The sequence below is a fragment of the Nonomuraea sp. NPDC049129 genome, from assembly GCF_040648495.1.
Taxonomy (GTDB): Bacteria; Actinomycetota; Actinomycetes; order Streptosporangiales; family Streptosporangiaceae; genus Nonomuraea.
Genome location: NZ_JBEZDU010000007.1, coordinates 110640 through 225982 on the forward strand (window position 1 = coordinate 110640; position 115343 = coordinate 225982).

The 115343-nt window shown below is 69.6% G+C and carries 102 protein-coding genes (2 of these 102 cut by a window edge); 49 read left to right on the top strand and 53 right to left on the bottom strand.

The genetic code is table 11. The features are described 5' to 3' along the window. The 6 genes from AB0B64_RS23270 to AB0B64_RS23295 all read left to right on the top strand — a co-directional run. Positions 1-113, top strand: the 3' portion of a protein-coding gene (locus tag AB0B64_RS23270) for a pyridoxal-dependent decarboxylase (protein WP_358179541.1). The gene continues 1246 nt to the left of window position 1, outside the view; only the last 113 of its 1359 coding nucleotides appear in the window; the start codon falls outside the window, past its left edge; it ends in the stop codon at positions 111-113. A gap of 44 nt (positions 114-157) precedes the next feature. Further along, complete coding sequence (locus AB0B64_RS23275) at positions 158-1651, top strand: DUF885 family protein (protein ID WP_357948373.1); 1494 nt, start codon at positions 158-160, stop codon at positions 1649-1651. Between the two features lie 87 nt (positions 1652-1738). After that, entirely contained in the window at positions 1739-3286 is a 1548-nt protein-coding gene (guaA, locus tag AB0B64_RS23280) for a glutamine-hydrolyzing GMP synthase (protein ID WP_357948376.1), read from the top strand. Between the two features lie 642 nt (positions 3287-3928). Then, the gene (locus AB0B64_RS23285; RefSeq protein WP_358179543.1) at positions 3929-4255 is read left to right on the top strand and encodes a helix-turn-helix transcriptional regulator; all 327 of its coding nucleotides are present in this window, start codon (positions 3929-3931) and stop codon (positions 4253-4255) included. Between the two features lie 2 nt (positions 4256-4257). Beyond that, a complete protein-coding gene (locus AB0B64_RS23290) occupies positions 4258-4743 on the top strand; it encodes a hypothetical protein (protein WP_358179545.1) in 486 nt (161 codons plus the stop codon). A 603-nt stretch (positions 4744-5346) separates the two neighbouring features. After that, on the top strand, positions 5347-6216 hold the full coding sequence (locus tag AB0B64_RS23295; RefSeq protein WP_358179547.1) for a hypothetical protein: 870 nt from the start codon (positions 5347-5349) through the stop codon (positions 6214-6216). Positions 6217-6478: 262 nt separating this feature from the next. Here the strand turns inward: AB0B64_RS23295 and AB0B64_RS23300 are convergent, their stop codons facing one another. From AB0B64_RS23300 to AB0B64_RS23330, 7 genes are all read right to left on the bottom strand, one after another. Beyond that, the gene (locus tag AB0B64_RS23300) at positions 6479-7714 is read right to left on the bottom strand and encodes a DUF6596 domain-containing protein (protein ID WP_358179549.1); all 1236 of its coding nucleotides are present in this window, start codon (positions 7712-7714) and stop codon (positions 6479-6481) included. Continuing rightward, positions 7711-8034: a YciI family protein gene (locus tag AB0B64_RS23305; RefSeq protein ID WP_357948390.1), complete on the bottom strand. Its 324-nt coding sequence runs from the start codon at positions 8032-8034 to the stop codon at positions 7711-7713. The genes AB0B64_RS23300 and AB0B64_RS23305 overlap by 4 nt, the downstream gene beginning before the upstream one ends. 212 nt (positions 8035-8246) lie before the next feature. Beyond that, a complete protein-coding gene (locus tag AB0B64_RS23310) occupies positions 8247-8732 on the bottom strand; it encodes an RICIN domain-containing protein (protein WP_357948393.1) in 486 nt (161 codons plus the stop codon). 181 nt (positions 8733-8913) lie between these two features. Then, positions 8914-10068 (bottom strand): alpha/beta hydrolase, encoded by a 1155-nt coding sequence (locus AB0B64_RS23315; RefSeq protein WP_357948396.1) that lies wholly within the window; start codon positions 10066-10068, stop codon positions 8914-8916. 11 nt (positions 10069-10079) lie between these two features. Further along, positions 10080-11495, bottom strand: coding sequence for a S41 family peptidase (locus AB0B64_RS23320; RefSeq protein WP_358179551.1), 1416 nt, complete (start codon positions 11493-11495; stop codon positions 10080-10082). Continuing rightward, the gene (locus AB0B64_RS23325; protein WP_358179553.1) at positions 11492-11935 is read right to left on the bottom strand and encodes a hypothetical protein; all 444 of its coding nucleotides are present in this window, start codon (positions 11933-11935) and stop codon (positions 11492-11494) included. Before AB0B64_RS23325 ends, AB0B64_RS23320 begins: the two co-directional genes overlap by 4 nt. Positions 11936-12030: 95 nt before the next feature. Beyond that, positions 12031-12630: a short chain dehydrogenase gene (locus tag AB0B64_RS23330; RefSeq protein WP_357948405.1), complete on the bottom strand. Its 600-nt coding sequence runs from the start codon at positions 12628-12630 to the stop codon at positions 12031-12033. Positions 12631-12762: 132 nt separating this feature from the next. On the opposite strand from AB0B64_RS23330, the gene AB0B64_RS23335 reads away from it, so the two are divergent. Next, the gene (locus AB0B64_RS23335) at positions 12763-13611 is read left to right on the top strand and encodes a helix-turn-helix transcriptional regulator (protein WP_358179555.1); all 849 of its coding nucleotides are present in this window, start codon (positions 12763-12765) and stop codon (positions 13609-13611) included. 14 nt (positions 13612-13625) lie between these two features. On the opposite strand, the gene AB0B64_RS23340 is transcribed toward AB0B64_RS23335, so the two are convergent. Together AB0B64_RS23340 and AB0B64_RS23345 are read right to left on the bottom strand one after the other, a co-directional pair. Next, complete coding sequence (locus tag AB0B64_RS23340) at positions 13626-14627, bottom strand: CU044_5270 family protein (RefSeq protein WP_358179557.1); 1002 nt, start codon at positions 14625-14627, stop codon at positions 13626-13628. Continuing rightward, positions 14624-15190, bottom strand: coding sequence for an RNA polymerase sigma factor (locus tag AB0B64_RS23345; protein WP_357949474.1), 567 nt, complete (start codon positions 15188-15190; stop codon positions 14624-14626). The genes AB0B64_RS23340 and AB0B64_RS23345 overlap by 4 nt, the downstream gene beginning before the upstream one ends. Positions 15191-15320: 130 nt before the next feature. On the opposite strand from AB0B64_RS23345, the gene AB0B64_RS23350 reads away from it, so the two are divergent. Beyond that, positions 15321-15683, top strand: coding sequence for a helix-turn-helix domain-containing protein (locus AB0B64_RS23350; protein WP_357948413.1), 363 nt, complete (start codon positions 15321-15323; stop codon positions 15681-15683). Positions 15684-15687: 4 nt separating this feature from the next. Here the strand turns inward: AB0B64_RS23350 and AB0B64_RS23355 are convergent, their stop codons facing one another. The 11 genes from AB0B64_RS23355 to AB0B64_RS23405 form a co-directional block, all read right to left on the bottom strand. Then, on the bottom strand, positions 15688-17154 hold the full coding sequence (locus AB0B64_RS23355; protein WP_357948415.1) for a hypothetical protein: 1467 nt from the start codon (positions 17152-17154) through the stop codon (positions 15688-15690). A 19-nt stretch (positions 17155-17173) separates the two neighbouring features. After that, positions 17174-17851 carry a polysaccharide deacetylase family protein gene (locus AB0B64_RS23360; protein ID WP_357948418.1) on the bottom strand — a complete coding sequence of 226 codons (678 nt, stop codon included), beginning with the start codon at positions 17849-17851 and terminating at the stop codon, positions 17174-17176. A gap of 10 nt (positions 17852-17861) precedes the next feature. Then, positions 17862-18524 carry a class I SAM-dependent methyltransferase gene (locus tag AB0B64_RS23365; protein WP_358179559.1) on the bottom strand — a complete coding sequence of 221 codons (663 nt, stop codon included), beginning with the start codon at positions 18522-18524 and terminating at the stop codon, positions 17862-17864. Positions 18525-18533: 9 nt separating this feature from the next. Then, complete coding sequence (locus tag AB0B64_RS23370; RefSeq protein ID WP_357948423.1) at positions 18534-19229, bottom strand: class I SAM-dependent methyltransferase; 696 nt, start codon at positions 19227-19229, stop codon at positions 18534-18536. A gap of 5 nt (positions 19230-19234) precedes the next feature. Beyond that, entirely contained in the window at positions 19235-20452 is a 1218-nt protein-coding gene (locus tag AB0B64_RS23375; protein ID WP_358179561.1) for a dolichyl-phosphate beta-glucosyltransferase, read from the bottom strand. A gap of 74 nt (positions 20453-20526) precedes the next feature. Then, positions 20527-22842, bottom strand: a complete 2316-nt coding sequence (locus AB0B64_RS23380) for a hypothetical protein (RefSeq protein WP_358179563.1) — start codon at positions 22840-22842, stop codon at positions 20527-20529. 58 nt (positions 22843-22900) lie between these two features. Further along, positions 22901-24079 carry an acyl-CoA reductase gene (locus AB0B64_RS23385; RefSeq protein ID WP_358179565.1) on the bottom strand — a complete coding sequence of 393 codons (1179 nt, stop codon included), beginning with the start codon at positions 24077-24079 and terminating at the stop codon, positions 22901-22903. A 41-nt stretch (positions 24080-24120) separates the two neighbouring features. Next, on the bottom strand, positions 24121-25152 hold the full coding sequence (locus AB0B64_RS23390; protein WP_358179567.1) for an acyl-protein synthetase: 1032 nt from the start codon (positions 25150-25152) through the stop codon (positions 24121-24123). Beyond that, entirely contained in the window at positions 25149-26549 is a 1401-nt protein-coding gene (locus AB0B64_RS23395) for an AMP-binding protein (RefSeq protein ID WP_358179569.1), read from the bottom strand. Before AB0B64_RS23395 ends, AB0B64_RS23390 begins: the two co-directional genes overlap by 4 nt. Before the next feature lie 30 nt (positions 26550-26579). After that, positions 26580-27332 (bottom strand): SDR family oxidoreductase, encoded by a 753-nt coding sequence (locus AB0B64_RS23400; protein ID WP_358179571.1) that lies wholly within the window; start codon positions 27330-27332, stop codon positions 26580-26582. After that, positions 27313-27558: an acyl carrier protein gene (locus AB0B64_RS23405; RefSeq protein WP_357948443.1), complete on the bottom strand. Its 246-nt coding sequence runs from the start codon at positions 27556-27558 to the stop codon at positions 27313-27315. The genes AB0B64_RS23400 and AB0B64_RS23405 overlap by 20 nt, the downstream gene beginning before the upstream one ends. A 221-nt stretch (positions 27559-27779) precedes the next feature. Here AB0B64_RS23405 and AB0B64_RS23410 point away from each other — a divergent pair, with 221 nt between their 5' ends. The 3 genes from AB0B64_RS23410 to AB0B64_RS23420 are packed head-to-tail and all read left to right on the top strand — an operon-like array spanning position 27780 to position 32167. Then, on the top strand, positions 27780-28556 hold the full coding sequence (locus tag AB0B64_RS23410) for a hypothetical protein (RefSeq protein WP_358179573.1): 777 nt from the start codon (positions 27780-27782) through the stop codon (positions 28554-28556). Further along, on the top strand, positions 28553-30265 hold the full coding sequence (locus AB0B64_RS23415) for a hypothetical protein (protein WP_358179575.1): 1713 nt from the start codon (positions 28553-28555) through the stop codon (positions 30263-30265). The genes AB0B64_RS23410 and AB0B64_RS23415 overlap by 4 nt, the downstream gene beginning before the upstream one ends. Before the next feature lie 15 nt (positions 30266-30280). Then, positions 30281-32167: a glycosyltransferase family 2 protein gene (locus AB0B64_RS23420; protein WP_358179577.1), complete on the top strand. Its 1887-nt coding sequence runs from the start codon at positions 30281-30283 to the stop codon at positions 32165-32167. An 8-nt stretch (positions 32168-32175) separates the two neighbouring features. Here AB0B64_RS23420 and AB0B64_RS23425 read toward each other — a convergent pair whose 3' ends face one another. Beyond that, a complete protein-coding gene (locus AB0B64_RS23425) occupies positions 32176-33300 on the bottom strand; it encodes an aminotransferase class I/II-fold pyridoxal phosphate-dependent enzyme (RefSeq protein WP_358179579.1) in 1125 nt (374 codons plus the stop codon). Beyond that, positions 33300-34283, bottom strand: coding sequence for a UDP-N-acetylglucosamine 4,6-dehydratase (inverting) (pseB, locus tag AB0B64_RS23430; RefSeq protein WP_357948455.1), 984 nt, complete (start codon positions 34281-34283; stop codon positions 33300-33302). Before pseB ends, AB0B64_RS23425 begins: the two co-directional genes overlap by 1 nt. A gap of 88 nt (positions 34284-34371) precedes the next feature. Between pseB and AB0B64_RS23435 the strand changes: the two genes are divergently transcribed. Together AB0B64_RS23435 and AB0B64_RS23440 are read left to right on the top strand one after the other, a co-directional pair. Further along, positions 34372-35100: a glycosyltransferase family protein gene (locus AB0B64_RS23435; RefSeq protein WP_358179581.1), complete on the top strand. Its 729-nt coding sequence runs from the start codon at positions 34372-34374 to the stop codon at positions 35098-35100. Further along, complete coding sequence (locus AB0B64_RS23440; protein WP_358179583.1) at positions 35097-36095, top strand: hypothetical protein; 999 nt, start codon at positions 35097-35099, stop codon at positions 36093-36095. The genes AB0B64_RS23435 and AB0B64_RS23440 overlap by 4 nt, the downstream gene beginning before the upstream one ends. 85 nt (positions 36096-36180) lie before the next feature. On the opposite strand, the gene pseI is transcribed toward AB0B64_RS23440, so the two are convergent. Next, positions 36181-37224, bottom strand: coding sequence for a pseudaminic acid synthase (pseI, locus tag AB0B64_RS23445; protein ID WP_357948463.1), 1044 nt, complete (start codon positions 37222-37224; stop codon positions 36181-36183). Continuing rightward, complete coding sequence (gene pseH, locus AB0B64_RS23450; RefSeq protein ID WP_357948466.1) at positions 37221-37739, bottom strand: UDP-4-amino-4,6-dideoxy-N-acetyl-beta-L-altrosamine N-acetyltransferase; 519 nt, start codon at positions 37737-37739, stop codon at positions 37221-37223. Before pseH ends, pseI begins: the two co-directional genes overlap by 4 nt. Positions 37740-37898: 159 nt before the next feature. Between pseH and AB0B64_RS23455 the strand changes: the two genes are divergently transcribed. Genes AB0B64_RS23455 through AB0B64_RS23465 form a run of 3 tightly spaced genes read left to right on the top strand, consistent with a single transcriptional unit; the run spans position 37899 to position 41278 of the window. Beyond that, positions 37899-39338, top strand: a complete 1440-nt coding sequence (locus AB0B64_RS23455) for a glycosyltransferase family 2 protein (protein ID WP_358179585.1) — start codon at positions 37899-37901, stop codon at positions 39336-39338. 49 nt (positions 39339-39387) lie between these two features. Then, the gene (locus AB0B64_RS23460) at positions 39388-40212 is read left to right on the top strand and encodes a CDP-alcohol phosphatidyltransferase family protein (RefSeq protein WP_358179587.1); all 825 of its coding nucleotides are present in this window, start codon (positions 39388-39390) and stop codon (positions 40210-40212) included. Between the two features lie 16 nt (positions 40213-40228). Beyond that, positions 40229-41278, top strand: coding sequence for a sulfotransferase (locus tag AB0B64_RS23465; protein WP_357948475.1), 1050 nt, complete (start codon positions 40229-40231; stop codon positions 41276-41278). A gap of 43 nt (positions 41279-41321) precedes the next feature. Here AB0B64_RS23465 and AB0B64_RS23470 read toward each other — a convergent pair whose 3' ends face one another. The 8 genes from AB0B64_RS23470 to AB0B64_RS23505 all read right to left on the bottom strand — a co-directional run bounded on the left by AB0B64_RS23470 (position 41322) and on the right by AB0B64_RS23505 (position 51558). Beyond that, the gene (locus tag AB0B64_RS23470; RefSeq protein ID WP_358179589.1) at positions 41322-42386 is read right to left on the bottom strand and encodes a glycosyltransferase; all 1065 of its coding nucleotides are present in this window, start codon (positions 42384-42386) and stop codon (positions 41322-41324) included. Beyond that, positions 42383-45019, bottom strand: a complete 2637-nt coding sequence (locus AB0B64_RS23475; RefSeq protein ID WP_358179591.1) for a CDP-glycerol glycerophosphotransferase family protein — start codon at positions 45017-45019, stop codon at positions 42383-42385. Before AB0B64_RS23475 ends, AB0B64_RS23470 begins: the two co-directional genes overlap by 4 nt. Before the next feature lie 125 nt (positions 45020-45144). After that, complete coding sequence (locus tag AB0B64_RS23480) at positions 45145-45882, bottom strand: SRPBCC family protein (RefSeq protein WP_357948483.1); 738 nt, start codon at positions 45880-45882, stop codon at positions 45145-45147. A 75-nt stretch (positions 45883-45957) separates the two neighbouring features. Beyond that, positions 45958-46812: a xanthine dehydrogenase family protein subunit M gene (locus tag AB0B64_RS23485; RefSeq protein WP_357949477.1), complete on the bottom strand. Its 855-nt coding sequence runs from the start codon at positions 46810-46812 to the stop codon at positions 45958-45960. Beyond that, positions 46809-49124 carry a xanthine dehydrogenase family protein molybdopterin-binding subunit gene (locus AB0B64_RS23490; protein ID WP_358179593.1) on the bottom strand — a complete coding sequence of 772 codons (2316 nt, stop codon included), beginning with the start codon at positions 49122-49124 and terminating at the stop codon, positions 46809-46811. Before AB0B64_RS23490 ends, AB0B64_RS23485 begins: the two co-directional genes overlap by 4 nt. Next, complete coding sequence (locus AB0B64_RS23495) at positions 49121-49603, bottom strand: (2Fe-2S)-binding protein (protein ID WP_358179595.1); 483 nt, start codon at positions 49601-49603, stop codon at positions 49121-49123. Before AB0B64_RS23495 ends, AB0B64_RS23490 begins: the two co-directional genes overlap by 4 nt. A 70-nt stretch (positions 49604-49673) precedes the next feature. Then, on the bottom strand, positions 49674-49877 hold the full coding sequence (locus AB0B64_RS23500) for a hypothetical protein (protein WP_357948491.1): 204 nt from the start codon (positions 49875-49877) through the stop codon (positions 49674-49676). After that, positions 49867-51558, bottom strand: coding sequence for a PspC domain-containing protein (locus AB0B64_RS23505; protein ID WP_358179597.1), 1692 nt, complete (start codon positions 51556-51558; stop codon positions 49867-49869). The genes AB0B64_RS23500 and AB0B64_RS23505 overlap by 11 nt, the downstream gene beginning before the upstream one ends. 113 nt (positions 51559-51671) lie before the next feature. Here AB0B64_RS23505 and AB0B64_RS23510 point away from each other — a divergent pair, with 113 nt between their 5' ends. From AB0B64_RS23510 to AB0B64_RS23535, 6 genes are all read left to right on the top strand, one after another. After that, positions 51672-52880: a PspC domain-containing protein gene (locus AB0B64_RS23510; RefSeq protein ID WP_357948497.1), complete on the top strand. Its 1209-nt coding sequence runs from the start codon at positions 51672-51674 to the stop codon at positions 52878-52880. After that, positions 52877-53509, top strand: a complete 633-nt coding sequence (locus tag AB0B64_RS23515) for a response regulator transcription factor (RefSeq protein WP_225293703.1) — start codon at positions 52877-52879, stop codon at positions 53507-53509. The genes AB0B64_RS23510 and AB0B64_RS23515 overlap by 4 nt, the downstream gene beginning before the upstream one ends. Positions 53510-53682: 173 nt before the next feature. Continuing rightward, on the top strand, positions 53683-55083 hold the full coding sequence (locus AB0B64_RS23520; protein WP_357948500.1) for a glutamate--cysteine ligase: 1401 nt from the start codon (positions 53683-53685) through the stop codon (positions 55081-55083). Next, entirely contained in the window at positions 55080-55724 is a 645-nt protein-coding gene (locus AB0B64_RS23525; RefSeq protein ID WP_357948503.1) for a neutral zinc metallopeptidase, read from the top strand. Before AB0B64_RS23520 ends, AB0B64_RS23525 begins: the two co-directional genes overlap by 4 nt. Positions 55725-55832: 108 nt before the next feature. Next, positions 55833-56090: a WhiB family transcriptional regulator gene (locus AB0B64_RS23530; protein WP_357948505.1), complete on the top strand. Its 258-nt coding sequence runs from the start codon at positions 55833-55835 to the stop codon at positions 56088-56090. Between the two features lie 53 nt (positions 56091-56143). Further along, entirely contained in the window at positions 56144-56839 is a 696-nt protein-coding gene (locus AB0B64_RS23535) for a CPBP family intramembrane glutamic endopeptidase (RefSeq protein WP_358179599.1), read from the top strand. 42 nt (positions 56840-56881) lie between these two features. On the opposite strand, the gene AB0B64_RS23540 is transcribed toward AB0B64_RS23535, so the two are convergent. Then, on the bottom strand, positions 56882-57601 hold the full coding sequence (locus AB0B64_RS23540) for a PIG-L deacetylase family protein (protein WP_358179601.1): 720 nt from the start codon (positions 57599-57601) through the stop codon (positions 56882-56884). Between the two features lie 276 nt (positions 57602-57877). On the opposite strand from AB0B64_RS23540, the gene pcrA reads away from it, so the two are divergent. Beyond that, on the top strand, positions 57878-60097 hold the full coding sequence (gene pcrA, locus AB0B64_RS23545; protein ID WP_357949479.1) for a DNA helicase PcrA: 2220 nt from the start codon (positions 57878-57880) through the stop codon (positions 60095-60097). Between the two features lie 126 nt (positions 60098-60223). Here pcrA and AB0B64_RS23550 read toward each other — a convergent pair whose 3' ends face one another. Both AB0B64_RS23550 and AB0B64_RS23555 read right to left on the bottom strand, forming a co-directional pair. Then, a complete protein-coding gene (locus tag AB0B64_RS23550; RefSeq protein WP_358179603.1) occupies positions 60224-61234 on the bottom strand; it encodes a L,D-transpeptidase in 1011 nt (336 codons plus the stop codon). Positions 61235-61371: 137 nt separating this feature from the next. After that, positions 61372-62145 (bottom strand): hypothetical protein, encoded by a 774-nt coding sequence (locus AB0B64_RS23555; RefSeq protein WP_358179605.1) that lies wholly within the window; start codon positions 62143-62145, stop codon positions 61372-61374. A 121-nt stretch (positions 62146-62266) separates the two neighbouring features. Between AB0B64_RS23555 and galE (AB0B64_RS23560) the strand changes: the two genes are divergently transcribed. Further along, a complete protein-coding gene (gene galE, locus AB0B64_RS23560; protein ID WP_358179607.1) occupies positions 62267-63253 on the top strand; it encodes a UDP-glucose 4-epimerase GalE in 987 nt (328 codons plus the stop codon). A 284-nt stretch (positions 63254-63537) separates the two neighbouring features. Here the strand turns inward: galE (AB0B64_RS23560) and AB0B64_RS23565 are convergent, their stop codons facing one another. Beyond that, complete coding sequence (locus AB0B64_RS23565; RefSeq protein ID WP_358179609.1) at positions 63538-64413, bottom strand: hypothetical protein; 876 nt, start codon at positions 64411-64413, stop codon at positions 63538-63540. Between the two features lie 158 nt (positions 64414-64571). Then, the gene (locus tag AB0B64_RS23570) at positions 64572-65474 is read right to left on the bottom strand and encodes a hypothetical protein (protein ID WP_357948525.1); all 903 of its coding nucleotides are present in this window, start codon (positions 65472-65474) and stop codon (positions 64572-64574) included. A 221-nt stretch (positions 65475-65695) separates the two neighbouring features. Between AB0B64_RS23570 and sucC the strand changes: the two genes are divergently transcribed. The 3 genes from sucC to AB0B64_RS23585 all read left to right on the top strand — a co-directional run bounded on the left by sucC (position 65696) and on the right by AB0B64_RS23585 (position 69544). Next, positions 65696-66877 carry an ADP-forming succinate--CoA ligase subunit beta gene (gene sucC / locus AB0B64_RS23575; protein WP_357948528.1) on the top strand — a complete coding sequence of 394 codons (1182 nt, stop codon included), beginning with the start codon at positions 65696-65698 and terminating at the stop codon, positions 66875-66877. A gap of 1 nt (position 66878) precedes the next feature. Next, positions 66879-67754, top strand: a complete 876-nt coding sequence (gene sucD, locus AB0B64_RS23580) for a succinate--CoA ligase subunit alpha (RefSeq protein WP_219531323.1) — start codon at positions 66879-66881, stop codon at positions 67752-67754. A 185-nt stretch (positions 67755-67939) separates the two neighbouring features. Next, positions 67940-69544: a DUF6350 family protein gene (locus AB0B64_RS23585; protein ID WP_358179611.1), complete on the top strand. Its 1605-nt coding sequence runs from the start codon at positions 67940-67942 to the stop codon at positions 69542-69544. Here the strand turns inward: AB0B64_RS23585 and AB0B64_RS23590 are convergent. Then, positions 69507-70601 (bottom strand): hypothetical protein, encoded by a 1095-nt coding sequence (locus AB0B64_RS23590; protein WP_358179613.1) that lies wholly within the window; start codon positions 70599-70601, stop codon positions 69507-69509. The two genes, AB0B64_RS23585 and AB0B64_RS23590, sit on opposite strands and share 38 nt — an antisense overlap. A gap of 70 nt (positions 70602-70671) precedes the next feature. Here AB0B64_RS23590 and AB0B64_RS23595 point away from each other — a divergent pair, with 70 nt between their 5' ends. Continuing rightward, on the top strand, positions 70672-71286 hold the full coding sequence (locus AB0B64_RS23595; RefSeq protein WP_357948535.1) for a TetR family transcriptional regulator: 615 nt from the start codon (positions 70672-70674) through the stop codon (positions 71284-71286). Between the two features lie 10 nt (positions 71287-71296). On the opposite strand, the gene AB0B64_RS23600 is transcribed toward AB0B64_RS23595, so the two are convergent. Further along, on the bottom strand, positions 71297-71716 hold the full coding sequence (locus AB0B64_RS23600) for a hypothetical protein (protein ID WP_357948538.1): 420 nt from the start codon (positions 71714-71716) through the stop codon (positions 71297-71299). Between the two features lie 75 nt (positions 71717-71791). On the opposite strand from AB0B64_RS23600, the gene purN reads away from it, so the two are divergent. The 3 genes from purN (at position 71792) to AB0B64_RS23615 (ending at position 74251) form a co-directional block, all read left to right on the top strand. Next, on the top strand, positions 71792-72421 hold the full coding sequence (gene purN / locus AB0B64_RS23605) for a phosphoribosylglycinamide formyltransferase (RefSeq protein WP_357948540.1): 630 nt from the start codon (positions 71792-71794) through the stop codon (positions 72419-72421). Further along, positions 72418-73959, top strand: coding sequence for a bifunctional phosphoribosylaminoimidazolecarboxamide formyltransferase/IMP cyclohydrolase (gene purH / locus AB0B64_RS23610; protein ID WP_357948543.1), 1542 nt, complete (start codon positions 72418-72420; stop codon positions 73957-73959). The genes purN and purH overlap by 4 nt, the downstream gene beginning before the upstream one ends. A gap of 109 nt (positions 73960-74068) precedes the next feature. Beyond that, positions 74069-74251: a hypothetical protein gene (locus AB0B64_RS23615; protein WP_358179614.1), complete on the top strand. Its 183-nt coding sequence runs from the start codon at positions 74069-74071 to the stop codon at positions 74249-74251. Positions 74252-74296: 45 nt separating this feature from the next. Here the strand turns inward: AB0B64_RS23615 and AB0B64_RS23620 are convergent, their stop codons facing one another. From AB0B64_RS23620 to AB0B64_RS23630, 3 genes are read right to left on the bottom strand one after another with little or no spacing between them, the layout of a single operon-like run. Next, on the bottom strand, positions 74297-75328 hold the full coding sequence (locus AB0B64_RS23620; protein ID WP_358179615.1) for an ROK family protein: 1032 nt from the start codon (positions 75326-75328) through the stop codon (positions 74297-74299). Then, positions 75328-76200: a hypothetical protein gene (locus tag AB0B64_RS23625; RefSeq protein WP_358179617.1), complete on the bottom strand. Its 873-nt coding sequence runs from the start codon at positions 76198-76200 to the stop codon at positions 75328-75330. Before AB0B64_RS23625 ends, AB0B64_RS23620 begins: the two co-directional genes overlap by 1 nt. Then, positions 76197-80372, bottom strand: a complete 4176-nt coding sequence (locus AB0B64_RS23630; RefSeq protein ID WP_358179619.1) for a glycoside hydrolase family 38 C-terminal domain-containing protein — start codon at positions 80370-80372, stop codon at positions 76197-76199. Before AB0B64_RS23630 ends, AB0B64_RS23625 begins: the two co-directional genes overlap by 4 nt. A gap of 434 nt (positions 80373-80806) precedes the next feature. Here AB0B64_RS23630 and AB0B64_RS23635 point away from each other — a divergent pair, with 434 nt between their 5' ends. Both AB0B64_RS23635 and AB0B64_RS23640 read left to right on the top strand, forming a co-directional pair. After that, positions 80807-81199 (top strand): zinc ribbon domain-containing protein, encoded by a 393-nt coding sequence (locus AB0B64_RS23635; RefSeq protein WP_358180062.1) that lies wholly within the window; start codon positions 80807-80809, stop codon positions 81197-81199. Between the two features lie 17 nt (positions 81200-81216). Beyond that, positions 81217-82062: a bifunctional methylenetetrahydrofolate dehydrogenase/methenyltetrahydrofolate cyclohydrolase gene (locus AB0B64_RS23640; RefSeq protein WP_357948558.1), complete on the top strand. Its 846-nt coding sequence runs from the start codon at positions 81217-81219 to the stop codon at positions 82060-82062. Between the two features lie 103 nt (positions 82063-82165). Here AB0B64_RS23640 and AB0B64_RS23645 read toward each other — a convergent pair whose 3' ends face one another. From AB0B64_RS23645 to AB0B64_RS23655, 3 genes are all read right to left on the bottom strand, one after another. Then, the gene (locus AB0B64_RS23645) at positions 82166-83896 is read right to left on the bottom strand and encodes a thiamine pyrophosphate-dependent enzyme (protein WP_358179621.1); all 1731 of its coding nucleotides are present in this window, start codon (positions 83894-83896) and stop codon (positions 82166-82168) included. Between the two features lie 406 nt (positions 83897-84302). Then, the gene (locus AB0B64_RS23650) at positions 84303-85196 is read right to left on the bottom strand and encodes a MurR/RpiR family transcriptional regulator (protein WP_358179623.1); all 894 of its coding nucleotides are present in this window, start codon (positions 85194-85196) and stop codon (positions 84303-84305) included. Between the two features lie 85 nt (positions 85197-85281). Next, the gene (locus AB0B64_RS23655) at positions 85282-86685 is read right to left on the bottom strand and encodes a glycoside hydrolase family 3 N-terminal domain-containing protein (protein WP_358179625.1); all 1404 of its coding nucleotides are present in this window, start codon (positions 86683-86685) and stop codon (positions 85282-85284) included. Positions 86686-86802: 117 nt separating this feature from the next. Between AB0B64_RS23655 and AB0B64_RS23660 the strand changes: the two genes are divergently transcribed. Beyond that, positions 86803-88332 carry a family 10 glycosylhydrolase gene (locus AB0B64_RS23660; protein ID WP_358179627.1) on the top strand — a complete coding sequence of 510 codons (1530 nt, stop codon included), beginning with the start codon at positions 86803-86805 and terminating at the stop codon, positions 88330-88332. Positions 88333-88553: 221 nt separating this feature from the next. Beyond that, positions 88554-89654, top strand: a complete 1101-nt coding sequence (locus AB0B64_RS23665) for an anhydro-N-acetylmuramic acid kinase (protein ID WP_358179629.1) — start codon at positions 88554-88556, stop codon at positions 89652-89654. A 43-nt stretch (positions 89655-89697) separates the two neighbouring features. On the opposite strand, the gene AB0B64_RS23670 is transcribed toward AB0B64_RS23665, so the two are convergent. Further along, the gene (locus tag AB0B64_RS23670) at positions 89698-90348 is read right to left on the bottom strand and encodes an FHA domain-containing protein (protein ID WP_219531308.1); all 651 of its coding nucleotides are present in this window, start codon (positions 90346-90348) and stop codon (positions 89698-89700) included. A 181-nt stretch (positions 90349-90529) separates the two neighbouring features. Between AB0B64_RS23670 and AB0B64_RS23675 the strand changes: the two genes are divergently transcribed. The 3 genes from AB0B64_RS23675 (at position 90530) to AB0B64_RS23685 (ending at position 93207) form a co-directional block, all read left to right on the top strand. After that, complete coding sequence (locus AB0B64_RS23675) at positions 90530-91651, top strand: citrate/2-methylcitrate synthase (RefSeq protein ID WP_358179631.1); 1122 nt, start codon at positions 90530-90532, stop codon at positions 91649-91651. Positions 91652-91727: 76 nt separating this feature from the next. Continuing rightward, on the top strand, positions 91728-92018 hold the full coding sequence (locus tag AB0B64_RS23680) for a DUF3017 domain-containing protein (protein WP_357948578.1): 291 nt from the start codon (positions 91728-91730) through the stop codon (positions 92016-92018). A 151-nt stretch (positions 92019-92169) separates the two neighbouring features. After that, complete coding sequence (locus tag AB0B64_RS23685) at positions 92170-93207, top strand: polysaccharide deacetylase family protein (RefSeq protein WP_358179633.1); 1038 nt, start codon at positions 92170-92172, stop codon at positions 93205-93207. Here AB0B64_RS23685 and AB0B64_RS23690 read toward each other — a convergent pair. Continuing rightward, the gene (locus AB0B64_RS23690) at positions 93182-94318 is read right to left on the bottom strand and encodes a saccharopine dehydrogenase NADP-binding domain-containing protein (RefSeq protein WP_358179635.1); all 1137 of its coding nucleotides are present in this window, start codon (positions 94316-94318) and stop codon (positions 93182-93184) included. The genes AB0B64_RS23685 and AB0B64_RS23690 overlap by 26 nt on opposite strands. Positions 94319-94521: 203 nt before the next feature. Between AB0B64_RS23690 and AB0B64_RS23695 the strand changes: the two genes are divergently transcribed. Both AB0B64_RS23695 and AB0B64_RS23700 read left to right on the top strand, forming a co-directional pair. Then, positions 94522-96459, top strand: a complete 1938-nt coding sequence (locus AB0B64_RS23695; protein ID WP_358179637.1) for a transporter substrate-binding domain-containing protein — start codon at positions 94522-94524, stop codon at positions 96457-96459. Positions 96460-96513: 54 nt separating this feature from the next. After that, the gene (locus AB0B64_RS23700) at positions 96514-97488 is read left to right on the top strand and encodes a malate dehydrogenase (protein ID WP_357948590.1); all 975 of its coding nucleotides are present in this window, start codon (positions 96514-96516) and stop codon (positions 97486-97488) included. A gap of 263 nt (positions 97489-97751) precedes the next feature. On the opposite strand, the gene galE (AB0B64_RS23705) is transcribed toward AB0B64_RS23700, so the two are convergent. Then, positions 97752-98699, bottom strand: a complete 948-nt coding sequence (gene galE / locus AB0B64_RS23705) for a UDP-glucose 4-epimerase GalE (protein ID WP_357948593.1) — start codon at positions 98697-98699, stop codon at positions 97752-97754. Between the two features lie 86 nt (positions 98700-98785). On the opposite strand from galE (AB0B64_RS23705), the gene AB0B64_RS23710 reads away from it, so the two are divergent. The 3 genes from AB0B64_RS23710 (at position 98786) to AB0B64_RS23720 (ending at position 102495) form a co-directional block, all read left to right on the top strand. Beyond that, a complete protein-coding gene (locus AB0B64_RS23710; protein ID WP_357948596.1) occupies positions 98786-100099 on the top strand; it encodes a hemolysin family protein in 1314 nt (437 codons plus the stop codon). A 14-nt stretch (positions 100100-100113) separates the two neighbouring features. Further along, complete coding sequence (trpS, locus tag AB0B64_RS23715) at positions 100114-101118, top strand: tryptophan--tRNA ligase (protein ID WP_357948599.1); 1005 nt, start codon at positions 100114-100116, stop codon at positions 101116-101118. A 105-nt stretch (positions 101119-101223) separates the two neighbouring features. Next, the gene (locus tag AB0B64_RS23720; protein ID WP_358179639.1) at positions 101224-102495 is read left to right on the top strand and encodes an ATP-binding protein; all 1272 of its coding nucleotides are present in this window, start codon (positions 101224-101226) and stop codon (positions 102493-102495) included. 12 nt (positions 102496-102507) lie between these two features. On the opposite strand, the gene AB0B64_RS23725 is transcribed toward AB0B64_RS23720, so the two are convergent. Both AB0B64_RS23725 and AB0B64_RS23730 read right to left on the bottom strand, forming a co-directional pair. Beyond that, positions 102508-103245, bottom strand: a complete 738-nt coding sequence (locus AB0B64_RS23725) for an SDR family oxidoreductase (RefSeq protein WP_358179641.1) — start codon at positions 103243-103245, stop codon at positions 102508-102510. A gap of 137 nt (positions 103246-103382) precedes the next feature. Then, positions 103383-103889, bottom strand: a complete 507-nt coding sequence (locus AB0B64_RS23730; protein WP_357948609.1) for a MarR family transcriptional regulator — start codon at positions 103887-103889, stop codon at positions 103383-103385. A 60-nt stretch (positions 103890-103949) separates the two neighbouring features. On the opposite strand from AB0B64_RS23730, the gene AB0B64_RS23735 reads away from it, so the two are divergent. Both AB0B64_RS23735 and AB0B64_RS23740 read left to right on the top strand, forming a co-directional pair. Next, positions 103950-105230, top strand: coding sequence for an amidohydrolase family protein (locus tag AB0B64_RS23735; RefSeq protein ID WP_358179642.1), 1281 nt, complete (start codon positions 103950-103952; stop codon positions 105228-105230). A gap of 105 nt (positions 105231-105335) precedes the next feature. Continuing rightward, entirely contained in the window at positions 105336-106325 is a 990-nt protein-coding gene (locus AB0B64_RS23740; RefSeq protein ID WP_358179644.1) for a YihY/virulence factor BrkB family protein, read from the top strand. A 25-nt stretch (positions 106326-106350) separates the two neighbouring features. Here AB0B64_RS23740 and AB0B64_RS23745 read toward each other — a convergent pair whose 3' ends face one another. After that, complete coding sequence (locus AB0B64_RS23745; RefSeq protein ID WP_358179646.1) at positions 106351-107490, bottom strand: D-alanyl-D-alanine carboxypeptidase; 1140 nt, start codon at positions 107488-107490, stop codon at positions 106351-106353. A gap of 83 nt (positions 107491-107573) precedes the next feature. Here AB0B64_RS23745 and AB0B64_RS23750 point away from each other — a divergent pair, with 83 nt between their 5' ends. After that, positions 107574-107777, top strand: coding sequence for a hypothetical protein (locus tag AB0B64_RS23750; RefSeq protein ID WP_357948621.1), 204 nt, complete (start codon positions 107574-107576; stop codon positions 107775-107777). Here AB0B64_RS23750 and AB0B64_RS23755 read toward each other — a convergent pair. Beyond that, positions 107737-109140: a peptide ligase PGM1-related protein gene (locus tag AB0B64_RS23755; RefSeq protein ID WP_357948624.1), complete on the bottom strand. Its 1404-nt coding sequence runs from the start codon at positions 109138-109140 to the stop codon at positions 107737-107739. The two genes, AB0B64_RS23750 and AB0B64_RS23755, sit on opposite strands and share 41 nt — an antisense overlap. Before the next feature lie 500 nt (positions 109141-109640). On the opposite strand from AB0B64_RS23755, the gene AB0B64_RS23760 reads away from it, so the two are divergent. After that, positions 109641-110852, top strand: coding sequence for a M20 family metallopeptidase (locus AB0B64_RS23760; RefSeq protein ID WP_358179648.1), 1212 nt, complete (start codon positions 109641-109643; stop codon positions 110850-110852). A 201-nt stretch (positions 110853-111053) separates the two neighbouring features. On the opposite strand, the gene AB0B64_RS23765 is transcribed toward AB0B64_RS23760, so the two are convergent. Beyond that, a complete protein-coding gene (locus AB0B64_RS23765; RefSeq protein ID WP_358179650.1) occupies positions 111054-112961 on the bottom strand; it encodes a Xaa-Pro dipeptidyl-peptidase in 1908 nt (635 codons plus the stop codon). A 290-nt stretch (positions 112962-113251) separates the two neighbouring features. On the opposite strand from AB0B64_RS23765, the gene AB0B64_RS23770 reads away from it, so the two are divergent. Further along, positions 113252-114328 (top strand): BMP family ABC transporter substrate-binding protein, encoded by a 1077-nt coding sequence (locus AB0B64_RS23770; protein ID WP_358179651.1) that lies wholly within the window; start codon positions 113252-113254, stop codon positions 114326-114328. Positions 114329-114441: 113 nt separating this feature from the next. Then, positions 114442-115343: the 5' portion of an ABC transporter ATP-binding protein gene (locus tag AB0B64_RS23775; RefSeq protein WP_357948636.1), read on the top strand. Its footprint extends 706 nt past the window's final position; only the first 902 of its 1608 coding nucleotides appear in the window; its start codon is at positions 114442-114444; its stop codon lies beyond the right edge, outside the window.

Sequence of the window (115343 nt, forward strand, 5' to 3'; positions counted from 1 at the left end):
CGGCCGAGCTCGACGGCGTCCGCCACCTACGCGTCACGGTCATGGCCCCGGCCACGGACGACACCACGCTCGAAGCCCTGCTGGACGCGATCGAGGCCCTTCACGGCGGCTGATCGGCCAGGTCCTTTCTGGGCTCCTGTGCGCTAGCGTCGGCGGCATGACGGAACTCGACCCCAGGCTCCGCGCCATCACGGATCTGAACGTCGCCGACGCCCGCGAATCGGGCGGCAGGCACGAGTACGACGGCAAGATCCAGGACCTGTCGCCGGAAGGCGTACGGGCCGGGCTGGCGCGGCTTGGAGAGGGCGCCGCACCCGCCGACCCGTACGACTCGGCGCATCTGCGCGTCTTCGAGGACGGCCTACGCACCCAGTACGGCGAGCTGGAGCTGCACCGGAGCAATCCGCTGCCGCATCTGGCGAACCTCGACCTGGCCTGCTACGACCGCGACTACGCGCCGCAGGCCGAGCGCGAGGCCGCCAAGGCCGCGCACCTGGCGCGCTGGCCGGAGGCGGTGACGTACGCGATCGCCGCGCTCGACCGGGTCAGCGCGCCCGTCGCGAGGTCGCTGGTCGCACCCGTACAGGGACTGTCCGCCGGTGTCACGGACGAGGCCGCGCTTGACGCGCACGGCCTGCTGGTCGCGCACATCGAGCGGGCGGCGGCGGTCGGCGACCCCGACGCGTCGCTCGGTGGCGACGCGCTGGCCCGGCTGATGGGCGACACCGAAGGGCTCTCCGTCGACCTCGGCAGGCTGGCCGAGCGCGCCGACGCCGAGCGCGACCGGCTCATGGCCCTGCTCACCGAGTCCTGCGCCAAGCTGGGGCGGCGAGGCGAGGCGCCGCTGGACGTCGTACGCGAGCTGGTCAAGCAGCACCCCGACGCCGACGGCGTCATCGAGGCGGCCAGGATCGGCACCGAGAAGGCCCTCGCGTTCACCCGCGAGAAGGACCTGGTGCCCTACCACGACGGCGAGTGCCTGGTCGGCCTGGCGCCTCCGTCGCGCCGCTGGGGGATGGCGATGATGTCGTGGAACTCTCCCGGCGAACCGGAGGGCCCCTCCTGGTACCACATCACCCCGCCCGACCCCGCTTGGCCCGCGCAGGACGCCGAGGAGTGGCTGGAGGTGTTCAGCGACACCACGCTGCCCGCGATCAACGTGCACGAGGTCGCTCCCGGGCACTTCTCGCACGGCCGCGCCCTGCGCCGGGCCGGCTCGGACGTGCGGCGGCTGCTGCACTCGATGGCGTTCGCCGAGGGCTGGGCGCATTACGCCGAGGAGCTCTGCGTCGAGGAGGGGTTCGAGGCCCAGGACCCGCGTGTCGAGATCGGGGTCTGGATGGAGGCGTTGATCCGGGTCACGCGGCTGGCCTGCGCCATCGGCGTACACACCGGGCAGATGACGGTCGAGGACGGTGCCAGGCGTTTCGGGTCCGACACCCACCTGGCCGGACCGGCCGCGCTGTCGGAGGCGAGGCGGGCCACGTTCGACCCCACCTACGGCCGCTACACCTGGGGCAAGCTGCTCATCCTCGACCTGCGTGAGCAGGCGCGCAAGGAATGGGGCGCGGGCTTCACGCTGCAGCGCTTCCACAAGGCCCTGTTCGACCTGGGCTCGCCGCCGCTGGGGCTGATCGGCAGCATCCTCTAGGATCAGCCCCGGGCTGGTCGGGAGCATTCTCTGGGGCCACCCCCCGATACACTTGGGGCACCGCATTCGCTTTGGGGGGTCCTCTCGGTGTCTGAGTTCGACACAGTGCTCGTCGTCGACTTCGGCGCGCAATACGCGCAGCTGATAGCCAGGCGGGTCCGTGAGTGCCACGTCTTCTCCGAGATCGTCCCCTCGACGATGCCGGTCGAGGAGATGCTGGCCAAGAAGCCGAAGGCGATCATCCTGTCCGGCGGGCCCTCCTCGGTCTACGCCGAGGGCGCGCCCGCCGTGCCCCAGGGGCTGTTCTCGACAGGGGTGCCGACGTTCGGCATCTGCTACGGCTTCCAGGCCATGGCCCAGGCGCTGGGCGGCGAGGTCGCCCAGACGGGCGTCGCCGAATACGGCGGCACCGACCTCGACGTGCTCAGCGAGGGCGTGATCTTCGCCGGGCTGCCCGCCGCGCAGAAGGTCTGGATGTCCCACGGCGACAGCGTGGCCACCGCTCCCGAGGGCTTCACGGTGACCGCCTCGACCCAGCAGACGCCCGTCGCCGCCTTCGAGGACGCCGGGCGCGGTCTCTACGGCGTGCAGTTCCACCCTGAGGTGCTCCACTCCGAGCACGGCCAGGCGGTGCTCAAGCACTTCCTCGACGCGGCGGGCTGCCGCCCGACCTGGACCATGCTCAACATCGTCGAAGACGCCGTCGAGGCGGTCCGCCGGCAGGTGGGCGACGGCCGGGCGATCTGCGCGCTGTCCGGCGGCGTCGACTCGGCGGTGGCCGGCGCGATGGTCCAGCGAGCCATCGGCGACCGGCTGACCTGCGTGTTCGTCGACCACGGCCTGCTGCGCAAGGGCGAGGCCGAGCAGGTCGAGCGCGACTTCGTCCGCGCCACGGGCGTCAAGCTCCGCGTCGTCGACGCCGCCGACCGCTTCCTCAAGGCCCTCGAAGGCGTCAGCGACCCCGAGGAGAAGCGCAAGATCATCGGCCGCGAGTTCATCCGGGTCTTCGAGGACGAACAGCGCGCCATCATGGCCGACGGCCCCGTCGACTTCCTGGTGCAGGGCACGCTCTACCCCGACGTGGTCGAATCCGGCGGCGGCACGGGCACCGCCAACATCAAGTCACACCACAACGTCGGCGGCCTGCCGGAGGACCTGCAGTTCAAGCTCGTGGAGCCGTTGCGGACCCTGTTCAAGGACGAGGTGCGCCGGGCGGGCGAGGAGCTCGGCCTGCCGGCGGCGATGGTCTGGCGCCAGCCGTTCCCCGGCCCCGGCCTCGGCATCCGCATCGTCGGCGAGGTCACGCGGGAGCGCCTCGACCTGCTGCGCGAGGCCGACGCGATCGCCCGCGAGGAGCTGTCGCGCGCCGGTCTCGACCGGGAGATCTGGCAGTGCCCGGTGGTGCTGCTGGCCGACGTGCGGTCGGTGGGCGTGCAGGGGGATGGGCGTACGTACGGGCATCCGGTGGTGCTGCGGCCGGTGACGTCGGAGGACGCGATGACGGCCGACTGGTCGCGGGTGCCTTATGACGTGCTGTCCCGGATCTCCACCCGGATCACGAACGAGGTCCGCGACGTGAACCGGGTGGTGCTCGATGTGACGAGCAAGCCGCCGGGCACCATCGAGTGGGAGTAATGTCGCAGCGCTGATTGGGCTGCGTGCCTGCGAAGCCAAGGTCATGCCGGTGCTACCGCTGCAGTGTGGATGCCCGTCGGGCCGATGTGCCTGTCGCACGGCCGGTCACGCGCAGTCCGCAGCCGCCACGCTGCTGCTCGCGGGCGCTTCGGAGGTGACCATCGTGGTGGTCGCACGCCGCATTCGCACTGACTTCCAGAGATCGCTTGTGGAAGCATCCCTTCAGCGGATTCTCGCTGACCGGGAGTACTCCCTGGACATCTGTCCCGCCACAGGCGGCGATTGTCGACTGCCGCTGGTGACGTCGTAGGCCCGAGCTTGTAGCCCAATGGGCGGGTCCGCGGGTGCCTCATAACATGCTGTCCCGGATCACGAACGAGGCGGGGGCGGCGGTCAGGACAGTGGCATCGGTGCCCTGGCCTACCTGATGCTGCTGTCCGCCGACGCTGACCGCTGGGGCCGCTCAGCCCGCCACCGACCACGTTCGCCGTCGCGCCAGGGCATCGCCGGCCTGGTCACTCGGACCCGACCTGGCAGAGCCAACCCGCAGCAGACCGGTTCAAGGCCGGAGGCAGGCGAAGCGCTCAGTTTGGGGCCGCTTGCCTCTTTGACCGATAGTACGGTTAGCGATATATATCGGATATGCCGCTACGTGAACAGAGTTATCTCGTGCTGCTGGCCCTTTCCGAAGGCCCATTGCACGGTTACGGCGTGATCAAAGCCGTGCGCGAGCTGTCGGAGGACCGCATACGCCTCGGCGCGGGCACCCTCTATGGCGCGCTTGATCGCCTGACCGAAGCAGGGCTCGCCCGTGTGGCCGGCGAAGAGGTCGTGGACGGCCGGCACCGTCGCTACTACGAGCTGACCGGTCAGGGCGCCGAGCTCCTGACCGAGGAGACCGCCCGCCTGACCCGCCTGGCCGCCACCGCGCAGCGCCGCCTCGGCGCCCGACTCCAACCCGGGACGTGATCATGGATACCTACGAGCGCCGCTGCCGGCTCCTGGCGCGGGCCTATCCGCTCCGATATCGGCAGACGCGGGGCGAGGAGTTGATCGGCACGCTGCTGGACCTGGCGAAGCCGGAGCAGACCAGGCCGACCCTGCGCGACTCGCTCGACGTCGTACGTGGCGGTATCGCACTGCGCCTGCGCGAACGTCCGCCACTGTGGCACTGGGCGCTGTATCGCCTGTTCCACAAGCGCCTTCCCTACGCCTACCGCTGGTGGGCACGCGACGACCTGCTCGATTCGCGCTACCTGGCGCGGCAGTGCGCGACATTGCTACTCGCGACCTCACCCCTGTGGGCCTTCATCGGGCTCATGCCCATCGAATTGGTCTACACGGTGATCTCCTGGCCGCTCATCCGTATGCTCGGCTTCCTCCCGCAGCGATCCCTGCGCCTCTACCAGCTGAGGAGACACGGATTCAACCTAGAGGCGCAAGGCAACTCGCGATAGGCGGCCAGCAAGTCGGCGGCGCCGACGTCGACGGCAGAGCGCAGGAGTAGATCCACGGTCGGCTCCTGTCGCCGGGCTGGAGGGATCCGGGCGATCTCCGCGTATCTGAGGGTGAGGCCCTCGTCCGTCGGCTCCCTCGGTACCACGACCGCGTTGGCCGGTGCGCTCGGCACATTCGCGCAGCAGCTCTGTCTGCCCGTACTGCCGGAGAAGGTGCACCACCGTCCACTCGCCGAACCAGTCCTCCGCGTCACGCAGGATTCGTTCGGCGAGGTCGGCCCTGCCCTTGCGCAACACGTAACCGATGAACGGAACGCCGGCGCGTCGCGACGCCGTAGGTGCGTTCCAGCTTCCGCGCGAGACAGACACAAGGCCACAAGCTGGCACCCCAATCGCGCACAAGCCACGCAAACCTGAAAGCGTGGGTTGGGCACGACGGTGACCGGCTAAAACATGAAGGTCCCTCTGGTTGTGGCCGTTCGACATCCGTTTTCTTGACACATCGTTGTCACGATCGTAGTGACAGATGGTCAAGTTTCGCTCATTCTCTGTTATGGTCACTTCTTGCCCCGATTTTGGGACAACCTTTACCTAAGGAGGACCATGAGGAACACTCCGAGAATCGTCGCTGTCACCACGGTGCTCGCGGCGGCCACGGCCCCCTTGCTGGCGCTCTCGTCTCCGGCGATGGCCGAGCAGCCCGCCAAGACCGTCCAGTCTGCCCAGAGCCTGCCGCTGAGCTGGCTCTCCCTCCAGGGGCTCACCGAGTCCGCTCACCTGCAGCGCATCAAGCAGTTGCTGGGTACGGGTTATGTTCCCTCGGCGTTGAGCGTGACCAACGCGGCCAACCCGGAGTACACCTCCGTATGGGTCAAGGACGCCACCCGCAAGGTGAACGTCCTGCAGGACCTGTCGGTCACCGACCTGCCGAAGCGCATCGCCGAACAGCAGCAGCTGGGTTTCCAGCCCACCATGATCACTGGTACGGGTACGGGCACGGGCGCCATCTTCGCGGCGGTCTTCGAGAAGACCACGCGCAAGCTCCAGTCCAAGACCAACCTGACCAAGGAAGCCTTGGCGACCGTCAACACCCAGCTCGGCGCCGCCGGCTACCAGATTTCCTCGCTGGACGTGTACGGCACGGCCGAGAAGCCGCTCTACACGGCCGTTTGGGCTGCCGGAGCCGTCACGGGAACCCTTCAAGTGACTACCGGCCAGACCGTGGAGCAGCGCGGCAAGGAGCTCCTGGCGCGGGCGAAGCAGGGTCTGAGCCCTGTCGCCATGGCGGTCGAGCCCGGCAAGCTCTACACCACCGTGTGGGGCAAGGCCAACTCGACCGGTCTGAAGGAGTACCTGCAGCTGTCCAGCGTGACCTACAAGCTCAAGTCCCTTGAGCTGAAGGGGCTGGGCTACCACCCCATCGTCACGAACGTCGAGGACAACGTCTACGCGGGGATCTGGAGCAAGAACTAGGCGTTCGGTGGCCCGCCGCTGTCGGTGGTGGCGTCGAGTTCGCCCACCAGGCGGTCGCCGTACAGGATCGGCAGCGCGAAGTATCTCCACCGGCGCTTGTGCGTCTAAAGCCGGCCGTCGACCTCAAAGAGCTCGACGGCCGGCTTTGTCGGCCTATGGTGCCTCGCGGGGCATCAGGGCGACGATCGGCCGGCCGGGACGGCGTCTCCGTTGGCGGGCGACTTTCCGGGATCTCCGGCATGGAGCGCTTCAAACGCGGGCGCTACCGCAGTTGGTCGCGGCGGCGGGTGAGGTACGCGGTCTCGCCGGTGTTGCCGGCCAGCTCGATGGCCCGGTCATAGGCCGCGCGTGACTGCTGACTTCGGCCCAGCCGGCGCAGCAGGTCGGCGCGGGTGGCGTGGTAGGCGTGATAGCCGGTCAACGCCTCGGCGAGGCGGTCGACGATGGCCATTGCCACCTCCGGCCCGTCGAGCTCGGCCACGGCGATGGCCCGGTTGAGGGCGATGATCGGCGAGGGGTCGAGGCGGACGAGCTGGTCGTAGAGGGCGAGGACCTGCGACCAGTCGGTGTCGCGGATGTCGCGGGCGGAGGTGTGCACCGCGTTGATCGCCGCGAGAATCTGATAGCGGCCCGGAGCCACCCCGGCGGCGGCAGCGGCCAGGCGCTCGCGTACCAGCCGATGACCTTCGGCGATCAGTTCCGCGTCCCAGGCGCCGCGGTCCTGCTCGGCCAGGGGGACCAGTTCGCCGCCGGCCGAGACCCGGGCGGGGCGGCGGGCCTCGATGAGCAGCATCAGCGCCAGCAGGCCGGCCACTTCTCCGTCCTGCGGCAGGAGCACGCGGATCAGGCGGGTGAGCCGGATCGCCTCGGTGGTCAGGTCGTGTCGTACGGGATCGGTGTCGGGACCGCTGGCCAGGTAGCCCTCGTTGAAGACGAGGAACAGGACGGCCAGGACACCGGAGACACGAGCCGGCAGATCGTCGGCGGACGGCATCCGATAGGGGATGCGAGCCGCCTTGATCTTGGCCTTCGCGCGGGTGATCCGCTGCTCCAAGGTGGTCCGCTGCGCCAGGAAGGCACGGGCGATCTCGGGCACGGTAAGACCGCCGACCATGCGCAGCGTCAACGCCACGCGCGCTTCCATCGCCAGCGCCGGGTGACAGCAGGTGAAGATCAGCCGGAGCCGGTCGTCGTCGATGGTGCCCAGCGGCTCGGGCGGGTTGACGTCGTACACCATCTGGGCCTCCTTATGCTTGTCGTCGCGTTTGTTCTCGCGCCGGATCCGGTCGATGGCCTTGCGGTTGGCGGTGGTGGTCAGCCACGCGCCCGGATTGGGGGGCAGGCCGTCGGCCCGCCACCGCTCGACGGCGGTCGCGAACGCCTCGGCCGCTGCCTCCTCGGCGATGTCGAGGTCGCCGAAGCGTCTGGTCAGTGCGGCCACCACCCGCGCCCACTCGTCGTGGTGGGCCCGGGTGATCGCCTCCTCGATGTCGCTCACTGGAACGGCCGCACCTCGATCTTCCGATCGCAGATCTTCGACGCCTCGGCGGCGAGCTTGAGCGCCACATCCAGATCGGGGGCCTCCCACACCCAGACGCCGGCGAGGTACTCCTTCGACTCCACGAAGGGCCCATCGCTGAACACCGCCTGCTCGCCCCGGTTGTCGATGACCGTGGCCGCGTCTGTGTCCGCGAGTCCGCCCGCGAAAACCCAGTAGCCCTCGGCGATCAGTCGTTCGTTGAACGCGCTGATGGCAGGCTGCCTGTCCGTGCTGCCGGGATTGCTTTTGTCATCGATCACGGAAACCAGGTAACGCATCTGAAGATCATCTCCTGTGGTGGCAAGACAGCGTCGTTCGGTGGTAGGGACTTCAGGCCGTCGCATTCATGGTCGCGGTTCCTCTGCCTTGGCGCTGCCCCATGCGGGCGGCCTCACCCCTGCTACGAACACCACCAGGCCGATCCGACACCTCCTCCCGGACTTCTTCGCAGAATTTTCCGGATAGTCGGCCGCCGACGTCGGCCACGGTGCTAGCGCATCAGCCAGGCCTGGTCGGCGGAGTCCCGGCACGTCCACTGGATGATCCATTTGCCCGGCTTGCGTTCGGCCTTGCCGACCGCCAGGCACATGTCGGTGGCTCGGTTACGCAGTCGCTGGTGCTCGTCGTAGATCCACTCTTGCTCGGTTCCGCCGTCGGTGCACGGCCACTGGATCGCGTATTTGCCCTTGACCTGGACGCCGCGTGCGATCGCCAGGCACATGCCGGTCTTGGCGTTGATGACCTTGCCCTTGCGGTAGATCCACTGCTGGTCCTTGTTGGTGGAGCAGGTCCACTGGATGACCTTCTTGCCGGCCCGTACTTCGCTCTTGCCTACGGCCAGGCAGAGTTCGGTGGCCGCGTTCATCAGGCGCGACCTGCTCGCACTGCTCGCCGCCGAAGCGGGGGCGGCGGCCAGGGACAGCGCCATGGCGGCTGTCGTGGCGATGGCGAAAAGCTTCTTGGGGGTGGCGTCCATGTCGACGACCTTCCTGAGAGGTGTTGATCGCTATGACGCGCACAATTCCCGTTTTGTTGGGATATCCGGCTCATAATGACTTCGCGGGTGGGCGGGCGGTTCACGCCCCGGCGGCTCGGCGTGCTCTCCCGGGGATGGGCTCTGTAGCCCTCTCAGCGCTGCCAGGCGCAAGCCCACTACCTCAGGATCGAGCGCAGGTCGCGGGGCAGAACGTGGCCTCGGGGTAGCGCGACGACGGCTTGTCCAGAAGGGGCTGTCGCCGCCCCTTCAGGTGCAGGTCGAGAAAGGCCGCCACGTACGTACGGGTGAGCTCGGCGGCACGGGTCGCGGGCAGGATGCCGGGCAGAGGCTTGATGCCGAGGGCGTCCGACAGCAGCGGGGTGTCGGTGAAGGACTGGTGTTCGGTGCCCGTCAGCACGATCCAGCGCTTCCATCCGGTGAGCAGCTTCCAGTCGCGGTCCCACGTGGGAGCGTGGCCTCCGGAGACGTGCTGCGCCGAACCCAGGAACATGAACGGCCGGGAGAACCCGCTCTTGGGGATCCGCGCGTACGCGGTGCCGTCCATGTCGACCCCGGCCCGCACCCGGGAGTCTTCGAGCATGGTCGCCATGGCGCTGGACCCGCCGATCGACTGACCGACCATCGCGATGCGAGAGCGGTCGATCCGGTCGGAACCGTCCCACTTCGCGGGCAGTTGGTCGAGCACGAACGAGACGTCGGCGGCCCGGCCCTGGACCAGTCCGGCGCCGAAGCCGGGGTCGGAGTTGCTGTCGCAGGCGAGGCATTCGGCGACCCGCCCGTCGGGGAAGGTGGTGGCGTAGCTTTCGTAGGTGTGGTCGATCCCGGCCACGACGTACCCGCGGCTGGCCAGGTCCTCGGCCAGGGAGGTGAGGGTGCTCATCGGCTTGGTGAAGCCGGGTGAGAGCACCACCAGCGGCAGCCTCTTTCCTGCGGGTTCGGCGTCCTCGATGGCGTTCGTCCGGGTCTTGCTCAGCGTGTCGTACGGCGCGCTCGCGATCTTGGAGCCTTTCAGGAGGAGTTCCGATTCCCTGGGTGTCATGTACGGCGCGCGCTGCCCGTCGTGCCGCGCGGTCGGATACCACAGGGTGACCTTGAGCTCTCTGGCTTTGGCGTCGAGGTTCCAGGGGTCGGGGCGGGAGCTGTCCTTTAGGTAAAGGGCGCTGGTGCCGACCGGGTGGGAGCCGGTGGGGGCGGGCAGGGTGGCCGGGCCGGTCGGCGTGGCCGACGAGGCGGCGGCTCGGGGCGGCGTGGGGGCGGAGCAGGCGGACGCGGCGAGGACGGCCAATCCCGCGGCGACGGCCAGGATCTGTCTCATGGAGGGTCCCTTCACTGGTGCAGCAGGGCCAGGGCCTTGGCCAGGGCGGGGTCACGCTCGGCGGCCGCGTCCTCGGGGCTCAGGGGCACGTAGTGGTCGGGCGGCACTCCGATCCGGTCGATGACCTCGCGGCTCGGCCCCAGGTGGTGTGTGGCGGGAAAGCTCAGCAGGGTGTTGTTGCGAAGGCGGTACGCCTGCGCCGGGCCGGAGATCACACCGGCGGTCCGCGTCCCGACCAACCGGCCGAGACGTAGGTCCTTGACCGCGGAGCTGAAGTGCTCGCAGGCCGAGGCGCAGCCGCGGTCGATGAGCACCATCAGCGGCAGGTTGACCAGCTCCACGGTGTCGTCGGTTCGCGAGGCCGCGCACGTGCCGGCCACGGTGCAGTGGTAGGCGGTGACCTTGCCGTGGATGAACGCGCTCAGCAGCCGGGTCGTCTCCACTGGGTTGCCGTCGCTGTTGCCGCGCAGGTCCAGCACGACGCCGGACAGCGTCCGGCCTCTTCGCAGACTGGAGATCGCCCGCAGGACCCGATCCGCGGAGTCGGGTACGAATTCGGTCACGCGTACGTAGGCGATGTCGTCGGTCAGCAGCTTCGACCGCACCACTCGCAGGGCGCTCAGGTCCCGCTGGTAGAGGCCGGGCTGGAGCGTCACGCTCCAGCGGCGGCCGGTGCTCTGCCGCAGGAGGCGCAGCCGGACGGGGCGCGCCTCCGGATACCGGGGGTAGAGGGCGGCTATCGCGGGTGTGGCCTCGCCGTCGATGAAGGGCGCCGATTCGTTGATCGATTGGATGATGTCGCCCGGGCGCAGCCCGGCGGCCCGCGCCGCGCCACCGAGCGCGGCGGTGATGAACAGCGGCGGTACGGCGGCGCCGAGGTTGCCGTCGGCCTGCGAAGCGTCGATGTTCGCCGCGAGACCCAGGCCGTAGCCGTCGCCGTCGTAGTAGTCCGGCGACTGCTTGACGTCGTGCGTCCAGCCGGCCCGGTCGTCGCCGAGAGCGGCCACGATGGCTTCGAGGGTGACGACGGCCAGCCGATCTCGCAGGTCGGGCACCTGATCGATGATCTTCTGGTAGGCGAGCTTGAAGGCGGCCCAGTCGGCCTTCCTGTCGCCGGTCAGCGCCGGCATGGCAGCCTCGGGCAGGTCGCGCCCATCGCGGTTGAGCTCGTGGGTCAAGGCGGTGAATCCGGCGGTCAGCAGCGAGCGGGCGTCCAGTGTGGCGCCGCTGTAGTAGTTGCCGAGGATGCAAAAGTACGCCTGCTCGATGACGTCGATCGTGGTGGGCGTCTCCGCCTCGGGCGCTCCCTGGGGCGGCGCGCAGACCGTACCCGCCGTCGTGCCCGCCTTGCCGCGCGGCGGCGCCGGCGCCGTACAGGCCGCCGCCAGGAGGAGGGCGAGCCCGGCGGCCGCGATCCTGACGGTCATGACATGCCTCTTCGTACCTGCCGGAAGCCGAGCCAGGTGAGGCCGAGGGTGAGCAGGGCGTAGATCCCGGTCTCGATCCACTGGAAGGGCCAGAAGCGCTCCAAGGGCTGGTAGGTCGCCTGTTGCCGGTAGCCGAGCCGGTTGAGCTCCGCTACGCATGTGTCCCTGCCCTGTGCTCCTGCTGGTGCGCAAGGGCCCGACGTCGTGGAGACCGGGATGGACCGCGCGATCGTCGAGGACGGCCCGGAGGCTCCATCGGCGCCGACGACGGTACGTCCGGAGGGATCGAGGAGATCGCTGGACAGGACCCAGGCGCCCGCGTGGCCGGGCACGGCCGACGTACTCAGGAAGATCTGCACGCCGCCGCCTTCCTGCCCTTGCGGAACGAGGCCGTTCACGTTCGTCCGGCCGAGCTCGAACGTCGACGTGACCAGGGGCATCAGGTGGGGCCGGACCAGCCAATGCCGGAGCTTGACGGTCGGAATGGCTGAGTGCCGTGATGGTCGGCAACGCGCTAAAGAATCCAGTGGAGTGCTCAGGACGCGTTCACCGAAAGGGTGCGGCCGTGGGCGGGGCCTTCCACCGCGTCCACGTAGACGTGCGCGACGTCCGCCGCCGGCGTACCAGCGACGGGATCCATGCCCAGCTCGAGGAGGGTCTCGCGCACCCAGCCGGGACTGACGGTGTTCAGGCGGACGCCCCGCGGCATCTCGATCGCGGCAGCATGTACGAACGCCTCCAAGCCCGAGTTCACCAGATACCCGAGCGAACTCCCCGGAACAGGCTCCGCGAACCGCCCGCTGGTGAGCGTGACCGATCCGCCATCCCACACGTGAGTGAGCGCTCGCCGGACCAGGTTCACCTGCCCGACCAGCTTCCCTTCGAGCCCGTCGCCCCAGAAGTCCGCGTCCGAGCGCGTGTCCAGCGGTGACAGGCCGCCGCTCGCCGCGCAGCACGCCACCGCGTCCACCTGGCCGACCTGCGCGAAGAGGGCGTCGATCGACGCGGCGTCGGTCATGTCCACCCGTACAGGGCCTCGGCGCGACGCGCGTACCACCTCGTGGTGGCGCGCCTCCAACGCCTCGGCGACCGCACTTCCGATGGTCCCTGTCGCACCGATCACAATGATCTTCACTATTTCTCCCGTTCCGTCTGAAGCGAACCGGGAACCAGACTGCGGCCGACGGTGAGCCTCATCCAGCCCTCCGCCGGGGGTACACCTGGCAGGTGCAGGCTCCACGGCCGCTGGTCCGTGACACTGGGAGATATGGACGTACATGGTGAACTGGGCGAATTCTTGCGGTCGAGGCGGGCGCGGCTGCAGCCCGAGGACGCCGGGCTTCCCACGTTCGGGGGACGCCGCCGGGTGCCTGGCCTGCGGCGTGAGGAGCTGGCTCAACTCGCCGGGGTGAGTGCCGGCTACTACACCCGTCTCGAACAGGGCCAGAGCCCCAACGCCTCCGACGCCGTGCTCGACGCCGTCGCCCGGGTCCTGCGCCTGGACGAGGCCGAACGCGCCCACCTCTACTCACTGGCCCGGCCGAAGGCGAGGACCCGGCGCCGGGCGGTCAAGTCTGAGCGGGTACGACCGGGCGTACAAGTCATGATCGACTCGTTCAGGGACGTACCCGCGCTGGTCATGGGGCGCTTCCTCGACGTGCTCGCGTGGAATCCGATGGCGCACGCGCTGCTGGCCGGGCACCTCGACTTCGACGCGCCGAGCCGGCCCGCCGAACGCCCCAACATCGCCCGCATGCTGTTCCTCGACCCCCACATGCGCGAGCTGTACGGCGACTGGACGCGCAAGGCGCGCTCCACCGTCGCCGACCTGCGGCTGATCGCGGGCCGCTATCCCGGTGCCCCGGGCCTGACCGGTCTCGTAGGCGAGCTGACGGTCGGGAGCCCGGAGTTCGCGAAACTGTGGGCCGCGCATTCCGTCGGCGACTGCGGCACCGACACGCGGACCTACCACCACCCCATGGTGGGCACTATGGCGCTCATGGCCGAGTTCATGGCCCTGCCGAACGACGAAGGGCAGCGTGTGGCCGTGTTCAACGCCGAACCGGGCTCGGCGTCCGAGGCCGCCCTGCGGCTGCTCCAAGCCGCGGACTGGTAAAGCTCGTCGAACGGTTACGGCTTCTGTCCGGCCCGGTCGACGACGCCCACGACGGTGCGCGTGAACGCCAGCCAGACGGTTCCCTTCTCGACGCTCCACAGCAAACGCGAGGGAACCGGAACGGACTTGCCGTCCTTGACGGTGAACACCTTCTCTCCCAGTCGCGGGTTTCGCTCCTCGTGATCCGCCACTGCGGTCTCGCGCCTGCCTCGGAAGGCGTACGTCGACGGGTCCAGCAGGACCTCGCGTTTGAGCCACTTGTCGGAGACGCGAGAGACCGACAGCGCCGGACGGCCTTCGTCATCCACCGCCGACTCGTTCACCGTCACGCCGGAGAGCTTGGCCATCGCCTTGAAGATGGCGGCCTCCTGGGCCGGCGGGGGGACGTTCTGCTCCAGGGTCACGGAGAACCGCAGGAAGATCCAGTCGTCCTGATCTCCGCCCCGCACAGCGTGTATCTTGCGGAACTTGGCCAGCAGTTTGTCGGGGTCGGTGGGCAGCGCGGCCACCATCGAGTAGGTGTTCTCCGGCGTCCGCTCTCCGGGGTTGGTGGTCATCAGCTTGCCACCCGTCATGTAGCCGACCCGCTTGCCGTCGGCGCGCGTCCAGAACTCCTTGATCGTGCTCGTCAACGGCGTCCGCGGCGTGAGCCGCTTGTCCATGAGGCCCTTGCCGTGGCTCCGCACCCGCATCTCGGTGTAGATCCACTGATTGTCGCGGGGCGGCGTGAAGTCCTTCTTCTGTACCGTCGCCGCGATCCTGGTGAGCACCACCTGCGCGTTGGCGGCGGGGAGCGTCGGCTGTCCTTCTCCTCCTCCCACGGACTGGAACACGGTCGCCCCCGTCGCGATCACCACCGCCGAGGCGGCCACCGCCAGCGCCCGCATCGCCCACCTGCGCTTGGGGCGGGGCCTGGCGGCTCGCGCCAAGAGGGCGGCCCTGGCCGCTGACTGCGCGGCGGGCGAGGGGGGATTCGGGCGGTCCCAGGCCTCGCGCAGCGTCTCCAAATCGTTCATGACGCGTCCTCTCCCAGTACGGCCTGGATCTTCCTGCGGGCCCTGTGCAGCCGTGAGCGCGCCGTTCCTGCTGGAATGCCGAGCGCGCTGCCCGCCTCCTCGGAGGTGAGCTCGGCCCAGGCGATCAGGAGCAGCACATCCCTGTCGCCGTCGGCGATCTCGGCCAGGGCCTGGGCGAGCCGGGATTTGCGCGCGCCCGCGTCCACCACCCCGGCTACTCGGTCGGCGTGGTCCTCCATGGGTTTTTCCGTGCCTGCTTTGGCCAGCGCCCGGTACTGGCGTACTTCGGCGCGGCGGTGCCGGGCGATGAGGTTGGAGGTTATGCCGTACAGCCAGGGCCGCGCGTCGGGACGTGCGAGGTCGTAGCCGGTGCGCTTGTCGAAGGCGATGAGAAACGTCTCCGCGGCGATGTCGTCGGCTAAGGCGCTGTCCAGCCTGCGTGCGGCGTAGTCGTGGATCTCGGGGTAATAGCGGTCGAAGATGGCGGAGAAGCGTTCGGGCTCCCCCCACGACTGTTCGATGATCACGGCGTCGCCGATCTGCGCGGGCAGCGCCCGTGACATCGCGATCACCTCTCGGTCCTTGGGTTCACACCTCTCCTTCACCGATCGAGCGGGAAGTGTTCACGACTGGCGTGAAGCGGCTTTGACGAAGGGTTGTAACAGTGGGTCATGGTGTGTGACCATCAGCGACATGCTTCACAAGAACACCGCTGTAACGCCGCGCGAGGTCCTCGACCGGATCGCCGGGAAGTACGCGATCCAGATCCTCGTGGCGGCGTCGGACGGGCCGGTCAGGTTCACCGACTTGGAACGACGCATCGAGGGCATCAGCCGCCGGATGCTCACCCTGACCCTGCGCGCTCTCGAACGTGACGGCCTGCTCGAACGTACGGTCTACGCCACCGTCCCGCCCATGGTCGAGTACGCGGCCACGCCCATGGCGTTGGAGCTCCACGAGGCGATGCTGACCTTCACCGACTGGTCGATCAGGCACAGCGCGAGCGTGGCGGAGTCCCGCGAGCGCTACGACGCTCGCCACGCGGCCGCCGGCTGACGAGCTAAGCCGGCGTCTCCGCCTGCTCGGCCGAGGTCGAGGTCGAGGTCGACGCCGGTTCCCGAGGGGGCAGGCGCCGGACGAGCCGGCCGATGGAGGCGATGAGCAGCGGGACCAGCAGGACGCCGATGAGGATCGGTGAGGCCATGTACCGGAAGTCCTGGGCGGAGATGTTGGCCAGGATGGCGAGCTGCTGCCCAATCACCGGCGCCGCCACGGCGATCACGTAGCGGTTGCGTTGTGCCAGCGCGCCCAGGGCCACAGCCAGATAGGACAGGTAGCACCAGAACGCACCCCGCCACAGCAGCCAGTCATACTGCGGCTGCTCGGCGGTGGCCAGCCACGAGCTCGCCCGCTGGTAAAGCTCCTGCGACATCGGCCTGAGCGAGTAGACCCAGCGGCCCTGGAAGTCGGGCACCTTGTTGGGTCCCACGTAGGTGTCGGCGTTGGGGCGGAGCGAGAACCGGTAGGTCCGCCCGCCTTGGACCGTGTCGTCCCCGAACAGCTTCCAGGCGATCGCGCCCCGGCACAGCCTGGCGTCGACCACCATCGCGGGCTGAGCGAGGAGCAGGCGTTTCCAGAGGTCCAGCAGCTCACCGGCGTGCGCGTCGGCCTGCGGCCAGCTGAAGTCGCGCCGCCAGATCAGCGGGTTGATCGTGTAGCAATTGCCGCCCTCGGTCCACCTGGTCAGGGGCGCGACGGCCGTCATGAGGGTCTTGTCCTGCTCGGTGAACAGCTCCGGATGGTCCCGGTACGCGACGGCGATGTCGCCGAAGGCCGTGTGGTAGACGTACGTCTTCGACGGGGCAGCGATGCCGAGCTGGGGGAAGAGCAGGTTGTTGAGCAGCAGCGGGATGGCCGCCGCCACCGTGCCGACCAGGGCCAGCCGTACGCGCATGGCCGAGACGACCACGAGCAGCACGACGATGGCGACGCCCACGATGAGGAAGCCGTTCGCCCGGAACAGCCCCAGGACGGTCATCAGCAGGCCCAGCCCGAGCAGCCTGCGGTAGGTGACGGTACGGTCGGCGGCCATCGCGGCGCAGGCGGCCGTGATCGCGACCGCGCAGATCGTGAACGGCACGTCCTTCCAGAGCGTGACCGTGAACGCGCCGGCCGTGGGCACCAGCGGCAGGAGCACCGCCACCACCGTCGTCGACCTGCGCGGCGCGCCGAGGTTCTTGAGCGCTTCCGTCAGGTAGGTGAGCGCCGCCGCCATGGCCGTGGTCTGCAGGAACGTGACCGCGCCAAGGTCGCCGGTGGTCCTGAAGCTGAGCCACAGCAGCGAGTCGTAGAGGACCGAGTGATCGCTCACCCAGGGACCGACGAGGGTATGGCTTAGGTAGAGGACCGAATCGCGGCTGAACAGCCCGGGATAGAACGCCGCCCACCAGCAGGCGAGAACGGCCTGAATAGCGACGAACGTTCCGAGTGGCACCCATCGCCGGCGCTTGGCGATTTCGATCTGCATGGCTCCCGATCCAGGCGGTTCAGGGGTAACTCACCCCGGCTTCCATCCCCTTGCCGCGCTCCAGCGTCGGCACGGTGACGAGGTGGTAGCCGCGCTTCTTGAGCTCCTTGATGATCGCCGGCATGGCTTGTACGGTCTGCGGCACCACGTCATGCATGAGTATCACGCCGTCGCGCTTGGCCAACCTGAACACGGCCGCCTTGATTTTCGCTACGTTACGCAGCTTCCAGTCGAGCGTCGTGCCGGTCCACAGCACCTGCGAGAGGTTCTGCGACCCCGCCAGGCCCAGCACCCGGTCGTCGGTGGCCCCGTACGGCGGGCGGAACATCTTCGGCAGCGTCCCCGTCTGCTCCTTGATGAGTTCCTGGGTGTTCTGGATCTCGGCCAGGATCTCGTTGTCGAGCAGCGTGGGCAGCGACGGATGCGAATAGGTGTGGTTGCCGATGGCGTGGCCTTCGGCGGCTTCCCGTCTGACGATGCTCGGATATTTCTCCACCTGCGCGCCGACCAGGAAGAAGGTGGCTTTGACACGTTCCTTTTTGAGCAGGTCGAGCAGCTTCGGCGTATGGACGCTCGGGCCGTCGTCGAAGGTCAGGGCCAGACATTTGACCCGGCTGCAATCGATCTCCGCGTGAGCGCTCGTCGCGGGGAGTGACGTCAGTGCTAATGACGCCGCAAGTATGCCGTGAATCACCACATGCGCTAGCTTATGGCCAAAGTCGCCGCTGGAAGACTCTTAGATCGTTCCCATATATGACGCGGTGCGCGGTGCGGGACACCTCCAGAGCGAGCCGGTTCTCCGCCGCCCAGTCCTCGATCGTGCTGATCGGCACCGGGTGGATCCACTCGCGGGCGACGATCAGATCGTGGATCCGGCAGGCGGCGTTGCGCCACAAGGGCCGCGCGCTCATGTCCGTGTAGACGAGCAGGCCACCGGGCCGTACCGCGGCGCAGGCCCGGTCGAACACCGCCCGCTGCGCCGGAATCGGCACATGGTGGATGACGTCCTGCATGTGGACCACGTCATAGGAGCGGGCCGGCCACGGCGAGCGGGCGTCGCGGTGCTCGAAGCGCAGTGTCGAGCCGCTGTCGCGCAGGCGGACGGCCATCCGCCCGGCCAGCCCGATCGCGACCGGGCACGGGTCGAAGCCGTGCCCTTGGACGCGTTTCCCGCGCGCCGCCATGAGGCCGAGCATCAGCCCGGAGCCGCACCCGATGTCGAGCACGCTCGCGCCGTCCGGCACGTACCCGATCGTCTCCTCGAACGGGCAGGCCAGCACGCGCAGCCGCTGCTTGAGCCGCAGGGCCCGGGGCGCGTCCGCGTACAGCCGCCCCGCGTCCTCGAGCAGCAGGCTCCGATCGAGCGACACGCCGGTCTCCTAACTCTCGAGGCGGGCACGCAGGAACAGCGTCACGCCCCTGAGCGAACCGACCGGCAGGCACCTCTCCAGCCTGACGACCGCGGACAGGCCGGCGTTGACCAGTGGGGGCACCGGCCGCAGGGCGTTGCCTGTGGACGAGTGCCGGTGCCGGGCGATCAGCGGGCGCAGGAGTACGTTCCAGCTCCACAGCCGCTCGACGCGCAGGCCCGCCTTCTCGACCACGCCGGTCAGCGAATCGCGGCAGTAGCGGCGTACATGGCCGACGGCATAGTCGTGGGCCGACCACAGCGACATGTCGCAGGGGACCGCGATCAGCGCCCGCCCGCCCGGCCGCAGCACCCTGGCGATCTGCTCGGTGGCCAGGTAGTCCTCCTCGATGTGCTCCAGCACGTCCAAGGCGGTCACGAGGTCCACGCTCCCGGACTCGACCGGCAGGTCACGCGCGTCCGCCTGTACGGCCCGCAGCCCGCGACCCCTGGCCACCTCCACCGCGAGTTCGGAGCAATCGGTGGCGGTCGCTTCCCAGCCCTCCTCGACGAGGACCAGGGTGTTGCCGCCACCGGCCGCGCCGACGTCGAGCGCCCGGCCCGGTCGCAGGCGGCGTACCTCGGCACGGAGGATGGCCCGGCGCTCCCGGTACCACCAGTGGTTGTCTTCGAGCGCGGTCATGCGGCGGATCTCTTGTGCTCGCATCTCGTTCATCTCTTCGGGAGGACCCACCGGTCGAGTGCGGCGAAGCGCAGCAGGGTGAGCAGGCAGTACGTGCCGACGGCGGTGGTCGCCTCGAACACGCGGCCGCCCGGTGGCGGCAGGCCGAGCACCGCCATGGTGGTGATGGCGTAGTCGGCCAGGAAGGCCGGCACGGTTCGGACGCGTGGCGCCGTACGGTGACCGCCGAGCACGTTGACCGTCCAGCGGCGGGCCTCGGCGCCGGCGAAGCCGGTGAGCAGCAGCGCGGCGAGGTTGGCCGCCGCGGCGGGCCAATGCTCACGCAACGGGAGATAGAGCAGCGCGTAGAGGACTGTCGAGAACCCGCCGATCAGGGCGAACGACCCCAACCTGGCCAGCGTCACCGCGCGCGGCCGGGCGACGACCGCGTCCGGGTGCGTGGGCGTGGGCTCCGTCTCGTTCGTCAACTTCAGCGCCGCCTTGCCGGTGGACATCGACCGCGCCACCCTGGCCAGCCCTCTGAGGTCCTCGACCGCCGTCCTGATGATGCGGACGCGCGAGTCCAGGTCCTCGACCCAGTCCACCGGCACCTCGTGGACGCGCAGGCCGTTGTGCTCGGCCAGCAGGAGCAGCTCGGTGTCGAAGAACCAGCCGTCGTCCTCGACGCGGTCCAGGAGCGGCCTGATCACGTCCGTTCTGGCGGCCTTGAAGCCGCACTGGGCGTCGCTGAAGCCGACGCCGAAACCGTACCGGAGCAGGGCGTTGTACCCGCGCGAGACCAGCTCCCGCCGCAGCGACCTGCGGGTACGGGCGCCGCGCGCGAGCCGGGTGCCGATCGCGACCTCGGAATGGCCGCTGGCGAGCGCGGCCACCATCGGGAACAGCGCGCCGAGCCCGGTCGACAGATCGACGTCCATGTACGCGACAATGTCGGCCGGGCTGTCGCGCCAGGCGGCCTTCAACGCCGCACCACGGCCCCTGGTCTCCAGCCTGCGGGCATGCACCTGCGGGAACTCGCGCGTCAACCCCCGGGCGACCCGCCAGGTGCCGTCGATGCTCCCGTTGTCGACGATCGTGATGCGCCACGGCAGCGGGAAGGAATCGCCGAGGAACGCGTTGAGCGTCCTGATGCAACCGGGCAGTGCCTTTTGCTCGTTGAGCACCGGAATGACGATGTCCACGGTCGCCAAGGTGACCGGTTCGCCGAGAACGGCCGGGCTCCTGTCCATGGCGGAACGCGTGTTCATAGGGGAATGCTGCTGCTGCCGTCCATTGATGCGCGGGCTGTTTCTCCGCACCATTCTTGGAGCTGGACAGACTTTTACCCGGCGCGGAGTTCGTAGACCGAGCACTGGCCGCTGCGGAAACGCAGCGTCGCGAAGCTGTCAAGGGCCACGCCATTCTCCGTGAACGCCCATTTGACGCCATATTCGCGGACGAGCCGCGCGACATTCTCCGCCGACGGCTGCCGGAACACCGCGTCATTCGCCGCCAGCCGCGCCTGGTCCGCGAACGGCAGGGCCAGGTAGGAGGTGCCGAACGGCTCACTCCGCGACATCGTGCTCTGGGCGTACGCCCACCCCTCCACCAGCACCCGGCGCTCGCTGTAGGCGGACACCCAGAAATGGCGGCTGTCGCACACCTTCCAGCCCACGGGCCGGCAGTGCGCGTTGGTCGCCACCACATCGTCGGGCGAGGAGTGGTCCCGCAGCCACCGCCCGGCCTCCAGTGCACCCTGCGGCACCATACGCACAGGCGGCGCCGCCACCGCCCGGTGACTCGACGGCCCGACCCCTTGGGTCAAGGTGGCCGGCACCGCGTAACCGGTGAGCAGCGCGACCACCGCGACCGCCACGGACCCGCGCCGTCCGCGTTGCGGCACGAACGCCATGGACCCGCGCCGCAGCGCGAGGACCGCGACGACGACCACCACGAGCACGAGGTACGGCAGCGCGAGGGGGAACAGTCCGTGGACCGGCACGTCCGGTCCGAGCAGCGCCCGGACCGCCACGGCCAGCCCGGCCCCCAGTGCCACCCACCACTTGGCGGCGGCGAATCCGCGCTCCCGGCCGCACGCGGCCATCCCGGCCACGGACGCGATCGAGAGGTAGGGCCGAGCGCCCTCCAGGAAGTAGTACTGGCTGGCCGACGGATGCCCCAGCAGCACGACGGCGCCGATGCCCCCCGCCCCGATCCCGAGCAACAGCAGCATGCCCGGATCCCGCAGGACCGCCCGCCTGGCCAGCACGCCCAGCACTCCAGCCCACACGCACGCCAGGCAGATCAGCTGAATCCCCGTCAGCCCGGCGATCGGCCACACGGAGGCCCTGGCGACCTGCTTGGGTCCGAGGTCCATCACCAGTCCCCATACCGGCCGCATGCTCGCGAAGGGCGCGAGCACCAGCCCCTGCCGCTGACCCCCGAAGACCACGAACTGCGCGAACGCCAGACCGGCCAGCATGATCCCGATGCCCACAAGTGCGGGCCGCGACCACCGCTCGGTTGGTGTGTTTTTGACGTCCATGGGTGCGGGTCGTGACCACGGCTCGGTCGGGGTGTTCTCGACACCTACGAGTGCGGGCCGTGTCCACCGCCTGACGACCAGGACGAGCACCAGCCCACCCAGCAACAGCGGGAGGAATGTCGCCTTCGCCCCGGTCAGCGCCGCCGACAGCACCCCGACCAGCACCCACCCGCCCCACCCGGTCCGCTCCCGGCGCAGGTACCCGACGAGCACCAGCACCACAGGGACGCAGAGCAACGCCCCGAACGTCTGCGTCGGACTCGTCCACACCGTGAACATCGACCGCGACGTGAACAGATTGCTCGCTCCCCGGTACAGCTCCGGGCTGAAGGCGAAGTACGTCACGAAGACCGCCGCCACGCCCGCCCACCACCGCCCGGTCACCCGCTTGGCGAGCACCGCCACCAGCACGACCATGGCCACCATCATCGGCAGCATCGACAGCCGGTAGAGGAGGGTCTGCGGTTCGATCCCGGTGACCCAGCTGGTGGCGGCCATCTCGACATAGACGTACCAGTGGTAGGACAGCGGCTCACCCAGGACCGTCGGGACCGTCGGGGGCATGTGGTGCTTGAGCTCGCCGAGCAGGGCGAGGTGGTAGGGCATGTCGACGTAGGGAATCGAGTTGCCAGGCCAGGTCAGGCCATGGCCCCCGTAGAACGACAGGGTGCTCCAGACAACGAGATAACAGACGACCCCCGCCAGGGCCCACGCGCACCACAGGGGCATCCACTCGCGACCCGCCGTCCCCGATCGCCAGTGCCGTCGTAGCCGGGGTACGGCGACGAAGGCGGCGATCACCGTAACGGGCCAGACGAGCACCAGCAGCGGTAGCCCGACCGCGCGCGCCGGGATGTAGGCCAGCACCTCGACCGCGTACCCCAGCGCCAGCCCCGCGACCAGCTCCTCGGCGAGCGACCCGCGCCCCCGTGCCAGCGCCCGCCACAGCAGCGTCCCGGGAACCAGCACACCGACACCGATATAGCCCCCGAAAGCCGCAATGTCCCGGACGGAAACCCCGCGCCAGACGAGCGCCGCCACGGCCACCAGGCCGACCAGCCCCACCGGCACCCAGCCGGACCACCCCCGCCGCCCGACCACCGGCGAGGTCACTACCCTCTTTGCCGCTGTGATCGTCATGCGATCGCCACGCTCTGCTCTGCCCCGATCGTCATGTGATGACAGTCACCAGACGGGTGAACTCGGCGGTCAGGTCCACTCCATCCCAAACCCGGTGAAAGCTCAGCGCGCTCCCGACCGGCACCATCCGATCGACCCCCCGCCCGCCCAGCGCCCCCGCCAGCAACTCCAGCTCGGCCGGGACGAACCCGAAGTGCGTCATGGTCTGATCCCGGCGCTCCACCAGCCGAGCCAGCTCGCCAAGCCCATCGAGCCGGGCGTGCGCGAACGTCCCGGCGCCCAGCCACCGTCGTGGCGCCGCCTCGGGAGCGGCCAGGGTGACGCTGGCCAGCGCGTTGCCATGGAAGTCGATGGCATGGGCGTCGCCGTCGGCGGCCAGCCCGTACGTGGCGACCCGCTTTTCGACCGCCATCGCGGCGTCCACGGACCACCCCCGCTTGGCCACGGCCCGCGCGAGCCAGGCGGTGAACTCCTCGCGCGCCGCGTCGCAGTCGGCGGCCGAGCCGACCCAGTAGACGGTGCGCGGGGACGAGCAGGCCGCCTGGTCGAACCAGTAGGCGTCGTTGGCGAACCCCTCGGCGACCGCCCCCCGCGTGGCGGCCGACGCCGACAGCCAGGCCGCCGCCCGGAGCACCGCGAACGACGTCCGATCGGGAAAGGTCAGGTCACGCGCGTGCGGGGCGAGTGGATGGCGGCGGAGCTCGCCGACCGCGGCGTCGCCGCCCCAGATGACCCGCAGGTCGCACGCCGCTGACAGGGCCGCGGTGATGGCGTCGGATCGGTCGTACGTGACGATGCGCTGCGTGGCGGCCACCACCGGATCGGCGTCGGCCAGCGACTCTCGCAGCGTCCGTGTGATCGTCTCGGCCACGGCGCCCGCGCGCGGCGACAGGCGTACCACGTTGCGGTTGCCCATCAGCGCCGACAGCGCCCAGGAGTAGACGAAGACGGTGTCGACGTTCGCGGGTGGGACGTGGAACACCAGGCCGCGCGGCGCCCGCAGGTGATCGCCCCGGGGCCCGTCGAGAATCCGCGTCAGCTCGCTGGGCCGCAGGAAGAAGCCCAGTGAGGCCAGCTCGGGATGACGTCGCGCCAACTCCGGACTCAGCAGGCGTCTACCGAACGCGGTGAGGAACCCACGAATCCGCTCATCACCCACCGCGAGCGGCTCGCCCCCGGACACCTGCTCGATCAGCGTTTCGACCGACATATCCCGGCAATCCGGGAACCTGACGCCGACCCCCAGTCTCATCACGCCGCCGACCGCGCCGAAGTGTCGCTGCAGCCGCGCGCCTCCGCCCTGGGCAGCCGCCCGAGCACCGAGAACCGCTTGCCCGGCCACACCCCGTCGTCCACCCCGTGCACCACGCCGAGGTCCTCCGTCAGCAGCACATGCCCCGGATAGGACGTGGGCAGTGTGCTGACCACTTCGATCAGCCCCGGCACGCCGGGCGGCGCCTCCTGCCACGTCTCCGGATCGCGGATCACGACATCGGCGAAATCGGGGCAGTAGAGCCCGTCTCCGTCTGTCCCCTCCAGGAACACGGTGCCGATCTGCTCGACCATCCCGTAGAAGTCGTGGATGCGCCGCAGCCCGCACTCCTCGCCCAGTCGCCGGCGGAACGTGGCATTGTCGACGGCCTGCTCCGCCAGCCGTTTCCAGCCCCCGGAGTGGATCAGTACGCCTTGCGAGAGGTCGAGCCCCAGCTCACGCAGGTGCGACCACGCCATGAACGTGAACCCGAAGATCAGGTAGGGCGCACCACCATGCCGCGCGAGAAAGCCCTTGACCGCTTCGGCATCCAGCTCGCCACCCTCGTCGAGCACGAAGGTGTGGTCCCTGCCGAAGTGCATCATGCCGAGCACGCCCGCCCCGCGAGCGCTCAGCGTCGCAGGGCCTATCGCCGAGCGGCTGTCGACGATCAGCATCGGCAGCCGCCGCTCACCCAGCACCGCCCGGAGTGTCGCCGCCAGCATGCGCGGCTGCGCGGCCGCCGCCTCGCGGTCGAGGTAGACGCGGCTGGGCCGCTGCCCGGTCGTACCGCTGGAGGTGAGCACCCTGAACACCGCGCTCTCCGGCACACTGCGCAACTCGTGCGTCTTGAACAGCCGCACCGGCAGCCACGGCAGATCCGCCACCCGCTCGTAGGGCCCCACCGCCCCGATCGCGTCGAGAATCCGGCGGTACGGCAGGCACGCCCGCCGATGCCGCTCGGTCAGCGCGACCAGCTCGGGCAGCAGCGCGGCCTCCTTCGCGTCCTGGGACAAGGTGAAGACGCTCATGTGCGGGCCTCCAGAGCGGGATAGTCGATCTTCCCGGTGCCGAGCAGCGGCAGCCGGTCCACGCCGCGTACGTCGAACCCGCTCCAGTGGAGCCGCAGCTCGGACCCCAGCCGCCGGGCGAGCGTGGTGCATCCGTCGGCGTCGAGGCCCTCGGCCCAGACCGTGACGCGGTCGTCGCCGCTCGTGGCCGCGACAGGGCCTCGGTCGCGGAGCAGGCGTTCGATGTCGTCGAGATTGACGCGTACGCCGAAGACCTTGGCGATGCGCTTCATCCGGCCGGTGATGTAGAGGAAGCCCTCGTCGTCGAGGTGGCCGAGGTCGCCGGTGCGCAGCACACCGCCCAGGTCGTCGCCCCTGGCCAGGTCGTCGGCCGTGTCGGCGTAGCCCATCATCACGTTGGGGCCGTGGTAGACGACCTGGCCGTCGTCGATGGTCAGGCGACCGCCGGGGACGGCCGGGCCCACGGAGCCGGGCTTGGCGGCCAGGCGATCGTGGGGGAGTACGGAGATGCGGGCGGTCGCCTCCGTCTGGCCGTACATGACGAGGAAGCGCTGGGCCTTGGCGGCGAACTCGGTGACCAGGTCGGGCCGCAGCCGCCCGCCCGCCTGGGTCATGGTGGTGAGCGCGGGGTGCTCGACCGGGTCGAAGCGGAGCTTGCGCAGCATCTCGTACTGGTAGGGAACCGCGGCCAGTGAGGTGCAGCGGTGTTCGTCGAGCATGGTCCAGAAGGACCGTTCGAGCAGGCCCGCGTCGGTCAGCACCACGGTGGCGCCCGCGGCGAGATGGCTGTTGAGCACCGACAGGCCGTAGCTGTAGTAGAGCGGGAGACTGGTCGGCGCGATCTCGCCGGGCCCGATGGCCAGGGCCCTGGCGATGGCGTGGGCGTTGGCCGACACGGCCGACCGCGACAGCCGCACGAGCTTGGGGTTGCCGGTCGAACCCGAGGTGGCGAGCAGGACGGCCAGGTCCGGATGGGGCTCGGGGGTGCCGCCCCGGGCACGCCGCAGGCCGTCGGCGGCCCGCGTGAAGCCGAGCAGGGCGGCGGGCTTGAACCTGGCGGCCAGCTCGGCCAGCGCGCCCGGCGGCAGGTCGGGGTCCAGCAGCGCGATGGGCCTTCCCGCCTGGAACGCCGCGAGGTAGCGCAGCACGGACGGCAGGTCGTTACGCATGCCGCAGAACACCGGGCCGGGCGGCAGCGCGGCCAGCGCCTGCGTGGTGCTCGCGATCCGAGCCGCCAGGTCGTCACCGGTGAGCACCCCCGGCTCTCCCGCGACGACTATCCGTGCGTCCGGGTGCGGAAGGCCCTCCCGAGGAGTCGGCTCCTCGCCGTTGTGCGGTGAGGGACCGTCGGCGGGTTGGGGTGCGCCGGAGTGTCCGGAGTGTAGAGAAGCGTTCATGGCAGACCGCCCGTCCATCGTGTCGGAGACTTACAGCACCAGCCCGCCGTCCACCCCGATGACCTGGCCGGTGATGAAGCAGGCGTCGGCGGAGAGCAGGAAGGCGGCCGCGGCGGCCACGTCGCCGGCGGTGCCCAGGCGGCCGAGCGGGGTCGCGGCGACGGTGTCGGCGCGGGCCCGATCGTCGAGCGTGGAGAGCATGTCGGTCTGGATGTAGCCGGGTGCCACCGCGTTGACCCGGATGCCCTGGGGCCCGAGCTCCTTGGCGGCGGCCAGGGTGAGGCCGAGCATGGCGGCCTTGGTGGCGGAGTAGACGGCCTGGCCCGGCGCCCCCTTGCGGCCCATGACCGAGGAGACCAGGACCACGGCCGGGTCGGTGCCCCTGCGCAGCAGCTTGACCGCGGCCTGCAGGGTGTGGGTGGCGCCCAGCGCGTTGACGTGGAAGAGCCGGCTCACCACGTCGCTGTGCATCATGCCGAGCAGGCTCGCCGCGTGCCCGCCCGCGTTGATCACCAGGGCGTCGAGCCGCCCGTGCCGCCGGTGGATCTCCCGCATCATGGCGGACACCGCGGCGGGGTCGGCCACGTCGCCGTGGACCGTGTCGGTGCGGCCCCCGGTCTCGGCGGCCACCTCGGCCGCCGCCTTGGCGGAGCGCTCCTGGTCGCGCCCGTGGAGGACGACCTCGTGACCGGTCCGGGCCAGCCGCGCGGCGACGGCCCGGCCGATGCCCAGCGTGGAGCCGGTGACGAGCGCGACCCGGAGGTCAGGTGACGGCGTCGGCACCGTGCTTCTCCAGCAGCTCGGCGGCCTTGGCGAACGAGCTCATGTCGATCATCTCGTCCGTGTCGATCATGATGCCGAACTCGTCCTCCATCGCGGCGACGAGGGCCATGTGGGCCAGTGAGTCCCACTGCGGGATCGCCCGGTATTCGAGCCCGTCGACGTCCCGGTCGGCCGGCAGGCTCAGCGAGGCGCGGAAGACGCCGCGCAGGCGGTCGAGCTGGCTCATCTCTGCTCACTTTCTGTCTTCGGACAACCACGTAGTGTAGCCGTGATCGTCCGTCAACAGAAACCAAGCACCCGTCGTGAGTAATAGAACCGTATAACGGCGAGTGCCCGCTGTGCCGGGCTGAGAATGTCGCATGGGGCGCGTCAACCGCTACAGGGGGAATGATGGACGAATCCAATCACTGGTACGGGCACTCCCGCATACTCGGCCGATACTGTGAAATGGCGGAAGACACTCCCCGGCGAATACAGGGTTTCCTGCAGCACGGCTGGAACTATCTCCACGGATTCCCGCCCAACGACCACTGGTGCAGCCCCGGCTACCCCCGTTTCGTCTGGTCCGACGTGCTCAGGCGGCGTGGCTGGTCGATGGGCCGCCGTGGTCACTATGTCATCGGCGCGCCGTGGATCTACCTTCTTGATATGGAGCCGGGAAAGGCCGCGGTCCCCGAAAGGAAGGGTACGATCTGGTATCCCTTCCACGGCTGGGAAAAGCATTCGGTCAGCGGTGACCATGCCCGGCTGGCCGCCGAAATCGCCGAGGTGGAGACGGAGCCGGTGACAATCTGTCTTTACTGGTTGGAATTCGCCAATCCGGACATTCGGCGGGCTTATCGGTCGGCGGGTTTCCGCGTCATCTGCCATGGTGAGCGCGGTTCGCGGTGGGACGGCAGAGGACGCGACTTCCTGTCCGGCCAGCTGGCCGAGCTGCGGCGGCATCGCCGGGTGGCGTCCAACCGGCTCGGTAGCGCGCTGTTCTATGGCGCCTCCGTGGGCTGCGACGTCGCCGTCTACGGAGACCCGATGCAGCTGGAGGACGAGCGGCCCGAGTACGGCGGCACCGCCCGCCGCATGCGGCTCTGGCCCGAGCTGCACGGCGTGCGCGTCGACCCAGAGGCGGCCAGGGAGGCGGCCCGGCAGGAGCTGGGATTCGAGTATCAGGCGACACCGGAGGAGCTACGGCGAATGTTCGGCTGGAAGCGGGCGCGATGCGCATGAACGAGGCACCCGAGAACGTCCGGCTGATCGGCGGCGAGATGCTGCTGTGGTCGGACTCATCCCATACGTCCGGCGTCACGGACTGGCGGGGCGTGGCCCTGGAACTGGTCAGACGCCTGCTCCCCATCGAGACCGGCGAGGGCCGCCAGGACAGCGAGGGCGGCCAGGGCCGGGAGGGCCGCGAGGCCAAAGAAGCCGCCGAGGGCGCGAGGGCCAGAGTGCTGCTGGTCGGGCCGCATCCGCGCGGCTTGGTGGACGAGGTGGTGGCGCGGGCCGCGTCGGTGGCCGTGCTGCTGCGCTCCTACCCCGACGCCTGTGCCCTCGCCGAGCGCCACCCCGATCTGGCCGTGCACTGCGGCCGTCTGTCGGCGCTGCCCGAGGGCGAGCCGTACGACCTGGTCCTGGCGCTCGACGGGCTGCGGCGTACGCACTCGGCCGAGGAGGTCGCGCCGCCCTGGCGCGAGTCGGTGGGCGCGCTCGCCGCCCTCGTCGCGCCGGGCGGGCGGTTCGTCCTGAGCGTGAGCAACGACCTGGGTATCGACCGGTTCGTCGAGGCCAGGCCAGCCGACCGGGACGGCGGCGACGAGCACTGGGAGCCGCACGGGTTCGACCAGGGCTACCCCGACGGGCCCGGCGCCCTCGACGAGGCGTTGGTGGCGGCCGGACTGACCCCCGAGAGGTGTTACGCCGCCTATCCGGGCCGCGCGGCGCCCCGCGCGCTGCTCGCCCGCGAACTGCTCGGCTGCGATCTGCCCGACGCGCTCACGGTGCCGTTGAGCGCCCGTGGCGGCGACAGGATGCTGGTGGCCGATCCGCTGCGGCTGACCCGGCTGGTGTTCAGCCACGGTCTCGGCGAGCAGCTCGCCCCGGTATGGGTGGCCATGGCGACCAAACCCTCGGACGCGCCCAACCCGCCAATCGGCCAGTTCGAGGGCCCGCCCACAGCGCGCGCGGACCTGCCGCTCGGCCTGTTCGAGGAGGGTCACGCCGTACACGAGGTCATCTGGGGCGCCACCCGTCGGCTGCCCGACGGCGTGGAGCGGGCCATCCCGGCGGGCCGCGTCGTGGAGGAGGTCCTGATCGAGGCGTGCGCCCGCGAGGACGTACGGGCCGTCCGCGACCTGCTCACCGTGCTGGGCGACTGGGTCGAGATGGGCGGCGACGCCGCGGCCGACAACCTGGTCTGGGACGGCGAGCGGTTCGCCGCCATCCATGCCCTGCCCGCGCCGCCTGACCGGCCCGCCGACCGCGTGGTGTTGTGCCGCGTGTTGTGGCGGTTCGCGGTACGCCTGCTGGCCGCCGGTCACCACCACCCGTGGCCGTGGCCGCGGCAGGCCGAGCAGCTGACGCTGACGCTCTGCGGCATGGCGAACCGGCCGTGCGACCAGGCGGATCTCGACCTGGCCCGCAAGCTCGACGCCGAGCTGGGGCAGCCGGCCGAGCTGAGCGACGCCGCTCCGACGTACCGGGACCTGCTCGGCGCGCGGGACCGGCTGGCGGACCAGCTGACCGCCGCGCTGGCCAGGGTGTCCCGCCTGGAGACCAAGCTCACCTACCGCGAGCGCGAGCTGCTGCGGGCCAGGGGTCGGCTGAGAAAGAGCCAGCGGAAGTCGGCCGCCTACCGCAGGACGCTCGGCTACCGGCTCTCGCGCCGCCTGGCCCGCCCGCGCAGGGTCGCCCGCCGGGTCCTGCGCCTGCTGTCCGGCTGACGAAGAGGAGTTCCCGTGCCGGTTCTTTCGGTGATCGTCCCGTTCTACAACGTTGAGAAGTACATCGGTCCCTGCCTGGATTCGCTGGCCGCGCAGAAGCTCCAGGACCTTGAGATGATCTGCGTGGACGACGGCAGCACCGACGGCGGTGCCGCCGTGGTCGAGGCCCGGATGGCGGCCGACCCGCGGATCAGCCTCATCCGGCAGGCCAACCAGGGAGTGGGGCGGGCCCGCAACATCGGCGTCCGCCGGGCCACGGGCCGCTACCTGGCCTTCGTCGACGGTGACGACAAGGTGCCGCCCCGCGCGTTCCAGCGGCTGGTCGCCTCCCTGGAGGCCACCGGTTCCGATCTGGCCTGCGGCAACGTCATGCGGCTGCACCGCAACCTGCTCGTACCCTCGTGGGCGCACAAGCAGGCGTTCGCCGAGTCGCGCAAGCGCACGCACATCACCCGCCACCCGCTACTGATCCGCGACCGCATGCTGTGGAACAAGGTCTACCGGCTCGACTTCTGGAACGCCCTCGGCCTGGCCTTCCCCGAGCGCATGTACGAGGACCAGCCGGTCGCCATGGCCGCGCACGTGGGCGCCTCGTCGGTCGACGTGATCAAGGGCATCGTCTACCACTGGCGGCAGCGCGACGAGGAGGGCACCTCGATCACCCAGCGCCGCCTGGAGCCGGCCAACCTGCGGGACCGCCTGCTGTCGGTGCTGGAGACGGCCGCGCTGCTCACCACCGGCGCGCCCGCGCTCAAGCCGGACTTCGACCGCGACACGCTCGAGATCGACATGAGCGTCGCGGTGGAGGCGATGGCCATGATGGGCGCCGCGGCCGATCCCGGCCTCGTCGACCTGGTCGTCCGCTATCTCGACGGCGTCGCGCCGGAGGCGTGGCAGAGCATCCCGTTCGCGCAGCGGCTCCAGGTGCACCTGCTCCACGGACGTCGCCTGGACGAGCTGGCGCGCGTCTTCGAGCAGGACCGCGCGGGCCGCCTGCTTCCGCGGGTCAGCCCCCCGGGCCTGCTGCGCAAGCGCTGGTACGGCCGGCACCCGGCCATGCCCAGGCACCTGTCGGAGGTGTCGGCCGAGCTCAAGCTGTCGGCCCGGCTGGTCGAGCTGGAGTGGCGCGATGGCGAGCTCGGCGGCACGGGCCGGGTGAGCATCGGCCGGTTCGACGTCTCGGACCTGCGCCGTACGAGTGTGCAGGTGTGGCTGCAGGAGCGCAGGACCGGCGAGATCGTCGCGCTGTCCGACCAGCGCGTCTCACCGACCTGGGCGAGCGTCGAGCAGGAGGAGGGCGCTGCGGTGGCCGAGCACGGGTTCTCCTTCGCGTTCGCGTTCGACCCGGCGACGCTGAGCCGCGCGCAGCTTGCCCGGCTTGGGCACTGGGATCTGCGGGTACGGCTGCGCGGCCCCCGGCTGAAGCTGGAGGCGAAGGTCGTCGGATCGCGCTGGCTGCCACCGCTGGTGCCCGCGCCGAAGCGTAGGGCGGGCGTGTGGCTGGTGCCGGTACGCGGCGGTGGCGGGGCCTGGGGATTGCGGCTGCGCCGGGCCGAGGCGCTGATCGGTGAGTGCCGGGTGGACGGCGACGACCTGGTCTTCTCCGGCGAGCTCAGCGACCCTGGCGACGGCGATCCGGTGCTGCGGCTGGTGCGCAGGAGCGACGGCGAGGAGATGTACTTCCCCGTCACGCTGGCCGGGCAGAGCTTCCGGGCCCGGGTGTCGCTGGTGGACATCGACGAGGTCGTCGGTCGTGAGTCGCGCTGGGACTTCGTCATCGACCAGGGCCGGGAGATCCGGCCGCTGGTACGTACTCGGGCGCGGCCGATCGTGACGGTCGCCGAGCGGCGCTTCCTGGTTGACCGGGGCGACGACGGCTGCCTCATGCTCGCCGAACGATGAGACGGCCGTCAGTCCAGGATGGCCCGCAGCCGGTCGACGACCTCGTCCTGCTGCTGGTCGGTGAGGTCGGGGAAGAGCGGCAGTGAGAGCTGCTCGGCGTAGTAGGACTCGGCTTCGGGGCAGATCCCGCGCCGGTAGCCGAGGTCCTCGAAGACCGGATGCCAGTAGGCCGGGATGTAGTTGACCTGCACCCCGATGCCCTCGGCCCGCATGCGTTCGTAGACCTCCCGCCTGCGGCCGTCGCGGACCCTGACCGGGTAGAGGTGCCAGCACGGCGTGGTGTACGGGCGCCGCGCGGGCAGCGTCAGGCCCGGCAGGTCGCCGAGCAGCGCGTTGTAGCGGGCGACCAGCTCGATCCGCCGCGCGCGGAAGCCTTCGAGTCGCCGCAGCTGGCTGAGGCCGAGCGCGCAGAGCACGTCCGGCAGCCGGTAGTTGAGGCCGAAGTCGTGGACCTCCTGGTGCCAGCCGCCGTGGCCGGGATCGCGCTGCTCGGCCGGGTCGCGGACCAGGCCGTGGTTACGGAAACGGGCGGCGCGGACATAGCGGTCATGGTCGCGTACGGCGACGGCGCCGCCCTCGGCGGTGGTCACGGTCTTGGTCGGGAAGAAGGAGAACGTGGTGAGGTCGGCCTGCTCCCCGACCGGCCGGTCCTTGTAACGCGAGCCGAGGGAGTGGGCGGCGTCGCCGATCAGCACGGTTCCGGTCCGGTCGGCTATCGCGCGGAGTTCGTCGTAGTCGGCGGGATGGCCGGCGTAGTCGACCGCGGTGATCGCCTTGGTGGCGTCGCCCACCAGTGACTCGACCGACGCGGGATCGAGGTTGCCCGTGTCGGGCTGCACGTCGGCGAAGATCACCCGGGCGCCGCGCATGGCGGCGGTGGCGGCCGTCGCCACGAACGTCAGCGGCGATGTGATCACCTCGTCTCCCGGCCCGACCCCGGCCGCCGCGTACGCGACGTGCAGGGCCGCCGTGCCCGACGTGACCGCCAGGCACGGCACGCCGCCGGTCCACCGGGCCAGCTCGGCCTCGAACGAGCCGACCATGGGCCCGGTCGTCAGCCACTCGCCGAGCAGCACCTCGGTCACGGCCTGGACATCGGTGTCGGCGATCGACTGCCGTCCGTAGGGAAGCATCAGACGCCCACCGTCACCATGGCGCGCAGGTCCTCGACCGACAGCCAGCGGTCGTTGGTGTCGGAGCGGTAGGCGAAACCGTCCGGCAGCAGCTCGCCGCCCTGCGGGGGCACGTAGCCCCAGCTGGCGATCGTCGGCTGCACCACATAGCGGTCGCTCAGGCGCAGGGTCCTGCGGCCGTCGTCGGGGCCGATCATCTCCTCGTGCAGCTTCTCGCCGGGCCGGATGCCGATCTCGTAGACCGGGCTCCGGGGCGCCAGCGCTTGGGCCAGGTCGGGCAGGCGCATGCTGGGGATGCGCGGCACGTACAGCTCGCCGCCCTGCATCAGGTCGAAGGAGTCGACCACGAATCGGACGGCCTGGTCGAGCGTGATCCAGAACCGGGTCATCCGCTTGTCGGTGATCGGCACGCTGCCGCCCTCCTGGGCCAGCCGCAGGAAGAACGGCACCACCGAGCCCCTGCTGCCCACCACGTTGCCGTAGCGGACCACGGCGAAGCGGGTGACGTGGCTGGCGGCGTAGTGGTTGGCCGAGACGAACAGCTTGTCGGCGACCAGCTTCGAGGCGCCGTACAGGTTGATCGGGCTGGACGCCTTGTCGGTGGAGAGCGCGACGACCTTGCGCACGCCGCAGTCGATGGCGGCCTCCACCACGTTCTGGGAGCCGGAGACGTTGGTCCTCACGTATTCGAACGGGTTGTACTCGGCCGTGTCGACCTGCTTCAGCGCCGCCGCGTGCACGACGTAGTCGATGCCGTGCATGGCCCTGGCCAGGCGATCCCTGTCGCGCACGTCGCCGATGAACCAGCGCAGCCGCTGGTCGTCGTCGAACAGGTGACGTGCCTCGTACTGCTTGAGCTCGTCGCGCGAGAAGACCACCATGCGGCGCACGTCGAGGTGGTCCAGCGCGTGCCGGACGAAAGCCTTGCCGAAGGACCCCGTGCCTCCGGTGATCAGAATTGACGATCCACTGAGAATGCTCACGCGGCCCCCCGCCGTAGTCATCCGAGCTGCCCGGTAGCATAGCGCGATCGTTCGATGACACACGGTCACAGAGGGGAATGGGGCTTCGGTGCGGATTGTCGGAATCATCCAGGCGCGCATGGGCTCGACGCGCCTGCCGGGCAAGGTCTTGCGCGATCTCGGGGGCCGCTCCGTGCTGGGCTGGGTGGTCCGTGCGGTACGCGAGGCGGCCGCGGTCGACGACCTGGTGGTGGCGACCACCACGGAGGCGGCCGACGACGTGGTGGTGGCGGAGTGCCGCCGGCTCGGCGTTTTCTGGCACCGGGGACCGGTCGACGACGTGCTCACCCGGTTCACGCAGGTGCTGCGGGGTCGCCCGGGCGACGCCGTCATGCGGTTCACGGCGGACTGCCCGCTGCTCGATCCGGTGGTGATCCGCGAGGCCGCGCTGGTCTTCCGCGCGGTGCCCGGCCTCGACTATCTGAGCACGAGCCTGGCGCGCACACTGCCGCGCGGGCTCGATGTGGAGATCGCGGGGCTGGCCGCGCTGAAACGGGCCGACCTGGAGGCCACCGCGCATCACCGCACGCATGTCACGTCCTACCTCTACACGCATCCGGGGGAGTCGCGGCTGCTCGGTCTCGCTTATGCGCCGTCGGCGGCCGACCTGCGGGTCACGCTCGACACCGAGGACGACTGGCGGCTCATCTCACGGGTCGTCGCGGAGCTGGGCGATCGGTGCGTGCCGGTACGGTCGCTGGTCGGCTGGCTGCGGGAGCGGCCCGAGGTGTGCGAGCTCAACGCGCACGTGGCGCAGAAGGCGTTGCAGGAGGCGTGACGCACCGGGTGGGGTTCCGCTGCGACGCGGGCGTGGCGAGCGGGGTCGGTCACCTGATGCGCTGCGTGGCGCTGGCCGAGGAACTGTGCGGGCGGGGGGCCGAGGTGCTGTTCCTCGGGGACGTGGCGGGGTCGGCGTGGGCGGAGTCGCAGTTGCGGCAGCGCGCGTTCCCGCTGTGCCCGGCGCCTTCGGAGCCGCGCGCGCTGGCCGAGCTGGTGCGGGTGCTCGGGCTGGACGCGGTGGTGCTGGACTCGTACGCGCTGGCTCCGGGTACGGGCGCGGCGCTGCGGGCGGCGGGCACGGCCGTGCTGGCGATCGTCGACGGCGACCCGCTGGGCCAGGAGGCGGACCTCTACCTCGACCAGAACCTCGGCGCCGAGCTGCGCCCCTTCCGACACTCGGGGCAGGCTGCGGATGGGCCGTGGGGTGGGCGGCTGGCGGGGGCTCGTTATGTGCTGCTGCGGGACAGCGTCCTGCTGATGCGGGGGACCGCCCGCCGCCGCCCGGCCCGGCCGGAGGGGCCGCTGGTGCTGTGCTTCTTCGGCGGCACCGACAGCGCCGGTGTGGCGCCGGCCTGGGCCGGGGCGCTGCGTGCCACCGGGCTGCCATTCCGGGCGACCGTGGTCAGCCCGGTGCCGTTCGAGGTGGACGGGCCCGTCACGGTCATCCCGCCGACGGACCGGCTGCCCGGCCTGATGGCCGAGGCCAACCTGGTGATCACCGCGGCGGGCTCGGCCGTCTGGGAGCTGCTGCACCTGGGTGTGCCCACCGCGCTGAGCTGGGTGGCCGACAACCAGCTGATCGGCTACGAGGCGCTGGTCGGCGGCGGACTCGCGGCGGGGCTGGGGCCGGCCCCAGACGCGGCGGCCGTCGCAGTCCTGGCCCGCCTGCTCGCCGACCCGGCGGCCCGCGAGGAGTACGGCAGGCGCGGCGCCGGACTGATCGACGGCCGCGGCAGGGAACGCGTCGCCGACGCGCTCCTCGCCCTCCTCTGAACCGAGCCCCCGTCGGACCAGTGAACCGGGCGCCCGTCGGACCAGTGAACCGGGCGCCCGTCAAAACCGGTGAAACCAGGGCGCGTCAGACCAGGTCCCAGGTCAGCGGGGTGCCGAGCGTGGCGTCCCTGGCGAAGCGGCGGCCCATCACCTGCGCCGCCGCCGCCGGCGGCAGCCCCCCGGCCGGCCGGATGGAGCGGACGTTCTGCTCTGTCACCGGCTCGCCCGCCCGCACATCCCGTACGACATACAGCGACCGCCGGAACCGCAGCCCCTCCCGCTCGGAGGCCCGCGGCCCGATGACCGCGCTGCCCAGCGACTGCCAGGCCCGCTCGCTCTCCACCACGAGCGCCGCGAGCTCGGCGGGCTCCAGCGAGAACGCCGAGTCGACCCCCCCGTCACCCCGGTCCACCGTGACGTGCTTCTCGATCAGGCACGCCCCGAGCGCGACCGCCGCGAGCGCGGCGCCGATGCCGGGCGTGTGGTCGGAGATGCCGACGACCGCGCCGGTGAGCCCGGCGAGCAGCGGCAGCGAGCGCAGGTTGCTCTCGGCGGGTGCGGCGGGGTAGGAGGCGGTGCAGGCCAGCATGGCGAGCTGCGTGCAGCCCGCCTCGCGGGCGGCCTCGGCGGCGGCGTGGATCTCGCCGATCGACGCCATGCCGGTGGAGATGATCAGCGGCTTCCCGGTGGCGGCGGCGAGCCTGATCAGGGGGAGGTCCACGATCTCCGAAGAGGCGATCTTGTAGGCAGGGGCGCCGAGATTCTCCAGCAGATCGATGGCCGTGGGGTCGAAGGGCGAGGAGAACGGGATGAGCCCCCGCCCGCGAGCCCTGGCGAAGATCGGCTCGTGCCACTCCCACGGCGTGTGCGCCCGCTCGAAGAGCCGGTAGAGCCGCTCGCCGCCCCACAGCTCATGGTCGTCACCCAGGCGGAAGGCGGGGCCGTCGGCGTCGACGGTGATCGTGTCGGGGCGGTAGGTCTGCAGCTTCAGGGCGTGCGCGCCGCTGTCGGCCACCGCGTCGACGATGGCCAGAGCCTGTTCGAGGCGGCCGTTGTGGTTGCCCGACATCTCGGCGATGACGAAGGGGGGCTGTCCCGCCCCGATCGCCCGCCCGGCGATGGAGATCATGCGTGGTCCTTCCTCAAAGAGTCGTCCTTCCTGATGAGTTGCACGGTGACGACGTCGCGGCGGACGCCGTCGATGTCGCGCCGGTGGACGGCGACCTCGGCGAACCCGAAGCGCCGGTGCAGCCCCCTGGCCGCCTCGTTGCGGGCGAGCACCTCGCCACGCAGCGTGGTCAGCCCCAGCGGCCCGAAAGCGTGGTCGATGGCGGCCCGCTCCAGCCCGATCCAGGCCGGCAGCAGCGCGCCCGACGGCTCCAACCCGGCCAGATCGAGGTAGAACCCCCACTCGCCGCTCCGCGCGGCGGGGTCGAGCTCGGAGAACGTCACCACCCCCGCGGCGGTCCCGTCGTGAACGTAGATCAGCACCCGCCTGGCCGGATCGTCCTTCACCCCGGCCCACCACCGGGCGTGCTCCTCCTCGGCGATGACGTGGGTGGTGAAGCTCGCCGCCCGCACCCTCGGGTGGTTGCGCCATCGGCGGATGGCGGGCAGCTCATGGTCGTGTACGGGTCTCAGCACGGCTTCCCCCTACTCAGCGCGCTCGATCCATTGCACAACGTAGCGGATCCATCCGGCAAAGAGCTGATCAGAGTGCGGCATCGAACGTCGTGCCGGAGTGATGGCCAGGGCATGCTGCCCTCGACCCCTACTACCCCGACCCCAAGGGAGCTTCTCGGTATGACGCCCATGCTCAGCGTCGTCGTCCCGATCTACAACGTGGAGCCGTATATCGGCGAATGTCTGGAATCTCTGGCGGCTCAGACGCTGGAGGACATCGAGGTCATCCTCGTGGACGACGGCTCGTTGGACGGAAGCGCGCGGGTGGCCCGTGAGTTCGTGGCCCGTGATCCGCGCTTCGTCCTGTTCGACCAGCCGAACCAGGGCCCAGGTCCGGCGCGCAACGCGGGGATCCGGCGGGCCCGCGGCACCTATCTGGCCTTCGCGGACAGCGACGACGTCGTGCCGCCCAAGGCGTACGAGCTGCTGGTCGAGTCGTTGCGGGAGAGCGGCTCGGACTTCGCGTGCGGCGGGGTGTTGCGCCTGAGGGAGGGCGAGCTGGCCGTGTCGTCCATGCACGAGAAGGCGTTCAGGCGCCCCGCGCGGGGCGCGCACATCCGGGAGCGCCGGTCCCTGATCAGGGACCGCACGGTCTGGAACAAGGTCTACCGGCAGGACTTCTGGCGCGCGCACGAGCTGGAGTTCCCGGCGGGGATCTATGAGGATGTGCCGCTCAGCATGCGGGCGCACGTACTGGCGAAGGGCGTCGACGTGCTGCCCGACATCGTCTACCACTGGCGTAAGCGCGAGGAGGGGGAGAGCTCGATCACCCAGCGGCGGATGGAGCTGCCGAACCTGGCCGAACGGCTGGCCGCCATCCGCGCGGTCCGGGCCTTCCTCAGTGAGCAGGAGTCCGAGCTGGCCGACGCCTTCGACGGCGTGGTGCTGGAGAAGGACCTCCTGTTCCTGTTCCAGGCGCTGGAGTACGCCGAGGACGACGAGGTCGGGCCGCTGCTCGAACTCTCGCAGGAGTGGCTGGCCGGGCTGAGCCCCGTCGCTCTCGGCGAGGTGGCGTCGCTGCGCCGGCTCGAACTCCACCTGCTGAGCCGCGGCCTGGTCGAGGAGCTGCGGGTGGTGCGCAGGTTCAGGCGCGACTCGGTCGACGGCACCCCCATCGTGCCGCACGAGATCGGCTGGTACGGCGACTACCCCTACTTCCGCGACCGGACCCTCCAGATCCCCGACGCCGTCTTCGAGGCGAGCGACGAGGTCAAGCTGCTGGCCACGGTCCATGAGTGCGGCTGGACGGGGAGCCACTTCGAGGTACGCGGCGAGGTGGTCCTCCACCGGGTGGCGCGGGAGCCGAACCGGATCGGCATGTGGCTGACCGACGGCGAGCGCCGGGTCCCGCTGGAGGTACGGCGTACGGGCGGGCAGGGCGTCTCGGTGGAGATCGACCCGGCACGGCTCGAAGAGGGCGGCCCGAGCTGGCGGCTGCACGCCCGCGTGGAACTGTGCGGCCTGGTGCTCAAGACGTGCTTTCGCGATGCCGAGGCGCAGAAGGTCTGGCGGCTGTCGGTGCCAGGATGGTCAAGAACCGGCATGGACATCGCCCAGTAGTTCCAGAGAGTAATTGGATCACGACGGTGCGTCGCCATGCTTGGGAGCCATGAGGACCTATTCGCTGGATGACGTCTACGCGACACGCAAGCGGAGAGACTCCTGGTGGACCGTGTACTTCGTGGACCCGGCCGCCTGCCGGGCCGCTCTGCTGGTGGCCAACCACACGCGGTTGACGCCCAACCAGCTCACGGTGGTCTCGCTGGTCCTCGGCATGGTGTCCGCCGTATGTCTCGCGATGGACCTGCTGGCCGCGGGGGCGGCCATGTTCTATCTGAGCTTCATGGTGGACTGCCTTGACGGCAAGATAGCGCGGCTCAAGGGCTCGGGGACGCCCTTCGGCCTGTGGCTCGATTACGTCGGCGACCGGATCAGGGTGGTGTGCTGCGCCACCGGCCTCGCTTACGGCCAGTACGCGATCACCGGCGACGTCCGCTACATCGTCATGGGCGCGGCGGTGGCGGTGGTCGACCTGTTCAGGTACGTCAACGCGCCGCAGATGAAGCGGGTCCGCGAGACGGTCAAGGCGGAGCGGGAGGCCGACGGGGAGGCCCGGGCGGAGGAAGAGGACGAGCCCGAGGTGCGGATCCCGCGCCAGAGGCCGCCGATGAGCCGGTCACGTCGCCTCATGCGGCGGATCAACAAGGCGATGGTCCGCCGCCGTATCCGTGCCCACCTGATCAGCGGCATCGAGTTCCACGCCGCGGTGTTCGTGGTCGCGCCGCTCGTGGGCACCGTGGCGCTGATCCCGGTTTCCGCGGTCGCCAGCGTCTCGTTGCTGGTCAACGAGGTTTGGCTCGTCCACCGGATGTGGCTCTTCACGCGCAAGCACAGCGTGCCCTCCACGAGGAGCCGAGAGCACGTTCTCGTCTAAGTTTTCGGGGGTTTTCATGTCAGACCGGCCCATCTTCGTCGTCGGCTGTCCGCGCTCCGGCACCACGATGCTGCAGCTCATGCTCCACTCGCACCCGCGGATCGCGGTGCCGCCGGAGACCAGGTTCCTGGTGCCCGTCTACCACCGGCGCCGCTCGTTCGGCGACCTGCGCGTCGAGGAGCGCCGCCGCGCGCTCGCGGAGTGGATCGCGGGCGACCGCAGCACCAAGTTCCGCGAGCTCAAGATCGACAGGGAGGACTTCGTCCAGCAGGTCGTGGACGGGCCCGGGACGCTCGGCTCGGTGCTCGGCACCACCTTCCGCATGTACGCCGACCGCTTCGACAAGGCCCGCTGGGGAGACAAGCGGCCGAGCTACGTCAAGCAGGTCGACATCCTGCTCAGGCTCTTCCCCGACGCCCAGTTCATCCACCTGATCAGGGACGGCCGCGACTGCGTCTCGTCACTGAAGGAGATGCCCTGGTACACGCTGGACTCCTTCCACGCGATCTCCACCTGGGCCGAGGCCATCGACGCGGGCAACAGGCTGCGGCGGATGCTGCCCGAGGACACCTACTACGAGCTGCGGTACGAGGACCTGACCGACGACCCGGCGACCGAGATGAAGAAGCTCTGTCACTTCCTCGACGAGGACTTCGACCCGAGCACGGTCTCTCCGCGCGAGGCGGCCACCGTGGCAGTCCCCGCGCACAAGGTCTGGCACAGCAACACGCACGGCGAGGTCACCCGCGCCAGGGTGGGCAGCTGGGCCAAGCGGCTGGAGGACTGGGAGATCTCGCTGTGCGAGCAGGTGCTCGGCGACCGGCTGGAGGCCAACGGCTACGAGCTGTCCGGCGCGCCGGCAGCGTCCAAAGAGCACCTGGTCACCTGCCACAAGACGATGCAGAAGCGGCGCGCCAACCGGATGCGCAAGATGGTGCGCGACCGCATCAACCGGCTGCGCGAGCCGAGCCCGGTCGCCGCGCTGCTCACCTCGAAGCAGCAGCTGCTCGCCGGGATTCCGCAGCCGCGTAACGAGTCGCCCGAGCTGGCCCAGCGCGCGCGGTAACAACAGCGCGCGCGGTAACAGAGCGCGGTGATGAACCTGGCCGTCACCTGGTCAGGTGGACGAACAGGGATTCCCAGCGGTCCAGCACGTGGTCGAGCCGGAAGGCGGCGGCCCGTGCCCGAGCGGCGGCGCCCAGGCGCCGCCGCTCCCACGCCGAGCCCATCAGCCGGGCCAGCGCCGCGCCGAACGCGCCGACGTCCCCGGCCGGGACGAGCACCGGCGCCGCCGACCGCACCCCGCCCGACACGTCGAACGCCACCGCGGGCACCCCATGCGCCGCCGACTCCAGCAGCACGATGGGCAGCCCCTCGTGCTCGCTGGTCAGCCCCACGATCGCCGCCTCCAGGTATTCGCCCGTCATCCGGGCGGCGGGGACGCGGCCCCTGAACACCACCCGCTCCCCGACCCCCTCACGCACGGCGTGCGCGCGCAGCCGCTCCAGCTCGCTACCGTCGCCGATCAGGTGCAGCTCCCACGGCGCCGGCGCGCCGGCCCTGGCGAACGCGCTGATGAGCCGGTCGAACCGCTTGACCCCCTCCATCCGCCCCACTCCCAGCACCCGGGGCGTCTCCAGCCCGGACACCTCCTCCGGCCAGCGCGCCAGCGGGTTGGGCAGGGCCCAGGTGTTGGGCAGCAGCGCGTCCTCGGAGAAGCGCCAGGCGTCGTCCTCGCTGAGGAAGACCGCCTGGTCGAGCTTGGGGTAGTGCTGTCTGATCGAGCCGAGGTGCCAGCAGCCGCGGGCGTGCTCGTACGAGCCGTGATACTGCCCGACCCGATGGAGCGAGCCGGGCAGGACGGACGTCAGCCGCGTCACCACCCCCGGCGAGGTCAGCACCGCGAAACCCGTCCGCATCGGGTCGAACAGGGCGGCCAGCCGTTCGTCGGCCCGCCTGCGTGCCCGCGGGCTCTGCGGTCCCAGGGGTTCCGGGCTGATCACGTGGCGCCGGTAGTTGGGCTCCTCGACGTAGCGGAACGGCGAGGCCGCCCGGTGCAGCCCGACCACGTGCACGTCGTAGCCGCGTTCGGCCAGCCCCTGCGCCAGGGTGTGCGTCACCTGCTGGATGCCCCCCAGCGTGTCGGCGTCCATGCAGGCGAACACCACGGTCACGACGCCGCCCGATGCCCGAAGAAGGCGTCCACGACGCGCGCGGCGGCGTCCCCCCGCTCGTCGGCGCACCACAGCTCGCGGAAGGCCGCGTACCGCTCGGCATGGGCCGCGTGTACGGCCGGCAGCTCCCGCAGCGCCTCGACCACCTCCTCGGTCGTCGTGACGCACGGCCCGGGGGCTATCGCCGGCAGGTCGTGGTAGACGCCCCGCTCGGTCAGCCGGTACTCGTCCCAGTCGTCGATCAGGAACACCATGGGCTTGCCGGTCAGCGCGTAGTCGCACATCACCGACGAGTAGTCCGTGAGGAGCGCGTGCGAGGCCAGCATCAGGTCGTTGATCTCCGGGTACGACCCGGCGGGCCGGACGAAGTGCCTGACGTGCTGCGGGGTCCTGAAGCGTTCCACCGGGTGCGTCCGCAGGATCAGCACCCACTCGCCGGCCAGTTCCTCGGCCATCAGCTCCAGGTCCGCCCGGACCGATCGGCCGCTGTTCTTGGCCCCGTCGCGATAGGTGGGCGCGTACAGCAGGATCTTCCTGCCGGGCGGTATCTCCAGCCGTTGCAGGACGTCGTGCCTGCTCTCCTGGCGCACCAGCGCGTCGCAGCGCGGCGTGCCGTACCTGAGGACCTGGCCCGTGTAGCCGTTGGAGGGCAGGAAGATCCGCGAGAACTCGGCGCTCGGCGAGACGAGCGCGTCCCAGCGGGCGACGGCGGCGCGCCACTCGGTGCGCGGGCGGTCGAAGTCGGCGCGCAGGTCGGGCGCGTCGAAGCCGACCGACTTGATGCCCTGGCCATGCCAGGTCTGGAGATAGCGGGTACCGGGTGGTTTCGGGTAGTTGAGCGGGAAGCCGTGGCTGTCGACCCAGATGCCCGCGCGGGCCAGCAGCCATACGTACCGCCAGCCGCCGCGGCGGACGAGCCGGGCGTCGGCGGGGAAGTTCGCCCGGCACCTGGCCACCGACCAGAAGACGCGGATCGGCAGGCCGCGCCGCCGCAGTTCCTCGTAGATGGCGCGCGGGCTGCCGGTGTAGCCCTTGCCGACGTCGGCCTCGAACAGGGCCAGGTCAGGGCGGGGCGGGAGCAGGCGGATCACCGTCTTGTAGAAGCGCAGCTTCATCGCCGGTGTGCTGAACCGCCGCAGCAACCGGCGCTTGATCCGGTGGAGCCGTGACCTGACCGATGGGACGCGTACGCGCAAGTAGGCGGCGTTGCCCTCGGCCGTGACCGTACGCGCCAGCTGCAGCGCGATCGGCTCCATGTCGGGCGGGGCCATCAGCCGGTCCGTCGTGGTGCGGCCGTCGCAGTTCCTGGTGAACCCGATGCGCGGCTCGCATGAGGCCATGGGCGTGAAGGTGATCTCACTCACGTAGCCGCCGTCACCGGACGGGACCGGATCGATGGGGACGCGTTGGCCGCCGAGCTGGAGGAAGGCCGTCCAGTCGACCGGCAGCACCCCGAAAGGGTCGTAGGTGTGCACGCTCATCCGGATCCGCTCGCCGTCCCCGGCGATCTCGGTCACCTCGTGCCGCAGCCGGGCCGCGGTATAGGGCAGCTCGGCCATGCGCAGCCGGGTGATGTCCATGCCGGGCGTGACCGCCGTGCCCCAGTACGTCCGCCCCTCATGGCGTACGGCGGCCCGTGGGGCGGCGCACGGGTCGGGCAGTGACCGGGCGGCCACCAGCAGGTCGTCGACCCGGTCGTCGAGGATGAGATGACAGCAGACCCGGACCATCGGCTCGATCCGCTCGAACACCTCAAGCGGGATCTCCTCCAGGTACGGCCGCACGACGGCGGCGAACTCCTTGGCCCACACCCGGCCGCGCCTGGGCAGCGGGTTGAGGTAGACGCGCAGGTCCTGCCTGAGGAAGCGGTACTGCCGGTCGGGCACCAGGTCGGCGGCGTCGTGGGCGCGCAGCACGTCGTCGCTCATCCGGGCCGCCGCCACGCGATGCCGTACGTTGTCCATCTCCTTGATGTTGAGCGAGATGGAGCGGTCGTCGGGCGCGCGGTGCCAGTGGTAGACCACCCAGGGCACGACCGCGAAGCGGCGCGACACGGCGTACAGGCCGGCCGCGAAGACGTGGTCCTCGTAGTGGATGTCCTCCGGGAAGCGCAGCCCGTTCTCGCGCAGGAAGCGCACGTCGTAGAGCTTGTTGGTGCTGAAGCAGTCGAGGAACAGCTCGGGCTCCGCGCCGATGCCCGCCACGACCCGCCGCCTGGCGAACAGCGACGGGTAGTAGGGCGTCAGCCGGCCGTTCCGCTCGTGCAGCCGGGAGATCTGCCCGGCCACGAAGTCGGCGCCGGTCCGCTCGATCTCGCCGAGCAGGCTCTTGCAGGCGTGCCTGGGCAGCTCGTCGTCGCTGTCGAGGAACATCACGTACGGCGCGGTCGTCGCGTCGAGACCGTCGTTGCGCGGCGCGCCGCAGCCTCCGCTGTTGACCTGCCGGCGCAGGTAGCGGACGCGGGGATCGGACCGCGCCAGCTCGCTCGCCACCCGGGGGGTGTCGTCGGTGCTCGCGTCGTCGGCGATGATCACTTCGAGGTCGCGTAGCGACTGGCCGAGTACGGATCGCACGGCCCTGGGCAGGCGGGCCGCGTCGTTGTAGGTGATCACGACAACAGTGCAGTCCGGCATGCTCATCTCCCCCGAATGTCCCCCGAAATAAGACATGTGGGGATGAACTGCCCCGGCTTCGGGTGAAGTGTCCGGACTTGATGGTGTCTTTGCTGATATCAGCGCGACTGATCAGCCGGCCGATATCAGCGCATGAGACGTCTGATCAGCCAGCCGATGAACAGCAGCCCCGCGATCGCCCCGGCGACGGGCGCCAAGCGCTTCAGCAGCGGCGTCCCAGCGATCTCCAGGAGGTCGAGCGCCTCCTCGTCGGGCGTGCGCGACGTACGCAGCGTCCCGGCGGGCCGGACGTCCTCCTCGGGGCCGGGCACCACGCTCAGCCGCGGCTCGCCCTCCAGGGGCTCCGCGGGTACCGCTACGGGCACGGCGGGCGCCTCGTGGGCGGGCTCGGTCACCAACTGCGTCTCGTGAGCCGGCTCGGTCAGCAACTGCGCGAGGTTGGCGGCGAACTTGTCGATGAGCTTCGCGCCGACCTCGGCCATGACCCCGCGCCCGAACTGGGCGGGCCGGCCGGTCACGTTGAACGACGTCTCCACCCGGACCGTGGTGGACCCGTCGTCCGGCGTCAGCGTGGCCTTGACGGTCGCCGAGGCCGTCCCCGCGCCGCGCGCTTCCTTGCCCGACGCCTCGATGGTGAGCGTATGGGCGTCCTTGTCCACGTTCTCGAACCTGGCCACGCCACGGTAGGTCACGGTGATCGGGCCGACCTTGACCTTCATCCGGCCGGTGAACTCGTCGCCCTCGAAGAGGTCGAGCGAGGCCCCGGGCAGGCATGGCGCGACCCGTTCGACGTCCAGCAGTACGGCCCACGCCTGCTCGACCGGCACCGGAACGCTGAACTCATGCTCGAACCGCATCGCCATGGATCCGCTCCTCTCCGCTGATTGCGACATTACGACTGAGAAGGGGCGCCCCGAAAGGGCGCCCCCTCGAACCGATCAGGGAGACCCGGCGGCGTGCAGAATCGCGCGATGGGTCAGCACCCTGGCCAGGTGCCGGCGATAGTCGGGCTGGGCATGCAGGTCGGAGGGCGGAGAGGTGTCGGCCGCCGCCTCCTCGCACGCCTGCCGTAGGTCATCGCTCAGCTGCCTGCCCCGCAGGGCGGTCTCGACCGCGTGGGCTCGTACGGGCGTCGGGCCCATGTTGGTCAGGCCGATCCGCGCCTCCTCGATCGCTCCGTTGGAACGCTTGACCGCCGCGGCCACCCCGACGATGGCCCACGACTGCGCGGTCCGGTGGAACTTCTCGTAGTGATAGCCCCAGCCGGCGCCGAGCTTCGGCAGCCGCACCCCGACCAGGACCTCTCCCGGCCGCAGCGCCGACTCCAGGTAGTCGACGAAGAACTCGGCGGCGGGGATCTCCCGCTCGCCCTCGGGCGACCTGGCCACGAAGACGCCCTCCAGCGCCAGGACCACCGCGGGCAGGTCACCCGCCGGGTCGCAGTGCGCCAGAGAGCCGCCGAACGTGCCGCGGTGGCGTACGGCGGGATCGGCGACCGTCGCGGTGGCCTGCGCCACGAGCGGGCAGTCGGCGTTGACCACGCCGGAGCGCATCACCTCGTCGTGCGTGGCCATCGCGCCGATGAAGACGTGGTCGCCACGGTCGTGCACGCCCGTCAGCTCGGGCAGGCGGCCCACGTCGACCAGCTTCGACGGGTAGGCCAGCCGGAGCCGGAGCAGCGGGAGGAGCGACTGGCCACCGGCGAGGACCTTGGCGTCCTCGTCGGCGGAGAGCTCCTGGACGGCCTCGCCGAGCGAGCCGACGCGGACGTAGTCGAACTGGGCCGGGATCATCGCAGCGCCCTCCAGATCCGCTCGGGTGTACATGGCATCTGGATGTCGTGGATGCCGCGTGGTCGCAGCGCGTCGACGATGGCGTTGACGACCGCCGGGGTCGAGGCGATCGTGCCGGCCTCGCCGACGCCCTTGGCACCCAGCGGATTGCTGGTGGCCGGGGTCTCGGTCCGGTCGGTGACGAAGTCCGGCAGGTCCATCGCCGTCGGCAGCAGGTAGTCGGCCATCGTGGTGGTGAGCAGATTGCCCTCCGAGTCGTAGACGGCCTCCTCGTACAGCGCCTGCGCGACGCCCTGCGCGATGCCGCCGTGGATCTGGCCCTCGACGATCATCGGGTTGACCACTGTGCCCACGTCGTCGACCGCCACGTACGAGCGGATCTTCGCCATGCCGGTCTCGGTGTCCACATCCACCGCGCACAGGTGGGTGCCGTGCGGGAAGGAGTAGTTCTCCGGGTCGAAGGTGGCGTCGGAGTCGAGCCGGGCCTCGACACCCTCGGGCAGGTCGTGGGCGGTGAACGCGGCGTAGGCCAGCTCCTGGATGGTCTTCTGGGAGTCGGTGCCCTTCACCTTGAACACGCCCTCGGCGAACTCCAGGTCGTCGGGCGAGCACTCGAGCAGGTGCGAGGCGAGCTTCCTGGCCTTGTCCTTGACCTTGTCACACGCCTTGAGCACGGCGATGCCGCCGACGGTCAGCGAGCGTGAGCCGTAGGTGTCCATGCCCCGGGGCGCGATCGCCGTGTCGCCGTGGAGCACCGTGATGTCCTCGAACGGCACGCCGAGCGCGTCGGCCGTGATCTGGCTCCACGCCGTCACGTGTCCCTGGCCGTGCGGGGAGGTGCCGGTGATGACCTCGACCTTGCCGGTGGGCAGCATGCGTACCGAGCCGTGCTCCCAGCCGCCCGCGCCGTAGTTGGCCGCGCCGAGCATCCGGGACGGGGCCAGCCCGCACATCTCGGTGAACGTGCTCACCCCGATCCCGAGCTGGACCGGGTCGCCCCGATCCCGCCGGTCGGCCTGTTCGGCGCGCAGCTTGTCGTAGCCGAACAGCGCCATCGCCTTGTCCGTCGCCGCCTCGTAGTTGCCCGAGTCGTAGGTCAGCCCGGAGATGGTGGTGTACGGGAACTCCTCGTGCTTGATCCAGTTGCGCCGTCGTACCTCCAGCGGGTCCAGGCGCAGCTCGGCGGCCAGCTCGTCCATGATCCGCTCGATGCCGTACGTCGCCTCGGGCCGGCCCGCCCCCCGATAGGCGTCGGTCGGCATCTTCGTGGTGAAGACGCCCGTACAGCCGAACTCGTAGGCGTCCATCTTGTAGATGGCGTTGAACATCGACGCGCCGAGCAGCGGCACGCCGGGCGTGACCAGCATCAGGTAGGCGCCCATGTCGGCCAGCAGTTCGACTTGCAGCCCGCGGATCCGCCCGTCGGCCTCGGCCGCCAGCCTGAGGTGCTGGATCTGGTCGCGGCCGTGGTGCACGGTCAGGTTGCCCTCGGAGCGGGACTCCGTCCACTTGACCGGCTTGCCCAGCCGCTTGGTTAGCAGCAGGCACAGCACCTCTTCGGCGGTGACCTGGAGCTTGGAGCCGAACCCGCCGCCCACGTCGGGCGCGATCACCCGGATCTTGTGCTCCGGGATGCCGGTCACCACGGCCAGCATGACGCGCAGGACGTGCGGGATCTGCGTGGCCGACCAGAGCGTGAAGGAGTCGCCGTCGGTGGTCGCGAGCACCGCCCGCGGCTCCATCGCGCTCGGGATCAGCCGCTGCTGGATATAGGTCCGGTCGATGACCACCGGCGCGTCCCTGAAGGCCGCCTCGATGTCACCCGAGGTGATCTTCGCGGTGAACGCCTGGTTGCCCGCCTCGTGCACCTTGGGGCTGTCAGGGGTGAGCGCCTCGTTCATGTCGAGTACGGGCGGCAGCGGCTCGTAGTCGACCTCGATCGCCTCCAGCGCGTCCGCGGCCAGGTAGTGGTCGGTGGCGACCACGCAGGCGACGGCCTCGCCCACGTAACGCACCTCCGACACGGCCATCGGCGGGTGGTCGGGGATCACGATGTCCTCGCTCACCGGCCAGGCGCACGGCAGGCTGCCCTGCTCGGCGGCGAAGTCCTGGCCGCTGAACGCTGCCACGACACCCGGCAGTTCGCGTGCCGCCGAGACGTCGACCCCGGTGATCCGCGCGTGCGCCATCGGGCTGCGCAGGAACATGACATGCAGCATCCCCGGCTGCCGCAGGTTGTCGGTCCACTGGGTACGCCCGGTCAGCAGCCGCCTGTCCTCCTTGCGCTTCCTCGCCTTGCCGACCTCGGTCATGGTGTCTTCACCGCCTGGCCCATCTCCTGCGCGCCCCGGCGTACCGCGCGGACGATGTTGCAGTAGCCGGTGCACCGGCAGAGGTTGCCTTCCAGGCCCTCCCTGATGGCGTCCTCCGACGGGTCCGGATTGTCCCTGAGCAGGTCGATCGCGGCCATGATCATGCCGGGGGTGCAGTAGCCGCACTGCAGGGCGTGTTCCTCGTGGAAGGCCTGCTGCATCGGGTGCATCGACCCGTTGGCGCCCAGGCCCTCGATGGTGACGACGTCGCAGCCGTCGGCCTGCACGGCGAGCACCGAGCAACTCTTCACACTCTTGCCGTCGAGCATGACGGTGCAGGTGCCGCAGTTGCTGGTGTCGCAGCCGACCGGGGTGCCGGTCTTGCCCAGACGATCTCGTAGCAGGTGGACGAGAAGGAGCCGCGGCTCGACTTCCTCCTCGTACTTGACTCCGTCGACGGTGATGGCTGTCCGAGGCATACGTCCTCCCAGAGGAGCGCGGGAAAGGCGGACAAGGCCAACGTACGCCGGTGTTTTTCCCGGTCAAGGGTTACTTGCCGCGGATCACCCGCGCGATTACGGCGACGAACCCCGCGAAGCCCAGCCCGATGATGACCAAAGACACCAGGACCAGGGGGTCCGTGATCTTATGGGTCAGGATCAGGATGCCCAGCACCACGAAAAGCATGCCGCTCAGCAGTGCCATCCAGTCCGTCCGGTGCACGCGGCGCGGCTTGTCGACCTCACGCGCCACGCCGCACCTCCATGTCGCCGATGCCGCCCCGCAGGTTCAGCACGATCGTCGGGACGGCGCCCTTCGGGCGCGTGTCGGGCTCCAGCACCTTGTCGAATTTGACGTCTACGCCGCCTCTGAGCGACTGGTCCACCTTGATGTCGCCGACCTTGTTGGTGGCGTGCACCTCGACCCGCGCCGTCGGTGGCACGATCACCATCAGCTCGCCGATCGAGACCTTGGCGTTGACCGTCAGGCTCGCGCCCGGCGTGAGCTTGAGCTCGGACAGGTCGAGCCGGCCGTCCCCGACGCCCACGTCGTAGATCCGGTTCGTCTCCGCCACGGTGGTCGGCCGCCAGACGAAGTCGCCGACATTCCGCGGCAGGTCGCCGACCATCAGACCGAGACCGATCAGCAGGGCGACCATGGTGCCGGCCGCGACCAGGCCCGCGCCTCGGCCCCACCAGGCGGCGATGAGCAGCCCGGCGCCGATGGTGACGAGTACGGCGCCGCCGACCAGGGTGGGACTGACCCCCGAGGCGGACCTGGCTTGGACCGCCACGACGATCCCTCCAATGATGATTGCCAGCAACATGGTCATGGCGCCGATGAACGATCTGGGCCGCTTCTGCTTCTGGCGGGGCGGGGGCGTCGGCCTGCCGTACAGGGCGGGGTCGTACGGCGAGTAGCCGCCGGCTCGTTTGCGCGGGTCGAGCGGCTGGAAGGGGCCGTTCGGCGCGAACGGCTCGCCGTAGCTGAGGGCGGTCATCGGCTCGGCACGGAAGCGCGGCGGCGCGGGCGGCTGGGGCGGCCGAGGCGGCTGAGGCGGCGTCTCGGGGGCGGGCCTCCGGTGCGGCTCCGCGCTCCCGTACGGCTCTGCCCTCTCGTACGGCTCGGCGCGAACGGCGGCCGGCTCATCGGCCGGCCTGTCCGTCGACGCTCGCGTCGGCTCGACCGGCTTGTCGATCGGCGCTCGCGTCGGCTCGTCGGCGGCCCGGTCGTCGATCGGCACGTCGGCGGGGACGGGGTTGACGCGCGTCGGGGCGGTCGGCGGCTCCGATCCGGCGGGCGACGCGGCCACCTTCTCCGTCGGCGTCTCTGCCGCCCGGTCCGTCTCCGTCACCGGTTCGCGTGTGTACGGCGCGGCGGCCGGGCGGGGCCGCGCGTAGCCAGTCGTAGGCGCGGTTTGGCCGGAGATGGGCGAATATGTGAAGTCGTTCAGGTACGGCTCGGGCTCGCCCGGCTGGGCGCGGCGGGTGAGCCGCTCGGGCATCGACCGGACCAGGCCGAGCAGGTCCACGCCGTTGGTGTGCGCCGCGAGCAGCCCGATGGCCAGCAGCATGCCGACCACCAGCGTGCCCGAGTCGAGCCAGACCGTGGCCAGGTTGAGGCCGAGCCCGGCGGCGAGCACCGCCGTCAGCAGCGCCATCACGGTGGCGGCGTCGAAGTCGCGCCCGGTCCACTGCTCGATGTATCCGGGCCGTCCGTTCGGCTCCTTCATCAGCAGGAACGCCGCGATGTACAGGAACAGCCCCATCCCGGAGCCGAAGAGCAGCACCGCGAAGGCCACGCGGAACACCACCGGGTCGATCCCCGTGTAGCGTCCGAGCCCGGCGCAGACTCCCATGAGGAAGCGCCCCTCGCTGCTGCGTCGCAGCGCGGTCGGCGGAGCGGCCGGTTCCTTCGGTGGTGCTTCTGTCATGCCACTATCGTGGCCCCACCGGCCCGCCGTCTGCATCCGGGAGACCCCTGACCCGACCCGGGGGTTGTTCCCTGATGTCCCTAACGCGGCCTTCATGTGACGATGGCGATGTTATGGCTGACCAGAAGACTCTTGCCCAAGCCGGTGGCGACGCGCCCTACCGCCGGATGATGCGCCCCATGGAGGGCCGGCTGCTCGGTGGCGTGGCACAAGGGCTCGCGGCTCAGCTGAAGCTCGATCCCGTGGTGATCAGGCTGATGTTCGTACTGCTCAGCGTGGTCGGCGGGGTCGGCGGGGTGGCGTACGCCGTGCTCTGGATGATCACGCCTCGCGTGCCGTACGAAGGGCAGCCGCCGCAGCGCGACTGGAGCCAGCTCGCGGCGTTCAGCGCGATCGGCGTGGCGCTGTTCGCGTTCGGCTGGCTGACCGGCGCCTCCAAGGGGGGCATCGCCATCCTGCCGTTCGCCGTGGGCGGCATCGGCGCGCTCATCCTGTGGCAGCAGGCCGATCCCGAACGCCGCCGCAACTGGGTGAGCGGGGCGACGAACAGCATCAGGAAGAACCGGGTCCGCACGCTGCTCGGCATCGCGCTCGTCGTCATCGGCGCGGCGGGCTTCCTGGCCGCTCAGGGGGAGCTGTCCAAGGCCAAGCCCGGCCTGCTGTTCACCGTGGTGGTGGTCGGCGGGCTGGCGGTCATCGCCGCGCCCTGGCTCGCGGGCCTGTGGAAGGAACTCCAGCTGGAGCGGCGCGAGCGCATCCGGTCGGAGGAGCGGGCCGAGGTCGCGGCGATGGTGCACGACTCGGTCCTGCACACGCTCACGCTGATCCAGCGCGTCGCGCACGACCCGCGCGAGGTCACCAGGCTGGCCCGCGCGCAGGAGCGCGACCTGCGCAACTGGCTCTACCAGCCCGCCCAGGACGCCGACGCGACGCTCGCCGCGGCCGTACGCAGGATCGCCGCGGAAGAGGAGGACGCGCACGGCGTACCGATCGAGGTCGTCTGCGTGGGCGACATCGAGCTCGACTCGGCCGGCAAGCTTGGCGCCATGCTGAAGGCGTCGAGGCAGTCGATGGTCAACGCCGCCAAGTACTCTGGCAGTCCCTCCATTTCCGTCTATGCCGAGGTAGAGGGCGAAGAAGTCACGATTTTCGTGAAGGATCGTGGCAAGGGATTCGACCTCAACGCGGTGCCTCTCGACAGAATGGGGATCAGGGAGTCCATCATCGGGAGAATGGAGCGTCACGGCGGCGCCGCCAGGGTGCGCACCGAGCCCGGTGAGGGCACGGAAGTGATGTTGACGATGAAGGTGGAGAGGCAATGACCAGGGTGCTGATCGTCGACGATCACCGGCTGTTCCGTTCCGGCGTACGGGCCGAGCTGGGCGACTCGATCCAGGTCGTCGGGGAGGCCGAGGACGTCGAGACGGCGGTCAAGGCGATCGCCGAGCTCGCTCCCGACGTGGTCCTGCTCGACGTGCACATGCCCGGCGGCGGCGGGCAGGAGGTCCTGCGCAGGGTGCTCGGCGCCGGGTCGCAGGTACGCTTCCTGGCTCTGTCGGTGTCCGACGCGGCCGAGGACGTGATCGGCGTGATCCGCGGCGGCGCCCGCGGCTACGTGACCAAGAACATCAGCGGCACCGAGCTGACCGACGCCATCCGCCGGGTGGCCGACGGCGACGCGGTCTTCTCGCCGCGGCTGGCCGGGTTCGTGCTCGACGCGTTCGCCTCGTCGGAGGCGCCGTCGATCGACCCCGAGCTCGACTCGCTGACGCAGCGCGAGCGCGAGGTGCTGCGGCTGATCGCCCGAGGCTATGCCTACAAGGAGATCGCCAAGGAACTGTTCATCTCGGTCAAGACGGTCGAGACGCACGTGTCGTCGGTGCTGCGCAAGCTCCAGCTGTCGAACCGGCACGAACTGTCCCGCTGGGCCACGGCCCGACGTCTGGTCTAGCTTTTGGGCGAGCATCTGATCTAGCGGTTTTCTGGGCCAAAGGCGGCGTGTGTCGGTTTTGGCGGGCGGACATGCTGGCTTAGTTGGCTCTGGCATGCGACATTTCCAGAATGGGCAGGGACGTGCCGGTCGTCGTGTTCAGTCGGGACGATCGTCGGAAATATCGGGAAAAAGTGCGACGATGCCTGGACGTCTTCGCCCAGATGCTCCGCGAGGCTCGCTTCGAGGTCGACCGGCCCCTCGCCGGGCTGGAGATCGAGCTCAACATCGTGGACGCCGCGGGCGAGGCGGCCATGCGCAACGCCGAGGTGCTCGCCGCGATCGCGCAGCCCGACTGGGCCACCGAGCTGGGCCAGTTCAACATCGAGATCAACATCGAGCCTCAGGAACTGGGCGCCGACGGGTTGCTCAGGCTGGAGAACGACGTCAGGGCCCGGCTCAACCACGCCGAGGAGCGCGCCCAGTCCGAGGGCGGCCACCTGGTCCTGATCGGCATCCTGCCCACGCTGCGCGAGCAGGACATCGGGGAGGGCACGCTGTCGGCCAACCCGCGCTACCGGCTGCTCAACGAGCAGATCTTCGCCGCCCGTGGTGAGGACCTGCACCTGTCGATCGAGGCCATAGAACGCCTCGACACCCACGCCGACAGCGTCGCGCCCGAGGCCGCCTGCACCAGCGTGCAGCTCCACCTGCAGGTCAGCCCGGAGCAGTTCGCCGCGCACTGGAACGCCGCCCAGGCCATAGCCGGGGCGCAGGTGGCCGTCGCCGCCAACTCGCCGTACCTGTTCGGCAAGGAGTTGCACCGCGAGACCAGGATCACGCTGTTCGAGCAGGCCACGGACACCCGTCCCGCCGAGCTGAAGGCTCAGGGCGTACGGCCGCGCGTCTGGTTCGGCGAGCGGTGGATCACCAGCGTGTTCGACCTGTTCGAGGAGAACGTCTCGTACTACCCGGCGCTGCTGCCGCTCTGCGAGGAGGAGGACCCGCGAGCCGTGCTGGAGCAGGGCCGCATCCCGGAACTGCACGAGATGACCCTGCACAACGGCACGATCTACCGGTGGAACCGGCCGGTGTACGCGGTCGCCGGCGGCGCCCCGCACCTACGGGTGGAGAACCGGGTGCTGCCCGCCGGGCCGTCCGTGGTCGACATCGTGGCCAACGCGGCCTTCTACTACGGGCTGATGGCCGTACTCCCGCATGCCGAGCGGCCGATCTGGAGCCAGATGTCGTTCGCCGCCGCCGAGGACAACCTGAACAGCGCGGCCCGGCACGGCCTGGACGCGCGTCTCTACTGGCCGGGGCTGGGAGAGGTGCCCGCGGGCGAGCTGATCCTGCGCCGCCTGCTCCCGCTGGCCCACGAGGGGCTCGACAAGTGGGGCGTGGACCGGCGCGTGGCCGACCGGCTGCTCGGGGTCATCGAGGGCCGGTGTCTGTCGGGTCGTACCGGAGCGACCTGGCAGGTGGAACGGGTACAGGCGCACGGCGGCGACCGGCACGAGGCGCTGCGGGCGATGACGCTTGAGTACATAGAGCGGATGCACGGCAACGAGCCGGTGCACACTTGGGACGTGTGACGCCTTTGAGAAGAGCCCTGGCCCTCGTCCTGGTGTTACTCCTGGCCGCGTGCGGGCTGTCCCGGCCCGCTTCCATGGACGCGTCAGGGGCCGACACGTTCGAGGGTGACGTACGGACGGCGCGCGAGCTGACGGAGGCGTTCTGGAAGCAGCAGTTCAGCGCCCTCGGCCGTACTTACCGCCCTATTACCGACTTCGTACCCTATTCCGGGAAATCTGGGCCCAACTGCGGCGGCCAGCCCGCCGTCCCGAACAATGCCTTCTACTGCCCTGACGGGCATTTCATTGCCTATGACCAGGACTGGATGGAGTCGCTCTGGAGCGAGATGGGGGACGGCTCGGTCTACCTGATCATCCCCCACGAGTTCGGGCATTCGGTGCAGGCCCAGCTGCGGTCCGGCTTCGACCTGAACGTACAGGCGGAGCTGCAGGCCGACTGCTACGCGGGCGGCACGCTGTCGTCGCTCGTCAGCTCGGGCGCGCTGCGGGCGGAGCCGGGGGACGAGAACGAGCTGATCCTGAACCTGGAGGCGGCGGGCGACCCCACGGACGACTGGCTCAACCCCAGTGCCCACGGCACGGCCCAGCAACGCCAGCAGTCCTTCGCCAACGGCCTCAACGGCGGAGTGGGCGCCTGCTGATCTTTTGTCGGGTTCGTGGCGGGTGGGGCGAGGGCCTGCTGGGGATGTACTCGCGTGTCAACCCAAAGGATGATGCGGCCGATCATGAGGTCGGCATACCGTTGCCCCATGCCATTGGGAGAGATCGGCTGGCTGCGCGGGGGTGCCTGCAGATCCAGTGATCCTGAGCTGTTCTTCCCGCTCGCGCCCTCCGCCACCCAGGAGGCGCGCGCCAAGGCGGTCTGCGCCACCTGCCAGGTCCTGACCGAGTGCCGCTCCTACGCGCTGACGGCAGGGGAATCGGACGGCATCTGGGGCGGCCTGACCCCGGAGGAGCGCCGACGCTCCCGCTTCCCCTCCGGCTGGCGCAGCCCAGCCGCCAGTTAGCGTCGAGCGGTGCGGCCAGTCCGTGGTGGACGAGGGCGACGTAGTCTGCGGGAGTGCTGCTTCGCTCGATCGCCGTGCTGGCCGCGGCCAACGTCCTCAACAACCGGGTGGCGCCCCGCCTCGCCCCCCTGACCTCCGTCGCCGCGACGGCCGCCCTGGTGGCGATGGCGCGACGGTCCGGGGTGTCATGGCAGGAGCTCGGGTTCGAGCACGGGCCAAGGGGCGCGGCGATCGGCGGCGCTCTGGCGGCGGGTGTCGCCGCCGTCTACACGGCCGGGGTCGCGATGCCACGCACCCGGCCGCTGTTCCAGGACGACCGCGCCCTGTCGCTGTCGCGCGCACGTGTCCTGGAGGAGGCGCTGGTTCAGGTCCCTCTGGGCACGGTCCTGCTGGAGGAGACGGGGTTCCGCGGCGCCCTGTACGGCACGCTTCGCCGTACCCACGGGACCGTCGCGGCGACGGCGGCGTCATCAGCCCTGTTCGGGCTGTGGCACATCCTCCCGGCCATCGACATGTCCCGCGCCAACCCGGCACTCGGCGCCCTGGCGGCCGGTGAGACCCCTGGCCGTCTGGACACGGCCCGCGTGGTGGCGGGCAGTGTGGTGTCGACGGCCGCCGCGGGCGTCCTGTTCTGCGAACTACGCCGCCAAGGCGGCTTGACGGCCCCGACCATGCTGCACCTGGCGACCAACTCCCTCGGCTACCTCTTCGCCCGAATCGCCGGAAAGCACCCCGCGCCCACCAAATGAGAAGACCCCGACCTGCCTCAGAGGGACGCTCCAGAGGGTGGGTCAGGCGGTTGTGACGGTTTGGAAGCCCTCCGCGTAGTGGCCTTCGCCGAAGCCGGCCTGTTCGGCCCATGCGGCGAAGCGGCTCTTCACGAAGTCGGCGAAGCCCTCGACGTGTCCCACCTGGCTGACGTGCGACTGCAGTGCCGCCAGCTTGCGGTCGATCGCCTCCGTGATGTCCGTCCAATGGTTGGGGGTGGAGCCGCCCATGAGCCAGACCTCGCGGACCGTCCAGGCGTCCAGGCCCTCGTCCTTGACCAACTCGGGGAAGGCGTACGGGTTGCGGGCGTCGGGGTAGACGGCGTCGAGGGTGGAGCCGCCCACCGCGCGGTGGTCGGGGTGGCTCGGGGCGATGAACTGGTAGTTGCGGTCGGGGTGATGGGTGATCACCAGGTCGGGACGTACCTGGCGGATGACCCTGGCGATGTCCTTGCGCAGCGCCAGCGACGGCACCACCGTGCCGTCCGCGTGGCCGAGGAAGCGGACGTCCGTGACGCCCACCGCCTTGGCGGCGGCCGTCTGCTCGGCTCTGCGCAGTTCGGCCATGCCGGTGTTGTCGAGCGTACGTTCGTTGCCGCCCGCGTCGCCGTCCGTGACCAGCAGGTAGGTGACCTCGACCCCCCGATCACCGAAGAGGGCGACCGTGCCCGCGGCGCCGAAGTCGGCGTCGTCGGGGTGGGCGGTCACGACGAGTACCCGGTTGATCTCGTTGTCGGCGAGCATCTTCTCCCTTTCGGATCGTTCTTTGACGACAACCAGCGGTTCACGGCCGACATTCCAGGCTGCTGGATCCGTCGCCACGGGTTTGGGGCCGGGGTTCCAGGCGGCCGGTGGGAAGGGGGTTTCGGAGGGCGGGGGCTGATGGGTGGGTTCGTGGTTCCAGGGGTTCGGAGTGGATTGTCGGTTTTTGGGGGTGGGATTCCAGGCGTCGAGGCGCCGTTTGTCGGTGGAGAGTCTTAACCTGGGTGCGTGCCGACCCAAGTCTCTGTTGACCACCCCTTGCTCGATGGCCTCAACCCGCAACAGCGGGAGGCCGTGATCCATCACGGCGGTCCGCTGCTGATCGTGGCGGGGGCGGGATCAGGAAAGACGCGGGTGCTCACCCATCGCATCGCCTACCTGCTCGGTGAGCGGCAGGTGCATCCGGGCGAGATCCTGGCCATCACCTTCACCAACAAGGCCGCGCGCGAGATGAAGGAGCGCATCGACCGGCTCGTCGGGCCCAGGTCGAAGGCGATGTGGGTGATGACGTTCCACAGCGCCTGCATGCGCATCCTGCGCCGCGAGGCCAAGCGGCTCGGGTTCCCCTCCAGTTTCTCCATCTACGACCAGGCCGACTCGCAGCGGCTGATGGCGATGGTGTGCAGGGAGATGGACCTCGACCCCAAGCGCTACCCGCCGCGGTCGTTCTCGGCCCAGGTGAGCAACTTCAAGAACGAGCTGGTCGACTACGAGACCGCGCTCGACAAGGCGGGCTCCCACCTGGAGAAGGTGCTCGCCGAGGCCTACAAGAGCTACCAGCGCAAGCTCACCGAGGCCGGCGCGATGGACTTCGACGACATCATCATGAACACGGTGACGCTGTTCCAGCTCTTCCCGGAGGTGGCCGAGCACTACCGGATGCGGTTCAGGCACGTGCTCGTCGACGAATACCAGGACACCAACCACGCCCAATACATCCTGATCAGGGAGCTGGTGGGCCGCCCCGACCTACGCACGGCCGACGGCGAGCTGGTCCGTTCTGGTGCCGACCAGTCGGAGCTGTGCGTGGTCGGCGACGCCGACCAGTCGATCTACGCCTTCCGCGGCGCGACGATCCGCAACATCCTGGAGTTCGAGCGCGACTACCCCGACGCGCGCACCATCCTGCTGGAGCAGAACTACCGCTCCACCCAGAACATCCTGGCCGCCGCCAACGCCGTCATCGCCCGCAACGAGTCGCGCAAGCCCAAGAACCTCTGGTCCGACCAGGGCGACGGTCCCAAGATCGTCGGTTACGTGGCCGACAACGAGCACGACGAGGCCATGTTCGTGGCCCAGGAGGTCGATCGGCTCAGCGACGAGGAGGGCGTCAAGGCCGGCGACGTCGCGGTCTTCTACCGCACCAACGCGGCCTCCCGGGTGTTCGAGGAGATCTTCATCCGCACCGGCCTGCCCTACAAGGTGGTCGGGGGCGTGCGCTTCTACGAGCGCAAGGAGGTCAAGGACCTGCTGGCCTACCTGCGCGTGCTGGCCAACCCCGCCGACGTGGTGTCCATGCGGCGCATCCTCAACGTGCCCAAGCGCGGCATCGGCGACCGGGCCGAGGCGATGCTCGAAGCGCTCTCCTCGCGCGAGCGCATCTCCTTCTGGGACGCGCTGCGCAGGGCCGACGAGGCGTACGGCATGGCGACGCGCTCGCTCAACGCGGTGCGCGAGTTCGTCGCGATGATCGAGGGGATGATCGGCAAGGCCGAGGGCATGCCGCCGTCGGCGCTCGCGGAGGAGGTCCTGGTCGCCACCGGTTACCGCGCCGAGCTGGAGGCTTCGGAGGATCCGCAGGACGAGTCCCGGCTGGAAAACCTCAACGAGCTCATCTCGGTGGCCTCGGAGTTCGAGGAGGCCAATCCCGAGGGCACGCTGGTGGAGTTCCTGGAGCAGGTGTCGCTGGTGGCCGATGCCGACCAGATCCCTGAAGCCGACGGCGGGCAGGGCGTGGTCACGCTGATGACCCTGCACACCGCCAAGGGGCTGGAGTTCCCGGTCGTCTTCCTGACGGCGATGGAGGACGGCGTCTTCCCGCACATCCGCTCGCTGGGCGAGCCGAAGGAGCTGGAGGAGGAGCGCCGGCTGGCCTACGTGGGGATCACCAGGGCCCAGAAGCGCCTCTACATCACGCGGGCCGCCGTACGCAGCTCATGGGGCTCGCCGTCGTTCAACCCGGCCTCGCGGTTCGTCAACGAGGTGCCGGTGCAGCTGCTCGACTGGCGTACCCCGCCGGAGAAGTCGGCCTGGAGCGCGGCGACCCGGCGCGAGCCCGCGCAGGCGGCGACGCCGAAGAAGGGCGCCCGCACGGTGCCCACGCTGGCACCGGGCGATCGGGTGACGCACGACGCGTTCGGGCTGGGCACCGTCGTGTCCGTGGACGGGGTGGCGGAGAAGACCAAGGTCAAGATCGACTTCGGGAGCGGGGGCGAGAAGACGCTGCTCCTCGCCTACGCTCCGCTGGAAAAGCTCTGACCCCAAAAGGTCTGACCGGCCGCATCAGGATCTGACCGGCCGCGCTCACCTGTCGGAAGCCTTCCACCTGCCGGAAGACTTGCTGGAAGGCTCCGACCCGCCGGGAAGCTCCGGCCCGTGGGGTGCTCAGCTCTTCTGCTGGGCGTCCTTCGGGAGGGCGCTGCCCTTCTTCCACTCGGTCCAGTTGAGCTGCCAGAAGCTCCACCCGTTGCGCCAGTCGAGCTTGCGCTTGGTGCCGGTGATCTTGACGATGTCACCGCGCTGGGCGATGCCGTAGAACCACTTGGCGCCCGCCGGAGTGGCACGGACGCAGCCGTGGCTCTGGTTGGACCGGCCCAGATACTGGTAGTAGCCCGCGCTCTGGTGCACGTACTCGCCGCTGTCGGAGATGCGTACCGCCCACGGGATCTCCTCCTTGTAGTACTGAGGGTCCTTGGGGTCGGTGACGCCCATCCACGCCGAGGTCATGGTCTCCAGCGGCTTCTTGTTCATCGTGAGGTGGGTGCCGCTGGTGGTCAGGTAGACGTCCACGCCGTTCTTGACCATGCCGCCGCGGCCCGCGCTGATCGGGATCGACTTGACCAGCTTGCCGTCGCGCCTGACCTTCATCACGTGGCTACGGGTGTTGACCACCGAGATGTTGGAGTAGCCGACGGCGAAGCGGCGGCTGACATCCTTGGCGGCCTCGTTGCCGGGAATCTGGCTCAGGCGGGCGTTGAGCTGAACCTTCTGGTGCGGCCGCCAGTACGTCTTGGTGCGGTAGACGACCTTGCGGTCGGTCACCCAGCGCCAGGCGCCGTCGACCGGCCGGTCCGCCTGCACCTGCAGGACGGTCTCGGCCGCCGCCCTGTCGGTCACCTTGCGGTCGAACGTCACGATGATGGGGAAGCCGACGCCGACCTTCTCCTTGGCTTCACCTTCGGGAGTGATGTCGGCGATCTCCAGCTTGGCCTTCTTCGCCGCGACCTTCTGTACCGGGCTCTTCGGTACGGCCTTCCGTGGCACGGCGGCGCCGGCCGCGTGAACCGGGGTGGCGGCGGCGACCTGAGCCACCGGGGCAGGCGTTCCTTCCGTGCTACAGGCCGCCACCGTGGTGATCAGGGCGGCCAGAGCCAGCATCCGGGGGAGGGGATTCAAGGGTTACTCCAGGACTATGTCTACGCATCAGGCGTCTCATAAGTGAGACAACCAAAAGACGCCATACGTGGACGCCTGGCGATAACGATCACGTAACGCCTCTCGGGGTCCTGGTTTACGGCCCCGGCGCGCCTGACTCAGTCGTTGAGCTTGGTGGCGATCTTGTTCGCGGGCGGCGACTTGATCGAGACCTTGGTGCCCCAGCCGGTGTAGCGGGTCTCGGTCGTGACCGCCTTGTCCTCCCACCAGGAGATGTCCAGGAAGTCCGTGGCCTGCCACGTGGTGGTCAACCGGCTGGGGAGCCCCTTGGCGTCGACCTTGAGGGCGTACGTGACAGTGGCCTCGGTGTCGGAGCGCATGGGGATCGAGCTGCTGAACCAGGGGGAGATCTTGAAGAGCTTGCTGAAGGTGATCTGGCCGCGGTAGGTGGACCCGCTGAGCTTGCCGTTCTTGACCAGGGCGGCGAGCGTCGCGGGCTCAGCCGGACTCACCACCTGGCCGAACCAGCTGCTCATGGTGCTGAGGTTCATTTTGCTGTACGTCTTGAACCAGGTCTTGCCCTTCGGCATGTCCTCGCTCAGGGTGCCGCCCGACACCCACGCGACGTCACCGATCGCGATGGTCCGCTCGGGCGTGGTGTTGTGCCCGTCGTACAACGGACTGGAGAACTTCCCGGTGATGTCCCAGCCGGTGATCCCCTTCTTGCCGAACTGAATGCTGCCGGTGCGCCGGACCAGCGGATCCTTGTTGACGGCGCCGACGAACGCGCTGGTGTCGGTGAAGCGGACCCCGTGCCCGGCCACGAGCTGCGCTTTTAACGCCGCGACGGGGTTCTTCGGCGCCGCTTGAGCGGGGGCGGACGAGACGAGTACGGCGACGCCGGCCGCGAGTGCGGTGATCATGAGTTTCATGAGGCGCCATCTTGCCGACAAATGATCACGACCGCACCTCATTAGCCGCGCGTAAAGCCACGATCACCCGAGTCGGCGCGAATGACGCCGGGCTCGGCGGAGGACCCAATAGGGTGCCGGGATGCGGGTACTGATTTCGGGTGGGGCGGGGTTCATCGGGAGCACGATCGCGTCGGCGTGCCTGGACGCGGGGATCACGCCGGTGATTCTCGACAACCTGGTCACGGGGCGGCGGGAGTTCGCCGAGGGCCGGACTTTCTACGAGGGCGATATCGCCGACGGGGCGCTGGTCGACAAGATATTCGCCGAGCAGCCCGACATCGAGGCGGTCGTTCATTGCGCCGCGCTGATCGTGGTGCCGGATTCGGTGGCCGATCCGGTCGGCTACTACCGGGCGAATGTCACCAAGAGCCTGGAGTTCGTGGATCACCTGCTGCGCAACGGGTGCGAGCGGATGATTTTCAGCTCCTCGGCGTCGATTTACCGCACGGGGGACGATCATACGGTCGACGAGCGGTCGCCGCTCGACCCGCAGAGCCCCTACGCGCGGACGAAGGCGGTCTGCGAGGCGATGTTCGCCGATATCGCGGCGACCCGGCCGATCAACGTGCTGTCCCTGCGCTATTTCAATCCGATCGGGGCGGATCCCGCGATGCGCACCGGGTTGCAGCTGCGGCGGCCGAGCCACGCGCTGGGCAAGATGATCGGCGCGTACGAGGAAGGCGTGCCGTTCGAGATCACCGGCACCGACTACTCCACACGTGACGGCTCCGGGATCCGCGACTACGTCCACGTCTGGGATCTGGCGGCGGCGCACGTGGCCGCGTTGCAGCGCTTCGACGAACTGTCCGAGGCGGAATCGGTCATCAATCTGGGCACCGGCTCAGGGACGACCGTGCGTGAGCTGGTCGACGCGTTCAACCGGGTGGTGACGCGGCCGGTCGAGGTGGTCGAGACCGAGCGGCGGCCCGGCGACGTGGCGGGCGCCTACACGCGCAGCGACCTCGCGCACCGGCTGCTGGGGTGGCGGCCGCGCTACTCGATCGAGGAAGGGATCAGGCACTCGCTCGAATGGGCCGCCGTACGGGACTCGCGCCTCGCCGAATGAGTGCCCTGCTCATCACCGGCCCCGCGCGCTGCTGAGAGAGAAGCGACCAGGAGTTGCGAGAGTCGCGGTACGCCGACCTGGCGTGGCCATCCGGGGCTTGTCCACCCCGCCTCTCCCGCCTGGCGACGGGAGAGACAGGAGAGGCGTGAGCCCGGCTGTCTCACGGTGGAGCTGAGGGCGAGCCGGTCTGTCCTACGGTGGAGCCGAGCGCGAGCCCGGCTCCTACGAGAGAGCCGAGCGTGAGCTCGGTTCTCTCGTGGTGAAGCCGTACAGCGGTTCGGTGGTTACTTCGCGATGCTGCTGAGCGGAACCGTCAGCGACGGAATCTCGTCCGTGCTGTCCGTGCCGTCCTTGAGCTCGTCCGTCACCTGGTCGGCCGGCGGCGCGGTGATCTTCACCGCGTTGCCCCAGCCGCTGTACAGGGTCTCGACGCTGAGGGCCGACTCGTCGTCCACGTTCGAGGAGAGCGCGGCCAGCGGCATCGTCGTGACCAGCCGGGAAGGCAGGCCCTTGGCGTCGACGGTGAGCTTCCAGGATAGGGCGATCTTCGACGTCTTCTTGCTGGCGGCGCCGAGCATGAGGTTGCCGCGGAAGGACGGGGAGATCCTGCGCAGCTCACCCACGGTGATCTTGCCCGCGTAGCCGCCCTTGGCCGGCTTGGCGCTCTTGAACAGGGTCTTGAGCGTGGCCGACTCGGTGAGGTTGAGCGGCTGGCCGTAGACGCCGCTCAGGCCGGAGAACGGCACGTTGCGCATCCTGACCCAGGTCTTGTCCGCGGGCAGCAGGTCCACCCAGAGCCCGCCGGACAGGTACGACGTCTTGCCGACCGTGATCGTCCGCTCGGGCCTGGACAGGGCCTTGAGGGTCTTGTCCTCGTCGTCGCCCGATCCCATCATCTTGAGATTGAACTTGCCGGTGATGTCCGACGCGGCGACGCCCGTCTTGCTGAACTGGTACGCCCCCGACCGACGGGTGATGATGCCCCGCATCCGGCCCTGGATGGCGGTGGTGCGCTCGCTGAACTTCACACCCTTGCCGGCGACGAACTGCTTCTTCACCGCGGCGACCGGGTCCTTGGCGGCCGGTGCCGCCTGTGCCGGCCCGGCTGCCAGAAGTGTGGCGGCCGACGCTAAAGCCAGCCCTGTGATGATGCGCTTCATATCAATGCCCTCGTCTCTTGATTTACGGAAGCGGAAGGATCCTGCCAAACGAAGATCACGACGATATCTCAACCGATTGTCTACAGAGAGGAAAATATGTGGATTTTTCGTGCAGAAGGGCCCCGACACCGTCGGGGCCCCTTTGTGGAAATTTCTGACTATGGGGTGTTTCCATCGTCGTCAGGCGGAACGCTGACGTAGTTCCTGTCGATGGCGGCCGGCGGTTCGGGGGCCTTCTTCGCCAGGTCCTTGATGTCCTCGACCTGGTCGGCAGGAGGCGCGGTCACGTTCACCGCGGTGCCCCACTCGGTGTATCGGCTTTCGGTCGTGGCGTTGAGGGTGATCTTCTTGGTGACCTTCATGGACCACGAGATGGCCAGCCGCTTCACCAGTTTCTGCCCGTCGAGCGTCAGGCGCCAGGAGATCACGGATTTGGCGGGCTTGCCGGTCGGCTTCACCATGATCTGCTCGCGGAACGTCGGCGACAGCTTGTACAGCTCGGCGAAAGTGACCGAGCCGCGATACTGGGCGCCGCTTACCGTCTTCTTCGTGGCCAACAGGTATTTGAGCGTCGCCGGTTCGAAGACGTTGATGAGCTGGTCGCCATAAGCGGCCGAGGACGGGCTGCCGTTCATGCCGACCCAGCTCTTGTTCTCGGGTACCAGCGTGCTGTACAGACCGCCGTTGACGTACATGCGCTTGCCCACGCTGACGAGGTAGATCCGCTCGGTGAGCAGCTCGACGGAGTCGGCGATGGAGGCGTCCTTCGCCGCCAGTTTCTTCAGCCGCGCCCGTTCCTCCGGCGTGAGGATCGGAGTACGGGTGTTCTCGGCGCCCGCGATGCCCTTGGCGTCGAAACCGATCACGCCCTGCCTGTCGGCCTGGGTGTAGGACTCATCGCCGACCTTGATGCTGGTCCGCTCGGCGAACTTGACTCCCTGCCCCGCGACGAACTGCTTCTTCAGCGCCGCCACCGGGTCCGCCGGTTTGGCCTGCGCGTACGCGGGAGCGGCCACGGCCAGCGCGGAAACTGCCACCGCGCCGGCGATCCATCGCCTCATAGATGTGGGTGCCCTTCTTCAGATGTCCCGAAATATCGTGCTGAAGTGAGATCACTGTCACATAACGGGATAACTGAGACCCGATGACCTGGTCAGGTCAAGCTTGGGGCTAGGCTTCACTGGCGGAAACGCCCGGCACGCACGCACGGGGTGGCCCGGGCCGTCGAACATTCAGTCGGACAAGCGTCGAACATCAGTCGGATAAGCAAGGACGGACCCTCGTGGACCTGTTCGAACATCAGGCGAAGGAGCTCTTCGCTGACTACGGCATCCCGGTGCCACGCGGCATTGTCGCTCACACCGTGGAGGAGGTACGGGCGGCGGCTGAGCAGCTGACCGGCCGCGTCGTCGTCAAGGCCCAGGTGAAGACCGGAGGCCGTGGCAAGGCCGGTGGCGTGAAGGTGGCCGATGACGCCGCCGACGCCGTTGACAAGGCCACCGCCATTCTGGGCATGGACATCAAGGGCCACACGGTCCACAAGGTGCTCGTGGAGGAGGCCAGCGCGATCGCGGAGGAGTACTACTTCTCCTTCCTGCTCGACCGCGCGAACCGTACCTTCCTCGCGATCTGCTCCGCCGCGGGCGGCATGGAGATCGAAGAGGTCGCGCACACCTCGCCCGACAAGGTGGCCAAGATCCCGGTCTCCGCGCTGGACGGCATCGACCGCGCCAGGGCGCGGGAGATCGCGGCCGCGGGCGGGCTGCCCGAGAAGGCGCTCGACGGCGCCGCCGAGCTCATCGAGAAGCTCTGGTGCGCGTTCGTCGACGAGGACGCCACGCTGGTCGAGGTCAACCCGATGATCCTGTCGGCTGACGGCCAGGTGAAGGCGCTCGACGGCAAGGTCACGCTCGACGACAACGCCGCGTTCCGCCAGCCGGAGCACGAGGCGTACGCCGACAAGAACGCCGAGGACCCCCTCGAGGCCAGGGCCAAGGAGAAGGACCTCAACTACGTCAAGCTCGACGGTGACGTGGGCATCATCGGCAACGGCGCAGGCCTGGTCATGTCGACCCTCGACGTGGTCGCCTACGCCGGCGAGGCGTTCCCCGGCAAGCCGTCGCCCGCCAACTTCCTCGACATCGGCGGCGGCGCCTCTGCCGAGGTCATGGCCGCGGGCCTGGAGATCATCCTCTCCGACCCGAGCGTGAAGTCGATCTTCGTGAACGTCTTCGGCGGCATCACCTCCTGCGACGCGGTGGCCAACGGCATCATCTCGGCCTTCAAGCTGCTGGAGAGCCGCGGCGAAGCGGTGACCCACCCGCTGGTGGTCCGGCTTGACGGCAACAACGCCCTGCTCGGGCGGCAGATCCTGGCCGACGCCGCGCTCCCGCGCGTCGAGCTGGTCGACACGATGGACGACGCGGCCAAGCGGGCCGCCGAGCTCGCTGCGGTAGGTGCGTGACATGGCTATCTGGCTGACCGAGAACAGCAAGATCATCGTTCAGGGCATGACCGGCGGTGAGGGCACCAAGCACACCCGCCGCATGCTCGCCTCCGGCGCCCGCGTGGTCGGTGGCGTCAACGCTCGCAAGGCGGGCACGACGCACGAGGGCCTGCCGGTGTTCGGCACGGTGAAGGAGGCCATGGAGCAGACGGGCGCCGACGTGTCGGTCGCCTTCGTGCCCCCGGCCTTCACCAAGGACGCCGTCAAGGAGGCCATCGACGCGGAGATCCCGCTCTGCGTGGTGATCACCGAGGGCGTGCCGGTCCACGACTCGACCGAGTTCTGGGCGTACGCGATCGCCAAGGGCAACAAGACCCGCATCATCGGTCCCAACTGCCCCGGCATCGCCTCGCCCGGCGCCTCCAACGCCGGCATCATCCCCGCCGACATCACCACGGCCGGTCGCATCGGCCTGGTGTCCAAGTCGGGCACGCTGACGTACCAGCTCATGTACGAGCTGCGCGACTTCGGCTTCTCGACCGCGGTGGGCATCGGCGGTGACCCGGTCATCGGCACGACGCACATCGACGCGCTCCAGGCCTTCCAGGACGACCCGGGCACCGACGCGATCGTGATGATCGGTGAGATCGGCGGCGACGCCGAGGAGCGGGCCGCGGCCTACATCGAGCAGCACGTCACCAAGCCCGTGGTGGCCTACGTCGCGGGCTTCACCGCCCCGGAGGGCAAGACGATGGGCCACGCCGGCGCCATCGTCTCCGGCTCCGCCGGCACCGCGCAGGCGAAGAAGGAGGCCCTCGAAAAGGTGGGCGTCCGTGTCGGCAAGACTCCGTCCGAGACCGCGCGCCTCATGCGTGAGATCATGCAGTCGCGCTGATTTCCGGCTGAAGACCGCCCCGCCCGTTTCGTGGCGGGGCGTCTTTTTTGTGCCGAGCCGATGGGTGGCGTCCCCTGTGAAACCGCGGAGACCCCCCAAAGAGGGCGAAAAATGGGAGAGGGAAAGCCCCGCGCGCGGCGCGTCAACCAAGCGTTGGTTGGTAAAGCTTGAGAAAATAACTACTTGTGACGGCGCTCCTCGAATCGGTACTAGGTCGGCTGCCCGGCGTCTCGAGTGATGACGACGAGACGCGCCGGCCGCTGCCCGTGTCCGGGATGCTCGCCGCCGCCATCACGCTGGGCGTCGGCCTGGCCGTACTCACCACGCTGACCCTGGTCGGGTGGATCGCCGCGCCGCGCGGCGCGCTGGGCGCGGGGCTGCCGGGCGTGTTCCGTACGGCGGCGCAGGTGTGGCTGGCCGCCCACCACGCCGGGTTCGCGATCCCCGGTGGCAAGGTGGGGCTGCTCCCGCTCGGCCTGACGATCCTGCCCGCCGTCCTGCTCTACCGCGCCGGGCGGTGGATGGCGCGCGACGCCGACCTGCGGCTGCGGCTGCCCGCGCGGCTGCCCAAGAACAGCCCGCGCGAGCAGGCCAGCGCGCGCCGCCGGGCCCAGCTCGTCCTGGTCGCGCAGGCCGGAGTCTCCCTGGCCGCCCCCTATGCCCTGCTCGCCGGGCTCATCGCGCTCGTCGCCCGCAACGACATCACCCAGCCGTTCATCGGCGAGGCGCTGGTCAGCCACTTCGCGCTGGCGTTCTGCGCGGGGGCGCTGGCCACGGCGCGGACGATCGGCCCGTGGCGGGCGATGCTGCGCCTGCTGCCCGAGCGGGTACGCGCCCTGACCGTCGGCACGGCCGTCGCCACGGCGGTGCTGCTCGTCGCCGGCCTCGCCCTCGTGCTGACCGCCCTGATCGTGAACTTCGGCCAGGTACGCGAGCTGTCCAACGTGCTCGCGCCCGGGTTCGTGGGCGGCGTGCTGCTCCTGCTGGTCCAGGCCCTCTACCTGCTCAACACCGTCATCTGGGCCGCCTCCTACATCGCCGGGCCGGGCTTCGCCGTCGGCGCCGACACCCTGGTCGCGCCCACGGGCGTGCAACTGGGCACGGTGCCGAGCCTGCCGCTGCTCGGCGCGCTGCCCGAGAGCGGTCCCGTGCCCGGCTGGACGATGGCGGTGATCGCGCTGCCGTTCGCCGCCGGGACCGTGGCCGGGATCGTGGTGGCCAGGATGGCGCCGTCGCCGTCGTACGAGGCCGCGCCGCTGTGGGGGTTCTTCACCGGGATCACCACCGGGCTGGTCGCCGCGCTGCTCGCCGCGCTGTCCGGCGGCCCCATCGGCGGCGGGCGGCTGGCCACGGTCGGGCCGTCGCCGTGGGAGGTGGCGCTGTCGGTGGGCCTGGAGGTGGGGGTCGCCGCGGGTATCTCCGCGGGCGTGGCCAACGTCCTCCTGCTCAACCGGCGGGCTCGCGCCCCGCTCGACAAGGCCGCCGTGCCGGTACGCAAGGCGGGCGCCGCGATCGCCCGGGCGGCGAGCAAGGTCGGCCTGGCGGAGGCCGACGCCCGGCCTCTGCCCGGCCACTGGATGGATGCCACCGAGGCCGACACCCAGGCCATTCCGGTCATTCGCGACGACTGGCAGGACGAGCACGCCTCGGCCGCGGCGGAGACGCTGGCCCAGGCCCTGCCGATCCTGCCGGAGCGGGACCGGCCACCGCGTACGGACATCGTCGATGAGTCGGACGATCGTGGCGGCCATGTCATCTACGTCGATCCCTACGCCTGGGATCGTGACTAAGGGCCTGTTCTGTACTGGTGTCCGATGGCCGACGGAGCCGCAGGGCCGCGACTATCAGCAGGGCCACCGCGCCTGCGGTGAGGATGGCGTTGCCGGCCAGGTCTTCCGCCAGGCTGGTCGGTTTGGTGGGCGGCACCGTCGGGGTGATGTTCCTCTGGGGGAAGGAGTGCCAGGCGTAGGTCAGCATGGCGCCGCCGGCGAGCGCCAGCCGGTGGGCCTGCGACCAGCCGGCGCGGTGTGACCAGCGGACCACCACGGTGGCAACGGTGACGAACAGGGTCAGATAGCTGACCACGCTGAGCCACGCCGGGAGGGGAATCGCCTCCGCCAGCCAGGGCGTAAAGCCGTTGGGATCGACCGCGTACAGCAGCACGAAGACCGCTCCGGCGACCATGGCGAGAGCACCGGCGACCCACGGGCTGGGGGCGCGACCGGGCAGCAGGGTGACGTCGGTGGTGCGCCTGGGGAGGCGGATGCCGACGACGATGATCGCGGCGATGACGACTCCGGCGCCGATGAGCTGGAGCGCGGAGGCATGGCGGCCGAAGACGGCCTGGGCGACGCCGCTGCCCAGGGCGACGACCGCATACAGCACGCCTGCGACGGTGAGGCCGATCTTGCCCAGCCATGGCGTCGTGCGTCGCGAGCCGGCGAGGGTCTCCGCGACCGCGATCGGGGCGCTGATGCTGAAGACCGTGTGCACGCCGACCATGAACAGCGTCCATGGTCCGGCCAGGCCGAGCTCGGGGATGAAGCCGTATTCGAGGGTGTGTGCGCCGACCACCCAGTTCGAGTCCCACAGCGTCTGGGTGACGAAGGCCTCCTCGATCATGCCGTAGGCCAGCGCGAGGGTCATCATGGCGGGCCAGCCGCGTCCGGTACGGCGGGCGAACTCACGGATGAGGAGGGCGCCGCCGCCGTACAGGGGGGCCAGGCCCAGCAGGTTTTGGATGTGGGTGATCGGCGCGTTGCCCATCAGGTACTCGGCGGTCAGTGGCGCCAGGAAGAACAGCCCGATGGCGGGCGCCAGGCGAGGGAGTAACGCTCTTTGGCTCATGAACCCTGGATAACACCACTTAGCGCAAAAATACAATCGTGTAAATTTCTTCTAGTGTAAGATTGCAGCCATGGAGGAGACGCTGCGCGAACGCAAGAAGCGACAGACCAGGCACCTGCTCATCCGTACGGCAATCCGGTTGTTCACCGAGCAGGGCTACGAACAGACCACCGGCGCACAGATCGCCGCCGCGGCGGACGTGGCCACCAAGACGTTCTTCAACTACTTCCCGAGCAAGGAGGACGTGCTGTTCGCCGACGTCGAGCGGTTCTACGGGCTGGCGCTGGAGGTGATCGCCGACCGCGCCCCGGACGACACGCTGCAGCAAGTGCTGCGCAGGACCTACGACCAAGCCATCGCCCACTACCTCACCCAGGGGCCGTGGACCGGAGACCCGGAGCTGAAGGATCTCTACCAGAGGCTGCTCGCGACGGTGCCCGCCGTACAGGCGAAGGCCCTTCACATGATGTTCGACGCGCAGCGCCGGATCGCCGCCGCGTTGCTGACGGCATTCCCCGACAGGCTGGACCCCATCAGCGCCGCGGCGGTGACCGGCGCGTTCATGGGTGCGGTGCAGGCGGCCGGGATGGCCAGCCTGGAGATGTACGGCGAGGCGGAGCAGGAGTATTTGGCGTCAACCGGACGGGCCGTGAACATCGCGATGCGCGGCCTGGAATCACTGTGATGGGGCCGGGCTAGGGCTGCACCGCGCCCAGGAGTTCAAGTACGTCCGGTGGGAGCTTCTTCTGGGCCGCGTCCCTGAACTGGGTGAAGCACTCACCCTGCGACGAGACGGTGCCCGCGCCCTTCATGCAGTTCTGGTAGGCGGAGTATTCGTCCATCAGATAGAGCTGCATCGCGGTGGCCAGGGCCGACAGCGTGAGGGCCACCGAGGAGATGGCGATGCCGCCCACGGCGATGCCCGGCGGCTTGTGCGCCTTCCTCAGCTGGGGCAGCGCGCGAATGCCCGCCATCAGCGCGAACACCGCCATGACCAGCCCCGCCAGCGGCAGCATGAACGTCATGGCCAGCGCCGCGATGGCCAACCAGATGGCTCGGCGCCCCGCGGAATCCGCGGGATGCTGACCCGCCGGTGCCTGCACCGGTGTCGACACCTGACCTCCTCTGCGTCGCCGGACGAAGAGCGGATACGCTTGCAACCCCACCCCGGTTTTCTCATTGGAGTGCGCGTGTCAAAGGCTGGGCGGCTCGTCGTCCTCGTCTCCGGCTCTGGAACAAACCTACAGGCCTTGCTGGACGCTTCGGCCGACCCGTCCTACGGCGCCCGCGTGGTGGCTGTCGGTGCGGACAGAGACGGCATCGAGGGACTGGCTCGGGCGTCGCGGGCTGACGTCCCTACTTTCGTCGAAAAACTGGGTGATTACGAGAAGCGGTCGGAGTGGAATATCGCGCTCGCCGACCGGATCGCTTCCTACGAGCCCGACCTGGTGGTGTCGGCGGGCTTCATGAAGATCATCGGCGCCCCGACGCTCGACGCGTTCCCGGTGCTCAACACCCATCCCGCGCTGCTGCCCTCCTTCCCGGGTGCGCACGGGGTGCGTGACGCGCTCGCCCACGGGGTCAAGGTGACGGGCTGCACGGTCATGCTGGCCGACGCCGGCGTCGACAGCGGGCCGATCGTCGCCCAGGAGGCCGTGAGCGTACTGCCGGACGACGACGAGGCGGTCCTGCACGAGCGCATCAAGACCGTCGAGCGCCGCCTGCTCGTCGAGATCGTCGGCCGGATGGTCCGTGAGGGCTGGACGGTCAGCGGACGGACCGTCCGCATCGGTAACCAATCAGAAGGGGAATCGAAGTGACTCGCATCGCCATCCGGCGCGCGCTGATCGCGGTGTACGACAAGTCCGGGCTGGAGGAGCTGGCCAGGGCTCTGGACGGCGCGGGGGTGGAGATCGTGTCAACGGGCGGCACCGCCGCCGCCATCGCCTCCTACGGCATCCCCGTCACCAAGGTCGAGCAGCTGACCGGGTTCCCCGAGTGCCTCGACGGCCGGGTCAAGACGCTCCACCCGCGCGTACACGCCGGACTGCTGGCCGACCTCACCAAGCCGCACCACGTGGCCCAGCTCGACGAGCTGGAGATCGACCCGTTCCAGCTGGTGGTGGTCAACCTCTACCCGTTCGAGCAGACGGTCGCCTCCGGCGCGTCCGACGAGGAGTGCGTCGAGCAGATCGACATCGGCGGGCCCGCGATGATCCGCGGCGCCGCCAAGAACCACAGCACCTGCGCCGTCGTGGTCGACCCTCGCTTCTACGGCGACGTGGTGGCCGCGCTCGGCGAGGGCGGCTTCACACTGACCGAACGCCGGCGGCTGGCGGGCATCGCCTACGCCCACACGGCCTCCTATGACGTGGCCGTGGCCTCCTGGTTCGCCAACGCCTACCGGGTCGACGACGGCTGGCCCTCGTTCATGGGCGCCACCTGGAAGCGCAAGTCGACCCTGCGCTACGGCGAGAACCCGCACCAGTCCGCCGCCCTCTACAGCGGCGGCCTCGACGGCCTGGCCAACGCCGAGCAGGTGCACGGCAAGGAGATGTCCTACAACAACTACCTCGACGCCGACGCGGCCTGGCGAGCGGCCTGGGACTTCGTCGAGCCCTGCGTCGCGATCATCAAGCACCAGAACCCGTGTGGCATCGCCATCGGCTCCGACGTCGCCGACGCGCACCGCAAGGCGCACGCCTGTGACCCGGTCTCGGCGTACGGGGGCGTCATCGCGGTCAACGGGGCCGTCACGGCCGAGCTGGCCCGGCAGATCGCCGAGGTGTTCACCGAGGTCGTCGTGGCGCCGTCCTACGAGCCCGAGGCGCTGGCCGTACTGACGCAGAAGAAGAACGTCCGCCTGCTGATCTGTCCCTCGGGCCCGGCCAACCCCGCCGAGTTCCGCCGGATCGACGGTGGCCTGCTCGTCCAGCAGAGCGACCGGGTCGACGCGTCCGGCGACGCGCCGGAGCACTGGCAGCTCAAGGCGGGCGAGCCGGTCTCCGAGGAGATGCTGGCCGACCTGGCGTTCGCGTGGCGGGCCTGCCGCTCGGTCAAGTCCAACGCCATCCTGCTGGCGTCCGGCGGGGCGACCGTGGGCGTCGGGATGGGGCAGGTCAACCGGGTCGACTCGTGCCGCCTGGCGGTGAGCCGCGCCGACGCGCGGGCCAAGGGGTCGGTGGCGGCCTCGGACGCGTTCTTCCCGTTCCCCGACGGGCTGGAGGTGCTGATCGAGGCGGGCGTCAAGGCCGTCGTGGAGCCCGGCGGATCCGTCCGCGACCAGTTGGTCATCGAGGCGGCGGAGAAGGCGGGCGTGGCGCTCTACTTCACGGGGACGCGCCACTTCTTCCACTGACGCTCCTGGGCAAAGGGCGGTATGAACCCGCCCTTTTGCGCACAAGCATAAGTAATGTCCGGTTACGCTGTGGGCCTTGCCGCTCGTCCGTTCCCCGGGAGTACTCCTTATGGCGCCGCTCGACTCGGTTCTGTATGCCTTCGTGACCATGAACGGGATCGCCACCAGCCCGGTCATGTTGGTGGTGCTCGCCTTCCTCGGTGCCTACTTCGGGGCGCGCGTCGTGGAGGTCATCCCGTTCACCCGCCGTATCATCGAGCGGCGCGCGGCCCAGACCGCCGAGCGCGAGTAGCCCGCCCGGCCGCCTGAGCGTCTCAGGCGGCCGTACTTGAACATCTCAGGCGGCTGTACGGGACTGGCTCCAGGCGAGCTTCGCGGCTCCGGCGAGTCCGGCCCGTACTCCCAGGGTGGTCGGCTCCACCTTCACCGCCCTGACGAACGCCAGCCCGGCCACGTCGTCCAGCGCCCGCGCCAACGGGTCGAACAGGACCGGTCCCGCCGCTGAGACGCCGCCGCCGATGACCACCTTGGTGAGCTCGACCGCCGCCGCGGTCGAAGCGATCATGCCGGCGAGTGCCCTGGCGCCCCGTTCGAACGCCGCCACCGCCACGGGATCCCCACCCGCCGCGTCCCGGGCCAGCGCCCGCGCGTCGGCCGCGCCGTTCTGCGCACTGGCCGTGCCATTCTGCGCGCTGGCCGTGCCGTCTAGCGCGTCGGCCGCACCGTTCCCAACGCCGGCCGTGCCGTTCCGTGCGTCGGCCGGGCCGTCCAGCCCGTCAGGGCGGCCCGGGGTCCAGCCGTTGGCCAGTGCCCAGCGGGCCAGGTTCGGGCCGCTGGAGTAGTGCTCGACGCAGCCGCGCCCGCCGCACTCGCAGCGCTCGCCGTACGGGTCGATGGTCATGTGACCGACATGTCCGGCATTGCCGTTGGGACCCAGGAGCGGGACGCCGTCGATCACCAGTCCGCCACCGATCCCGGTCGACACCACGATCCCGAGCAGCGAAGAACTCCCGCGCCCCGCCCCCAGCCAGTGCTCCCCGAGCGCCATGCACTGCGCGTCACCGGCCAGCATGGTCGGCAGGCCGGTCAGCGCGCGGACCTCGTCACGCAGCGGGAAGCCGCGCCAGCTGGGCATGTTGACGGGGCTGACGGTCCCGGCGGCCAGGTCCAGCGGCCCGGCGCAGCCGATCCCGACCGCCTCCGGCGCCGGACCGTCCCCGGTCACCTCCTCGATCAGCGCCGCCAGAGCGACCATGACGTCCGTACGCGGCGTGGGCCGGGTCGCGGAACGCAGCATGGAACCCGTCTCGTCCACCAGCGCGGCGGCGAGCTTGGTTCCCCCGATGTCGATGGCGAGTACGCGGGCCATCAGTGTTTGTGGTGGTTGTCGGGCTGGCGGGGGTCGCCAGGATGTTCCAGTCCGGGCACGAGTTCGACCTTGGCGGCCCGCGACTCGTCGAGCCACCGCGCGAACATCCGCCGCCGCGCGGCTTCCCGCTGCGAGACCGCACCGGGGGAGGGGGCTGGGGTGGGCGCTGGTTGGGCCACAGCTACGTGCCAGCCCAGGGCGTCCTCGACCGGACCGACGAGCATCCCGTACGGCCGGCGCGGGATGGCGTCGGCGATTGCCGCGGGCAGGGAGCTCAGCGTCACCGGTCCCAGCGGTTCCAGGTCGTCGACCGTGGCGGCGGCCGCCTCGGCGCGGTCGGCGAACACCCGATGGCGTACGACATGCCAGGCCACTCCCTGCGCCGTCGCGGGTGCCACCCCCTGTGCCGTACCAGGCGCCGCCCCCTGCGCCGTCGCCTGCGACCGCCACTCCGGCGGCACCTCGACTGTGGCGGTCAGATGCTCGAACAGCGCGCGGACCCACGGGCTCCCGTTGTACGCGGAGGCGTTGATCGACCCCAGCTCGACAGCGGCCAGCGGGTCGAGCCGCCCGACCTCCACCGGCGACAGCCCGCGGGCCGTGGCCTCGTCCTCGCACAGCGCCTCGGTGAGGATCACCTGCGTCAGCCACCTGGCCAGCTGCCGGTCCTCGGAGCTGCCCGGCAGCGGCAGCGCCGCGCTGAGCGGGCTGTCGCGCAGCTCACGGACCCGCCGGTCCAGCGGCTCGCGAGAGATCGGCCGCCCGCCGACCCAGCCGATCACCGCGCCGATGCCAGGCGCGGTGCCCGCCCCGGTCGCGGCGGGCCGCTCCCGTACGGGACCGCCCGCCGTATCGGTGAGAGCGTGGTTCATCGGGTTACCTCCAAGCGGACGGCGGGGGCGTACTGGCAGCGGCCGTACCACATGACCTTGGCCAGTGCCCAGAAGTGCCCGGCCGCCATGTCGTACGGCACCTCCACGGGGAACGACACGTCGACAGTCGCGCCCGGCGCCACGGTGAAGCCCTGGATGACCGTGGGCAGGAGTTCCCACGAGCCCCAGGGTGCCGCGAGCTGGGACTCGCCGCGGATCTCGTCGGAGGTGGTGTTCGCCAGCCGTACGACCAGAGACGTGCGGTCGCCGGGGCGGAGGGAGAGCGACTCCGTGAGGGCGGTGACGGACAGGCCGGCCGCGCGGCCCTCGGTGGCCTGGGTCCCGTTGAACGCCTCGCGCATGTTCGGGACGGCGCCCTCGACGGGTAGCTCCGGCACCTCGCTCAGCGCGACCGTGGCGACGTCCTCCACCAGCTGGCCGCCCACCGAGGTGCGGGCCGAGACGAAGTACAGGCCCTGGCCGGGGGCGGGTGTGACGGTGACGGGGAAGCGGAGGTGGCCGCCGGGTTCGAGGCGGAAGGCGCGCTGGGCGGGCGTGGCGGTCCAGCCGTCCGGGACGCGGATGTCCACCACGCCCTCGTGCGGCGCGTCGACGAGGTGGGACGACACCACGACCGACACCTCGATGGCCCCCTGTGAGGCCGCGACGGGTGTGACGAGACCGGGCGTGACGGCGATCGACACCGGGAGATAGCCGAGTGGCGCGGGCCCCTTGTTGTGCAGCCAGTAGCGGCTGTAGACGGGCTGGGCCTGTTCGGCCGTGGCACCCAGGTCGGGGCGCGGGGGCCGCGGCGGGGCGGGGGCGAGATAGGTGGCGACCTCGGCCCCGGCCAGGTCGAGCGTGGTCACCGGATCGCCGGGCCGTTCCAGCAGGTCGGCGTGGATGAGGCCGTCGAGGTCCAGGAGCGGCGACTCGATCGCGGCCCGCGAACCGAGCCCGGTCGACTCCACGAGCCGGATGGTGACGCCGTCGGTGGGCGCCAGGGCGCCGGTGGAGGACAGGTCGCCAGTGGAGGACAGGCCGTGGGCGTGCGGGTTGCCGGTGGCCTTGATGGTGCCGAGCAGGACGTCCCGGGCGGGCTCCACCCGCAGGAGCGAGTGCACCTGCGGCAACGTGCCGTCGGCGGCCGGTGCGACCTCCCGCGCCAGCATCGGCGTGATGAACTCCTGTCCCGCCGCCGGCAGCCGCAACGCCCGCCAGTCGCCGTCCCCGCCGGCCAGCGCGTACGAGAACTCGTGCGTCCAGTGCTGCACCTGGAACCCCGCCCCATCAGGCCCGGTACGCCGAGGCGGATCCAGCCAGACCCCCGAAGGCCACCCGGTACAGGACCGCATGAGCGACAGATGCAACGCCCCCGCGGAATCCACCGCGAACCCCGGCAACCCGTACGTGAGCAGCGCGACCGTACGAGACTCCAGCACCTCCTCGCCCACCGGGCAAACGGCGGAGATCACGGCATCCGCCAGATCCGCGACCAGCTCCTCCACCGGCCCGGCGACGATGAGCGCGGGCAGCGCGCGTACGTCACGCAGGTCGGCGCTGGGCTGCCACACCTCGGCCAGCGGCCGTTCGGCGGGTACCCAGACCAGCGGCGCCCCCGACTTGAGCGCGTCGAGGAAGGCCGGGTCGCTGCGGTCGAGGAGCTCGGCGGCCAGCGGGTTGGCGTCCGGGCCGCCCAGGATGATGCGTACGTCCGGCAGGTTCGAGTCGACGTCCAGCCAGCCGTACCGGGAGCCGGAGGCGGACGAGGTCGTGGCGGTCACGCCCGCGCGGGCCAGGGCCACCACCAGCGAACGGGCCCCGGGCGCGTCCTCCAGAGTGGGCACCACCACCTCGGCGACCCCCAGCGCCCGCGCGCCCGCCTCGCCCAGATCCACCTTGGCCGTGGCGGACAGCCCGAACCAGGTGTTGGCCGGGTTGTCGAGCGTCCACGGGTGCTCGGCGGTGTCGACCTCAGGCTGCGCGAACCCGCGCCCCACCACGGCGCCCGCCACGTCGGATACCGGCAGCGCGCCCGCCACCTGCGCCGGGAAGCGGACCCGGAGCAGCCGGTCGGCGCCGGTGTAGTCGAGCACGCGGGTGGTGAACTCGACCCGGTCCGAGCCGGTCCAGAGCGTGACGATCTGCTCATAGGACACCTCGCCCACCTGGCCGGTGATGGTCAGGCGCTGTCCGAGGGGACTCTGCGAGGCGTGTACGGCCACTGCGGCGGCCTCGCCGGAGCCGGTGGCGTGACCGGTCGGCAGCAGGTGCCACGGCCCCTCGCCCATGTCCGGGTGTGTCGGGTATTCGTCGTACAGCCGCAGCTCGTTCCCGAGCCCCGACAGCAGCTCGCGGCCCGAGGCGCGGTCGAACACCGACTCCAGACCGCCGCCGCGCGCCGGATCGGCGGCGACGCGCCACCGGTCGTTCGAGATGGCGGTCCCGGGCAGCGGCTGCCAGGTGTCGGCCGGCCCCTCGACGATCCGGTATGTCCGCCAGCCCATCGACGGCACGTCCTTGGCCAGGAAGACCAGCGTGCCGTCCTCCTCGATCGCCGGGATCTCGCCTTCCACCCGCTCACCTGGCGCCAGCCGTACCCGCACCAGTCCGTCACGCGCGAACGGCAGTGTGTTGGTGACCACGACGCTGCGGCCGTCGAGCGAGATCTGGCCGAGCAGCGCGTCCAGCGCGCGGTCGCGGGCGTCGGCGGCCAGGTCGTGCGCCTCGCGCCAGCCCGTCAGCAGGTCGATGTAGACCTGGTCCGACTCGGAGCCGGTGATCCCGTCGTGGTGCGCGCCGTACGCCAGCTGACGCCACACCTTGTCCAGCGCGGTGTGCGGATAGCCGCCCAGACCCAGCAGCGACGCGAACGCCGACAGCCGCTCGGCGTCGAGCGCCGCCACCTCGGCCGCGCGCTGGGCCTGCTTGGTGTCGATGTACGAGACGTCTTTGCCGGTATAGATGGGGTTCATATCCCGGGTCTGCGGGCTGAATGCCGATATTTCCCCACGCACCGCGTCGAGGAAGTCCCGTGGCGTGCCGCAGACGAACCGGGGCCAGACGTATCGGGCCGCCCAGGTCCGGTGGATGTCGGTCACCCACTTGTTCGGCGGGGTGTAGTCGGTGCCGACGGGCAGCAGGATGTTCCGGGTCGCGGCCACGGGCTTCAGCGAGCGGTAGAGCTCGTACGTCGCCCGCGTCGCCTCCTCCAGCGACGGCGAGGAGTCCATCCACCAGCCCGCCGAATAGTGAGCGGGCATGTAGTGCGTCAGCACGCCCTCTCCCGACGGCGAGATCCACTCGAACTCGCTCGGGAACTGCATCAGGGAGGCGTCGTTCTTGGCCTCCCTGAAGTTCTTGCTGATGGGGCCCCACTGGTGGAACGGCCCCCGGGCCCACGCGCTGCCGGTCAGCCCGGCCGCCGCCAGGTAGCCGGGGAACTGCGGGTCGTGCCCGAACACGTCGAGCTGCCAGGCCGTACGCGGGTCGCCGCCGAGGATGTCGCGCTGGTAGCCGATGCCGTACACGATGTTGCGGATGGTGCTCTCGGCGCCGGTCAGGTTCGTGTTCGGCTCGTTGTACGTCCCGCCGAGGAGCTCCACCCGGCCCTCGTCGAGCAGCGCGCGCAGGTCGGCCCGGCGCTCGGGATGGGTGTCGAAGAACGGCTTGAGATAGTCGACCTCGGCCAGCACGAACCGGTAGTCGGGATCGCGCAAAGCCAGCTCGATATGTGCCTCGACCAGCGCGAACGCGTTGTGCTCCCACAGCGGCCGGGTCGTGGAGTCGACCGAGAGCAGCTCCCAGGGGCTGGTGTAGGCGGCCTGCGTGTTCCACCAGACGGGGTCGTAGTGGAAGTGCGACACCATGTACATCGTCCAGCCCGGCTCCTCGGCCGTGACCTCGACGTCGAGCGCCGCGTCGCCGAAGGTGACGATGCAGGGCACCACGCTCCCGTACGGCACGCTGACCTCCAGCGGCACCTCGACGGTGACCGGGCCCACCCCTGCCGGCACGCTCACCGGCGCCGCGCAGGACACCCCGGGTCCGCGAACGTCGAGCGGGGTCTCCTGCCCATCCGGCTCCAGCGTGACCTTGAGCACCTGGTACGGACGCTCCGCCGTGCCGACGAACAGGTCGGTCGACTCTGCGGACAGCAAGTGAGCAGGCAAGACGACTCCTTTAAGGAGATATGGGCGGCTTCGTCACTTTATGCTGTTCTAAGATCCATGACAACGATGTCATCACCGCCTCTGCGAACTCATCTGAATGGTGGCGACGGAGACCCGTTCCTTCGGGGCCGGGAGGAAGCGCCACCCCTTCCTTCGAAAACAGTATGGGAAGGCTCGGTCACGTTCGGTAATGTGTGCGGTGGGTGAGGGCACTGTGACAGGAGGTGCTCGATGGCGATCCGCCGCTCCGCCACCAAACGCAACGGCTTGCCCACAGTCGTGCAACTGCGGCTCACGCCCACCTCGGCCCAGGCCGACCACCTGGCAGAAACGCGCCCACCTCTTTCGCCCGCACGGCGCCATCCCTACGACGCCTGGCTGATGAGCTGGAATCGTGACGCCGGGACTGTGTCGCTGTGGACCCCCCACCGGCCGTGTCGCCGTGCCCTGCACGGGCCGGCCGGAAGATCTCAAGGTCATCGAGGCACTGCCGCACCCTGCACGGTTGGGCGTTCGCCCAGCAGGCCGCGTTCACCCGCTACAAGGCCGCCCGCGCCGGGATCGCCTTCGTGCTGGTCGACCCGGCCTACACCTCGCAGGAGTGTCCGGAATGCGGGCATATCAGCAGGGCGAATCGGTCGGCGCGGGGCCGGTTCGTCTGCCAAAGGTGTGGCCTCGCTGGGCACGCCGACCACATCGCGGCCCGCAACATCGCCACACGCGGCGCTGCGGGCTGGGCTGTCATCAACCAGCCACACGCTACCGGCCTCCCTTCAGCCAGACGGGACTGTGAGAGCAAGCCACCGGCTTCAGCTGGTGGCAGTTGATGGAAGGATGGCGAGACATGAGCGCAGTGAAACTCGACGGCAAGGCGACCGCGGCCAGGATCAAGGCCGACCTCACGACGCGGGTGACCGCGCTCAGAGAGCGTGGCATCACCCCCGGTCTCGGCACCGTGCTGGTCGGCGACGACCCCGGCAGCCAGATCTATGTGGCGGGCAAGCACCGCGACTGTGCCGAGGTCGGCATCGCCTCCATCCGCGTGGACCTCCCGGCCGACGCCACCCAGGCCGAGGTCGAGGCGGCCATCGACGAGCTCAACGCCTCGCCGGAGTGCACCGGCTACATCGTCCAGCTCCCGCTGCCCCGCCACCTCGACACGATGGCGCTGCTGGAGCGCATGGACCCGGCCAAGGACGCCGACGGCCTGCACCCGGTCAACCTGGGCCGCCTGGTCCACATGGTCGACGCGCCGCTGCCCTGCACGCCGCACGGCATCGTGCTGCTCCTGCAGGAGTACGGCGTGCCGATCAAGGGCGCCGAGGTGGCCGTGGTCGGACGCGGCATCACGGTGGGCCGCTCGCTCGGCCTGCTGCTGACCCGGCGCAGCGAGAACGCCACGGTCACCCTCTGCCACACCGGCACCCGCGACCTGGCCGCGCACGTCCGCCACGCCGACATCGTGGTGGCCGCCGCCGGGGTGCCCGGCCTCATCACCCCGGCCATGGTCAAGCCGGGCGCGGCCGTGCTCGACGTGGGCGTCTCGCGGGTGGACGGCAAGATCGCCGGTGATGTTGCGGCCGAGGTGGCGGAGGTGGCGGGCTTCCTGACCCCCAACCCCGGCGGCGTCGGCCCGATGACCCGCGCCCTCCTGCTCTCCAACGTGGTCGAGGCCGCCGAACGCGCCTGACCTCGTCGGCAGGCCGGGCGAGGACGCCTGATTGGGCCGCAGGGCGGGCGAACTCGCCTGATCGGGTCGCAGGCCGGGCATTCTTCTTACGGCTGGAAGCTTCTTACGGCTGGAAGTCGGGGTCCACGGTGACGGTCACCTCAAGCAGCAGGGGCTCCTCGCGGTCCACAAGCGTGGGCATCACCTCGTCGAGCACCGCCGCGAGCTCCTCCGCCGTGTCCACCCGCCTGGCCGCGCAGCCCAGCGACCGGGCCATCCCGCCCATGCTGACCTCGGTGAACGCGGGCCACGGCGCCTTGCCGCCCGCCTTGTCGGCCAGCCGGTCCATGATCGCGTAGCGGCCGTTGGCGAGGACCACGAACAGCGCGCCCACCCGGTAGTGGGCCGCGCTCCACAGCGCGTGCACCCCGTACAGCGCCGAGCCGTCGCCCACCACCGCGACCACCGGCCGGTCGGGCAGCGACATGCGCAGGCCGACCGCCGCAGGCACGCCGAACCCCAGCCCGCCCATGGCGGCCGACACGAAGCCGAGCGGGTTACGGGCCGGGACCAGCCGGTGCAGGTCCGGACGCGACGACGGTGTCTCCTCGACGAGCACCGCATCGGCGGGCAGCCGCCTGGCGAGCTGGTGCAGGACGTGCGCGGCTCGCAGAACCTCCCCTTCCGGGGGCAACTCGGGTCCATCGGGCGCGGGCCGCAGCGGAGCGGGCCTGGCGGGTACGAGTACGGCCAGCCGCTCACAGACGGCGGCCGGCGCGGCGAGATAGGCCAGGTCGGCCGGACTGCGGTGCGCCTCGGCCGGGTCGTCGGTGACCAGCGCGACAGTGGTACCGGGCTCGACCAGCGGACCGGTGTCGAACGGGTACTGACGGAAGACCGGGGCACCCACGGCGAGCACCACGTCGTGCGCCGCCAGCGCCGCGCGCAGCCGAGCACGATCGGCGGGCAGCACCCCGGCGTACTGCGGATGGTCCTGCGGGAACCCCGCCATCGCCCCGAACGACTCCTGCCAGACCGGACACCCCAGCCGCTCAGCAAGCGCCACCACCGCCGCCCACCCTGCCTCCCGAACACCTGAGCCCGCGAGGGCAACGCTCTCGCCGGACGGCCCGGAGGCGGCCACGCCCACGCCCTCACCGGACGGTCCGGAGGCGACCACGCCCTCACGAGACGGTCCGGAGGCGACCACGCCCATGTCCGCGCCAGTGCGCACGCCGGCGCCCGCGACGATCGCCGGAGAGCGGGCCTCGGACAGCAGCGCGGCCAGGGGTGCGAGCGACTCGTCCGACACGGCGGCCGGCCGCAGTAGCCGCGTCGGCGCCGCGATCGTCTCGTCCTGGAACGGCGCCGCCCAGTCGTCCAACGGCACCACCACCAGCGCGGGCCCTCGGAACGTGACCGCCTCGTGGTAGGCCCGCGCCACGGCACCCGGCACATCCTGCGCCCGCACCGGTTGGTCGACCCACACCGGATAGTCCCCGGCCAGCCCCTCCAACCGCCCGGTCAGGAACGGCTCCAACGCCAAATGGCGACGATCCTGCTGCCCGACCAGGATCACCAGCGGCACCCGATTGGCCCGCGCGGTGGCGATCGCGCCGACCGCGTTGCCCAGACCCGCTGCGGTGTGCAGCACGGCCAGCGCCGGCGCCCCGTGCCCGATCGCCCACCCGGTGGCCATGCCGACCACCGACCCCTCATGCAGGGCAAGCACGAACCGCAGGTCGTCGGGCAGCCCGGTCAGCAGCGCGACCTCGGTCGAGCCCGGATTGCAGAAGATCGTGGTCAGCCCGAACCGCCGCAGCACCTCGAACGTGGCCTCTCGAACCGTGCTCACCGCGCTCACCGTGCCCGCCTGAGTCCGCCCACCGCGTGTTGTCACAGTGCCTGGCCGAGCCGCTCGCCGCCCATGATCACCGTGGGTGACGACGATAGCACGATCACCCGTTATCCCAGGTAGACCGTAGTCCTCGTCTCCCCTGCGGGGTCGTTCTCCCTGGGGGATATCAGCCACGACTGACCGTCATCTTTCGCTCCCCGGAGGGAGCGTCTCTCTGGGACCCTAGCCACGACAGACCGTCTTTCTCTCCCCCCGAAGGGGGTATCCCTCTCCAAGGACCCCAGCCACCACGGACCGCCTGCTTCGCCTCCCCGGAAGGGTCTCCCTCCCAAGGGACACCAGCCACCACGGACCGTCACAAGGATCGAGACGGTCGTGTGACGGACCCCGGGTGAAAACCGCACTACCGGCGCCGATACCGGTCCGTAGCCTCCTTCGTGGCGCGGATCGCGGCGTCGGCCGTGTCGTACGTGCGCTGCGCCAACCCGACGAAGATGCAGTCGACGATCAGGAGCTGGCTGATCCGGCTGGCCAGCGCCCCAGGCCGGAACGCGGTCTCCCGCCCCGCCGACACCAGCGTGTAGTCGGCCAGCCCGGCCAGCGACGACCGCGGATTGTTGGTGATCGCGACCACCAGCGCCCCCGCCTCCGCAGCAGTGCGGGCCGGGTCCAGTACGTCCGGCGTCTCGCCACCGCAGCTGATCGCCACCACCACGTCGCCCGCCCGCAGCAGGGCCGCGCTGGTCAGCGCCAGGTGGGCGTCGCTGAACGGGTGGCTGGACAGCCCGATCCGCAGCAGCTTCTGGGACATGTCGGCCGCCACGAGCCCGGAGGCCGCCACGCCGTACACGTCCACCCGCCGGGCCCTCGCGATGGCCGTGACGACCTCCCCGAGCGGCTCGGGGTCGAGTTGGGCGGCCGTGTCGGCCAGCGCCTCCGACTCGGCCCGCGCCACCTTGGCGATGACGTCGGTGAGCGGGTCGTCGGGGCCGAGGTCGCCGGGCACCAGCCGCTCGGGCTCCTTCGCGACAGCGGCGGCCAGGGCGAAGCGCATCTGCGAGTAGCCGGCGAAGCCGAGCGCCCTGGCAGTGCGTACGATCGTCGCCTCGCTCGTCCCGGACACCCCGCTGAACTCGGTGATCGTGCTCCGGACGACCACGCCGGGGTCGGCGAGGATGATGTGCGCGATGGCCTGCGCGGCCGGCGTCAGGGACGGCAGCACCGCACGGACGGCGGCCACGGGGTTGGCCGGCTCGTTCATCCGCCCGCCCAGCCCGTCGACAGCCAGCCCGCCCACGCCGTCAACAGCGACGCCGTCAGCAGCAAGCCAGTCAGCAGCCAGGACGCCAACAGCCAGCCCGTCGATAGACGGAGGCGCCCGGTCACCGGGTCAGCCATTCGGCCGCCGCCTGCGCCGAGACGCGCGAGATGCCGTGCGTGACCAGGTGCGCGGCCCCGTCGGGCGTACCGGGGATGCCGGTGTCCACGACGATCACCTCCGGCCGCGCCTGTACGGCCCGCGCCACCGTCTCCCGTACCCACGGATAACGGGCAGCGTCGTGCACCACGAGAACGACCGGCCGGTCGTCGAACGGCGGCAGCTCACCCTCCGGCTCCATCTGGATCCGCGTGGTCCCCGGCAGCAGCGTGCTGAGCGCCGCCGTGATGCCGGTCGGCGTCGAGGGGTCCACCGCCTTGTTGAAGCGCGTGTTGACCTCCACGACCAGCGGCGGCCGGGTCAAGGTGGCCGTCCCCGTCACGGTCAGCGCGGCCCTGGCGGCCTCCAGGCCCACGCCCTCGTCGACGTCGGCGCGGGCCTTGTCACGCAGCGCCGACTGCCCGGCGTACCAGTCGGACAGGGCAAGGACCCGGGCGGCGGCCTCGGCCAGGCGCTCCTCGGGGAGCACACCAGCGCGGACGGCGGCCACAATGGCGTCGCGGATGTCGTGCAGGCTCCGCTCGGTCGACAGGCCCACGCAGATGGCGTCGACGCCCGCGCCGAGCGCGCGGACCGCGATCTCCCCGGGCTCGAACATCGCGGCCACCGCCCGCATCTCGATCGCGTCGGTGACCAGCATCCCGTCGAAGCCGAGCTCGCCCCTGAGGAGCTCGGTCATGACGGTACGGCTGAGCGTCGCGGGCAACGACGGGTCGAGGGCGGGGACGAGGAGGTGACCCGACATGACCGAGCGCACCCCGGCCGCGATTGCCGCTCTGAACGGCGGCAGGTCACGCTCATCGATCAAGTCGCGCGAGGCGTGTACGGTCGGCAGCGCCAGGTGCGAGTCCGTGACCGTGTCACCGTGGCCGGGGAAGTGCTTGGCGCAGGCGGCGACCCCGGCGCCCTGTACCCCGTTGACGTAGGCCACGGTGTGGCGGGAGACCAGGTCGGCGGTCGGGCCGAACGAGCGGACGCCGATCACCGGGTTGGCGGGGTTGGCGTTGACGTCGGCGGAAGGCGCGTAGTTGAGCGTGATGTCGGCTTCGGCGAGCATCCGGCCGATCTGGCGGCCCACGCGCTCCGTCAGGGCCACGTCGTCCACCACGCCGAGCGCCCGGTTGCCCGGGAAGGAACTGCCGGAGGCGACCTCCAGGCGGGTGACCGCTCCGCCCTCCTCGTCGATCGCGACGACGGCGCCCGGGTTCTCGGCGCGAAACCGCTGGACGAGCTGCTGCCCGGGGTTGTTGCGGGCGAACAGCACCAGGCCGCCGAGTCCTTCGCCGAGCGCCCTGCGCAACCAGTCGGGAGCCGACGTGCCTTCATAGCCTGGCTGGAGCACTGTCATCGCTAGTCGGTACAGGTCAGGGGACATGCGGCATTTTCCTTCACGATTGTTGAATTGAAGGTAATTTTCTGTCATCGTCGCCCTCGACACAACCACTTCCGAGAGGCCAAACCCCCCATGCCCAGCCGAAGGACGTTACTGAAGGGCCTCGCCCTCGCCGCTGCCGCCTCCGTCGTACCGCTTCCCGCCTTCGCCGCAGACTACGTCCCGCCGTTGCGTCAGATGCGCGGCATGTGGATCGCCTCCGTGGTCAACATCAACTGGCCCTCCAAGACCGGGCTGACCGTCGAACAGCAGAAGGCCGAATACCTCGCCTGGCTGGACCTGGCCGTGCAGCGCAAGCTGAACTCCGTCTTCGTGCAGATCAGGCCGACCGCCGACGCGTTCTGGCCGTCGCCGTTCGAACCGTGGTCGCAATGGCTGACCGGCACCCAGGGGCAGGACCCCGGCTACGACCCGCTGGGCTTCATCGTGGAGGAGACGCACAAGCGGGGACTGGCCTTCCACGCCTGGTTCAACCCGTACCGGGTCTCGATGCAGGCCGACCCGGCCAAGCTGCACCCCGACCACCCGGGACGCAAGCACCCCGACTGGATCCTGCCGTTCGGCGGCAAGCTCTACTACAACCCCGGCATGCCCGAGGTGCGGAAGTTCTGCCAGGACGCGATCATGGACGCGGTCACCCGGTACGACATCGACGGCCTGCACTTCGACGACTACTTCTACCCGACGAACACCACGGCCTTCGACGACAGCGCCGCCTTCGCCCAGTACGGAGCCGGCTTCCCGGACCTGGCCACCTGGCGGCGCAACAACGTCGACCTCATGGTCTCGGAGATGCAGCAGCGCGTGCGCGCGGTCAAGCCGGAGATCGCCTGGGGCATCAGCCCGTCGGGCATCTGGCGCAACAAGGCCAGCGACCCGCTCGGCTCCGACACCAGCGGCGGTCAGTCGTACGACAGCCTGCACGCCGACACCAGGGGCTGGGTGAAGAAGGGCTGGCTCGACTACATCGCACCCCAGCTCTACTGGTACATCGGCCAGCCGCCGGCCGACTACGCCAAGCTCGTCCCGTGGTGGTCCGACGTGGCGAACGGCACCGGCACGCTGCTCTGGATCGGCCAGGCCGCCTACAAGGCGGGCGACCCCGCCCAGACCGCGCCCGAATGGCAGAACCCGGCCGAGCTGTCCAAGCACCTCACGCTCAACCGGGACAATCCACCGGTCAGCGGTGACATCTGGTACAACGCCAACGACCTGCGGGCCGACCGGATCGGCTCGATCAGCACGGCCGTGAACGACCACTACACCCGGCCCGCCCTGGCCCCGGTGCTGACCAGGCTGGCGAGTGGCGAGGCGCCGCACCGGCCGGTGCTGGCGTACGCGCTGCGGAAGCACGGCGGGGTGGAGGTACGCGCGGTCGCGACGGATCGGCACGAGCCCTTCCAGTTCGCCATCTTCCGGTTCCCCGGCAAGGCCGCGTCTGGTGCGTTCGCCGACGCCCGCAACCTGGTCGCGGTGCTGCCGGGTGACCGGCAGGTGCACTGGGTGGACCCGGAGGGCAAGCGCGGGGATCACTACTACGTGGTCGCCGTCGACCGGGCCAACCGGACCAGCAAGCCGAGCAACGGGTTCCGGGTGCTCTGAGTGCGGTGATTCCTCGGAGGGTTGTCAACACGACCGACTCGATCTTTGTGACGGTCCGTGGTGGCGGGTGTCCCTTGGGTGGGATACCCCCTTCGGGGGAGGAGAAGCAGGCGGTTCGTCGTGGCTGGTGTCCTTTGGGGGGAGACCCCTTCCGGGGGAGCGGAAGATGACGGTCCGTCGTGGTTGGAGTCCCTTCGGGGGAAGCAGGCGAACGGAGTGCGATGCGGGTTCTTGGTCTTATCTCGGGCACGTCCCATGACGGGATAGACAGTGCGGTCGTGGACTGGTCGCTGGATGGCGGTGTGCTGACCGGCACGCTGGTCCACACCGGCGAGCGGCCGTACGAGCCCGGCCTGCGAGCCCGTATCGTGGCCGCGTTGCCGCCCAGCAAGATCGACCTGGGCGAGGTGTGCGCCCTGGACACGCTCATCGGCCAGGCGTTCGCCGAGGCGGCGGCCGAAGGGCCGGCGGCCGACCTGATCTGCTCCCACGGGCAGACGCTCTTCCACTGGGTGGAGGGCGGCCGGGTGCTCGGCACCCTGCAGCTGGGCCAGCCGGCCTGGATCGCCGAGCGCACCGGGCTGCCCGTGGTCTCGGACGTGCGGGTGCGCGACGTGGCCGCCGGCGGGCAGGGGGCGCCGCTCGTCTCCTACCTCGACCTGCTGCTCATGGCCGGGCTGCCGGGGCGTACCGGGGCGTTGAACCTGGGCGGGATCGCCAACCTGACCGTGCGGGAGCCGGCCATCGCCTACGACACCGGGCCCGCGTGCGCGCTCATCGACGCCGCCGCGCCCCCGTACGACAAGGACGGGGTGCTCGGCGCGGCCGGGACGGTCGACGCGGCGCTGCTGGCGGAGCTGCTCGCCGAGCCGTACTACGCGAAGGAACCGCCGAAATCCACCGGTAAAGAGCTCTTCACACCTGGGTACGTCAAGGCGGACCTTCCGCAGGCCGACCTCGTCGCCACGCTGACCGCACTCACCGCGGAGACCGTGGCGGCCGAGATCCGGCGGCACGGGCTCGACACCGTGATCGTCTCCGGCGGCGGTGTGCGCAATCCCACACTCATGGGCATGCTGCGCGCACGCGTGCCGGACACGCGGCTCGTGACCAGCGACGAGCTCGGCGTGCCCGCCGACGCGAAGGAGGCGATCGCCTTCTCGTTGTTCGGCTGGCTCACCGCGCACGGTCTGCCGTCGACCGTGCCCAGTTGCACGGGCGCCTCAGGGGCGCGCGTTCTGGGCACGGTGACGCCGGGCTCCGGTCCGCTCGCGCTGCCGGAACCCCTCGCCGTGGCGCCGGTCGCGATCCGTTTCCTCTAGTGGGCCGCGCTCAGCGGCCCACCACAGGTAGCGGGGTCTGCACCTATGAAGCCCTGCGTCCGGCCGCCGTCGGTTGCTGTTGCTCGGCCGACGTCCCCGACCGCTGTGGTGGCACCACAGGAGTCGGGCGCACCAGGCCCAGCGCGACGACCTCGTTGGCCAGCCGTGTGCGCCGGTTGGTGCCCTCGGGAATCCGGAACTTCTGGTACAGCCGCAGCAGGTGTTGCTTGACCGCGGCTTCGGTCACGACCAGGTCGTCGGCGATCTCACGTGCGGTCGCCGGGGCGACGAACGCCTCATCCGACAGCGCCGGCCTGCAGAGCGAGGTCAGCACATCGACCTCGCGCCTGGTCAGCTCGGGCGCAGCGGCCCTGCGCAGTTCGACCTCGGGGGTGAAGTCCTCACGGGGGACTCCGCCGATGCGACCGCGCGCCGCGCCGAAGGAGACGACGTCGCCGTCGTCCAGCACCCTCCGGGCGATCGGCCTGCCGTTCACCCGTGTGCCGTTGCGGGACAGGCCCAAATCAACGACGTACAGGTAGGGTCCTCGCCTGACGAACTCGGCATGGAGTCGAGACACACTCGGGTCGGTCAGCCGGATGTCCGCGCCCCGGCCCCTCCCCACCGTCGTGATCTCGGGGCGCAACGGGACCACCTCGCCGGTGTCCTCGATGCGTATGAACGGCCCCTCCACGGCAGTTCCTCCCCAGGTAGCCCGCCGTAACTATTACTACAGCTCCGGCTTACCCAAACGAGGGGATGCGGAATCGCCTTTGCCATAAGGAGAATCCAGCGTGAAATTGGTCTGGACCTTCGCGGACGGTTTTGCCTGCTCACGGGTAGACTTCGGGCGGAGATATGCGGAGGAAACACTCATGGCGGACAAGCCCACGAAAGGCCTGGCCGATGTCGTAGCCGCGTCCACAGCGCTCAGCGACATTGACGGGAAGGCCGGTCGTCTCTTCTATCGCGGATACGACATCCACGATCTGGCCGGCCGCGCGACGTTCGAAGAGACCGCTCACCTGCTGCAGTGCGGCAAGCTTCCCAACCGGGACGAGTTGGACAGGTACGGCGATGAGCTGGTGCGGGGCCGCGAGCTCGGCGCGCTCGTCTCCGCGAACATCCCGGAGATCGCCGAGAAGCAGAAACCGATGGAGGCCCTGCGCTCCCTGGTCTCCCTCTCCGCGGCGGACGATCCGGACAAGGACTCCATCGCCCCCGAAGCGAACCTGCGCAAGGCCGCTCGCCTGACCGCGCAGCAGCCCCTGCTGGTCGCCCGCTACCACGCCGCCCGCAACGGCACCGAGGTCCCGAAGCCCGATCCGGCGATGAGCATCGCGGCGAACTTCCTCCTGCAGGTGACCGGACGCGTTCCGGCCCAGCGCGAGGTCGAGCTCTTCGACACCTGTCTGGTGCTGCACGCCGACCACACCATGAACGCCTCGACGTTCGCCGCCCGCGTCTGCGCCGCGACCCTGTCGGACATGCACTCGGCCATCGTCGCCGCCATCGGGACGCTCAAGGGCCCCCTGCACGGCGGCGCTAACGAGCAGGTCATGAAGACCCTCGAATCGATCTCGCCCACCGGGGTGGCGCAGGCCGTACGGGAGAAGCTGGCCGCCGGCGAGAAGATCATGGGCTTCGGCCACCGCGTCTACAAGACCGAGGACCCGCGTGCCACGCACCTGCGCAGGATGTCGCAGGAACTCGCCGAATCCACCGGCGACGACACCTATTATCGGATGTCCAAGGAGATGGAGGAGGTCGTCTTCGAGATGAAGGGCCTCTATCCCAATGTCGACTTCTACGCGGCATCGGTCTATCACTATCTGGGCATTCCGACGGACCTGTTCACACCGGTCTTCTCGATCAGCCGCATGGCCGGATGGACGGCGCACGTGATCGAGCAGCATGCCGACAACAGACTGATCCGCCCAGACAGTGAGTACATCGGTGAGCGTGACCAGAAATGGAAGCCGATAGAGGAGCGATGAGCTTGGGTCCGAGAGAGCGAGGCACGATGCCAACGGAGGTCCGCAGCGAATGCGAATGCGGCCGTAAGCAGGCACGTTGAGTCGTTCTGGAGAGAGTTGGGGGCCGTACCCGCTGGTTCTGGCGGGTGCGGTCGTCGGCGTTGCGCTGATTTTCCTCGTGGACCCGCGGTGGGGCGGGTTCGCGTTGGGCGCCGCCGTCATGGTGGCCGCCGCGCTCCGTTTCGCCGGGTACGGCGGGCTCGCCGTACGCAGCAAGAGGACGGACGTCATCACGCTCGGGGTGTTCGGATTCGTGCTCGTCCTTACCTCGCTGATCTTGGCGAACGACGAGCTCAAGGGAATGATCATGTCCCTTCTGGCCCGGTGACCCCACCTCCACCGACCCGGTCGATGCAGGGCCGCCTTCGGGCGGCCCTTCCGTTTCTCTAGAACATCTCTTGGCCCTCACAGAGCGTGACGGAGTTGATCAGATGGGTAAGAGTCCCTGGTAAGAGTCATAGGTGGCCCAGGGGGTTCGGATGCGATTGCGTCTTTTGAGTGGGGTGGGACTGATCGCGGTCACGGCGGTCGTGTGCGGCTGTGGCTCGGAGCCGGTCGCCAAGCCGGTGAACAACGCGGCCAACACGGCGGCCAAACTGAAGCAGGCCAAGGCCGCGCAGCTGGCGCTGGCCGCCAAGGTGAAGGCCAACGAGCTGGGACAGATCCCGGTGCTGATGTTCCACCGGGTGATCAAGAATCCGGCGACCACCGACGACCGGACTCCCGAGCAGTTCAGGGGAGATCTCGAGCGGCTGGTCAAGGACGGGTACGTGCCGATCACCGCCGCCGAGTACGTCACCGGCAAGATCGACATCCCGGCGGGCAAGCACGCGGTCGTGCTGACCTTCGACGACTCCTCGCCCTCACAGCTCACGCTGGACGAGATGGGCAACCTGGCGCCCGACACCGCCATCGGCATCCTGCGTGACGTGGCGGCGAAGAATCCCGGCTTCCGGCCGGTGGCCACGATGTACGTCACGCGCGACATGTTCGGCAAGACCGTGCGCGACGAGCAGGCTCAGATGCTGCTCTGGCTCAAGGACAACGGCTTCGACATCGGCAACCACACGCGCGACCACATCAACCTGCACTCCCGATCGCAGAAGGAGGTCGAGGAGCAGATCGCCACCATCCAGACGATGGTCAGCTCCCTGGCCTTCGTCAAACCGGTGACCCTGGCTCTGCCGTACGGCAACCAGCCGCGCAACAAGAAGTGGGCCATGCACGGCAAGCTCGGCGACGTCACCTATGACCACAAGGGAGTCTTCCTGGCCGGTTACACGCCCGCGCCCGCGCCGTTCAGCAAGTCCTTCGACCCGCTGGGCATCCCGCGCATCAGGGCGATGGACAAGAAGGGCGACTGCAAGCAGTTCTGCTCGGTGGCCTGGCTCGACTGGCTGAAGAACAACCCGGACATGCGTTACACCTCAGACGGCGACCCGTTGACCGTGGCCTTCCCCAAGTTCAAGAACCCGTTCCTGCGGACATCCTTCACCTCGCGGGCTCTCGCGTACTGAACGTGATGCCGGCCCGGCACAGGCGCTCGATCAGCGGGCGGCCCATCGCGGCGGCGGTGGTGACCTGGCCGGCGATCTCGGGCACGTCGTCGAAGGCCAGGCAGAGCGCCGCCTCGCCGAGCATCTTGGCCGTCTCGTCGTAACCGGGGTCGCCGCCCGCGACCTCGGTGACGACCCGCCGGCCGCCGCCCTCGCCGAGGATGGTGACCTTGAACCAGTTGCGGGCCCGCTGCTCGGGGGTGGGCCCCTCGCCCGGCTTGACGCGGCTCGCCATCCAGTCGCGTACCGGGGGGATCTGCGCGAGCGCCGCCATCGTGCCCGCTCCCGCCGCCACCGCGAGGGCGGCGGGCAGGGTCTTGACGGCGTAGTACTGGCGGTAGGTGAAGTCGGGGCCGTAGCGGTCGAGCAGGCGGGCCGAACGGCCGACGATCAGCGGGTCCAGGCTCGGCATCGGCAGCGCCCAACCGCCGACATAGCGCAGGCCGCCGGGCAGTGAGCTGACGCGGCGACCGGGCGGCAGCGGCTCGGCCGCGCGTCGCCGGGCTGCCGCCTCCAGGAGTTGCAGCGGGCGGGAGACGATCGTCATCCCGGAGGCCAGCGTGCCCCCCGACGCTCGCATCTCGCTCCTGAGGAACCCGCTGACCTTGAGCGGCACGTGCTCCGGCAGCTGGTCGACCGTGAAGAGCACGCCCAGGTCGTAGGGGATGGAGTCGAAGCCGCAGGCGTGCACCAGCCTGGCGCCCGTCGTGGTGGCCCGCCGGTGATGGCGGACGTACATCCGGTCCACGAATTCGGCCTCGCCGGTCAGGTCCAGATAATGAGTGCCCGCCTCGGCGCAGGCAGCTACGAGCGGCTCGCCGTACCGGAGGTAGGGGCCGACGGTCGTGACGACGACGCGGGTCGAACGGGCGATCGCGGCCAGCGAGGCGGGGTCGGTGGCGTCGGCGATCAGGATCGGGACGTCGAGGCCGAGTCGTTCCAGCTTGGCCCGGTCGCGGCCGGCCAGTGCCCAGCGCACCTCGGGGCCGGCCGTTTTGGCGAGGTAGGCCGCGGTGAGCGCGCCGGTGAAGCCGCTCGCGCCGAACAGCACGATGTCGTACGCACGGGCCATAATCCCGAGCCTCCTCGGTGCTTCTCGTAGTTTCGCCCTATTCTGGGGTAATTCGGCGTTTCTCCTCACCCTGGTGATGGCGGGTGGCCATACTGCTCCTGGCGACAAACCGTGACGTCACGAACGGTTAACGGTTCCCTGAGAGCTTACTGAGCGTCGTAAAGTTTGCGTCGTTGGGCTTTGTTTGAACGTGGGGAAGATGAATGCCGCAGATCTCGCCGCTGGTCGCCGGCGACCCCGGCCAGCTGGGGTCGTTCCGGCTGGTCGGCCGGGTTGGGGAAGGCGGCCAGGGCATCGTCTACCTGGGCGTCACCGATGAGGGTGAGCAGGCTGCGATCAAGCTGCTGCATGTCAAGTTCAGTGGGGACACGATCGCCAGGTCGCGGTTCGCCAGGGAGCTGAAGGCCGCGCAGCGGGTGGCGTCGTTCTGCACGGCCCGGGTGATCGAGGCCGATCTCGACGGCGACACGCCGTACATCGCCAGCGAGTACATCGACGGGCGCGCCCTCAGGGACATCGTCGAAGACGACGGCCCGCTGCGGGGGACGGCGCTCGACCGGCTGGCGATCGGGACGGCGACCGCGCTGACCGCGATCCACCACGCCTCGATCGTGCACCGCGACTTCAAGCCCGACAACGTGCTGATCGCCGCCGACGGGCCGCGCGTGGTCGACTTCGGCATCGCCAGGATCATCGACTCGAGCGGCACCATCACCAGCCGGGCCATCGGTACGCCCGCCTACATGGCCCCCGAGCAGATCGCCGGGGACGATGTCGGGCCTTATACCGATGTGTTCGCCTGGGGGGCGACGATCGCGTTCGCGGCCACCGGGGAGACCGTGTTCGAGGGCAACTCGATCGCGGTGGTGCTCAACCGGATCCTCAACCACGAGGTCGACGTGTCCATGCTGCCCGAGCCGCTGCGCGGCGTGGTGCGGTCGGCGCTGTCGAAGTCGCCCGACGAGCGGCCCTCGGCCGACCAGATTTTGCTGCGGCTGCTCGGCCAGCCCGAGACGGTCGGGGCCTCCACGGCCGTGCTGACCCGGGGCGTGCAGGTTGCCAGCGACGACACCACCCCGTTCATCAGGGTGTCGTCCGGGACGCTCGGCACGGGCTCGCCGTCCAAGGCGCAGCTCATGCATCCGCCGGAGCAGTCCTCCGTGACCGGCGGCGAGCCGATCCCGTGGGCGACCGGCTCTACGCCGCCACCGCCCCGAATCCTGGACGAGCGGCCGACCGTGGCCACCCCGGACCCCGGCCCGCCCGCCCCGCGCGGCCGCCGCGCGGGGTGGGTCGCGCTGACTGTGGCGATCCTGCTGATCGCCGCCGCCTCGATCGTGGCTGTGCAGAACAACTGGTTTCAGCTCGCGCTCGGCGAGGAGCCCTCGCCCCATCCCGCCCCGCCGGACTCCTTCGCCTCGGTGGCCGACAAGGTGGCGCAGACGAAGAAGATCGTGATCGGCGTGAAGGGCGACCTGCCCGGCGTCTCCCTGGAACGCGACGGCGGCTTCGAGGGCTTCGACATCGAGCTGGCCAAGCTCGTCGCGGAGCAGCTCGGCGCCAAGCAGACCCAGTTCGTCAAGATTCCCAAGTTCGAGAGGGAGAAGGCGCTGGAGGGCGGCACCGTGGACCTGGTGATCGCCACCTACTCCATCGACAAGAGCGGCGTCGAGTTCGCCGGCCCGTACTATGTGGCCCACCACGACCTCCTGGTCCGCGACGGCGACTCGATCGAGTCGATCGACGACCTGGAGGGCAAGAAGATCTGCGCCCCCGACAGTCCGTCCGTCCGCAATGTCCAGGCCCGCGTGAAGGTGGAGCTCGTCACGGCGACCGACTACGCGCGGTGCATGGACCTACTCAAGAGCGGCGAGGTCGACGCGGTGCCGGGCGAGGACCTCATCCTGGCCGGCTTCGCCAGCCGCGAGAACCAGCGCTTCAAGATCCTCGGCGCCAAGCTCAACGACGAGCGCTACGCCATCGGGATCAAGCACGGAGACGCGAAGACCTGCAAAGCGGCCAACGGGATCATCGCCGAGCTCTACCGCAAGGACGTCGTCAAGAAGCTGCTGGCCAAGCATTTCGCCAACGTGGACTTCACTCCCGAGCAGGAAACACCCTCGATGGTCTCCTGCGGATGACGAACGGGTAGCATCCGAAAGTCAATGATTCATCCTGCGAGTTAGGGGAAGGCCATGGCCACGCCCGTCAAGGTGACCGTCACCGGAGCCGCCGGTCAGATCGGCTACGCACTGCTGTTCCGCATCGCGTCGGGGCAGCTGCTCGGCCCGAACGTCCCGGTCAAGCTCAGTCTGCTGGAGATCCCGCAGGCGGTGAAGGCAGCCGAGGGCACCGCCATGGAGCTCGACGACTGCGCCTTCCCGCTGCTGTCCGGCATCGAGATCACCGACGACCCGAACGTCGCGTTCGCGGGCGCCAACGTCGCCCTGCTCGTCGGCGCCATGCCGCGCAAGGCCGGCATGGAGCGCGGTGACCTGCTCGGCGCCAACGGCGGCATCTTCGGCCCGCAGGGCAAGGCGATCAACGACCACGCGGCCGACGACATCAAGGTCCTGGTCGTCGGCAACCCGGCCAACACCAACGCGCTCATCGCCCAGCAGAACGCGCCCGACGTGCCGGCCGACCGCTTCACCGCGATGACCCGCCTCGACCACAACCGCGCGCTGTCCCAGCTCGCCGCGAAGCTTCAGGTCCCGGTCACCGAGATCAAGAACATGACCATCTGGGGCAACCACTCCGCCACCCAATACCCGGACCTCTACCACGCCGAGGTCGGCGGCAAGATCGCGGCCGAGCAGGTGGAGTCGGAGTGGCTGCGCGACACCTTCATCCCGACGGTGGCCAAGCGCGGCGCCGCCATCATCGAGGCCCGTGGCGCCTCGTCCGCCGCCTCCGCGGCCAACGCCGCGATCGACCACGTCTACGACTGGGTCAACGGCACCGACTGGACCTCGGCCGCCGTCGTCTCTGACGGGTCCTACGGCGTGCCCGAGGGCCTCATCTCGTCGTTCCCGGTGCGGGCGGCGGGGGGCCGGTTCGAGATCATCCAGGGTCTGGAGATCGACACCTTCTCCCGCGAGCGCATCGACGCCAGCGTCCGCGAGCTGACCGAGGAGCGCGACGCGGTGGCCTCGCTCGGCCTGATCTGATTCGTCCCCGACAAGGCGCGCGTCCGTTTCTGGGCGCGCGTCTTTTTGGTTATATGTACGATTTGCGGCCTATTTCCCTTTTGTTCGCCTACGGGCACATGGTGATTTCCGCGGGAGGATTCGGCGGGGAGGTGGCGAACAACACCCCCGCCGCCGCCGCGAGGCTACCCAGCACGACGAGGACGCCGAAGACTATCTTCGTGACCCTTGGTGAAAAGCTCCTCACATTTCGATATCACAGCACATATCGGGACTTCCTATACCTATTTCCCGGAAAGCGCTCCCCAAGCGTCAGAGACGATGTCCCGCAGGGAGGGGCGCTCGGCCTTCCAGCCCAGCTCGCGCCGGATCTTCTCGGACGAGGCGACCAGCACGGCCGGGTCGCCCGCCCGGCGCGACCCGAGAACGGCGGGGATGTCGTGGCCGGTGACCTCGCGGCAGACCGAGATCACCTCCTGGACGGAGAAACCGGCGCCGCTGCCCAGGTTGAAGATCTTGTGCTCCCCGGGAGTGAGCGCCTCCAGGGCCAGCAGGTGGGCGACCGCCAGATCGGCCACATGGACGTAGTCGCGCACGCACGTGCCGTCGGCGGTCGGGTAGTCGGTGCCGAACACGCTGACCGACTCACGCTCGCCGGTGGCCACCTTGAGGATGTTCGGGATGAGATGGGTCTCAATGGTGTGCCGCTCGCGGAAGCGGCCGTACGCGCCGGCCACGTTGAAGTAGCGCAGGCTCACCGCCCCGAGCCCGTGCAGCCCCGCGTAGGCGGTCAGGGCGGTGTCGACGGCCAGCTTCGAGGCGCCGTACGGATTGGTGGGCCGTGTCGGGTCGCTCTCCAGGATGGGGGAGCGCTCGGGCTCGCCGTACGTGGCCGCGGTCGAGGAGAACACGATCCCGCGCACGCCCCGCACTCGCATCGCGTCGAGCAGCGCCAGCGTGCCGCCGAGGTTGTGCGACCAGTAGAGGCCGGGCTTCTCGACCGACTCGCCGACCAGTGACTTGGCCGCGAAGTGCAGCACCGCCTCCACGCCCGCCAGCGCGTCGTGGGCCTCGGTGATGGACCCGTGGACGAACCGCGCCCCCTCGGGCACGGCGTCCTCGTGGCCGGTCGACAGGTCGTCGAGCACGGTCACCTCGTGCCCCGCCTCGACGAGCTGCGCCGCGACGACGCTGCCCACGTATCCGGCGCCCCCGGTGACCAGCAATCTCATGTTTGCTCCTGTGGTTATATGTTTAATTTTGTCGGGCTGGGTGTTCAGCATACGCGGGAAACGTGCCGAGTACGCTGCCAACCACCATGTTTGACACCCTCGCGGCCAATATCGCGCTGGTCCTTCTGTTCATCCTCGTCGGCGGCTTCTTCGCCGCCGCCGAGATGGCGATGGTCTCCCTGCGGGAGAGCCAGGTGCGCAAGCTCGCTCAGAAGGGGCGCCGCGGCGAGCGGGTCGCCAAGCTCGCCCAGGACCCCAACCGCTTCCTGTCCGCCGTGCAGATCGGGGTGACCGTCGCCACCATGCTGTCGGCCGCGTTCGGCGCCGACCGGCTCGGCATGCAGTTCGTGCCCGTGCTCGAACGCTGGAACGTGCCCCACGCCGTCGCTCCCGTACTCGCGCTGGTGCTGGTGACGCTGGCCATCTCGTACGTCTCTCTCGTGCTCGGCGAGCTGGCGCCCAAACGCCTGGCCCTGCAGCGGGCCGAAGGGCTCTCGCTGGTCGTGGCGCCCTTCCTCGACCGCGTCGCCATGCTGTCGCGCCCGATCATCTGGGCGCTGTCGAAGTCGACCGACGGCGTGGTCAAGCTGCTCGGCGGCAACCCGCAGGCCGACCGGGAGGAGGTCACCACCGAGGAACTGCGCGACATGGTCGTCGGGCACACCGACCTGACCGCCGACGAGCGCAAGCTGATCGCGGAGGTGTTCGCCGCCGGCAAGCGCCAGCTCCGCGAGGTCATGCTGCCCCGTACCGAGGTGGAGTTCATGGAGGCCGACACCACACTGGCGGAGGCGGCGGTGCTGGCCTCGGGGCTGCCGCACTCGCGCTTCCCCGTCTACCGCGAGTCGTACGACGAGGTCATCGGGTTCGTGCACGTCAGGGACCTGCTCGACCCGGTGCTCACCGGGCGGATCGAGCCGATCAGCGAGCTGGTGCCGATCCGGCCGGTCAAGTTCGTACCGGCCTCCAAACGCCTGCTGACCACGCTCTCGGAGATGCGCGACGAGGGCCACCACCTGGCCATCGTGGTCGACGAGTACGGCGGGACGGCCGGCATCGTCACCCTGGAGGACCTGGTCGAAGAGCTCATCGGCGACATCAGGGACGAGTACGACGTCGAAGGCGACACCGTGGTCCTCCCGGCGGGCGAGATGGAGATCGACGGCCTGACGAATCTCAACGACTTCGCCGCCCAGACCGGCATCCGGCTGGCCGACGGGCCGTACGAGACGCTGGGCGGGTTCGTGATGTCCATGCTCGGCCACGTGGCCGCCGTCGGGGAGATGGTGGAGGTGCCCGGGTTCGAGCTGACCGTCATCGAGCTCGACGGACGCCGTATCGCCAGGGTGAGGGTGAAGCGCCGTCCGGCGGTCGAGTCGCCGCCCGAGCTGGATTCCTGACACAATTGGCTGCTATGGCCAGACCTCGTGTCCTCTCCGGCATCCAGCCCACCGCAGACTCCTTCCACCTGGGCAACTACCTGGGTGCGGTCCGCCAATGGGTGACGCTGCAGGAGACTCATGACGCCTTCTACTGCGTCGTCGACCTCCACGCGATCACGGTGCCGACCGAGCCCGCCGCGCTGCGCCGCCGCACCCGCGTGGCCGCCGCGCAGCTGTTCGCCGCCGGGCTCGATCCCGAGCGCTCGACCGTGTTCGTCCAGTCGCACGTGCGCGAGCACAGCGAGCTGGCCTGGATCCTCATCTGCCTGACGGGCATGGGCGAGGCGGCCAGGATGACGCAGTTCAAGGACAAGTCAGCCAAGTTCGGGGAGAACGCGGCCAGCGTCGGGCTCTTCACCTACCCGGTGCTCCAGGCCGCCGACATCCTGCTTTATCAGGCCAACAGCGTGCCGGTCGGCGCCGACCAGAAGCAGCACCTGGAGCTCACCCGCGACCTCGGCCAGCGCTTCAACCACCGCTTCGGCGACACCTTCACCCTCCCTGAGCCGTACATCCTCAAGGAGGTCGAGAAGATCACCGACCTCCAGGACCCGACGGCCAAGATGTCCAAGTCCTCCTCCAGCCCGGCCGGCATCCTCGACGTCCTGGAGCAGCCGGGGCCGCTGCGCAAGAAGGTCATGCGCGCGGTCACGGACACCGGCTCGGAGGTCCTGTTCGACGAGGACGGCAAGCCCGGCATCTCCAACCTGCTCCGCATCCTGTCCGCGCTCACGGCCACGCCGATCCCCGACCTGGTCGCGCGTTACGAGGGGCAGGGCTACGGGACGTTCAAGAAGGACGTGGCGGAGGCCGTCGTGGAGACGTTCACGCCCATCCGGGAGCGCACGGAGAAGCTGCTGGCCGATGAGGCGGAGCTGGACCGGCTGCTGGCCATCGGCGCCGAACGAGCCGGCGCGGTGGCCCGCCAGACCATGGCCGAGGTCCGCGACCGGGTCGGCTTCCTGCCGCGCCTCTGACATACCCCGGAGCCAGGGTGTGGCTTCGGCAGATCTAAAGGGAAAGAGTCGGCAGATTTAAAGGCAGACCTTCGGCAGATCTAAAGGCTGGGCTACAGTGCACGCATGAGGGAAGCGGTCGACTACCTGCCCCGGCGTGCGGCTTCTCTGGTGTATGACGCACTTGAGGACACCCGTGTCGTCGTCGTCAATGGTGCTCGCCAGGTCGGTAAGAGCACCCTTGCCGAGCGGGTGCTGCGCCATGTCCCCGGCAGCGTCGCCCGCTTCCTGGACGATCCCGTCACCCGTCTGGCGGCGAACAAGGATCCGGTCCGTTTCGTGCGCCATGACGGGTTGATGCTCATAGATGAGGTGCAGCGGGTTCCCGATCTCTGGCTTGCCATCAAGCACGTGGTGGATCGTGACCCGCGCCCTGGACGATTCCTGCTCACCGGATCCGCGCGCCTCCTCGCCCTGCGCAGCCTCCCCGACTCGCTGCCCGGCAGGTCGGAGACCATCGAGCTCTGGCCGCTCTCACAGGGGGAGATCGACGGCCACGAGGACGGCTTCATCGACGCGGCATTCGCGATGGGCGGAGATCTACGCGCCGAATCGATCGGTCTACGCCGGAAGGACTATCTCGCGCTGGCCGCTCGCGGCGGGTACCCAGAGGCGGTCAAGCGGACGACCCCTCGGCGACGTGAGCGGTTTTTCGACGGCTATCTCGCGGACCTGATCGCCCGGGACGTGAAACAGGTCGCCCAAATCGAGCGTGCGTCCGACATGCGGCGGTTGGTCGCCTTGCTGGCGGCTCAGACCGGAGGGCTGCTCAATATGAGTCGGCTCGCGAGCGAGCTGGGTCTGTCGAGCCCGACCGTTCGCAGCTATGTGGAGATTCTGGAGACCATCTTCGTGGTCCGCCTCGTGCCGGGTTGGTCGTCGAACGCGACCACGAGAGCCGTTGCCACGCCTAAGGTGATCTTCGTCGACTCCGGCATGGCTGGATACCTCACCAGCGGAAGCGTCGCCGACGCCACTCATGGCGGACTCCTCGAGAACTTCGTGCTGAGTGAGATAACCAAGCAGCTGACCTGGGCCGGGACATCGGCTCGCCTCTATCACTACCGAGACCGAGACCAGTACGAGGTGGACGGGGTGCTCGAGAACAACGCGGGCAAGATCGTCGCCATCGAGGTCAAGGCGGCGGAGACCGTTCGCGGCGACGACTTTCGCGGACTGCGGCTCCTCAAGCGTCGCTTGGGTGATCGCATGCTGGCGGGGTTCGTTCTCTACTGCGGGCCTGAGTCGTTGAGCTTCGGTGACGGGCTCTCCTGCCTCCCGGTCTCCGCTCTTTGGACGACGTGTTCTCCGGCGCGGGCGCCTGCCGGCGATCACTAGTCAAGACAGGGATCACCAGGGGACGACGCCGCCATCTTCGCTGAGGAAGGCGCCGGTCGTGGGCATGGTGGTGGCCTGGCGGGCGATGTGGGCGCCGCCCTCGTCCGCGGTCAGGACGCCGCGGTGGCCGTTGAGGTCGGTGGCGCAGAAGCCCGGTGAGACCGCGTTGACCTTGATCGGAGTGTCGCGCAGCTCGTTCGCGTAGATCAGGGTGATCGCGTTCAGAGCCGCCTTGGAGGAGTTGTAGCCGAGCAGGCGGCCATAGTCTCTGAACGGTGAGTCGGGGTCGGTCAGGAACGCGATCGTGCCCAGCCCGCTCGACACGTTGGCGATGTGCCCGGCCGCCGACCTGCGCAGCAGCGGGAGCATCGCGTTGGTCACCGCGACGACCCCGAACACGTTGGTCTCGTAGACCTCGCGCAGCTCCGCCACCGGCAGTTCGCTCGGCCGGTAAGGGCGGTCGCGGCTGATCGCGGCGTTGTTGATGAGGATGTCGAGGCGGCCGAACTCCGTGTCGATGTACGCCGCGGCGGCCTCGACCGTGGCGAGGTCGGTGACGTCCAGCCGGACGTACCGGACGTCCAGCCCTTCGCCGGCCAGGTTCGCCTCGGCCTTCTGTCCTCTCTCCTCGTCGCGGGCGCCGAGGAGCACCACGTGCCCCTGCCGGCCGAGTTGCCGCGCGGTCGCGTAGCCGATGCCCTTGTTGGCTCCGGTGATGAGGACGATCTTCCGTTCCATCGAGTACGTCATGGCCTCAGGCTCACGGAGGGCGCCCGAGATCGGCAGAGCACCGCTGAGGCTGGGATCGGCGATCCCAGGCGTGGGCCGGCGATCCCGGGTGCGGGCGGGAGCTCCCAGGCGTGCGCCAGGTACGCGGACGCGGATGATCAGCGGAAGCGGCGGCGGCCCACGGCCAGGAGGACCTCCCGGAGGGCGTCCGCCGCCTTCCGTACCGTTTCCTCCGGGACGCCCGCCATCACCTCTTCGTGGGCCTTCCCCGAGACCTCCAGGGCGGTGTTGGCCAGGCGCAGGCCCTCGGGGGTGAGCTGAACCCAGCGGCTGCGCGCGTCGCCCTCGTTCGCCGCCCGCTCCACGTAGCCCGATGCCGTGAGGCGCTGCAGGACGTTGCTCGTGCCGCCCGAGGTGAGGTAGAGGCCCTTGGACAGTTCGCTGGGCTTGAGCTGGTGCGGGGGGCCGGTGCGGGCCAGGGCGGCGAGGACGTCGAACTCGGCATAGGTCAGGCCCAGGTCCGCCAGTTCGGCCTTGATCGCCGTCTCGAAGAGCATGTTGAGGCGGGACATGCGCTTGCTCAGTTCGAGGTCGGCGATGAGCGATGACGACAGGCCGGAGTTCTGCCAGCGGGGGACCATCGCGTCGACGTCATCGTGCTTCATGGGTCGAGGATACTTGGCGATGTATTGCTTTCTGAAAAGCTTCTTACTAAGCTTTTCAGCATGGCAATTACTTTGATCAAGAACGGGATCGTCGTCGACACCGAGCCGGAGCCTGTCGTGCTCGGGCGGGTGGACGTGCGGGTCGAGGGCGGCCGGATCGCCGAGGTGGGGCCGGACCTGCCCGAGGTGCCGGGGGCGGAGGTCGTCGACGCGACCGGGATGATCGTGCTGCCGGGGTTCGTCGACAGCCACCGGCACACCTGGCAGGCCGGGATCAGGGCGATCGCGCCGGACATCACGTTCGGCGGCTATCTGCAGCGCATCCTGGGCGAGCTGGCTCCCGGCTATAGGCCCGAGGACGTCTACGCGGGCAACCTGGCCGGCGCGCTGGAGTGCCTCGACGCCGGGATCACCACGCTGCTCGACTGGTCGCACGTGCAGTTCACGCCCGAGCACACCGACTCGGCCGTACGGGCGCTGCGCGAGTCGGGCATCAGGGCGATCTTCGGCTACTGCCACGGCGGGCCGCGGGAGAACCTGCACAAGGAGGGGCACCGGGTCCATGACGAGCACTTCGGCACGGCGGGTCTGGTGACCATGGCGATCGCCGCGCTCGGGCCGGAGATCGTCAGTGAGGACGACGCGCTGGCCGAGTGGCGGCTGGCCCGCGAGCTCGACCTGCCCGTCACCGCGCATCTCGGCGGCCACGGCAGGGAGAGCTCCACCAAGGGGCTCGCGTTCCTGAAGGCCAACAGGCTGCTGGCGCCGCGCACGACGTACGTGCACGCCAACCACTACAGCGACGACCAGCTCAAGCTCATCGCCGACAGCGGCGGCGGCGTGTCCGTGTCGCCGATCGACGAGATGACCCTCGGCATCGGCTACCCGATCAGTGGGCGGGCGCGGGCCGCCGGGATCCCTACCTCGCTCAGCATCGACAGCGTGACGTGTGCGCCTGGTGACATGTTCAGCCTGATGCGGACCGCGTTCACGCTGGAGCGGGGCCGCCCGGACGGGCAAGGGATGGGGTTCCGCGCCCGTGACGCGCTGCGGATGGCCACCATCGAAGGCGCCGAGGTGGTCGGGCTCGGTGACACCGTCGGCTCGCTGCGGGTCGGCAAGCAGGCCGACCTCGTACTGCTGCGTACCGGCACGCTGGGCATGGCGGCCGCGCACGACCCGATCGGCGCGGTGGTGCTCAACGCCGACACCAGCGCCGTCGACACCGTCCTGGTCGGCGGACGGGTGGTCAAGCGGGGCGGCAGGCTGCTGCACCACGACGTCAAGGAGGTGCTCGCCAGGCTCGCGGAGTCCGCCCGCGCCGTCGTCACAAGCGCGTAACTCCTGAGTGCCGGGCTCCGTGGTAGAAGAGCGGTAGCCAGGGCAGGTGCATGGCGACGGCGGGGCACCTCGGAAGGCGGGCGCGCGGCGGTGTTGGCAAAGGTGATGGCACGCGTCGAGTCGGCCAAAGCCCGGAGTGGCCGCGTCATCGAGTCCTGGCGGGTGCGCCGCCTCTGGATCGACCACCTCATGAGGACCGTGCAGCGCTACCAGCTGCGGTTCGGCGACCGGCTGGCCGGTGCGGTGACCTACTTCGCGTTCCTGTCGTTCTTCCCGCTGGTCGCGCTCGCGTACGCGCTGTTCGGCTACGTCCTGTCGTACGACCAGAACGCCATCAGCACGCTCGAGTCGGCGATCAAGGACCAGCTGCCGGGACTCGCCGACCAGATCGACCTCCAGGCCATCGCCCAGGCCAGGGCGACCGCCGGGATCATCGGCCTGGCCGGTCTGCTCTACGCGGGGCTGGGCGCCGTGGACGCGCTGCGCGGGGCGCTGTGGGAGATGTCGATGACCACGGCCCCGCCGCCGAACTTCTTCGTCGCCAAGCTGCGCGACCTGATCTCCCTGATCCTGCTCGGCGTGACCATGATCGTGTCGGTGCTGGTCGGCGGGGCCGCCACGCAGGCGACGACCGGGATGGCGGAGACTCTCGGGCTGGGCAGCGCGCCGGTGACGACCGGCACGCTCTGGCTGGTGGGACTGCTGGCCAGCGCGGCCGCCGACTGGGTGCTGTTCCTGATCCTGCTGGGCTGGGTGGGCCGCGCCACCCAGCCCTTCCGGGTGCTGGCCAGGGGGGCGCTGCTCGGCGCCATCGGGTTCGGGCTGCTCAAGCAGGTCGCGTCGCTGCTGCTGGGGCAGACGCTGAGCAACCCGATCTACGGCGCGTTCGCCGTCATGGTGGGGCTGCTGGTCTGGATCAACTTCTCCGCCAGGTTCGTCCTGTACGTCGCCGCCTGGACCGCCACGGCCGGGCTCTGCCCGCCGCCCGCACCCTCGCCCATCCCGTCGAACACGCCCATGCCGTCGAACACGCCTATGCCGTCGAACACGCCTATGCCGTCGACCTCGCCCATCCCCTCGAACGAGGCCACCTGACCCCCTCGAATGGGGTCCCCCGGCCTCAGCGTCGTGAGCTGCGCCGTCGGCGGATGCCGTAGCCCAGCCAGGTCAGGCCGAACAGCAGCCCGCCCCCGATCACGATCGAACCCACCGTACGGCTGGTGTCGGTCTGCTTCGACGCGGCCGAGTCGAGCAGCGGCGCCGTCACCGGTGGCGCGGTGACGACCGGTGAGGTGGTCACCTGCTGCGCGGGCAGTTCGACTGGCAGCGGGTCGACAAGCCGGCCGACCGCCGTGACCTTGCCCCGGGCGGCGAAGCCCCAGTCGAGCAGGCTCGCCACCTCCTCCCAGAAGTACCCCTCGTGCCGCATGATGGTCACGATGATCGTGTGGCCGCCACGTGTCGCGGCGCCGACGAAGCTGGCCTGGGCCTTGGACGTCCAGCCGTTCTTGACGCCGATCATGCCCTGGTAGCGCCACAGCAGCTTGTTGTGGTTGCTGATCTCGTAGTAGTTCTTGGGCGCCGGAAACTTGGCAACCTTTGTACTGATATATCGCCGGAAGTCGGGGTTGCCGAGGCCGGCCCGTGCGATGAGTGCCAGGTCGTACGCCGAGCTGCTCTGTCCCGGCTTGTCCAGCCCGCTGGGCGTCTTGGCCACCGTGTCGTTCGCCTGCAGGCGCTTGGCCTCGGCGTTCATGTCACGCATGGTCTTGGGCAGGCTGCCGTTCGTCTCGGCCAGGGCCATCGCCGCGTCGTTGCCCGACGACATCAGCAACGCCTTGAACAGGTCGTCGACCTTGTAGAGCGGCTTGGTCGTCAGGCCGACGGCGGTGCCCTCCTGGTCGACCGCGTTCCGGCTGGGCTTGACCTTGAGGTTCTTGTCCAGCTTGGGGATGAGCGTGAGCGCGGTGAGCGTCTTGAGCGTGCTGGCCGGCAGGTAGCGCCCGTGCGGGTCCTTGGCCGCGAGCACGTCGCCGGTCTCCAGGTCGGCGATGACGTACGAGGTGGCCTTGGACTTCGGCGGTGCCTTGATGCCGGCGGGCCTCACCAAACCGTGACTGCCCAGCAGATCCCCGCCGACGGGCTTCGGCGTCGGGGTAGTCGGGGTAGGAGTCGGCGTGGCCTGGGCGGTCCCCGTGAGCGCGACCGTCGCGAGGAGTGCCGTGAGGAGTGCCGAGACGGGCACCGGTTTCATCAGCATGGCGGTCTCAGCGTAGCTTCGTGTCATTGCACATGTGCCGACACATCCCCTGATGATCGGCACCTGATACTAGAGAAGTGGTCATGTCGCGAAAGATCGCCGGATTCCTCATCGTGCTCGGCGTGTTCATGGTGTTCGAGTGGATCAACCTCGGGTTTAACCTGGCAGACGGCCATCCCACGAGCTTCTACGTGGTGCACGGCATCCTGATCGCGGTCAACCTCATACTCGCGATCGTATTGGCCGTCATCGGCTGGAAGGGGCTCCGCAAAGCGCGCGGCGAGTGAGCCGGTGCAGCTCGTCGGCCTCCTCGCGGGAGTCGCCGATCGTGGTGAAGCCGAGCTTGCCGTGTTCGGGGAGCGCCCCGAGCAGGTGGAAGACGTTTCCCGTACGACGGGTGTGATCGAAGCCGAGACCGAGCGCCTCGACCATCCGCACGACCTGGCCGGGGGAGCGGCCGCGCAGGCAGCCGGCCGCGCAGTTGTCGGTCGCGGTGTAGTACTTGGGCTGGTCACCGGCCATGAGCAGCCCGGTCCCCGGATCGTAGGAGGCGCCGGTGGTCAGCACCGCGGCGCCGAAGGGGTGTGTGGTGCCGCCGATCCGCAGGTTGACCTCGCACAGCAGCGCCGCGTATCCGGCGTCGGTCTCCAGCGCGAAGAAGTCCATGCCGAACAGTCCCACCACGCCCCGCTCCGCCATGACGCGGGCGATCCGCTCGGCCGACGCGCCCACCTCGGCCCGGTACTCCGGCGCCGCGGGGAACGTACAGCCCTGGTAGACGTCCTGGTTGGCGCCGCCGAGCACCTGGTCGTGGGTGGCCACGACGCTGTACCGGCCGCCGGGCGTGATGCGGGCCAGCGCGCTGGGATAGTGCAGCGGGCGGTGTTCGATGAACTCCTCCACGACCGCGCCGCGTTCGCGGATCTTCGCGGTGAAGCTCTTCCAGGTCTCGCCGTACGCGGAGAAGCTCGTCCCCGGCAGATCGCCCTTGGGCACGATGGCGTTGCCGAGCCCCGAGTAGCCGTCGTTCAGCTTGACCATCACCCGCTGGCCCGGCAGCGCCTCGATCGCGTCCTCGATCTCGGCCAGGGAGTGCAGATCTCCGAACCCGCGGGCCATCGGCACGCCGGCCTCCTGGCCGATCTCGCGGGAGCCGCTCTTGGAGCCGTAATAGGCGAGCGACGTGGCCGGGCCGTACACGGGAATGCCCAGCAGCGCGGCGAACTCCTCCTCCAGCTCGCTCAGCACGAACGGCACCATCCACGCGTCGCCGTCGATCGCCGCACGTACCTGCTCGACCATCTCGGGTCGCGAGAGCAGGGTCCTGGTCAGCGGCTGCGAGTGCGGGTCGTCGAGAGTGATCAGCCGCAGCCGTTTGGCGGCGTCATCCGGATCAGGCAGGAAGCCGAAATAGTAGGCGATGATGTCCGGATCGATGGGCGCGGAGGAGAGGTAGATCACTTTGACGCCGGGCTCGCGGAGCGTGAGGAGGAGGAAGAGCAGGCGCTCCTCGTAACATCTCGCACCGGTGATGCGGCGCAGCTCGTCCTGCGGAAGAGAGAGCGAGGGTACGACCACCAGGGTCCCCTCGCTCGGCTCGAAGATGCTCAACCCGGCATACTTCTCCCCGAACGGGATTTTAGTGATCATATTGCGAGTGAAACACGCATTTTACGCGAAAGCATCCATCGTCGGAGTGTCATGACCATGACGGGAGGTGACAGGATTCGAAAGCGCAGACCACGTTTGGAAGTCGTGTCCACGGGTCACCGTCTAATGATCCCTTGTGACTATTTTCCGGGCCATCTGCGCGCTCACTCAGGGTAACGACCTGCGGTTACGGGCATGCAGCCGCCCGGCTTTCGGGGTTTCTGTCGGCGCGAAGCCACACGCAAGAGATAAAGTTGGAACATCGCCTTCGGGTTCATGGCCGACCGCCGTGTTTCCGCAGTGGGTTGTCCTCAGGAGGGGATCACAACCCCGTGCTGACGATCTCTGGCACCGAAACCTGTGGGTGCGGCATTTTCGCCGGACGGCTGCTCTGACCGGACAGTCGGCCGCAGCGAGGCCAAAGGACGATTTACGGCGCTATAAGCCGTGTGACTTCGGGCAGTTGACGATCACATGGCAATTGGACGGGACGGTGACTCATGCGGGGACGTGAGCTTCGGGGGGAACTCGACGCGTTCCTGACGGAGACCGATCAGGAGTTGGTGGCTTTCCGCCGCGACTTGCACATGCATCCTGAGCTGGCCTTCGCTGAATATCGCACGACTCAGCGCATCGCCGAGCGGCTCACCGCCGCCGGTCTGGTGCCGTCGGTGCTGCCACGCGGCACCGGCCTGATCTGCGACGTGGGCAGCGGAGACGGCCCCACGGTCGCGCTGCGCGCCGACATCGACGCGCTGCCGCTGCACGACGAGAAAGACGTGCCCTACCGCTCGACCGTCCCGGGCGCCTGCCACGCGTGCGGCCACGACGTGCACACCACGATCCTGCTCGGCACCTCGATCTTCCTCGCCCAGCAGGCCGCCGCGGGCCTGCTGCCCGGCCGGGTCCGCCTGATCTTCCAGCCCGCCGAGGAACTGCCCGGCGGCGCGCTCGAGGTCATGGCGCACGGCGGCATCAGCGGCGTGGAGCGCATCTTCGGCCTCCACTGCGACCCGCGCGTCGACCTCGGTCACGTCGGGCTCAAGCCCGGCCCGATCACCTCCGCCTGCGACAAGCTGGCCATCAAGGTGTCGGGTCCCGGCGGCCACACGGCCCGCCCGCACCTCACCGCCGACCTGGTCTTCGCCCTCGCCAAGATCCTCACCGAACTGCCCGCCGCGCTCTCGCGCCGGGTGGACCCGCGCTCCTCGCTCAGCCTGGTCTGGGGCAAGGTCCAGGCCGGTTCCGCGGCCAACGCGATCCCCGACGACGGCGTAGCCGAGGGGACCGTGCGCTGCCTCGACGAGAACGCCTGGCACGCGGCCCCCGACCTGATCAAGTCGCTGCTGGAGTCGGTCGCCGGCGCTTACGGGATCGACGCGACGATGGAATACACGCGCGGGGTGCCGCCCGTCGTCAACGACGAGATGAGCGTCGACATGCTGGCCGAGGCGGTCGAGCGGGCGCTGGGGCCGGGCGCGGTGGTGCCCACGCAGCAGTCGCTCGGCGGCGAGGACTTCGCCTGGTACCTCGAGTCGATCCCGGGAGCGCTGGCCCGGCTGGGCACGCGCTCGCCGGGCGGCGTGACGTACGACATCCACCAGGGGACCTTCGACATCGACGAGGCGGCGATCGGCATGGGCGTCCGCCTCATGGCCGCGACCGCCCTGACCGCGCTGTGGGAACCCGTCGTCGATTCCGTTCTCGCCTGAGTCTTACGGTCGGCACGGGCCCGCCCCACCTGAGCTTTGCGGTCGGCAAGGGCCTGCCCCACCGTACGTGCTTGATTTTCCTCTACGGCAAGCATGGGCCAGCCCCACCCTTCTGGGCGGGGCTGGCCTCTGTCCAGGGGAACGCTCCTCCGGTTTACGGGGTTGAGCGCCGTGACGTGCGCATTCTTGGCCCCGGCCGCCCTATGGCCGGACCACCGGCAGGATCAAGGATGACTTGGCCGGGTTGACAGTGAATTTCGAGCCCTCCGGGTAGCGGAGCGTGTAGTCCCTGTCCGTTGACGTGATGATCAGGCCGATCTTGTGGCCCTGGTCGAACCGGTAGTCCTTTGGCTGGAAGTCCCAGGTGAAGGTGTACTCCTGGGACGGTTTGACGGTCTCTGTTCGTGCCGGGTCGTGGCGGTTCCTGATGTCCAGCCAGCCTCTTGAGACGATCTTGTAGGGCGTTGTTGCCGTGCCCAGCCTGCGCAGTGTCGTGCAGCCCGTGTCGCCCGGGACGCCTTGGCCGTAGCAGAGGGTTTCGCCTGTCGCGACCAGGGTTCCGTCCGCTCTGGTGCCCGTGCCGTAGTCGACCAGCAGGGCCGTCAAATACGGCGAGGAGCCGCTATCGCGGGCGGCTCGGAGCGAGATCGTCGGGGTGCCGGAGATCCGGACGGCGGCCGGCAGTTCCGGCGTCAGGTAGGCCAGGCGGTTGGGATCCGCGGCCGGGGCCGCCTCCACCAACTGTTCGGCGGTGCGGGTCTTCTGGTCGACGAAGGACTCGCGGGCCGTGTACTGCGGGAAGACGTTCAGCTTCGAGCCGGAGCCGAGGTGCAGGGCCACTGGCTTGGTGGCCGGAAGTGGCCACGATGCGTGAGTGCCCCACTCGCCGGGGGCGATTTCGACGTCCGCCTGCGGCTCACGCATGATGCCGCTGTCGATGCCGTACAGCCAGTAGTCGAACCACCCGTGCAACTGCCGCAGCCATTCGACGGTGCGCAGGTTGAAGGGGTTCATGTGGGTGCCCTGGTGCAGCCAGATCTTGCGCGGCACGTGGCGCTTGGACAGGGCGTACCACCACTGGGCGAACTGTTTGGTCTTGACGTTCCAGTCGTTGAGGCCGTGCACGACGAAGACGCTGGCCTTCACCTTGTCGACGTCGTTGAGGTAGTTGCGGGCGTTCCAGAAGCGGCTGTAGTCGCCGCTCACCCGGTCCTGCGTCGCCGTCAGGTAGTCCATGACGGGCCCGCAGACCTTCTGCCCGTCGGCGCGGGTGAGCACGTACTTGGCCAGCACGTCCGCGTCCTCGCCCTGGAAGCCGCCCGCCGCCAGCACGCCGCCGTTGGCCCGGTAGTAGTCATACCAGGAGGAGATCGCGGCGATGGGCACGATCGTCTTCAGCCCCTTGACGCCCGTCGAGGCGACCGCGTTGGGCAGCGTGCCGTTGTAGGAGACGCCGATCATGCCCACGTTCCCGGTCGACCAGGTGGCCGAGACGGGCGCGCCCTCCGGGGTGAACCCCTTCGCGCGGCCGTTCAGCCAGTCGATCGCGGCCTTCGGGCCGGCCGTCTCGTTGCGGTCTCCGGTGGTGGGGCAGCCGGTGGCGCGGCCGCTGCCCAGGTTCTCCACCAGCGCGATCGCGTAGCCGCGGGGCAGGAAGTAGTTGTCGTAGTAGCCGTCGAACGGCTCGGCCGCCAGCTTGTTCGCGTACGAGCGCAGGGTCGGCAGCGGGTTGCCGTTCTCGTCCACGTCCACCACGTGGTTCGGCACGTCGTTGCCGCCCGCGTAGTAGGGGCTGGCCTCCATGATGACCGGGACCTTCAGCCCCTCGTCGGTCTCCTTCGGGCGCAGGATGTCCACGGCGACGCGGTCCGGCAGGCCGTCGCTGTCGCTGTCGGTCCCCGCGACCTCGACGTACACCGTCTGCTTGACGGCGTCGGCGCGGGAGAAGACGGGCTGGGTGGCGTTGTTCTCGATCTTAATAGCGTTCTCGATCTTGATCGCCGGGGCCGCAGCCGGGGCGGTCGGTGTATCCGCTGTGGCGGGCGCCGCGCCCATGGCCGCGATGAGGATCGCGGCCATGGGCATGATCATGGCCTTCCAAGGATGCATGTAGGGCTCCAGGATGAAAATCCACCGTTGATCAGGAATCTCTGCCATGATCGACCTGACGGCAAGGGCCCCCCGGTGTCCAAAGTTGGGTAAAGCTTCCCGAGCCGGTCCTCGGACCGCATCCGCAGATTCAGGTCACGGACACGAGTGATGTCGATAACGGAGCGGTTGCGACCCTGTGTGCCGGTTTTGTCCGCCCTGGTCAACCAACTATCTTCCGTGCAGGGTTGCCGTACATTTCTTCGCGCCTGCGACGAAGTTTGACGGCGGGGAAATGGAAAGGAGTCGCCTTGCTCAGCAAGCGATTCGGCAGGATGGCGGCCGGTTCGATAGCGGGTGCCATGCTGATGGCGGCCGCGGCCTGTGGCGGCAGCGGCGGCACGGGAAGCGACGCCACGTCCAGCGCGGCGCCGACCTCCGGAGCCAGTGAGGCGCCGAAGGCCGGCGCGCTCAAGGTCGGCCTCGCTTTCGACGTCGGCGGCCGTGGCGACAAGTCCTTCAATGACGCCGCCTACGCGGGCCTGGAGAAGGCCAAGACGGAGCTCAAGGCCGACATCAAGGAGCTGAGCCCCGCGGCCGACGGCTCCAACCGCGGCGAGCTGCTCCGCCAGCTGGCCGACGCGGGCTACAACCCGATCATCGGCGTCGGCTTCGCCTACGGCGACGACATCAAGAAGACGGCCGAGGAATACCCGGAGATCCAGTTCGCGGTCGTCGACTCCGCCTCGAACGCGGCCAACGTCACCGGCCTGCTGTTCGCCGAGGAGCAGGGCTCCTACCTGGCGGGCGTCGCCGCGGCGACCAAGGCCAAGAGCGGCCACGTCGGCTTCGTCGGCGGTGTCGAGAACGACCTGATCAAGAAGTTCCAGGCGGGCTTCGAGGCCGGTGTGAAGTCGGTCAAGAAGGACGCCAAGATCGACGTCAAGTACCTCAGCCCCGACGGTGACTTCAGCGGCTTCAAGGCCCCCGACAAGGGCAAGGTCGCGGCCGAGAAGATGTACCAGGACGGCGCGGAGATCGTCTACCACGCCGCCGGCGACTCCGGCCTGGGCGTGTTCCAGGCGGCGGCCGCGGCCAAGAAGAAGGCCATCGGCGTCGACTCCGACCAGCGCCAGACGGTCAAGGAGGCCAACCTGCAGTCGGTCATCATGACCTCGATGCTCAAGCGCGTGGACGTCGGCGTGTTCGAGTTCGTCAAGGCGTTCCAGGGTGGCGCCAAGGGTGGCAGCAACACCATCTACGACCTCAAGGTCGACGGCGTGGGCCTGGCCACCACCGGTGGCGAGATCGACGACATCAAGGACAAGCTGGACGCCGCCAAGCAGGACATCATCGACGGCAAAATCACGGTTCCGTCCAAGCCGTAATTGAGGTAGGAACGTTGACCGAGGGCCCGGAGTCCAGACCGACCCCGGGCCTTCGGCCTATCCGCTCTTGGAGACACCAGTGAGCGGAGCGATTGAGGAGCGGTGAGCGATCTGTGAACGCCGACACCCTCGCCGCGGTGCAACCCGCCGTCGAGCTGGAGGGCATCACCAAACGCTTCCCCGGCGTCGTCGCCAACCATGACATCCGCATCACCGTCGAACCCGGCACGGTGCACGCGATCGTGGGGGAGAACGGCGCGGGCAAGTCCACCCTGATGAAGATCCTGTACGGCATGCAGAAGCCGGACGAGGGCACGATCAAGGTGAACGGTGTGGAAGTGGCCTTCCGCACGCCGAGCGACGCCATCAACGCGGGCATCGGCATGGTCCACCAGCACTTCATGCTGGCCGACAACTTCACCGTGCTGGAGAACATCGTCCTCGGCGCCGAGCCGAAGAAGGGCGGCCGGCTCGACTCCGCCGGGGCCCGCGCGCGCATCAGCGAGCTGGCCGCCGGTCATGGCCTGCGGGTGGACCCCGACCGGCTGGTGGAAGACCTCGGCGTCGGTGACCGGCAGCGAGTGGAGATCCTCAAGGTCCTCTACCGTGGCGCGCGCATCCTGATCCTCGACGAGCCGACCGCGGTGCTCGTACCCCAGGAGGTCGACGAGCTCTTCGACAACCTGCGCGAGCTCAAGGCCGAGGGGCTGACGGTCATCTTCATCTCCCACAAGCTCGACGAGGTGCTCAGCATCGCCGACGCGATCACCGTGATCCGGCGCGGCACCACGGTCGCCAGCGTCGACCCCGGCGAGGTCACCGCGCGGCAGCTGGCCGAGCTCATGGTCGGTAGCGAGCTGCCCACGCCCGAGACGCGCGAGTCCACGGTGACCGACGAGCCGGCGCTGACGGTGTCCGGCCTGACCATGGAGGCCGACGGCTTCCGCCCGGTGCCCAAGGGCACCTCGATCCCCCTGTACGTGGAGAAACTCCGCGCGGAGGGCCGCCGGCTGCT

Bases quoted from the DNA above. Each gene is read 5' to 3' on its own strand.
- AB0B64_RS23345 (WP_357949474.1), bottom strand. From the start codon at position 15,190: ATGTCACGGGCGCTGCCCGCGCAGATCGGCGACGCCGTGATCATCGAA.
- AB0B64_RS23615 (WP_358179614.1), top strand. From the start codon at position 74,069: ATGGCGCCGCTCGACTCGGTTCTGTATGCCTTCGTGACCATGAACGGG.
- AB0B64_RS23355 (WP_357948415.1), bottom strand. From the start codon at position 17,154: ATGCAGATCGAAATCGCCAAGCGCCGGCGATGGGTGCCACTCGGAACG.
- AB0B64_RS23660 (WP_358179627.1), top strand. From the start codon at position 86,803: ATGCCCAGCCGAAGGACGTTACTGAAGGGCCTCGCCCTCGCCGCTGCC.
- AB0B64_RS23405 (WP_357948443.1), bottom strand. From the start codon at position 27,558: ATGAGCCAGCTCGACCGCCTGCGCGGCGTCTTCCGCGCCTCGCTGAGC.
- AB0B64_RS23590 (WP_358179613.1), bottom strand. From the start codon at position 70,601: ATGAGCCAAAGAGCGTTACTCCCTCGCCTGGCGCCCGCCATCGGGCTG.
- AB0B64_RS23275 (WP_357948373.1), top strand. From the start codon at position 158: ATGACGGAACTCGACCCCAGGCTCCGCGCCATCACGGATCTGAACGTC.
- AB0B64_RS23745 (WP_358179646.1), bottom strand. From the start codon at position 107,490: ATGCTGATGAAACCGGTGCCCGTCTCGGCACTCCTCACGGCACTCCTC.
- AB0B64_RS23540 (WP_358179601.1), bottom strand. From the start codon at position 57,601: ATGCTCGCCGACAACGAGATCAACCGGGTACTCGTCGTGACCGCCCAC.
- AB0B64_RS23700 (WP_357948590.1), top strand. From the start codon at position 96,514: ATGGCCACGCCCGTCAAGGTGACCGTCACCGGAGCCGCCGGTCAGATC.
- AB0B64_RS23690 (WP_358179635.1), bottom strand. From the start codon at position 94,318: ATGGCCCGTGCGTACGACATCGTGCTGTTCGGCGCGAGCGGCTTCACC.
- AB0B64_RS23710 (WP_357948596.1), top strand. From the start codon at position 98,786: ATGTTTGACACCCTCGCGGCCAATATCGCGCTGGTCCTTCTGTTCATC.
- AB0B64_RS23485 (WP_357949477.1), bottom strand. From the start codon at position 46,812: ATGATCCCGGCCCAGTTCGACTACGTCCGCGTCGGCTCGCTCGGCGAG.
- AB0B64_RS23675 (WP_358179631.1), top strand. From the start codon at position 90,530: ATGGCGGACAAGCCCACGAAAGGCCTGGCCGATGTCGTAGCCGCGTCC.
- AB0B64_RS23565 (WP_358179609.1), bottom strand. From the start codon at position 64,413: ATGAAGCGCATCATCACAGGGCTGGCTTTAGCGTCGGCCGCCACACTT.
- AB0B64_RS23640 (WP_357948558.1), top strand. From the start codon at position 81,217: ATGAGCGCAGTGAAACTCGACGGCAAGGCGACCGCGGCCAGGATCAAG.
- galE (WP_357948593.1), bottom strand. From the start codon at position 98,699: ATGAGATTGCTGGTCACCGGGGGCGCCGGATACGTGGGCAGCGTCGTC.
- AB0B64_RS23720 (WP_358179639.1), top strand. From the start codon at position 101,224: ATGAGGGAAGCGGTCGACTACCTGCCCCGGCGTGCGGCTTCTCTGGTG.
- AB0B64_RS23530 (WP_357948505.1), top strand. From the start codon at position 55,833: ATGCCATTGGGAGAGATCGGCTGGCTGCGCGGGGGTGCCTGCAGATCC.
- AB0B64_RS23410 (WP_358179573.1), top strand. From the start codon at position 27,780: ATGGCGGAAGACACTCCCCGGCGAATACAGGGTTTCCTGCAGCACGGC.
- AB0B64_RS23295 (WP_358179547.1), top strand. From the start codon at position 5,347: ATGAGGAACACTCCGAGAATCGTCGCTGTCACCACGGTGCTCGCGGCG.
- AB0B64_RS23285 (WP_358179543.1), top strand. From the start codon at position 3,929: ATGCCGCTACGTGAACAGAGTTATCTCGTGCTGCTGGCCCTTTCCGAA.
- AB0B64_RS23370 (WP_357948423.1), bottom strand. From the start codon at position 19,229: ATGCGAGCACAAGAGATCCGCCGCATGACCGCGCTCGAAGACAACCAC.
- AB0B64_RS23735 (WP_358179642.1), top strand. From the start codon at position 103,950: ATGGCAATTACTTTGATCAAGAACGGGATCGTCGTCGACACCGAGCCG.
- AB0B64_RS23305 (WP_357948390.1), bottom strand. From the start codon at position 8,034: ATGCGTTACCTGGTTTCCGTGATCGATGACAAAAGCAATCCCGGCAGC.
- AB0B64_RS23335 (WP_358179555.1), top strand. From the start codon at position 12,763: ATGGACGTACATGGTGAACTGGGCGAATTCTTGCGGTCGAGGCGGGCG.
- AB0B64_RS23760 (WP_358179648.1), top strand. From the start codon at position 109,641: ATGCGGGGACGTGAGCTTCGGGGGGAACTCGACGCGTTCCTGACGGAG.
- AB0B64_RS23505 (WP_358179597.1), bottom strand. From the start codon at position 51,558: ATGACAGAAGCACCACCGAAGGAACCGGCCGCTCCGCCGACCGCGCTG.
- AB0B64_RS23570 (WP_357948525.1), bottom strand. From the start codon at position 65,474: ATGAGGCGATGGATCGCCGGCGCGGTGGCAGTTTCCGCGCTGGCCGTG.
- trpS (WP_357948599.1), top strand. From the start codon at position 100,114: ATGGCCAGACCTCGTGTCCTCTCCGGCATCCAGCCCACCGCAGACTCC.
- AB0B64_RS23325 (WP_358179553.1), bottom strand. From the start codon at position 11,935: ATGCCCCTGGTCACGTCGACGTTCGAGCTCGGCCGGACGAACGTGAAC.
- AB0B64_RS23390 (WP_358179567.1), bottom strand. From the start codon at position 25,152: ATGAGCGTCTTCACCTTGTCCCAGGACGCGAAGGAGGCCGCGCTGCTG.
- AB0B64_RS23475 (WP_358179591.1), bottom strand. From the start codon at position 45,019: ATGCCGGACTGCACTGTTGTCGTGATCACCTACAACGACGCGGCCCGC.
- AB0B64_RS23375 (WP_358179561.1), bottom strand. From the start codon at position 20,452: ATGAACACGCGTTCCGCCATGGACAGGAGCCCGGCCGTTCTCGGCGAA.
- galE (WP_358179607.1), top strand. From the start codon at position 62,267: ATGCGGGTACTGATTTCGGGTGGGGCGGGGTTCATCGGGAGCACGATC.
- AB0B64_RS23685 (WP_358179633.1), top strand. From the start codon at position 92,170: ATGCGATTGCGTCTTTTGAGTGGGGTGGGACTGATCGCGGTCACGGCG.
- AB0B64_RS23490 (WP_358179593.1), bottom strand. From the start codon at position 49,124: ATGACCGAGGTCGGCAAGGCGAGGAAGCGCAAGGAGGACAGGCGGCTG.
- AB0B64_RS23340 (WP_358179557.1), bottom strand. From the start codon at position 14,627: ATGAACGATTTGGAGACGCTGCGCGAGGCCTGGGACCGCCCGAATCCC.
- AB0B64_RS23395 (WP_358179569.1), bottom strand. From the start codon at position 26,549: ATGAACGCTTCTCTACACTCCGGACACTCCGGCGCACCCCAACCCGCC.
- AB0B64_RS23315 (WP_357948396.1), bottom strand. From the start codon at position 10,068: ATGAGACAGATCCTGGCCGTCGCCGCGGGATTGGCCGTCCTCGCCGCG.
- AB0B64_RS23460 (WP_358179587.1), top strand. From the start codon at position 39,388: ATGAGGACCTATTCGCTGGATGACGTCTACGCGACACGCAAGCGGAGA.
- AB0B64_RS23765 (WP_358179650.1), bottom strand. From the start codon at position 112,961: ATGCATCCTTGGAAGGCCATGATCATGCCCATGGCCGCGATCCTCATC.
- pseI (WP_357948463.1), bottom strand. From the start codon at position 37,224: ATGATCTCCATCGCCGGGCGGGCGATCGGGGCGGGACAGCCCCCCTTC.
- AB0B64_RS23595 (WP_357948535.1), top strand. From the start codon at position 70,672: ATGGAGGAGACGCTGCGCGAACGCAAGAAGCGACAGACCAGGCACCTG.
- AB0B64_RS23755 (WP_357948624.1), bottom strand. From the start codon at position 109,140: ATGATCACTAAAATCCCGTTCGGGGAGAAGTATGCCGGGTTGAGCATC.
- AB0B64_RS23510 (WP_357948497.1), top strand. From the start codon at position 51,672: ATGGCTGACCAGAAGACTCTTGCCCAAGCCGGTGGCGACGCGCCCTAC.
- AB0B64_RS23310 (WP_357948393.1), bottom strand. From the start codon at position 8,732: ATGGACGCCACCCCCAAGAAGCTTTTCGCCATCGCCACGACAGCCGCC.
- AB0B64_RS23290 (WP_358179545.1), top strand. From the start codon at position 4,258: ATGGATACCTACGAGCGCCGCTGCCGGCTCCTGGCGCGGGCCTATCCG.
- AB0B64_RS23320 (WP_358179551.1), bottom strand. From the start codon at position 11,495: ATGACCGTCAGGATCGCGGCCGCCGGGCTCGCCCTCCTCCTGGCGGCG.
- AB0B64_RS23665 (WP_358179629.1), top strand. From the start codon at position 88,554: ATGCGGGTTCTTGGTCTTATCTCGGGCACGTCCCATGACGGGATAGAC.
- AB0B64_RS23725 (WP_358179641.1), bottom strand. From the start codon at position 103,245: ATGACGTACTCGATGGAACGGAAGATCGTCCTCATCACCGGAGCCAAC.
- AB0B64_RS23385 (WP_358179565.1), bottom strand. From the start codon at position 24,079: ATGTCGGTCGAAACGCTGATCGAGCAGGTGTCCGGGGGCGAGCCGCTC.
- AB0B64_RS23515 (WP_225293703.1), top strand. From the start codon at position 52,877: ATGACCAGGGTGCTGATCGTCGACGATCACCGGCTGTTCCGTTCCGGC.
- AB0B64_RS23730 (WP_357948609.1), bottom strand. From the start codon at position 103,889: ATGAAGCACGATGACGTCGACGCGATGGTCCCCCGCTGGCAGAACTCC.
- AB0B64_RS23425 (WP_358179579.1), bottom strand. From the start codon at position 33,300: ATGCTTCCCTACGGACGGCAGTCGATCGCCGACACCGATGTCCAGGCC.
- AB0B64_RS23480 (WP_357948483.1), bottom strand. From the start codon at position 45,882: ATGGCGATGCGGTTCGAGCATGAGTTCAGCGTTCCGGTGCCGGTCGAG.
- AB0B64_RS23620 (WP_358179615.1), bottom strand. From the start codon at position 75,328: ATGGCCCGCGTACTCGCCATCGACATCGGGGGAACCAAGCTCGCCGCC.
- AB0B64_RS23625 (WP_358179617.1), bottom strand. From the start codon at position 76,200: ATGAACCACGCTCTCACCGATACGGCGGGCGGTCCCGTACGGGAGCGG.
- AB0B64_RS23555 (WP_358179605.1), bottom strand. From the start codon at position 62,145: ATGAAACTCATGATCACCGCACTCGCGGCCGGCGTCGCCGTACTCGTC.
- AB0B64_RS23695 (WP_358179637.1), top strand. From the start codon at position 94,522: ATGCCGCAGATCTCGCCGCTGGTCGCCGGCGACCCCGGCCAGCTGGGG.
- AB0B64_RS23495 (WP_358179595.1), bottom strand. From the start codon at position 49,603: ATGCCTCGGACAGCCATCACCGTCGACGGAGTCAAGTACGAGGAGGAA.
- AB0B64_RS23350 (WP_357948413.1), top strand. From the start codon at position 15,321: ATGCTTCACAAGAACACCGCTGTAACGCCGCGCGAGGTCCTCGACCGG.
- AB0B64_RS23750 (WP_357948621.1), top strand. From the start codon at position 107,574: ATGTCGCGAAAGATCGCCGGATTCCTCATCGTGCTCGGCGTGTTCATG.
- AB0B64_RS23415 (WP_358179575.1), top strand. From the start codon at position 28,553: ATGAACGAGGCACCCGAGAACGTCCGGCTGATCGGCGGCGAGATGCTG.
- AB0B64_RS23740 (WP_358179644.1), top strand. From the start codon at position 105,336: ATGGCACGCGTCGAGTCGGCCAAAGCCCGGAGTGGCCGCGTCATCGAG.
- AB0B64_RS23455 (WP_358179585.1), top strand. From the start codon at position 37,899: ATGACGCCCATGCTCAGCGTCGTCGTCCCGATCTACAACGTGGAGCCG.
- AB0B64_RS23465 (WP_357948475.1), top strand. From the start codon at position 40,229: ATGTCAGACCGGCCCATCTTCGTCGTCGGCTGTCCGCGCTCCGGCACC.
- AB0B64_RS23655 (WP_358179625.1), bottom strand. From the start codon at position 86,685: ATGACAGTGCTCCAGCCAGGCTATGAAGGCACGTCGGCTCCCGACTGG.
- sucD (WP_219531323.1), top strand. From the start codon at position 66,879: ATGGCTATCTGGCTGACCGAGAACAGCAAGATCATCGTTCAGGGCATG.